Raw genomic sequence first — 109,061 nt, 5'->3', positions numbered from 1 at the left:
GCGCCGCCGGCCACTTCATGTCACAGGTCGACCGCGTGCTCGTCGGCATGGACTGCATCGTCGACGACACGCTGTACAACCGCATCGGGACCTATCCGATTGCGACGGCGGCGGCGGACAACGACGTGCCAGTGACGGTCGTCGGGGCCGCTGCGAAGTACGTTGACGGGGCCTTTGCCTTCGAAAACGAGATCCGGTCACCGTCGGAGGTACTCCGGGAGCCCGCAGACGGATTCGAGATCGCAAACCCGGCCTACGACGCCACGCCGACGCACCTGCTTGATGCGGTCGTCACTGACGACGGGATTCAGGAGTACTGAGACGGACTGCTGCACTTTCTTTCCGGATTACCGCCCAGCAGGAGAATGCTCGGGCAAACGAGTGTGAGACGGGGCTACTGGCACACCCGATCTGAAACAGTCAGTACAGCGGCTACAGTCGCCACTCAGGGCTTGTCCGTCGGGATGTTCCTGCGGAGAGTGGGTAGAAGGTTCTTGTTGCTGGCAGTGAAGAAGCCACGTATGGACGACACTGCCCTCCTCCGTCAGACAATTCGTCGGTGTACCGCCGTACTCGTTTCGACCCTTGCCGCTGTTGGAGTGAGTCTACAGAGTCCCGAAGAAGCGAGCTACTTGCTCATACTGGCCATCATCTCAATAGTGTATCTCGCCGTTGAGTTCATCACAGTGAATGCGCCTGCTGAGAATTCCCGAAGTTCCTCGTCGACAGAAGATCAAACGTAATTACGTAGCGGTCCTACCGTTGCTGGACGACAGTGTCACAGTCCGGACACCGGAGCTGCAAACTGTTCTCGGTCCCTTCGGCCGTCCAGTCGCCCGTCACTGCGCTCTCGTGACCACAGTCGGGGCAGAACAGCGATGTCTTGGACCGCGACTGTGGTGGTGGGTCTGAATCGACCGCGCTGGTCGTGTAGATTTCGGTGGAGGTCATCAGAGAAAAGAATGCGCTGTAGGCTGAAAAAGGTGTCGCCGGAATGTTTGATTGTTCACGCACAATGTGGGACTAGTATAGTTTTACTCCCCGAAAATGTGGAGATATGGCCCATATTTTGGCTATTACATGTACATTCGGTCATCCGAAATTCGCTCGGAATCGGCGGCATCCATCCGCTCAGCGAGTGCCTGATAGTGGGCTTCGATGTTCGCGGCAAAGGCCTCTAGCGGACCGGTGTCGATATCGATCGCATGGGTCTCTTTCAGCGCGGTGAGCAGTCTGATTGCGGCCGCGGCATCGGGCGCTTGCGGATGTGTCGGCGTCGTGAAAACGCCGGTCGGCAGCGAGCCATCGATACCTCTGGTGACAAGCTCCGCACTCAGTCCGTCGAGGAACCCGCTGCCCATCGGCCTGATGTCGGTATCGTCGAGATACGCGTCCTGATACGCTGGCGTCGCGATGTAAAACGGGGCGTGGTCGTCCGGACCGTGCGCGATGGGGACGCCGGTGAGCATCGTAATGTTCGAAACGTCCAGTTTTCTCCCGGCGGTCGCGATTGCCTCGGCAAGCGACTTGGCTTGGGCTGGTGGCACGAACCGTTCGCCGACTAAGACGGCGACCGACGCCGCTTCGTCGACATACAGCCGTGTGTGATGTCTCGGGGTTCCGTTCTCGAATGGGGTAATGAACGGCGGTCCCGGCGTCCGCAAATGGCCGACCTCTCGCATCGAGTGCTGGTCGGCGAGATAATCGACGGCCGTGAGGGCGGCGAGACCGTACTCAGAGACACCGACTGCCAGTGTATCGACTGGTGGCCGGTCGTCTGAAACGACCACGGAAATGTCGTCGCGAGACATATGACTTCAGACTGGATGAGGGGGCTAAGTAGTTCGGGAGGGGAATCCTTTTCTCGTGGCAGGGTCGAATCCCTGTCATGCGTTTTGGCCCTGTCTGGCCGTTGCGGACACCCACTCCGACACCGACCGAAGCCGCAACCGAGGTCACAACGGAAGTGGCAACCGACATCGGCGGGCTGTTGCCCTTCGATATCCCGATGTGGGTCGTGAATATCGGGGAATCACTTGTCGTCATCGCGCTTGCCGTCGTCGTCTCCCGAATTCTCGTCCGCCTTCTCGGCCGACGCGTCGCTCAGCAGTTCCGGCGGCCAAGTCTCACTCGGACGGTGCTGCGCGGCATCCGCGCCGGTGTGTACATTTTCGCGTTGCTGACCATTCTGGGCATTTATGGTCTGCAACTGGGTGATATCGCACTCTCAGTTACTGTGTTTTCTGCCGTGGTTGGTGTCGTGCTGGCCCCGATTCTCGGGGGCCTGATCTCCGGCGTCTTCTTGCTGGCCGACCAGCCCTACGAGATCGGTGATATGATCGAACTCGCAGACACTGGCCAACGCGGGTTCGTCGAGGACATCACGCTCAGACACACGAAGATGTTCACGCTCGACAATACGTTTCTCGTCATCCCCAACGGGGAGATTCGCCAGCGGGATGTTATCAATTACTCGGCGGAAGACTCACGGACACGACTCTCGCTCGACGTACTGGTCACGTACGAGAGTGACATCGCCGCCGCGCGGAGCCTCATCGAAGCGGCGGCCCGAGAAGTGGACAACGTCATCTCTGGCGGGCCGGACATCCGCGTCGGTGCGGCCCGGTATCCCGCCTCGCCGACGGTGTATATCAATAATTTCGCCGACCACGGCGTGTTGCTGACGCTCCGGTACTGGGTGACCGAACCGTACAAACTGCTCGCTGCACGCTCAGCGGTCCAGACGAACGTCTGGAGACGGCTCGAAGATGCTGACGTGGAAATCGCCTACCCACACTCACACCTGTACTTCGACGACACCAGTGGGGAAATGAACGTCTCACTCAACAACGGACTTGGTGGCCTAGACGGCATTGACCGGACCCACACGCCCACTGGAGACTCGCCCGTCCCACCTCATCAGGACCCTGACGAACTCGCCGACGAGTGACGGCTGGACTGGGCATCCGGTTCGACGGTGACGATTTCACAGTCGAGTTCCTCGCGGAGAAACTGTTCGACATCGGGATCGTCGACAAGACGACGGATCATCTGCCGCCAGCGACTCGCCTGTTTGCTCCCGATAACAACGATATCGGCGTCCTGTGCGGCGACCTCGTCGAGAATCGTTTCCTCGACAAGCATCCCCGACCGGACGACGTACCGCGTCCGCGGAACGTGGCCAAAGGACTGCTCGACGGCGCGTTTGAGTTCCGTCCGGTCGACCCGGTGGCTGTTCTGGTAGAGATTTACATGCAAGACAGTGAGGTCCGCGTCTTCCTCGTCGGCGATCTGAATGGCCTCCGCAAGCGTGGCCCGGGAGTTCTCCGAGAGCGGGTATCTGACTGGGACGACGAGCTGTGGCATCGGCGAGATGTACCGTGCCGAGGTTTAAATCGCTAGCGACGAATGAGCCGTCCGTCGACAGTCGGAGCGATATCCGTCTCCCGGACGTAGTCGGCCAGCGCCTCGTACTGCACGTCAGCGACGCTGACCCGGTGTGACCTCGTCAGGACTGGGAACTCAAGCGCTGTGTAGTAGAGGTAGTTGCTTGTCGCGAGCGTGTACGTCTCGGTGTCTTGGACCGGTCGCCCGTCGACCCGTAGTCGCTCGATAGCCTGCGCGTCGTCGTTCCAGACCAGTTCGACGCCGCTGAGATGGGCGTGCCACCAGTCCGGTTCACCGAACTCGACCTGTCGCCCGCTACCCTGTCGACACAGCGTCCGAAGCTCCGCGCCCGTCAGTTCGGCGACAGTCAAGGGTTCCTCGAAAGGAACGATAGAAACCATATCTGCGACCGTCAGCGCCCCGTCCAGCGGGACCGTGTCGTTCCGGAGGCCGCCGCTGTTCTGGAGACCCACGTCCGCGCCTGTCGCCCACCGGTACGCGTCCGCGACGAGGTTTCCGAGGCGACATTCGCCGCCGTAGGTCGTCGCCCGACTCCGGTCCAGCGGCTTGTCGACGTGCCCGACGACCTCGTCGAGCCCTGCCGCGGAAAGCCTGTCCTCGATGGCCGCCGCAACGCGGTCGTCGACGGGACCGTCAGCTGTCTCACGGAACTGCGCAGTCGGTTCGGCCCCGCCGAGATCCACTTCGACGACGGTCTTGCCGTTAGCCCCCGGTCTGGTGAGTAGCGTGCCGGCAACGCGGTCGATGCGGCGCTCGTGGACGTGCCCGCCGAGAATAACGTCCACGTCGCAGGTTCGAGCTAGTTTCTCGTCAGTACGTCCAAGGTGAGAGAGCACGACAACAACGTCGGCTCCGTCTTCTCGAAGCGCTGTGGTAGCCTCGGCGACGGCCTCGAAGGGGTCTGTGAACGTCAGCGTCGTCGCCTGTGGATTTGCCGACGCCGTATCGGGGCTGGTCACGCCGACGAAGCCTATCTGCTGTCCGTCGACGGTCCGACTCGCCCACGCCCGGGTCAATCGTCGGGCAAAGCGCTCACCGTCCTGCTCGACGTTCGCCGTCAGCCACGTCTGGGAGGATCTGGCAATGATGTCCCGCGTCGCGTCGAGTCCGTGGTCGAAATCGTGGTTGCCCAGTGTCTCGAACGCAGGCGTCAAGGCGGTGAAGAGGTCCAGCGACTGCTCGCCGTCGGTGACCAGCGACAGCACCCCCGGGCCGGTGTTGTCCCCGGTGCCGACGACCAGAGCATCCGGACCGTCCGCCGCGGCCACTGTCCCCGCAAACCGACCGATTCGCTCGGGCGTATCGTACGCTTTCTCCACGTCAGAGTACTGGATTAGCCGGGGACTCACACCCACAGCACAGGGGAACCAGCCACTAATGGTTTCCGCAGTGATTTAGCCGCTGGCCCGTCATGCGTCCGTATGGACGCACTCGAAGGTCCCGACGGCGAGACGCTGTACGTCGACAGGAGCGACGGCGACATCGGCACGAAAGGCGCGTTTCACGTCGTCTACCGCGACACCGACCGCGAGCGGCGCTGGGGCTACTTCTGTAGCAACTGCGAGACGTTCAACAACGCGATGGACTCGATGGGGCGCATCCGCTGTAACGACTGTTCGAACCTCCGCAAGGCCGAGGAGTGGGACGCCGCCCACGAGTAACAGTCAGGTCTGACGACTGAGATTTCCTGCTGTCCTTCCTCGGAGGAAGGTCGAATCGGCCACCGAGAGGCCCTGTTGTTTCCGCTGCCACCGACAGCACCGCTTATTCCATAGTCGTCTCTTCGGGTGAACTGTCAGCTACGTGTCTAGTGGGAACGTTTATGAGATAGCCAGTGGTATCGACTCTCAGATGGGGGCCGTTACCACATCACTTGACGAGCAGGCCCGGTCGATATTCGATGATCTCGGATACACCGTGTCGCGCACTGGCACCGAACTGCGAGCGGAACGCGACTGGCGCGTTGTCACTGTCTCAGTGTTCGACTCGCAGGACCCGATACCTGACGGCGGCGACTTGCGCTGTTTCGTCACACCGACAGGCGAAGCGACGCACCTCAGTCGCCGTCTCGACCGGCGGGACGTATCGTACGACTGGGCCGTTATCGGCGTCACCGATGACGGTGACTACGAGGTTGTCCGGCATCCCGGCGACACCCCCGCACCGGCCGACGCCAACACTTAGGGGGCTCTCCGCCCACCATCCGGCGTGCAAGTCGGTGTCATCAATCGAGCGCTCGAACAGCTAGTCACAAACGTCGTCGACGCGCTCCCGCGCCTCATAACCGGTGTCGTCTTTCTCGCGGTCGCTGCCGTCGGCATCAAAGCTATCATGTTCGTCGTGCGAGCAGTCCTGAAGCGGTCGCTGCCCGGCGAATCGCCGGTCTATCGGCAGTTTCTCGCGGTCATCGTCCTCGCGTTCCTGTGGTTTGGTGTGGCGCTGTCCTTCCTCTCTATCGTCGGCCTGACCGCCATCGCCGCCTCGCTGGGCACGGCGACGGGGTTCCTCGCGCTCGGCGTCTCCTACGCGCTCTCGGAGATGATCAAGGACGCCGTGGCCGGCGTCTACCTCCTCCGGGACCCCGACTTCAATCCCGGCGACACTGTCAAAGCCGGCGACACCACCGGTGAGGTAGCCGCTATCGAACTCCGAAAGACGCGGTTCCGGGTCGACGGCGATACTGTCGTCAGAGCCAACGCGGCCATCGAAGAACGCTGGACGAAAGTCGGATCCGAGTCCTGACCGGACCCGGGACCCGCGCTATCTGTTCACACGTGGTGTTTAAGCCTCTCGCCACCATATTCGATGTATGTTCGTCGGGCACGCGCTGTTTGCGTTCGCCCTCGGGGCCCTCGCCGCGTGGTGGCTGGGACTCTCCCGCGAGCGAGCGGTCCAGTTGGGCGTCGTTGCCGGCCTGTTCGCCGCAGCTCCTGACGTTGACATCGTCTACGCCCCGTTCGGGCTGCTCGTCGGGGCCGCCGAGAACCTGACGGCGGACGGATTCTGGGAGACGGCGAACGTCGTCCACCGCGGGCCGACGCACTCGCTCGTGCTGGGGGTCGTACTCGCAGTCACGGCCGGCCTCTGGGCAACTGACTCACGGGCCGCGCGACTTGCATCACTGTCCGTCGGCGTCGCACTGACTGTTCTTACTGGCGTTCTCAGCGGTCCTATCGCCGGACTCGTGATGCTCGTGTTCGTCCTAGCTGTGCTCGGTGTCGCCACAGTGGCACAGTCCCGTGAGATCAGCCCTCGGACGGTGACCGGGCTGGCGCTACTGGGACTGCTTACCCACCCGTTCGGTGATCTCTTCACCGGCGGCCCGCCGCCGTTCCTGTACCCCTTCGACGTGACGCTCGTCGCCGAGCGGGTGCTGCTCCACCCCGACCCGACCACGCACCTTCTGGCGGCGTTCGCTATCGAGCTGGCGACGGTCTGGCTCGCCGTCTGGACGTACGTCCACCTCCGCGGATACACGCTGACCGAACTCGTCCGACCCCGAGCCGCGCTGGGACTCGGCTACGGGGCGGCCGTCCTGTTCCTGCCAGCGCCGACGCTCGAACGGTCGGCGCACTTCGTGTTCAGCGTCCTCGCACTGGGCGTCGTCGGGGCGCCGACTCGACCCTTCAGTGATGACGTCGACTGGCTGGAAACGATCGTGACAGGCCTAGCAGCGGTAACCATCGCTGCGCTCGCGTATGCCATGGCGTATGGGGCTATCTGAACAGCCCACACCACCGGCATCGGTCGATAGGGTTTTTCCAGTCGCGACGCACGAAGCAATATGAGCCGAGACGTAGCGCAGTTGCTCCGGGACAGGCGCGTCAACGCCCTCGCTGCGTGGTGTATTGTCGCCATGCTCGCGGCTGTTTCGGTGACAAGTGCTGTCCAAGGCGACCTGTTGTGGGCCGGGTTTGCGGCCGCTGTCTCGGCGCTGGCGCTGTTTCCGCCGGCCCTGTTGCGTAACCGAGACGCCATGCTCCCATGGGAGATTCTCTTGTTGGCGGCGCTGCCCGTCGTCGGCCGCCTGTTTGCGACGCTCTCGATGACCGGCAATCTCGCGACCTACCTCTCGGTTGCCGCCATCGCGCTCATCCTCGCCGTCGAACTCCAGCTCTTTACGCCCGTCCGGATGACGCCCCGGTTCGCCGTCGTTTTCGTCGCCATCACCACGATGGCCACCGCCGGCGTCTGGGCGGTCGTTCGCTGGGTGGCCGACCGGTTTCTCGGGACGACCTTCATCCTCGACCCGACAGTGTCCGAACACGTCATCGAGGAGGCGCTGATGTGGGAGTTCGTCGCATCGACTATCGCCGGCATCGGAGCCGGCATGGTGTTCGCGTACTACGTCCGGCAGCAGGCCGGGACCAGTCGCGTCCCTGAGGAGGTCCAGTCGGGCGTATGAGAGTCCGTGACCGCCTCCGGGTCAGCACAGCGACGCAACAGCTGCTCTCCCGAGTCCTGTCGCTCGCGCTCATCGGGCTCTTGGCGGTCGGTATCGAGCGCGGGAACGTCGGCATCATCGTCAATTCGGCCGTTGCCATCCTCGTCACGCAACTCCCCGCATTGTTGGAACGGGACTACGGAATCGCACTCGACCCTGCACTGACCCTCTGGATCACGTCGGCGGCGTTCTTCCACGCGCTCGGCACCGTCGGCCTTCCCGGAGCCGAGGAGAACTTCTACGTCACCATCTGGTGGTGGGACCACTTCACCCACGCCCTCTCGTCGTCGGTTGTCGCCGCTGTCGGCTACACTACCGTCCGTGCGCTCGACGAGCACACCGACGAGATCTCGATTCCCTCGCGGTTCATGTTCGTGTTCCTCCTGCTGTTCGTGATGGCCTTCGGCGTGTTCTGGGAGGTCATCGAGTTCTCGATTACCCTTGCCGCGTCGGCAACCGGGAACGACACGATTCTGACACAGTTCGGGCTCAGCGATACGATGCTCGATCTCGTGTTCGACGCTATCGGTGCGGTTATCGTGGCTATCTGGGGGACCGCACACCTCACCGGCGTGGTCAGTCACGTCGAGACGTTGCTCGACCGGCAGTCGCAGTGACCTGTCCGTAGTTTTATGACAAGGCCGTGTGAACAAATGGCACGCAGATGGTTTTCAAAAAGATCACACTCATCGGGACCAGTCCGGAAAGCTTCGACAAAGCCGCTGACGACGCCATCGAGCGTGCGGAGGCGACACTGGACAATCTCAAATGGGTCGAAGTGGAGGAACTCGGCGTCGAAATCGCCGGCGTCGACGGCCGCGAGTATCAGGCCGAAGTCGTCGTGGCGTTCGAACTCGAAGAGTAGCTACGTCCGGAAGGACTCGCCACAGCCGCATTCGCTGACTACGTTCGGGTTCTGGACGTGGAACCCGGCCCCCTGCAGGCCGCCCTCGTAGTCCAGCACCGATCCCTCGATGTAGTCGATGCTGGCGTCGTCGACGAACACACGGAGCCCGTTGCGCTCGAACACTTCATCGTCTTCTTCGGGTGCGTGTTCGAACCGCATCCCGTATGAGAGGCCGGCACAGCCGCCCTGCTGGACGTATAAGCGAAGTCCGGATTCCTCGACATCCATTCCCTCGCTTTCGAGGAGGTCCAGTGCCTCTCCCGCTGCCTGCTCGGTGACGGCCACGTCCTCGCCCCCGAGGTTCGGGTCGCCGTCGTCCGCTGTGCTGCTCATACACTTACGTGGACGCCCGAACGTGTTAACAGTGACGCCGATAGGACAGCACGGAGAAACAGGTCCTGCGTTGACCGGCGAGAAGGCCCCGGAACCGCGTTACTCCTCGAACCGCTTGCGGACGCTCTCAGCGTGGGCTTCCAGTCCCTCTGCTTCGGCGAGCGTCGTAATCGTGTCCGCAATATCGTCAAGCGAGTCCTCGGAGAGCCGTTGGACTGTCGTCGACCGGACGAACGTGTCCACGGAGAGACCGCCGGTGACCCGCGCGCTCCCGCCGGTCGGGAGGACGTGGTTCGTCCCGGTAGCGTAATCGCCGGCCGCAACAGGGCTGTACGGGCCGAGGAACACGGACCCAGCGGAGGGGATTCGCTCCAGCAAGGCCTCGTCGTCGGCGGCCTGAATCGAGAGGTGTTCGGCGGCGTACTCCTCGGCGAAGAGGACCGCTTCGCTCATCGAACGAGCGTGCAAGATGCCGGAGGCATCGTTGTCGAGCGCGGCGCGGATGACCGCCTCGCGCTCCCGGCCGTCGGCCTGCTCGTCGACGGCGGCCGCGACTTTCTCGGCGAGTGCCTCGTCGTCAGTAACGGCGACGACCGAGGCGTTCTCGTCGTGTTCGGCCTGTGCGACGAGGTCGGCCGCGACCAAATTCGGGTCCGCGTCGCCGTCGGCGACGACCATGATTTCGGAGGGGCCGGCGAGGAAGTCGATAGCCACATCGCCGCGGACCTCGGCTTTCGCCGCCGTGACCCAGCGGTTGCCCGGGCCGACGACGATGTCCGTCGCGCTCACGGTTTCAGTTCCGTAGGCCAGCGCCGCGATGGCCTGTGCGCCGCCGACCTGATAGACGGCGTCGGCCCCGGCGACGTGGATAGCCGCCAGCGTCACGGGATTGACCTCGTCGGCCGGTGGGGTGGCGACAGCGACGTGTTCGACGCCAGCGACCTTCGCCGGGATGACGCCCATCAGCGCGCTCGAAGGGTAGGCTGCGGTCCCGCCGGGCGCGTACACGCCGGCGCTGTCAAGCGGCCGGTAGCGACGGCCCAGTTCCCGCCCCTCGAAGTCGCCGCGCCAGTCCTCGGGGACCTGTTGCTCGTGGAACGCGCGGATGTTCGCCGCGGCGTCCTCGATGGCGTCCCGAACCTCGTCGTCGATTTCCTCGTAGGCCCGCTCGGCGGCGTCGGTGATGTCGATATTGCCTACTGAGACGTCGTCGAACTCCTCGGCGAAGCGTCGGAGGGCCACATCACCCTCCTCGTGGACCTGTGTGACGATGTCGGCCACGTCGTCTCTGACAGCATCCACGCCGGCGTCGCGGTCGAAGAAGGCGGCCCGCTCGTCGGGGCCCAGATCGGCTATCGTCCGTACGTTCATACACCTGATTCGGGACGGGGCAAAAAACGGGTTTCCCTTCGTCGGTCGGAAACGAACAGAAAGTGAGGTGGGGGACCCAGTGCACCCCGTCAGTCTCTCGCCACCGTTTTCCGGTACTCGGGCTTACAGCTGGTATGGCCTCAGTCGATGACCATCGCCGCCGGAAGACGGATCTGCCCGCGGCGGCGACCGATTATTTCGCGTCCGAGCTAGACACTATCGACAGCTATCTCGAAACATTGCCGGCGACTATCGACGCGGCGGCCGGGGACGCTGCCGTCGGCCCGATACACGCGCTCCCGTGGTTCTACGTGGCTGACCTGACTGGCTGGCGAGGCAGCACGCTCGCCCGACTGCTGGCCGCAGAGCGTGACGCCGCCTGCTACGAACTCTCAGCTGGTGCTGCGGACGCGCTTCCGGCCCTGTGGTCGCTCATCGACGAGAGCGACCGTGGCCCCGTTGTGCTTCATCTGGAACTGCAGGGCGAGTCCGGGCGGATTCCGCGAACGCTACGGGAGGCACTCCGTCGGGGCTACGCGCACACCCCCGACGGCTGGGACGAACCGGTGCGTGGCGAGCCGGCGAACCTCCACGTCGTGTTCACCGATACGAACCCGTCGAAGCGACTCGAAGTGCCGCTGCCCGCCGCGACCACGCCCACCACCGGGGCAGTCCTCTCGTATGCGCCCCGCCGGAGCATGCTCCCGGAACGGCCCGACGGAACGACGATGCTCGCGGACCCGCCCGCGCTCCACGACCGGGAAGACGAACTAGAAGGGTTCCTCCTGACCGCGTTAGCTGACTCCGGAGACGACGACGCTAGAGAGCGGTACGTCGGTCACGCCGTCGAGGTCCTGTCGATAACCCACTCGCTCATCGGGAAGCGCGACCTGCTGTTCGACGTATCGCCGCGGCTAGCGCTGAAGTACGGGAATCTGCTGGATTCCCTTTCGGTGAGTGCGGCGACGGAACGACTCGGACGGGACGTACTCGGACAGGTGCCACAGAGCCCCGGCAGTGAGGACATTCGGGCGACGTTGCGGGACTTGCTGCCGGAGTGACAGTGAGAGAGCGGTTGCGGGCCAGGCGCGTCAGTTCGCGTCGCTGACGATTTTGATGACCGACCCTTCTTCGAGTTCCGTTTCGTCGCTGATACGGCGGTTCTCGCGGGCGTCGACGGCGTGGATGTAGCCGTCGCCGATATCCGAGTGGACGGCGTAGGCGAGGTCCTTGGGCGTCGCGCCGCGGCGCAGCAAGAACGCGTCGGGGAGGACGTTCTCCTGCCCGTCAGTCCAGTGCGTTTCGTTCTGGACAGGGTAGGCCGTCAGGTGGTCCAGCAGGTCGTAGACGGCGGTATCCAGCGCACCCTGAACGCCGGTACCACCGTACTCCCCCATGATGCCGCGGATGCGGTTCAGTCCTTCGCGTTGCTGGTCGCTCACGTCGCCGACGATATCGAAGTCCGGGTCGCCGGGGTCGTAGTCGATGACGCCGGCCTCCGCGGCGTTGCGCAGGGCGAGTTCGCCGTCGGCCGTCGCGGAGACGACCACGTCGGCAGCCTCCTGCAGGGCCTCGATATTCTCTTCCGGCGCGATGTCGGCCTTGTTCGCGACGACGACGAGTGGTTTCGTTCGCTGACGGATCTCCGTCGCCAGCGCCTCGCGGTGCTCGTCGGACCATGCAATGGGGTCCTCGGGGTACTCCAAGTCCCGCAGCGTCCGCGCCACGTCGAGTTCCGAGGCTCCGACGCCGGCCAGCATATCGACGAGCGACTCATCGAGCTTGAAATCCGGCGAGCGGGACTGCCGTTCGATGGACTCCCAGTTGCGCTCGACGATGCTGGCGAGCCACAGGTCCATCTCCTCCTCGATAAAGTGAACGTCCTCGACAGGGTCGTGCTCGCCGACCTCGACGGGTTCGCCCTCGGCGTCGGTCCCGCCGGAGGCGTCGACGACGTTGAGGATGACATCGGCCGTCGATAGCTCGTCGAGGAACTGGTTCCCGAGACCGCGCCCCTCGTGTGCGCCGGGAACCAGACCGGCCACGTCGATGAGTTCCACCGGGACGTAGCGCTTCCCGTCCCGGCAGTTGTCGTCGCCACAGCGCTCCTCTCGGTCGAGACAGGGGCACTCCGTTCGGACGTGGCTGACGCCGCGGTTGGCGTCGATGGTCGTGAACGGGTAGTTCCCGACGTCGACGTCGGCCATCGTCGCCGCCTTGTAGAAAGTAGACTTGCCGGCGTTCGGTTTGCCGGCCAGTGCGATAGATATCATGCCACCAGCTACCAGTGGCCGCCGAAAGGGGGTTTCGGTTCGCGGCCTTAGAGGCTGACCCACTCGCCGCGTTCGTCGCTCCGTTCGATGGCGTCGAGGACACGCTGTGCGGCGAGTCCGTCAGCGAAGGACGGCTCTTGTTCGCCACCCTCGGCGACGGCCGAGAGGAACTCGTAGTTCTCGTGGACGAACGTGTGCTCCCAGCCGATGACGTGGCCCGGGGGCCACCAGTGGTCGACGTACGGGTCGTCGGCGTCCGTGACGAGCACCTGCTGGAAGCCCCGGTCGCCTTCGGTGAGCACCTGCAGCTCGTTCAGGCGTTCGAGGTCGAACTTCACCGCGCCCTTCGACCCTTCGATTTCGATGGTGTGGGCGTTCTTGTGGCCGTTGGCGACGCGGGAGGCCTCCAGCGTTCCCATTGCGCCGTTTTCGAACTCGATCTGAGCGCTGTAGGCGTCGTCGACGGTCACCGGGCGCGTGTCCTCGCTCCCCTCCACTGGGCGCTCCTCGGTGAATGTCCGGAGGTGGCCGCTCACGTCAGTTATCTCCCCGGCGGCGTCGCCGAGTAGGAACCGCGCCAGATCAACCGTGTGCGAACCGAGGTCGCCCAGTGCCCCGCTGCCAGCCATCTCCGCGTCGTTGCGCCAAGACCACGGCGCGTCGGGGTCGACCAGCCAGTCTTGGAGGTACTGGCCGCGGAAGTGGTGAATTTCGCCGAGCTCCCCGTCGTCGATGAGTCCCTTCGCGTACTGGATCGCCGGGACGAAACGGTAATTGAACGCCGCGCCAGCGGGCACGCCAGCGTCGGCGGCGGCCTGAGCCATTTCCTCGGCCGTGTCGAGCGTGGGCGCAAGCGGTTTCTCACAGAACGTCGGCGTGCCGGCCGCAAGCGCCGCGATGGACGGCTCGGCGTGGACGTGGTTCGGGCCGAGGTTGTAGAACACGTCCACCTCGTCGACGATGTCCTGCCAGTCCGTCGCGGTCCGGTCGAAGCCGAACTGGTCGGCTGCCTCGGCCAGCGCGTCCTCGTCGCGCCCGACGAGCACGTCTTTGTTGACAGCCGGTGCTTCGGGGAAGAACATGGGCAGGCGGTCCAGTGCGTTCGCGTGGGCTTTGCCCATGAAGCGGTAGCCGAGCATGCCGATGTCAAGGGTCATGCCTTCACCTCAGTTGTACCGCGAGTGAGCGAAGCGAACGAGCGGCCTTTTTCGCCACCGAAAGACTCGCGTCGCTCCTCTTTCGAGCCTTGCTTCGCTCCGCTCAGCAAGACCGCGTTTTTGCCGCGAGTGGTGGCCGAAGGCCACCCGAGCGGGAAAAAGGTGGCCGTGAACCGATAGCCGAGCATCCCAACATCCAGTGTCATATGCGCCTGTTCACTCGGGGCCGAAATAACGCTCGGGGTGACGGCAGAGCGACGGACCCCACCGAGGGAAAAGACAAAACCGGATGCGCGCGTTGCTCCGCCATGGCCACTGAAACCACCGTCCGCATCGAGGACATCATGTCGACGCCGTTAGAGACGATTTCCGCCGACGAAACCGTCAAAGCGGCCGCGACGCAGATGCAAGCGCAGAACATCAACGGTATCTTCGTTCCGGGGGCGCAGGCGGGTATCATCACGACCACCGATATTGTCGACGCCGTCGCGGCCGGGAAGGATCTCTCGTCAGCGACTGTGGGCGACGTGATGACCTCGCCGGTCGAGCGGGTGACGACCTCGCTCGAACTGGGCGAGGCCGCCGCGATGATGACGACCTACGACATCAAACACCTCCCGGTCATCGACGAGCATCAGGACTACGTCGGCATGGTGTCCTCGACGGATATCACGCAAGCGCTCTCCTAAAACGGATATTCTCCGGCGGCTATTCAGATGAAGTCGTCCAGACCGGACGCGTCGCCGTCGTTGTCACCCGTTCCGGGCAACGCATCAGCGATAGCCGATGTGAACGAGTCGAGACCGCGCGTCTGATACCAGACCGTTCCGGGACCGGTGAAGTCCATCACGAGGCCCTCGCCGCTGAGTAGCGTCGACTTGAGGCCGCCAACACGGTGGGCGTCAAACTTGACTGACTCCTCCCAAGCGACGACGTGGTCGTTGTCGATTGTGTAGGACTCGCCGGCGTCGAGCTCGACAGTTTCCAGCCCGCCGAAGGCCTCGATGAGGACGTTCCCGGTCCCTTTCAGCGCCAACGGCGTGATGCTCGCGCCGGCCAGTAGCGACTTGACACCGCCGAACTCCGAGTCGATATCGATGTCGGGGTCGGACGCGAGGAAGGCCCCGTCGACGGCGTACAGCGTCTCACCGGTGAGTTCGTGATGATGCACGTCGCCGGGCGTCGGCGGCGCGAGGGTGACAGTGCCGGAGCCACCTTGGGCCGTGAACTCGTTTGCGAGCAGCGACTCGCCGCCGAGCATCGATTTGGCGGAGCTGAGGAGGCCGTCTCGGCTGGTCGTCGTTTCGATTTCGATGGTTGGCGAGTGGCTGACCATCGCGCCGGGTTCGGCGAGTATCGATTCGCCGCTGTCGAGGTCGGCGCGGACGTGCGTGTACGAGGGCTTGTGTGTAAGTTCGATGTCCATCGGGTGTCACTGGATACGGTAATCCAGTCGTAGTATCTCACAGACAGTACTTAACAGTCGTTGTGAACATTCACGGCCAATAGCGCCTGTCCGATCAATGCGGCATGCATCTCTCGAATGGACAGCGATTCAAATCAGGTCTGACGGATCAGTCGAGACGGATATTCAGCTGGTGGATAAATATAGCTCAGTCTATTTCATGCGTGTCGTTCCCAGCGTTGATTCGATACGTGCCCTTGTCATCAAGAAATTCGACTTCTCCTTGGTCACGCAGACGCTGGAGCTGTTGTCGAATCTTCGCTCTCACATGATCGTTATCCGGAAACTGGGAAGAAAGCCGGTGCTCAGAGAACTCATAGAGCTCATCCAGAGTGAGCACGATTTCGTCGTACTGCTCTTCATACCGCTCCAGTTCCAACCGCACTGCATCAAGCCAATTAGGCTCGTCGTGTTCCTCACTCATTGGTTGTGATTCCTATCTCCTGTTCTATGATAAAGAAACCGCTCTCACAACGACGGGTAAGCATACGTGCCCGAAAGCGCCGCGCTATCGGCCGTATCGGTCACTCTGCCCAGTAGGCGTCGCCGGGCTGGGTCTCAAAGACAGCGCGGTCAAGCACGTCGACGGCCTTCTCCAGCCCCTCGCGGGCGCTGGTGAGCGAGTCCTCGTGTTCGATAGAGAGCGCGCCGTCGTAGCCGACCATCCGCAGCGTCGACACCACGTCCTTCCAGTGGGACTCCCCGTGGCCGTAGCCGATGGAGCGAAACAGCCACGACCGGTCCGCTTCGTCCGTATACGGCGCAGTGTCCAGCACGCCCTTCTCCCGAGCGTTCGACTCGTACACCTTCGTGTCCTTGGCGTGGAAGTGATGGATGGCGTCGTGTTCGCCGAGCAGGCGGATAGCCTCGGTCACGTCGATGCCCTGCCAGTACAGATGCGACGGGTCGAAGTTCGCGCCGATGCGGTCGTTCGTCCGCTGGCGCAGTTCGAGCAGACCGCGGGGTTCGTACACCAACATATTGGGATGCATTTCGATGGCGACATCCACATCGTGTGCGCCCGCGTGGGCCGCGAGGTCCGACCAGTACTCGTCGGCGACGCGCCACTGGTACTCGTGGGCGTCGGCGTGTTCGGTCGGCCACGGCGCGGTAATCCAGTTCGGAACTTCGTCGTCAGGACCGCCGGCGGGTAGGCCGGAAAAGCCCGTGACGGTGTTCACGTCGAGCTGGTCGGCCAGCCGAATCGCTTCCCGGAGTTCCCGGTCGGCCTCGGCGGCTCGCTCGTCGTCGGGATGGAGCGGATTATTATGGGTCGCTAGCGCGCTCACTCGGAGGTCGTGCTCGTCGAGAAGCGCCTCCAGCTCGGCCTGCTTCTCCTTGTTGTCGAGATACACCTGACGGTCGAGGTGGTCGTCGCCGGGGAAGCCGCCACACCCCAGCTCGACCGCATCGACGCCCAGATCGTCGAGGTACGCCAGTGCCTCATCGAGCGACTGTCCGCCGAGGGGAACGGTTAGTACACCGATGTCCATGGCCGGCGATACAACCGGTGCCGAAAAAAGCGTACTGCCGGGACCACAGGCCAGCTAGCCAGCTAACAAGCAGTACAGGCCGAAGACAAGGCTATGACAAACAGTGGCGTAAAGGATTAACCCCGGGAGCGCGGTGGTACTGTCATGATTGTGGCCGTACTCGGGACCGGGCAACGGGGGCGGGATATCGCACAGCGCTGTGTCCGCGCGGGCCACGCGGTGCGCCTTCGCGGGACGGACGCGACCGACGTGATGGACCGGGTTGACGATATCAGACGCGCGCTCAACGGGGACGTGTCGGCCGGTATCGACGGGACTACTGGACTCGAAAGCGCCGTCAGCGGCAGCGATATCGTCATCGACGCAACCGATGGTGGGACAGACGCCCATCGAGAGGTCGTCGCCGAAACGGAGACGATGGTCGAGGCGGAGACGCTGATTGCCGTCAGCGACACATCGCTGTCGGTGACTGCGGTGGCGACCGGACTGCGAAACCCCGGCCGGGCTGTCGGCCTCAACCTCGTTGACCCGCCGGATGGGGCTATCGCCGAGGTTGTCATCGCCGAGCAGACGACGGCGGCGACCCGCGATCGAGTCGCCGGCTTCGTCGAAAGTCTGGACGCGTCGCCGGTCATCGTCCGCGACACGCCGGGGTTTGCCGCGCTACGCCTCGAACTCGCGACCATCGCCGAAGCTGTTCGGATGGTGGAAGACGGCGTCGCCGGAGTTCGCGACATCGACCAGACGTTCGAGCGTGGTGATTCGAACCGCGACGGGCCGCTCGTCCGCGCCGACAGGCACGGGCTCGAAACGGTGCTGACGGCGCTCGAAAATCTCGCCGACCGGCTCGACGAGCGGTTCGAACCGCCAGCATTGCTCCGTCAGAAGGTCGACGACGGACAGCGAGGCGCTGTCGCTGGCGAGGGGTTCTACGTCTGGGAAAACGGCACCCCCACGACCGGTGCCGAACCGGACCCAGAAGTACCGACGCGAGACAGCGAATCTGACCGACGATGAGTGAAACTGATCGACCTCCGGTCGAGTTGGGCGACGAAGACGACGAGTTCGCGACGCTGTTCGACGAACTCGAAGAACTGGAGCAGCTCGTCGACTCCGAGGACGAGCGACAGCAGGTCCGGGACGCGATGCGTGCGGCCGCGGACTCCCAAGACCACGAGGCCGCGACCTTCGGCCGGGTCGTCTGGGGCTTCGGTCGGTCCGACCTCGCGGAGGCACTGCTTGGCTCACTGCTGTTCGGGATTCCGATGGCTGTCGAGGGCGGGACGGTCGACGCCGGCTTGCACATCGCCCAGCACCCGCTGTACCTTGCCGCGACAGTGGTCATCGCCATCGGGCTAGTCATCTCGATTCTATACGTTGCCGACTTTCAGGACGTTCGTGTGGCGAACCCGATTTTCGGACTCATCCCGCGGCGACTCGTCGGCGTCACCGGGACGGCACTCGTCGTCTCCGTCGCGCTGCTTACCGGCTGGGGGCTAGTCGAGTGGTCGTCTGACCCCGTAGTCGTCTACGAGTCTGCCTGCATCTGTGCCGTGGCGTTCGTCCCGATGGCAATCGGCGCTGCGCTCGGTGACATCCTGCCCGGGAACTAGGGCCATGGCAGTCCCTCGCGGTGGCGGTCGCGTTTGGCAATCGTTAAAAGCCGCGGTCGGATACGGAGTGGTATGAGCGAGAGCCAACAGAAACAGGCGCGCAAGTGCGTCTCGTGTGGCATCAACATCGCCGGCACGAACGCCGCTGCGTTCAAGTGCCCGGACTGTGGTCAGCAGATCTACCGCTGTGCCACCTGCCGCAAGCAGAGCAACCTCTACAAGTGCCCGGACTGCGGCTTCATGGGGCCATAACAATGGGGAAAGTAGCAGCCAAGATCAAGGTCATGCCGGAGAGCCCCGAAGTCGACCTCGACGACCTGCAGGAGCGTCTCGAGGGCGTGCTTCCGGAAGGAACGAAGATCAACGGGTTCGAGCGCGAGGACGTCGCCTTCGGCCTCGTCGCGCTGACGCCGACGGTCATCGTCCCTGACGACACTGGCGGCACGGAAGCCGTCGAAGAGGCCTTTGCGAACGTCGACGACGTCGAGTCGGTCTCCGTCGAGAGCACCGGTCGCCTGTAATCGACTCGCCGCTGTAGTTTTCCACTCGGGTCTGTAGCGACTGCAAGAGCGTGACCAGCGACGGTCGCGGAACGCACGTTTTATTAGGGCGACCGGATTAGCGAAGAGCAAGAATGCCTAGTTCAAACGGACCTCTCGAAGGAACACGAGGCAAGCTCAAGAACAAGCCCCGCGACCGCGGCACGTCGCCGCCCCAGCGCGCCGTCGAAGAGTTCGACAACGGCGAGAAAGTCCACCTCAAGATCGACCCGTCCGTGCCCAACGGCCGCTTCCACCCGCGGTTCGACGGCCAGACCGGAACCGTCGAAGGGACGCAGGGTGACGCGTACAAGGTCGACATTGTCGACGGTGGCAAGGAAAAGACCATCATCGTCACCGCTGCGCACCTGCGCCGGCAAGAATGACGATCTTCAAAGAAAAAGTCAGTGAGGAGTTCCTGACGGTCGCGGAGACCAAGGAGATACTCGAAGACCTCGAGATGGAGCGGGCAGCCGAGGAGGACCGCGAGATGCGCTACGAGCTCAAGCGAGCCATCGAGCACGTCAACCGGTTTGCCCTCCTCGACCCCGAGGAGTCGCTGCAACTGGTCGAAGAGCTCGAAGAACTCGAGAAGGTCGACACGCCGACGGCCTACAAGATCGCGAACCTCCGGCCGCTGGACCGCGACGAGCTCCGCGCCGTGTTCGCTCAGGAGCGGTACACGCTCGACGGCGACGAACTCGACGATATCATCAACATCGTCAAGCAGTACGCGTAACGACGCCGTCAGTTCGGCTGCCGCCGCTCTTCTCTGATTTCGACGACGACCAGCCACGCGGACAGTGGTCGCTTTCCACTGCCGTCGAACACAAAGACAGCGACGGCGCCCCGTGAAGCGGTTCGGGGTATCCACCGGCATTAAGTGTGCTGTGCTCGTACTGCCGGACATGACTGAATCGGAGAGCGGCGGCGACTCTATGATGGCGGCTGTCCTCGATGTCCTCCCACACGGGCGGCCCGGAGACGACCGGCCACAACACCAGAAGGAGCCGCTCGCGTACGCGCTCGATATCGACGAGTTCTACATCTACGAGCTGCAGCTCGACGACAAGGACGTTGACATCGCCTTCGGTGACCGCGTTGACCTGACGGAGTTCGGCCGCGTGACCGAAGTCGAGTTCGAGGATATCCCGAGCGGTGCCCGCTCGGAGCTCGACTACGCCGTCGAGGAGATTGTCGAAGCGAACGAACAGCGGTTCGTCGACTTCTACAACGACGCCCAACCGATCACGCTTCGGCTCCACCAGTTGAACCTCCTGCCGGGCATCGGGAAGAAGCTCCGGAACACGATTCTCGACGAGCGAAAGCGAAAGCCCTTCCAGAGCTTCGAAGACCTCGAAGAGCGCGTCAGCGGCCTCCACAGCCCCAAAGAGACGCTCGTCGAACGGATACTCGAAGAGCTACAGGACGACGACCTCAAATACCGGCTGTTCGTCCGGCGCGAGGAACAGTCCTCCTGAGACGGTCGGCTGCAATCAGCTGAACTTACAGCCACCAGTATAAGGCGACCCTTTTCTACCGCGACCCGCTACGGCTCGCTAATGACTACGACAGAGACAGGGACTCGGGACCCCGACGCGCTCGTCCGGCGGGCCGGCAAACGGGCCGACACCCGGCAGGACCAGCACTTCCTCGTCGACGACCGGGTACTGGACCGCATTCCGGAGTACGCAATAGATGCGGACGTTGACCTCTCGCACGTGCTGGAGATCGGTGCGGGCCCGGGCGCGCTGACGGACCGCCTGCTCGCGACGGCCGAGCGTGTGACCGCAATCGAACGCGACCCGGATTTCGCGGCCCATCTCCGCGAGGAGTTCGCTGACGAAATCGCAGCGGACCGCCTCACCGTTGTCGAGGGCGACGCGCTCGAAGTCGACTTACCCGAGTTCACCGCTAGCATCTCGAACTTACCGTACGGCGCGTCGTCGGAGATCGCCTTCCGGCTACTGCCGGAGCAGCGCCCACTCTTGTTGATGTTCCAGCAGGAGTTCGCCGAACGGATGGCCGCCGACCCGGCGACAGACGACTACGGCCGGCTGTCGGTCACGGCGGGCCACTACGCCGACGTAGAAGTGGTCGAGACAGTGCCGCCAGAAGCGTTCGACCCGCAACCGCGCGTCACGAGCGCGCTCGTCCGGACGACGCCGCGACAACCCGACTACACCGTTCCCAGCGACGACTTCTTCATGGACTTCCTGAAGGCGGTGTTCACCCAGCGCCGGAAGACGATGCGCAACGCCGTCCGCAACACGGCCCACATCTCCGGGCTGGGCGACCCTGACGCGGTGGTCGAGGCCGCCGACGAAGACCTCATGAGCGCCCGTGCCGGGAAGCTGACGCCGGCCGACTTCGCCACGCTGGCGACGCTCGCCTACGAGGTCGGCCAACCGGAGGCCTGAGATGGGTGAGGAGTCCGGTGAGCGAGAGGACACAGAGAACCGTCCATCGCTGGCCGATCAGCGCGGCGTCGAATCGGTGTACCAGCCCGCCGAGGACTCGGACCTGCTGGCCAGAACAGCCCGCGAGCGAGTGGACGCGGATGATACCGTTCTCGATGTGGGGACAGGCTCCGGCTACGTCGCCGCGACACTTGCAGACGCCGGTGCGCGGGCGGTCGGTGTCGACGTGAGTCCGCTGGCCTGCCGAGAGGCGGCCGACAACGGCGTCCCGGTCGTTCGCGGCGACCTCGTCGAGCCGTTCCGGGCAGACGCCTTCGACCTCGTGGCGTTCAATCCACCTTACTTGCCGACGCCACCCGAACAGGAGTGGGACGACTGGATGGAACACGCGCTGTCGGGCGGCGACGACGGCCGCCGACTCGTCGACCCGTTTCTCGAAACCGTCGAGCGCGTGCTGACCCCGAGCGGCGAGGCGCTCATGCTCGTCAGCAGTCTCACGGACCCGGAAGCAGTGCGAGCGTACGCGACCGAACACGGCCTAGCGAGCGAGCAGCTTGCGAGTGAGAAACACCCATACGAGGCGCTCGTCGTCTTGCGGTTCTACCGCGCTTGATTACCGACAAGCATTAAATCGAATAGGAAATATTAAAGCCCGTCATTTCCTACCCAACGGCAATGACACAGGTAATCGCCACGACCCCTGGGCTCTTTCCGCTTCCGGACTGGGCCAAAGACGAATTGGCAGATCTGAAAGGCCATCAGAAGACCGATCTCATCTCGGGCGACGAGTCCGGCGAGGTCGTCGCGGCCTACGACGAGGCACGCGAGGACGTCATCTCCATCCAGCAAGACGCCGGACTCGACCGCGTGGTCGAGGGCCAACTCCGCTGGGATGACATGCTCGCACACCCGCTTGCAGTCCACGACAGCGTGGAGACGAAAGGCATCGTCCGCTACTACGACAACAACAACTTCTACCGAGAGCCGGTCGTGCAAGGTGACCTCAGTGCTGACGGCGGCGACGTCGCCGCAGACCTCGGTGCCGCGGCCGACCTCGTCGACTCGGGGCTCCAGGCCGTCCTGCCTGGTCCCTACTCGCTCGCCGACCTCGCGACCGACGAGCACTACGGCGACGACGCCGAGTTCCTCGACGCCATCGCCGACTTCCTCGTCGAGGAAGTGAACGCCTTCCCCGAGGTCGAGACGCTGTTCCTGCTGGAACCGTCGCTGGTCGAGAACGCCCCCGCTGACGGCGAGGACGAACGCGCCGCCGCGGCAATCGATGCCGTCGCCTCGGCCGCCGACGCCGAGGTCGTCGCCCACACCTACTGGGGCGCAATCGAGGAGAAGGCCTACGCGCACCTGATGGACGCCGCCGTGGACGCCATCGGCTTCGACCTCGTTTCGAGCCACGACCAGACCGTCTACAACGTTCAGGAGTACGGCACGAAAGACGACGTGGCGCTTGGTGTCGTCGACGGCCAGAACACGCTCGTCGAGTCCCCAGAGACGATTCGGGACCGTATCGACTGGTTCGAACAGCAGACCAACACCGCCTACGACACCGTCTACGCGACGGCGAACACGGAAACGTTCTATCTCCCGGTGAACAAGTTCGAAGACAAACTCGAAGCGCTCGCGAACGCCGCTGATCTGGAGGCGGCGGAGGCATAACGATGACAGGACCACGAGATCAGTTCAAACCGGCGGACCACCCGAACGACCACTTCCTGCTGACGACCGTCGTCGGCTCCTACCCCAAGCCGAAGTGGCACGACCGGGCGCGGGAGCTGTTCGAGGACGAGGACGCCGACTTCGGCGAAGACGAGTGGGAAGAATCGAAAGACGACGCCTCGCGGCTCATCACCCACGAGCACGAGCGAGCGGGTCTCGACGTTATCTGTGACGGCGAGATGCGCCGCAACGAGATGGTGGAGTACTTCGCCCACCGCATCGACGGCTACGAGTTCAACGGCCGCGTGAAGGTGTGGGGCCACAACTACTTCGACAAGCCAAGCGTCGCCGACGAGGTCGAGTACGGCGAGCAGTGGCTCGTCGAGGAGTTCGAGTTCACCGACGAGGTCGCCGAGCGGCCGGTCAAAGTCCCGATTACGGGCCCGTACACGCTGGCGAACTGGTCGTTCAACGAAGTGTACGACAGCGAGGAGCAACTGGCCTACGAACTGGCCGACCTCGTCAACGAGGAAATCGAGGCGCTGGTCGAGGCCGGCGCTCGCTACATCCAAATCGACGAGCCGGCCCTCGCCACGACGCCGGACGACCACGCCATCGTCGGCGAGTGTCTGGAGCGCATCGTCGACGAGATCCCCGAAGACGTGCGCCTCGGCCTGCACGTCTGTTACGGCGACTACTCACGAATCTACCCCGAGATTCTCGACTACCCCGTCCACGAGTACGACCTCGAACTCGCTAACGGCGACTACGACCAGCTCGACGTGTTCAAAGAGCACGAGTTCACGAAGGACTTCGCGATGGGCGTGCTGGATGCACACACGGCAGAGGTCGAATCCGTCGAAGAGATCAAGCAGAACATCAAGAAAGGGCTGGAAGTCGTCCCGCCAGAACGACTCACCGTTTCCCCGGACTGTGGCGTGAAGCTCCTGCCCCGCGAGGTCGCCCGCGGCAAGATGGAGAATATGGTGCAGGCCGCTCGCGAAATCGAAGAAGAACTGGACGCTGGCGAGATTGATGTTGTTGCGAGTGGTGCGGAAGCGCACGCTGACGACTAGCGCGGTTTGAGCGACCAGCGGGAGCGAGAACCGCGGGATGTGAGCGGTGAACGGCGTGAGCCGCGAACCGCGAGGGCCGCGAACGCAGTGAACGGCCCTCGAAATAGCGTGCGGTAAAACCGCGAGCAGCGAGATCCCGAACGTGTGGGGGCTCTCGAATAGTCGAGTGGCGAACAGAGTGAGCCGCAAGACACCTATACTTCGATACCCGCTGCCGATTAGCGAGCGGCCGGTAGAACAAACGGGTTCGGTTACTCGTATTTTCGACATCGACCGACGCCAATTTCGGCAGCTATCGAATATTCTCGGGCGCATCTGTCCCTGAACCGGCAAGTGTAACAGAGACATATGATGTCACTACTGGGTCCGGGGTCGAACAAGAACTGTGAAACACACAGCCAGCGAAATCTCGAACCGGTCGTCACGGGGCTGTTTGAGCACCAATGCCTCGGACAGACAAATATTCGGTTTCTTATAAATCTATGAATTCTCCGTCTCAACTAGAAGGAATGCACGTCAGATTTGTTCGACAGATATCGAAACTAACATCGACCTAAGAGGAAAATAGCTGTTGGAATCTTAATAGTATAAGGGGATTCCCCAGTCAGGTAAATACTCCATATTATCCGTATAGAGCGACTCATACTGTTGGTTCTTGGTATAGATTGTGTGTTGTATGGTAGCGCATGAGTCTGGGAAAGAGTTTTCAGGGTCTCCGGAGAAGCTAGCGATGAGAAAGCTATGACAGGGGACACACATCTTCGGGCGGAACTGTATCTTCGTGGAGATACCTACGGCACGTTCGACGCACAACAGCAGGTACTCAATCGCGTAAAGCGACTGGAGGCCAACGGCGTGTTCAGCGAGTCGATGGTCGCTGGCGAGTGGCAGCGGATCAGGACAATGGCGGAAGACAAGCGGGACGAAGCCATCCAGACCTACGAAGAGTTCAAAGACTGGGCGGGCCAGAACGGACACTCGCTCGAACCGGCCTTCGAGCGGCGAAATCGGAGTTACGTCGGGATGGATCGCGTCGACGACGTTGTCGTCTTCCCGGTCGTCTCGCTGGCGATCTACGACGGTGACGAACTGGAGGGCGTGTTCCCGTGCTCGGACGACGCCCGGACCTACACCGTCGGTGACGCGCTGGAGGCCTTCGAGCGCGGCGACGAAAACTGGCTTGCACAGTTCGACTCCCTGTCGGTCGACCGGACCGACCCGCTGCTGGAACCGGGCGTCGACGCGACGATTTAACCGCGTAGCGCGTCGACCGGTTCCTCGCTCGCTGCTTTCCAAGCCGGATACAGCCCGCTGACGATACTCGTCAGCACCCCAAAGGAGAACGCTGCACCGACGTACCAAGCGTTTGGCAGCCTGAAGACGGCCATCGCGTCGCCGACGGCATAGTGGTTTATTGCCAGTCCGGCACCGACACTCAGAATGACGCCAGCGATGCCTCCGAGGAACCCGAGCAGCGTCGCTTCCATCAACATCACTTTGAGGACATCCCGCTTCTGGTAGCCGACTGCTCTGAGGACGCCGATCTCTTCCCGGCGTTCGACAGTGGACATCAGCATGACGTTGAGGATCGAGATGCCGGCCACGAGCAACGAGATCGATGCGATGCCGGCAAGAACGGTGTTGATGATCTGGAACTGTTCTTCGATGGTGTCGACGAGCGAGCCTAGTTCCTGAACGAAGACCCGCTGCTCGCGGTCGTTGAGCGAGTCGCGTATCCCCATGGCTGTTTCGTTGGCCTGCGTCCCAGTGGACTCGATAACGTACACTTCCGAGTACCCCCGCTGGCTGAACGACGTAGCCGGCATGATGATTCGGTTATCGGGGTTCGTCGAGGAGAACGGGTCGCCTTCTTCGAGCACGGCCCGGATACGGACGCTGGTCCCGTTGACAGTGATCTGACTTCCCGGATGCAGGTCGTGCTCCTCCGCGACTGCTGACCCGACGAGCGCACCGGATCGGAACGGCGATACCCGTCCCTCTTTGGCCTCGTACAGTGCTGCCGGATCCTCGACGCCGTATATCGTTTCCCGTACCGCGTCCTCGCGGTTGTACGACACCGGCTCCACGCGCGTCTTTACCGGTGAGACAGTCGCTGTTGGGCTCGTCTCTCTGCGAATCGAACGGATATCGCGTTCGTTGAGCTCGGTGATATTTTCGCCGGAGTTCGGGTATACCGTAAGCTGATTTCCGACGTTGCCGAGGTTCTGGGTAAATGAGTACTGGAGTGCGACGCCGAACATCCCCAGCGAAGCGATGGCAACGACACCGATGACGATACCCAGCGACGCCAGCAGTGACCGCATCTTCGTCCGTGTGAGGTTGCGCCGCGCCATCAGCGCGGCCGGGAAGAACCTACCCGCCATTCTTGCGTTCCCTCCCGATGGTGCCGTCGACCAGATGGACGGTCCGGTCGACGTATTCGTTGACCAAGTCGTCGTGGGTGACCGCGACGATTGCCACGTCGTCTTCGTCGGCGATACGGCGGAACTCGTCGAGTATCTGTCGCCCGGTTTCGCTGTCGAGGTTGCCCGTCGGCTCATCGGCGAGCACGACCTTCGGGCTGTTGATGAGCGAGCGTGCGATGGCGACGCGTTGCTTCTGGCCGCCCGATAGCTCGTCGGGCTTGTGGTCGAGTCGGTCTCCGAGCCCGAGCCGCTCTAAGAGCGTTCTGGCCCGTTTTTTGACCTTCGGGTCACTGTCCAACAGCAGGGGGACCTCGACGTTCTCGACGGCAGTCAGCGTCGGCAGGAGATAGAAGTGCTGGAACACGAACCCGATCGTCCGCTTGCGGAGCGCGGTCCGCTTGCTGTCGCCGAGTCCAGTCACGTCCTGCCCCTCCAGCAGAACGGTTCCTTCGGTCGGCGTATCCAGCAGCCCGAGGATGTTCAGCAGGGTCGTCTTGCCACTGCCGCTTGGCCCCATAATCGAAACGAACTCGCCGGCTTCGAGGGCGAAGTCGATACCAGCCAGTGCATAGAGGGTCTGGCCCCCGGTGCGGTACCGCTTGACCAGCCCCTGTGCGTCGATAACCGTCATACCTCGATATCGTCGTCACTGCTTCGGTAGCGGCGCACGAGGACACCGACGACGACCAGTAGCGCCAGCCCGCCAGCGACGAACACCGGCAGCATACTGTTCTGGTCACTACTCCCGCTGTCGCCGTTCTGGTCGGGCTGTGGTGCCACACCGCCCATCTGGTCGGTATTTACTTCGAACGTCTGTCGCTTCCGCGTGTCGTCGACGAGGTAGGTCACTTCCAGTGGCACCGACGTGACGTTCCCCTCCGTCCGGGCGTACACGTCGAAGGAGACGAAGTCACTGGACGGAACCGTGCCGACGAAGTAGTCGCGATTCGGCGTCGCCGGAGTGACGTTCTCGGTGTTGACGACACTGACGAGGACGCTGTCAGCATCCGTTGAGCCGACGTTGCTCGCACTCCCGGAAATCTGGAGGCGTCCCCCCTGCCGAATCACGTCGAGACCGGTGAGATCTATCGTTCCCGGGACGGACCGGAGCGTTGTTTCGGCGGTCGTCTGCTCCGTTTCGGTCCCGAGTTCGTAGTTGGCCGTAACAGTGACATCCGCACGAGGCTCATCCATCGTGGCGTTCAGTCGCACCTGACGGGTCGTACTGGCTGAGATGTTCTCGAGCAGTACACGCTGGAACGACGCGTTCTCCGACGTTGCACTGACCATGACGTCCGATATCGGAGCGTTAGCCCCGTTAGAGACAGCAACGCGTAGCGCCCGGTCGGTGCCGCTACCGACCGCCGTCGTGTCGAGTTCCACACTGTTCCGGAGTGGATCAGACTCGATGACCGTCGTCCGGGTCGTGGTGCGCGTGGTGTCGCCAGCGACCGTGTAGTGGACCGTTGCGGTCAGCGAGTGTTCGCCAGCGGACTCAGGCCGGAATCGGAACGGGGCGGTCATGGAACCATTCTGAGAGATACTTGACGCCACTGTTCGGCTCTGTGTCATTTCGACGTCGTCGCCTTTGACAACGACTTCGACGTTCGTTATCTGGGAGTCGAGCCCGTTTGCGACGGTGACGTTCCCGGTCGATTCGACGCCGGCGACAGAGTCGCTGGCCGTGAGATCTACCTGTGGGTGACGCTCTTCGACGTTGAGCTTCACCGGATATCTGAGTTCGACGTTGTCGCCAGTCCCGCGGTCGCGGCCGTATACGATGACGCGGAGGTCCTTGCTTCCGGACGAATCGAAGGAGGCAGTCAGGGGCACTTCCAGTGTGCTGCCCGGCGAAATCGAGCCCAGATTCGAGACGCGCTCGTACTCTGTGATACCTCTCCCACCGGATTTCCGGATCGCGATGTCGTTGATTTCGAGCGGAGCGTCGCTGTTCTCGAGGTTTCGAACCGTCGTCTCGAACGTGACGGTTTCACCCGGTGCGGGTGACGACGGCGACACCTCGACGTTCGATATCGACGCGTTGACGCTCGCGCCGGCCACTGACAGCGGAAGGGAGCCGACGACGACTAAGCAGGCGAGGACAGCCACACCGTGGCGCATCACGCAGTCACCTCTACCTGCAGTCGTCGTATGCTGGCCCAACCACTCATCGGGAGGACAGTATCGGGGACCATTGCCATGTGCGCCGGTCTGTCCCGGGCAATGTTAAATATGCTGCATATATCTCAGTGGGAAACTGCTATCACAGCGCCCCTCCCAGCGGTTGGCATGCGCGTCATCTGTGCCGGCCACATCAACTGGGACGTGACGCTCCACGTCGACCACCTCCCGGAGCCCGACGGCGAAGGCCGTATCACCGACCGGTCGCAGTCCAGCGGCGGAAGCGCGTCGAACGTGGCCGTCGCACTCGCCGGGCTTGATGCGGACCCACTCGTCCTCGGCAGTGTCGGCCAAGACGATCACGGAAATATGGCCCGGCGCGAACTGAAAGCAACCGGCGTCGAGACGCTACTGGTCGAGTCGGACGAGTCGACGGCGGTGAAGTATCTCATCGTAGACGAGAACGGCGATGTGGCGGTGCTTGGAAACGACGGGGCTAACGAGGCGTTCTGCGCGTCGGACCTCCCGGCTGAGACTCTGGCCGAGGCGGACCACCTCCACCTGACTGGCCAAGATCCTGCAACAGCTGCGACGCTCGCACGCGACGCCGCGACCGCGGACATCCCAGTGAGCTTCGACCCCGGCCGGCGGCTCCCGTACCGCGATTACTCGGCAGTCCTCTCACATGCGGACATCCTGTTTTGCAACGACCGGGAGGCCGACCATGCCAGAGACAGCGGGCTCTTCGAGACAGTGCCGACAGTTGTGGTCAAACACGGGGACTGCGGCGCAACAGCGTATACCGACGACCGGACAGTCACGAACGCCGGGTATCCCATAGAATCTGTGGACACTGCAGGCGCGGGAGACGCGTTCGCCGCGGGATACCTTCTCGCCAGTGCACAGGAGACCGATACAGAGCGGGCGCTCGCGGTCGCTAATGCCTGTGGCGCGCTCGCAACGCGGTCACCCGGCGCACAGACGACACTCGACTGGGACTCTGTGTGGGAACTAGTCGACGGCGGCCAGTCTCCCGAAACGGCCTAATCCGCCTGTATCTCTTCGACGAGTCGCTCGAACTGCTGGCGGTACTGGGCTTCAGCACGAGCCACAGCGAGGCCGGACTCGTCGGCGAAGACGGCCTCGAAGCCGGCCATCCGCCACAGGAGCGTGGAGAGCTGATAGAGTGGTCGTCGCTGCTCGTAGCCTTCGCCGAACTCCATCGGACGCATCTCCTGATACCCCTCGTGGAACGCCGTTCGGAGCGAGTCACGCAGTTCCGGGTCCTGAAACGACGAGTCGATGAAAAGGAACTCGGTCTGTGCGAGGTTGTACTCCGGCCGTGCCGCGAGCACGTCCTGCCAGTCGAGGACGGCCGTAATCGGTGCGTCCGCCGTCCGCTCGAACATCAGGTTCGCCGGCCTGAAGTCGTCATGTACCAGACGCGGGACGCCGTCTTCCGGCACCATATCCAGAGCCGGTTCGATGCAGTCCCACGCTCGGTCTGTCATGTCCTCGAAGGGCGTCCCATCGAGGTGAGAGAGGTGAGATCTGGTGAGGCGCTCGAAGTACTCCCGCCAGCTACCCATCCAGTCACTCACGATGATCCGGTCGTCGTGGAGCGTGAGTCGGCCGAACGCCTCGAATCCGATCTCGGAGTGCATGTCGCCGAGGATCCGTCCGGACTGGGCTAGCACTCGCCGTCGGTCCTCGGTCGAAAGCCCGGCAAATTCCTCAGCCAGATTCTCGCCGTGGATGCGTTCGGTCACGAAATACGGTGGTACGTCGGCATCAGGGTCGTCCTCGTAGACGAGGATGCGTGGAACAGGAACGTCGGTCCGGGCGGCGACAAAGTCGTGGAGACAGGGCTCGACCGCGAACGGGACATCGCCCTGTGGCTTGAACTTCACGACCACCTCGTACGTCTCGCCGTTGTGGCGTAGCGTTACCATGTAGACATCGCTCTGGTGGCCCCCACCCGGTGCCTCGAACTGGAACCCCTCGTAATCCGGGCCTGACTCTTTTAGCACGGCTTCGATGTCCTGTTCCGGAGTCTGCACTGAGCTATCATATAGTGGGCGAGCAAATAAATCTGTCAATCCCGCCACGGACAGCACGGACACCCGGTTCGGACCCTGCCAGTCGCCGCCGCGCTACCAAGAGTGAAACGGTGAGACCGGTTTCGTTCCGTCGGTTACTTCGAATCGTGCGCCGCCGGCCCTGCTCTCGGTCACCGAAATGTCCCAGCCGTGAGCGTCGGTGATCTGGGCAACGATAGACAGGCCGAGGCCGTTGTCACTGTCTGAGAGGCCGTCAACCGAGAGAACATCGTTCAGTTTCTCGGATGGGATTCCCGGTCCGTCGTCGGCGACGTAGAAGCCGGTCACGCGGCCCTCGGTTCGCTCGTCCCCATCTATCTCGGCTGCCTCGTCGTCGAGAAGCGGACCCACCCAGACGGTCACGTCATCGCCCGCGTGGTCCGCCGCGTTCCGGAAGAGGTTCTCGAACACCTGTTTGAGGCGGTTCTGGTCACCGAACACCGGGGCAGACCCCTCGACCGTTAGCGTCGCGTCAGCCGTTCTGGCCATCTCCCATGTCCGTTCGACAATGGTCTCAAGCGAAATGGCGGTTCGATCTTCGACCGCGTACCCCTCTCTGGCGAGTGTCAGCAGATCATCGATGAGCGCTTCCATGCGAGCCACGCCTTCCTCCGCATCTTCAAGATGAGACAGGTCGCCGGTCTCACGCGCGAGTTCGAGCCGCCCCTCGACAACGTGGAGCGGGTTTCTGAGGTCGTGTGAGACGACACCGATGAACTGTTCCATCCGGCCGTGGTGAATCAGCAGACGTAGCTTGATTTCACGGTTTCAGAGACTGCTTGATGTTGTGAACGACACACATCAAGACGAGTTCACGAAATTCGCCGTACCAAGTTCGCGCACGCACGGTGTCGCCGAGCGTGCGCTTAATCGTGGAGAAAACGGTCTCACACATCGCTCGTTGGCGGTATTGAGGTCCATCGATCCGCGCGTTATGCGCGTGATCGATGGGCTGGAACTCACGATGTTTGATCAACGGTCTTACGCCCTCTTCGCGGAGTTTTTCGCGTAAATCCATCCAGTCATAGCCTTTGTCCGCAGCGAGGCTGGCGAGGTCGCCCGCGTTGCGTCGGGCGACCTGCCAGCCGAGCTGTGTGTCGTGGCGTTTCTCAGTCGTACAGTGAACGTCTAGAATCGCTTGGCTTTCTGTGTCGACGAGAGCTGTCGCTTTGAGCGTCTGAACCCGGTAATTCGTCCGCCGACAGTAGTGTTTGCTAGCGTTTTCGCGGTCGAAAAACGTCGCATCGATAGCGGCGTGATCGCTTGGCTCGTGCAGCTGCGCCGACAGGCGCAGCAGCACTCGCCAGAGTTCGGTTTTGATTCTGTCAAACCACTTGACTAGCGTGGAGTGATCGGGGAGATCGGCCGCGTCAAGGCCGATCTTCCCAAGTATTTGTGGCATCTCGCTCAGCAAATCAAGTGCTTCTCGGTAGGACTTTCCTAGGTAAACCCGCAGACAGTGCAGCGACACCACCGCATACTCGGCGAAGCCGCCACCCCCTTCGGGGGCGGCGACTTCGCCTCGCTCACCAACAGCATTTTTAGCTAACTGAACGACATTGCTCGTGAAGCGGGAAATTTTCGACATGAACCATCGGCGGTTTCCCGCTTCATTCCACTAGTTCTAACGGTCGAAGTCGACGCTTTCCAGCGATTCACCAGAGCCAGACATCCCGATCACCTGCCCTATAGACGCCTGATTTCTTACTGAAACACTCACTACACACCATTGCATCTGAATCAATATCCATACACCTTCCAACGGGAGAATCTTCAGGAACACTCACTTCCGGTGAGTTATCGACGCCACACGAAGGGCATACAGAAGAATGGTCTATGAAGTCGTCTAACGTATGATTTTGATTAGTTGCGCTCATAGGTCATCACCTCCTTCCTCGTCCTCAGAATTCGCTTCAGCGTGGTCTTGAACGACAAAATCATACATCGTTATTGAGGATAAGATATCATCCTCTGATGCAGAAGCATAGTACTCCTCTAAATCATCTCGCTCTAAGGCTCTACGTGCGAAATCCTCGTAGAGATCTTTCTGTTCATCGTACTCTGCGCTTTCATCTAAATAATCTATCAGATTCATACATAAATAGTGGTTAGAACACCCTAATAATATTCGCACTACGAAGTAGTGTAAATAGTATTAGGACAGGAGATTCTACATTCTTGTATGAGTAAAACTCGGAAGAGGTTATTGATTGTACAGTTATCAGTATCAAAATATTACAGAAAGAATCACTGTGGATTCAGCGTAGCAGAACTATATGAATTCATGGAGAATCAGAACGGGAAGAATCCAGTCCAGAAAAGAACGGTTAGAAGGTGTCTGAATGATCTCGTTGATGTTGGCTTCGCTAAGAAGAAAGAAATGGTTAACAGTACTCTATACGTTCCAGATATCGCCTTATTTCCTCAGCCAGAAGACTCGGTTCAGCGGTCTGATCCGGAAGAGCTGATTGTGTTTGATTTTAGCGGAGAATGAATATTGGTCTGTTGTCGTTGGTGGTGCAGTTATTTTTGGCTTCCATAGGGAAGGTGTCGTAGACCAGATGACAGTGACAGGCCTCCACACCAGCTGTGACAACCTAAGATCTCCTTCGTCTCGAACCCCTAACTAACGTCAAATTGTGATTGCTGTACCACCAGTCAGAACCAGATCTATTGAGGAGAGCTAATCTGCTCTACGAATTCTGGAGAATAGTACGCTACTATAGTCCTCAAAAGGAATTTCGAATCTGAAACGCTCTAATCAATTCTGCTCTACCATATTCTCTAACGGAGCCATTTTCATATTCTGTACATACGTCTCAAACTTCTCGTGGAGGTCCCACTGAATACTCCCGATGCCACTCTTTCTGAGACTACTATTGGTTGCATCGAGGATAGCGTTCCACTGCTCAAGAGCCACCTCAGCAGGTAGTTCTGTGTCTTCGATGTACTCGTCATCCTTCAGCACAAGATCGCTCGCAGACGTGTTTTTGAGTTTGTTTAGCTTCGTCTGCTTGTTCCTCGTATCGGCATTTTCGATTTCGTCTATCTTGTCCTTCTTGTACTGTAACACCACTTCACGGGCGTTGAAATCGACCATCGTGACCCAGTGAATATCGAGGTCATCAACGTAGGACTCAACTGTAGCATCCGTCTTGATGCCGTAGATATTACTCACTATCTCAGCTACTTGGTTAGATGTATAGTGAGTTGGATCAATACCGTCCTTCTCAATCTCGTTCTCCAAAGCAATCTGAATAGCTTCTACTCGATCTTCTTTTCCATCACCTTGTGAGAATCCAGCTCCATCGCTACTATGCTCGACACTCCTCAGATCATCCAGAGTGAGATCATCATGGACCTGTAGGCCATCGTCTTCGTCACTGTAGGCAGATACGAAGTCATATGCCGTCATCACACCCTCGAACCTACTGTTATCTCCTTCAACGACCGCCTGCGCTACTGGGTGTGACGGGTACGTGCCGTCATCGATGTACTGGTAGATCTCTCGCTTACACTTAATCCGGTCAAGCCTATCCGTGTAGGCAGACTCAGCAAGGTTGACCACTGCATCAGCGATGTGTTCTCCGATTCCTCGTTGAACCTTGAGTTGGTTATTCACGAAGTCCTGAGGCAGATGTACGTTCACATGAGCCTGCATTTCGTCGTTCTCTGTGTCTACCACCAGATCGCTCTTTTTTATTTTTTGAAGAGCCCTCACGGTTTTTACTGAGGCTATGGAGGATAGCTGAGAATCAACAAAATTCTCAGTTTCAGTCAGAGAGTCCGTGTACTCCTCGTTAGCAAAGAATAGAGCCTCAAATGCGTTCAGACCCTTAGTCATAGAGTCTCCATCGTCACTCTTGAGCCACTGATATGCGTATTTCGGCATCTTCAGTTGTTTTCTATCCGATTCGCCATTCTGATATATCGTTTGTTCTACCATTTCCGGTTAGATGTATGTATATTTCTCCCTAAAGGTCTATTCACACCAGAGCGTGGATAGGAAAACACCCTTGTTAGTAAACAGTATGTAAAGTGTTAGTAGTAATATATTATATATTATATTGTATTGCTGTGCTGCTGGTGCTGTGGTCGTGGCTGAACACTATTCTGCCGTTAGAAGCGTTCTCTCAACTGAATGGTTCTCTGATGTACCCTTCCTCTCGCAGAATAACTCGCAAAGGCGATTCAAAAAATAAAAAATAGAACTGAGTGAGTTTTCACTGAGTCTTAGCACAGAGTGGACACTGATCTCTCTTAGCTGGGTCGTAGAAGATCTCGTGGATAGAACAGATCTTCACGGTCTTGTCCTCTGATTCTGGTTTCTGTTGTTGTGCGCTCATGATATCTCACTATATTGTTGGTCTATCTACATAATAAACGCCCTATCCTAAATTACTTGCGGTAATATTGGTTTAGAATGAGAGTTAGATTCCGTAGAGGACTGCTTCTTCTTCGTCAAGGACTTCGATTCCGTACTGGTTCTCGATCTCGTCCTCGGATTGGGCTATATTCGCTATGAGTGGACGGAGAATCTTGCTCTCTTCCACGTCTTCGACGGTGACTACTCTGGCCATCTCTCCGAATTCCTCCTCTCGTTGTTCAGGGAATCCGATTGCGTCAAGATCTACACGGATGTATTCGATCTCGTCATCAGCAAGGTCTTGAATGATCTCCCGGTAGTGAGACTGGATCTCTTCGTCGTCCATGAGTGTCTACAAACCTGTTTCAGAACCTAACCAGTATTTTGGTAAGGTCTTCTCCGTAAGATCTCGTATTAAGGAGCGTAGGTACGCTCTGCTTCTTCTATGTCGTCTTCTCGGAAGTGGAGGTAGTTTTCTTTGGTAACGGTCACATCTGCGTGACCCATGAGTTCGGACAGATAGGCTATGGGCATCCCGTTTTTCGTCCTATGGACGCCGTAGGATTTCCGCAGTAAATGGGCATTGACTCGTTTCATCTCATTACCTGCACGATTCTCATACATCACGTCTTGAATTCCTGCTCGTTCAGCTATCTCTGCTATGAATTTAGTGATGTATTCTTTGTTGAGGCTGTATTTTTCGTTCGATACGAGCAAGTGACCGTGATCTTCTTTGTCTTCACTCAACCCGACAAAGCCTTCTCGATAACCTTCGTCAATATATTGACGGAGTAGAACACTGAATTTTCGGTCATAGTAGACTGTGCGTGTTCCGGTGTCCTTGTATTTTCCAGACTTAGCGTTCCTGATCGTTATACTTCGGTTGTCTCGATCTATATCTGAAATACGAACATCAGCAGCTTCACTCACTCTACAGCCCGTTTGCCATAGAAGGCGTACCATCACCTTGTCACGGACATTATCTGTTGCCTTGACCAACTTTTCGTATTCTTCGATGGAGAGGTACTGCCCTTTGTTGTTTTCTGTGTGGTATTGGTCTTGCCTCGTCTGTTCGAGGTCTTCTACGGAAACGTCTTCAACTGGGTTCGACTCAACAAAATTTCTCGTGACCAGCTCATTGAATACTCCAGATAGAGCGTAGGCTTTCCCTCTAACAGAACGGGGGGCGTAATCATCAGTGAGTAAGTGGCTCACCCAGTCATCTACTTCTACGCTTCCTACATCTCTCAGATCGTCTTCAATTGAAAATTCTGTGAACTGTTTGATGACCACTTTCCGGTTCCGATACGTATTCTCTGTGAAACGGGCGTCAATTTTGGTAAAGACTCTATCTAACTGGTCCTTCGACTCTTCGTTGAGGCCAAGATCTGCTATGAATTCATTTTTCATCAGTGTCCTCCGTCGAAGAGTCTTGGTTGCCATCGAGATCTCGAATCATATTGGCATATTCCCAGATAGCTTCTCCTATCATACTCTCTAATTCGTCCATGTCTGATTTTGTAATAGAATTCTGTCTGTGGGCGTCAAGACTGTCTTGCAATCGAGAGTTCTTCTTTTCTAAAGATTCGACAGCCTCCATAATCTGGTACAGTTCTTCGTATTGATCTATCTCGGAGTTGGATTCAGTGCTGATTTCCTGTTCGACGGATTTGCGGACAAGATCGCTAACACTGTCGTATTCAGGGGTTTCGCCAACGTAATCTTGCCAGCGTTGTTTCTTCTCGTCCGAAACGACTACACGAACACGTGGCATACTCCATCTTAATGATTCGACACGCAAATATCTATGGTCATAGTATGGGGATGATTTGATGGATTGGACGGAGAAGTACCGCCCGACGACGCTATCAGAGGTGCGGGGCAACGACAAGGCCCGCGACGCACTCAAAGAATGGGCGGACACGTGGGACGACCACCGCGAGGCGGTCATCATCCACGGGTCCCCGGGCATCGGGAAGACCTCGGCCGCCCACGCGCTGGCAAACGACATGGGGTGGCCGACCATCGAACTCAACGCCAGCGACTCCCGGACGAAGGACGTTATCAATCGGGTGGCCGGCGAAGCCGCCAAGTCCGGCACGCTGACCGCCGGCGGTGGCGGCCGCCGACTCGTCATCATGGACGAGGCGGACAACATCCACGGCAACGCCGACCGCGGCGGTGCGCGGGCTATCACCGCCCTCGTGAAGGAGGCCAGCCAGCCGATGGTGCTCATCGCCAACGAGTACTACGAGATGTCGAACGGCCTGCGGAACAACTGTCAGGACATCGAGTTCCGAGACGTCTCGCCCCGCTCTATCGTTCCCGTCCTCCGTGACCTCTGTCGGCAAGAGGGCGTCGAGTACGAGTCCGACGCGCTGCAGGAACTCGCCGAGCAAAACAGCGGCGACCTGCGGGGTGCGGTCAAGGATCTCCAAGCCATCGCCGAGACAACGGAGCGACTCACTACTGACGACGTAATTACTGGCGAGCGCGACACGACAGAGGGCATCTTCGAGTACCTCGACGTGGTGCTGAAGGAAGCCGGCGCACAGGAGGCCTTGGAGGCCAGCTACGACGTGGACGAGACACTCGACGACCTCATCAACTGGATCGAGGACAATATGCCAAAGGACTACGAGGGCACTGAACTGGTGCGGGCCTACGAGTTCCTCTCGAACGCCGACCAGTGGCTCGGCCGGGTGCGTGAGACGCAGAACTACTCCTTCTGGCGGTACGCTGGCGATAACATGACCGCCGGTGTCGCCGCGGCGCGGGACGGGACGAAAGGCGGCTGGACCCGCTACGGCCCGCCGAGCTACTGGTCGAAACTCGGGCGGTCAAAGGGGACCCGTAACACCCGGGACTACGTCGCCCAGCAAATCGCGACTATCGATGGCGTCTCGATGCGGACCGCTCGCCGGGAGATCATGCCGTTCCTCGCGACGATGACCCACCACTGCCGGAACCGAGAGCTAACGGTGGCGATGGCGGCGACCTACGATATGGAGGCCGAACACGTGTCTTTCGTCACCGGGTCGGGGAAGGACACGAACAAGGTGCAGGACATCGTCGCTGACGCGGAGGCGCTCAAGGAGGAAGCCGCCGTCGAACACTCCGGCGGGGCGTTCGAGGGTGCAAGTGTCGAAGGCGGTGACGGAGAAAGCGATGCAGGTGGCGCTGGTGAAACCGATGCCGACCCTTCCGAAGAAGGCAGCGAACAGCAGGTATCGCTTGCGGCCGACGATAGTGTTGACTCTGACGCCGTCAGTGACGAGACCACGACCGACGACGAGACGGAGGCAGCGAGCGAGGCGGCCGAGGAGGACGACCAGCAGTCCGGCCTCTCTGATTTCATGTAGTCACCGACCGGTCGTCCCGAGGCCGGGAATCGCGACTCGGTCTTCGACGTAGTCCATCACAAGTGACGCCGAGATGACCAGCGCTAGGTACAGCAGGCCGGCGAGGACGAACAGTTCCGTGTACCGGTAGGTCTCGCTTGCGATGGCATCAGTCCGCTCGAACAGTTCGCGGACGGTGATGAAACTCGCCAGCGAGGAGTACTTGATGAGGTACACCAGTTCGTTCGACCAGCCCGGAATCGCGTAGCGAAGGCCCTGCGGCAGGACGACGTGGCGTATCCCATCGACCTTGGAGAGCCCGATTGAACGAGCGGCGGTGAGTTGCCCCTCCGGGACGGAGTTCAGCGCCGACCGGATGTATTCTGACTGGTAGGCCGCGCTGTTTAAGGTAAACGCGATGACAGCCACCCAGAACGCCTGTGCGGGGATGAATCCGCTCCCAACGGTGGGCAGCTCACGGATGACCGTCGTCAGCGGCGTCGCGAAGTAGAGGACGAACAGCTGGGCGAGCAGTGGTGTCCCGCGGAACAGCTCAGTGTAGCCCAGTGCGACCGAGCGGGTGGCGCTCCCGCCGTACACTCGGGCGACGCTGAGCGGGACGGCGATGACGAACCCGAAGGCGATACCCAGCACCGTCAGCAGTATCGTCGCCCACACGCCGGTCGCCAGTTGTGGCAGGTAGGGGATCGACGCCGCCAGAAACTCGAAGAAGCCGGCGACCCAGCCGACAGGGAACCCGACCGGACCGAGACTCGCCGCGAGATCACCGAGCGTCCCCGCGACCGCCTCGAACGGTGCCGTCGGGAAGAACGACGTGTTGCGTTCGATAAGCGCGCCGTCAAGCAGGAAGTCGTTCGTCCAGCGTACGACGAGCCACGTCCAGAAGACCGCAACAGTAAGCAGCGTCAGCGGCTGGTCGGTCAGCCCGGCGGCACGGGCGCGAATCGTCCGTCCACCGGTCGTGGACTCCGGCGTCCCCATCGGTCACTCCCCCTCGTGGGTCGTCTCTAGACGGCTGAGGAACTCACCGGTCCGGGCCGCTTGTGGGTTCTCGAACAATTGCTTCGGCGGGCCGTGTTCGACGATTTCACCGTCGTCGAGGAAGATGATGTCCGACGCCGCAGACCGCGCGAACCCCATCTCGTGGCTGACCACGAGCATCGTGATGCCCTCGGCGGCGAGGTCACGCATCACATCGACGACTTCGCCGACGAGTTCCGGGTCGAGCGCGCTGGTCGGCTCGTCGAACAGCAAGAGCTTCGGGTCCATCGCCAGCGCGCGGGCGATACCGACCCGCTGTTTCTGGCCGCCTGATAGTTCGGCGGGGTAAGAGTCAGCCTGATCCAGCAGGCCGACCTGTTCGAGGTGTTCGTAGCCCCTCTCTTGGGCCGCTTGCTTGTCCATCCCGCGGACCTTCCGCAGGCCGAGCGTGACGTTGCCAAGCGCTGTGAGGTGGGCGAAGAGATTGAAATCCTGAAAGACCATCCCGACCTGTTTTCGGAGTTCGTTCACGTCGGTGTCGGCGTCGGTGACGCAGTCGCCGTCGAGGTAGATGTCCCCGCCGTTGATCTCGGTGAGGCGGTTCACACAGCGGAGCATCGTTGACTTCCCGCTGCCGCTGGGGCCGATGACCACGTCGACGTCACCGGCGTCCATCTCGAAACTGACGCCGGAGAGCACCTGTTCTTCGCCGTAGGACTTGTACACGTCGTCGAGTTCCAGCAGCGGAGTGCTCACGCGCGCTCACCTCCGGGGATGCTGAAGTGGTCGTCGACGTAGTCGAGCGAGCGGTTCGTCACGAACGTGAGAACGAAGTAGATGAGGCTCACAGTCAGGAAAATCTCAAGTGCGGCGGTGCTCTGACCGCCCTGATAGAGGTTCTGGCCGACGGTCAGTAGTTCGCCGATACCGATGACGATAGCGATGCTCGTGTCCTTCAGGACGATGGTGAACTCGTTTTGGAAGCCGGGGACGCTCCGGCGGAGCGCCTGCGGGACGACCACGCTGCGGATCGCCTGTAGTCGGCCCATGCCGACGGCGCGAGCGGCTTCCAGTTGTCCCTCATCGACGCTCTGGAGCGCGCCACGGAAGATCTGTGACTGATACGCAGCGCTCCGGAGGCCGAGCGCGATGGTTGCGGTCACGAAGGCGCTGCTTGACACCGAGAGCCCGAAGAACAGCAAGATGATGATGACGAGCAGCGGCGTTCCGCGGAGTACGACGCCGGCTGTCTCGACGGCGCGCTTGAGCGGGCCGCGACCGTATACTTCGACGGCTCCCGCCGGGAACCCGAGCAGAAAGCCAAGCAAGATGCTCGCCGCTGTCAGGGCGACCGTGACACCCGTGCCGACGAGTAGCAGGTCGAGGTTCCCGATGACGAACGCCCAGTCACTCTGCAACGGGAGTGGTGGCATCGGTTACTGCTGGCCGAACCACTTGTTCGTCAGGTCCTGATAGGTGCTTCCGTCCCTGACAGTGGACAGTCCGTCGTTGAGAGCCTGCGTGAACTCGTCGTCACCATCGCGGACGCCGAACCCGAAGTTCTCGCCAGTCTCGTACGTGAAGGCGATAGTGACCGGGCGCTGGGCGGCGAAGGTCTGAGCGACCGGCTCGTCGATGACGACCGCGTCGATGTTGCCGTTCTGGAGGTCCTCGACCGCCAGCACGTAGTTGCCGTAGGAGTTGTAGTTCGACTCGTCGAGGTTCCCCGGCGAAATGAGTTCGTCCTGTACCGTCGTTTCGCCAGTTGTGCCCTTCTGTGCACCGATTGGGCGTCCGGAGAGGTCCGAAAGCGACGACGGCGAGAAGTCGCCGTCTTCGCGGACGACAATCGCCTGATTCGAACTGTAGTACGGATCGGTGAAGTCGATGGTCTCGTCGCGCTCGTCGTTGATCGTCATCCCCGCGGCGACCACGTCGATGTTGTCGTTTGTTAGCGCCGGAATCAGGGACTTGAACTCGTACTCCTCCCAGCCGGTCAGGGTGTAGTCGGTCTCTGCAACGACCGCTTCCAGCAGGTCGATGTCGAACCCGACGAGTTCGCCGTCCTGCTTCATCTCGAACGGAGGGAACCCGGGTGCGGTGCCGGCAGTGATTTCGGTACTGCCGTCGCCACCCCCGCCGCCGAAACAGCCGGCAAGCGAGACAGTCACTGCGGTTCCACCGACCGTGGAGAGATACTGGCGTCGTGAAAGGCCGTCGTCTGACATAATCCCCACCACACGACAGACCGGAATATATCTTACGTGTTAACCACGGGGGTGGTACTCGTGTTCAATCGTCAGCGCGTGCTGTGTGCTGGGTCTCGGCCGATTGTACCGATGGTGACTCCGCCGCCTCGGTGTAGGCCCACGCCGTCGCCGCGACCATCGCGCCGAAGATGAGCTGTGCGGCCCCGTGGTGGAGCACCTGCGCCGTAGCACCGAAGTTGAAGATGGTGTTTGCGCCGAGGAGAACCTGCACTGGGAGCACGACCGTTGCGATGCCTGTTGCGAGCTTGATCCGCCGGCTGTACTCACCGCGCCACGCGGCGATTGTCGATCCGAGAATGCCGAACCCGGTAATCATTGCGACTAAGCGGTGGAACCACTCGACGAAACTCGCCCAGTTTGCGGGGAATAGTCCCATCCAGCCGTCACAGAACGGCCAGCGTGCCTCACAGGTCAGGCCGGCACCGATGGCACCGGTGTACACGCCGAGCAGGATGAGTGCGAACGTCAGCACCGTCGTTGTCGCCACCAGTCGGCGGAAACGGGTGGTCATACATAGAACTTCGGTTGCACGTACTTATGCTCTCTTTTCGCGCCTCGCAGACGGATACGATTATCTTTACTGATACTCTTGGAGTCATCTTTATCTACAGGTGTGGTGGAATGGAACATAGCTACCTTATGTTCGAGCAGATCCGCACCTACATCTACGGCCGGGGGTCTCGTTCCTCAGACGCTACGGCCCGACGGGCGGACGGCGGATTCGTCGCGAGTGACCGGCAGGCCCGCTTTCTGGTCGACGCTATGGACCCGGAGTCGCCACGTCTCGGCGATTGCTTCGACGACCCGAATAAGGCCGCCATCGGGACCCAGCACGTCGAGCGGCAGTTCGAACTCGGCTCCGACGAGCTCCGAATGCTGATCGACGAATACGAAGCCGCCGGGATCAGCCAGAGCGAGTTCATCGCGACCCAAGGCCTCGTCACCGAATCGCTCGTCGAAGGTGCGTTCGATCAGCTTCGGGACGAACTCGGGGCGGACGCACAGGCCGCTATTGACTCTGTCGAGGCGGAGCTCCGGGAGGGGCTGGAGACGACACAGTCTGTCTCTCAGACGGGTATCGATGCGTTCACCGAATCTGCGGCTGACAGCGGCTCTGACGGACGACTCGACTACCACGACGTACTGCAGCACATCGGGACGCCGCTCTTTGTTCTGGATACGAACGGCGATATCCGCAGTTGGAACAGTTCGATTGAAAGACTCACCGGCGTCTCCGAGGCCGACGCAAAGGAGATGGAGATGGCGAGCATGGCGTTCTATCCGGACGGTCGGCGCGGAAAGACGCTCGCCGACAAAGTTCTCGATGCACCGGAGACAACACACACCAAGTACGACGTGCCGAAGGTCGAAGACGAGGACTTCACGCTGTACCGCGATACAAGCGTGATGGCTGACCAGTACGGGGACGAGCGTAGCATCTCGTTCAGCGCCGCCCCGATTTACGATGACGACGGCGAACTCATCGCGGTCGTCGAAATGGTTCAGGACCGAACTGACGAGGCCAATCGCCATGAGGCCGTGACGAGTCTGGTCGATGAGGTTAAATCGACTATGGCTGCACTCAAGAGCGGCCGCCTCGACGCCCGGGCGTCGTTCGACCGGACCGACGGCGGCGAGTACGTCGACGACCAACTGTACGAAGTCGTCGGCTCGCTCAACGATATGGCCGAACAGGTCGAACAGCTTGCGGACCAAGTGGACGAGCAGGCTCAGCAACTCGCAGTCACTATCGAGCAAGCGAATTCCTCCGCAGAGGCCGTCGAAAGCCGAGTTGCCGAACAGACCGACTCCCTCACCCAAGCGGCCGACAACATCCAAGATATCGGGGCCGGGATGGAGGAAGTCGCCGCGACATCGAGCGAAGTGGCGTCGGCAGCACAGCGTGCGAAAGCGGCCGCGGAAGACGGGTCGGACGCCGGTGAAGCAGTCATGGACGTTACCGACGGGCTTGCCGAGACGAGCGAAGATCTCGTGGACACCGTTACCGCCCTCGACGACCAGATGGACGAGGTGAGCGAGATCGTCGAGATAATCGCCGACGTGGCTGAGCAGACGAATATGCTCGCGCTGAACGCCAACATCGAGGCCGCCCGGGCCGGCGAGAGCGGGAGCGGGTTCGCTGTCGTGGCCGACGAAGTGAAGACGCTCGCAAACGAGACGAGCGAGTACGCCTCCGAGATATCGACGAGTATCACGACGATTCAGGACCAAGCGGACGAAACCGCGAGCATGGTCGAGACTACCCACGAGCAAGTCGAGCACGCGGAGTCCGAGATCACGGAAGCACTGGATTCGCTAGACGAGATCTCCGATGCCGTCGAGGAGGCGACCAGAGGCATTCAGGAGGTCGCCGACGCCAACGACGATCAGGCGAGCGCTATCGAGAACGTGACTTCGATGGTCGAAGACGCGCAGAATCACGCGCAGGAGGCCGAAGCGGCAACGAAGGAGATCGTCAAAGCCACTGATCGGCAGGAGGACGCGGTCACAGAACTGACTGACCGAGTCGGTGAACTCACCGACACGAACTGAGGCCCGCAGTCGGTTCATCGCGATGTGTGCCCGGCGACGGCTGTTTTCCAATTGGCGGGACACGACCTGAGCAAAATCAGCTGCAATCAGCTGGTATTCGACAACCGTCGTTGTACCGCTCGTCCGTTGACGGTAAACTTGTCTTTTTTACAGTTGGGTTCGACGTCTGGGTATGGGACTTGACGAGGATGCACTGGAGTATCACCGGAGCAAGCCGCCGGGGAAGATAGAGATTGCGACGACGAAGCCGACGAACACACAGCGTGACCTCTCGCTGGCGTACTCGCCCGGCGTGGCCGCGCCGTGCGAGGAGATCGATAAAGACCCCGAGAAAGCCTTCGAGTACACCGCGAAAGGGAACCTCGTGGGCGTCGTCTCTGACGGGTCCGCCGTGCTCGGCCTCGGTGACATCGGCCCGGAGGCCGGGAAGCCGGTCATGGAAGGAAAGGGGGTGCTGTTCAAGCGCTTCGCCGACATCGATGTGTTCGACGTGGAACTCGACACGGACAACGCCGAGGCGATGATACAGACGGTGGAGGCGATGGAGCCGACTTTCGGGGGCATCAACCTCGAAGATATCGCCGCTCCCGAGTGTTTCGAGGTCGAGCGCCGACTCAGCGAGAAACTCGACATTCCGGTGTTCCACGATGACCAACACGGGACCGCGATCATCTCCGGCGCGGCGATGGTCAACGCGGCCGACATCGCTGACAAGGAACTGGACGAACTGGAGGTCGTCTTCTCGGGTGCCGGGGCCTCCGCTATCGCGTCGGCGAAGTTCTACGTCTCGCTGGGCGTTTCGAAGGACAACATCACGATGTGTGACTCCTCGGGCATCATCACTGAGGAGCGAGCGACCCACGAGGAACTCAACCGGTTCAAACAGGAGTTCGCCCGGGACATTCCGGAGGGCGACCTCGCCGACGCGATGGACGGGGCCGACGTGTTCGTCGGCCTCTCCGTCGGCGGTATCGTCGATCAGGAGATGGTGCGGTCGATGGCGAGTGACCCCATCATCTTCGCGATGGCGAACCCGGACCCAGAGATCGCCTACGAGGACGCCAAATCCGCCCGCGACGACACGGTGATTATGGCGACCGGTCGTTCGGATTACCCGAATCAGGTCAACAACGTCCTCGGGTTCCCGTTCATTTTCCGTGGCGCGCTCGACGTGCGGGCGACCGAAATCAACGAGGAGATGAAGGTCGCGGCGGCCCGCGCGCTGGCCGACTTGGCAAGGCAGGACGTGCCCGACGAGGTCGTCAAGGCCTACGGTGACCAGCCGCTGCAGTTCGGCCCCGACTACATCATCCCGAAACCACTGGACCCGCGGGTCCTGTTCGAGGTGACTCCCGCAGTCGCCGAGGCGGCTATCGAGAGCGGTGCGGCACGGACGGAAATCGACACGGAGGCCTACGTCGAGGAGCTCGAAGCGCGGCTGGGCAAGTCCCGCGAGATGATGCGCGTCGTCCTCAATAAGGCTAAGAGCGACCCACAGCGGGTCGTGCTCGCGGAGGGCCACGACGAGAAGATGATCCGCGCGGCCTACCAGCTGGTCGAGCAAGGCATCGCCGAGCCGATTCTCATCGGCGACGCCGACCGCATCGAGTCCACGCGCCGGAAGTTCGGTCTGGAGTTCGACCCCGTCGTCGTCGACCCCGAGACCGCTGATGTGGCCGACTACGCCGACCGGCTGTACGAACTCCGTCAGCGGAAAGGCATCACGCGCCGCGAAGCTGATGAACTGATCCGGGACGGGAACTACCTCGGCAGCGTGATGGTCGAGATGGGCGACGCCGACGCGATGCTGACCGGGCTGACCCATCACTACCCGTCGGCCCTGCGTCCGCCGCTACAGGTCATCGGCACGGCCGACGACGCCGATTACGCGGCCGGCGTGTACATGCTGACGTTCAAGAACCGCGTCATCTTCTGTGCGGACACCACGGTCAATCAGGACCCCGACACGGACGTACTGGAGGAAGTCACCCGCCACACCGGGGAACTGGCCCGCCGCTTCAACGTCGAACCGCGAGCGGCGATGCTGTCGTACTCGAACTTCGGCAGCGTCGACACCAGCGGCACACAGAAGATCCGCCGGGCGGTCTCCCGCCTGCAGGACGATGACCGCGTTGACTTCCCGGTCGACGGCGAGATGCAGGCCGACACCGCCGTCGTCGAGGACATCCTCACCGACACCTACGAGTTCTCCGAACTCGACGACCCCGCAAACGTCCTCGTGTTCCCCAACCTCGAAGCCGGGAACATCGGCTACAAGCTTCTCCAGCGACTGGGCGGCGCTGAAGCCATCGGGCCGATGCTCGTCGGCATGGACAAGCCGGTCCACGTCCTCCAGCGCGGCGACGAGGTCAAAGACATCGTGAACCTCGCCGGCGTCGCTGTCGTCGACGCACAGCAGGAGTAGCGCCGCTCGGCCTGAACGTACCGACAACTGCTTTTTTCGAACTGAGACGGAGTCACCCGTCAGAAAACATGGCGTTCAGGCCCGTCGCCGGAACGCGATGTCACGTATCGCCTCGCCGTCGACCGCGGGTCGGTGGGTGGAGGAAGAGTGCATCGACGACCGCCACAGCGCCGACAAGTGATCCGCCAGCGATTGCCGCCTGAAGCGAGAGGTCCAGAACGAACGCGGCGGCGAGCGTGAGGACGAACACCGCGGGGATGACGGCGAGGACGAGGTCGTGCCGCGTCGGTGACTGACGCGGCAACAGTTGCTCGACGTACTGTCCGCTGAAACCGTCCGGTCCGTTAGTTCTGGTACTCAACGTTACTCACCTCCTACTGCATACTGTATCATTTCTAATACATAAAATTTGCTCTGTGTGACGTTCCTCAAACGTACGTGGTAATAGGTACGACTATCTCCATAACTTATGAGGTTTATCTTGTGCGGACAGCGACTGAAGGAGAGGTCCGTAGCACTCAGTTGCGATAATCTCTGCCTGTTGTCTGGTTTTCTCTCAGAGTCGCGGTCGTATGTGATATTTCAAGCACGACGGCAGTGTGCTGAATGAGGAGTGCTGCAGCTACGTACTACTGTCGACGGCTATGTGAAAAAGTGCGATACCGTATCGGTCCGTCTCGTTAGTCCGACGCCCCGCCACGCTCCGCGCGTGACGGCGGCGGGACGCGTTCGTTTACGGTCGGCGCGTCAGGGAGAACACACCGGTCCGGCTCGCCATTGACGTGTGCGTACTGGTCCGGTGCGTTCGCCAGCGGATGGGCGGGGTTGCGGTCCCCGGAGATCCGCGCGGCACGGACCTCGCCGAACCCGTTGATGCGTGCCTGAATCCCGCGCCAGTGCAGTCCCGTCGCCGGCGGGACCGACACGGAGTGTGGCGGGTCGTAGGCGGAGCCATGAGAGGCCAGCACCTCCGCGTTTACGTTCTCAGCGAGCTGGTCGTGGTCGATGAGTAGCCCGACGCGGGCGTTGGGTGGGGCCCGTCTCGCAAGCACGTCGAGTCCGAGATGGAGCGCCCGATACTCCGCGACGTTGTTGTCGGGACACGTGTCCGGGACCGACAATCTGACGACGCGTTCACCGTCGAGAGTCTCGACGACGACACCCAGCCCGCCTGTCGGGCTGGTCGACTCGCTATCTGGTGATGTCGTACCACTGTGGGGCCTGAACGACCCGTCTGTGGCGATGTAGAAGTCTCGATGGTGACTCCGCGGCGGATGCGCGATGTGCGGCGTCGGTGATTCATCGAACAGGTCTCGAAGTGACGGCCGGCCGTAAGCGGCCATAGTTTCCGTTGGGTAAGCAGGATAATAAATATATTCCCTCGACGGGGGTGTCGTCCCAGTACAGCGATTTGGGTTGCTTCTGCCGCGTCGTTTCGACTGTGTCATTTCAGTACCACCGCTCTGCAGCGGAGCTGTTAGCTGGTGAGAAAGAATTATATCCGCCGAGAACCATGTTACCAACACACATGACACCGACGAAGATTCGCGAACGACTCGAAGAATCGGGGGACCGGGTCGACAAAGAGCTGTTCGTCAGTGCGTTGGAGTACGTTCGGGACGACGGTCGTACCCGACGCTAACCGTATTTTTATCGTGGCTAGCGATAGCGAGCGGCGAGACTAGCGCTGCAAGCGATACCTGTCGGGCCACTTCGTTGACCCACTCAGTCGTCGGTGAGTTGCCAGCCGTCGCCGACCGATTCGACGACGCCGCGCCGTTCCATCTCAGTGGTGACCTCGCCCAGTCGGTTCGGCTGAGCGATCTCCAAGTTCGTGCGACTGACACCATGGTACGCCCGCAGTAGCTGACGGATATCGTCTTCGGTGTGGGTCACCTGATCGCTCTTTTCCATGACGCCAGCGACGAGTTCGACCATGTCTTCGACGAAGTTCCATGGGTAGACGACCCAAGTCCACTCGTCGAGGCGCTCGCCGACGAACTCCGGCTGGTGGTCGCTGGTCTGGAGTAACTGGAGTGTCGCCGTCCGGACGCTGCTCGGGTTTCGGTCGCGGACGCACTCCGCGGCTGTCTGGATGGACTGGCCGGTGTCGGCGATGTCGTCGACGACCAGTACGTCCTTCCCCTCGACCGCGCCGTCGGCCAGTGGGTATTTGATCTGTGCCTCCTCGCCTTTCGCCGCGGTCCCGACGTAGTGTTCGACCTTCAGGCTCGCCAGGTCGTCCAGCCCGAGGAAGTCACAGAGACAGCGCCCGCCGAACCACCCACCGCGAGCCAGCGCGACGACCACGTCGGGCTCGAAGTCGGCGGCCTTCACGTCGTCGGCCACGTCTCGACAGAGGCCGTAGATGTATTCCCAGTCAGTGATGGTACACGAAAACTCGTCCGGTAGCTCGCCCATACGAGATGGCGTGTGTGGCCGGACTTAACCGTTGTATATTCCGCTGCATTTGCCCAGACAGTGCGAATCGCTATGCGTCAGGGTCGCCTTTCCGGAACTCCCGGAGGAGGACCGTCGCGTAGCTCCCCTTCGGCAGCGAGAAGGAGAACGTCAGGTCGGAACCATCGCGCTCGACGCCGAGGGCCATCCGAAGCAGGATAGCGCGCCGCGTCCCGTCGCTGTCGAACGCGCCGGGGAGGTCGAAATCGCCCTGTTCGAGACCAACGTCGTCGAGGACTTCGCGGGCGATGTCGCCCGGCTCGCCGCCGCCGAGGTCGGTGTCGGTCCCGACAAGCGGCGCGGTGACGAAGGCTCGCCCGCGCTCGCAGTGGCGTTCGACAGTCGAGAGCCGCTTTTCGGTGACCTGCTGGGTCCGGTCGGCGTCCGGAATCGGGAAGTCCTCCGGTGCGTCGCTGTCCCGGAAACAGACCACGTCGCCCTCGACGGGTCGGTCGAAGGGCAACCCCCGCTCCAGCCGTTCCGAGAGGATGCGGTTGAACACGTAGGACTGGGCGGCGTTGACGAACAGCGACTGGAGGTTCGACGGCAACGCCTCCAGCGCCTCGCGGAAGTCCGTCGGCTCGTCGGCCCCGTTCTCGACCAGTCGGTGACAGATGGAGCGCTCGTAACCCAGCGCACCCGGGAGTTTGTCCAGCGCGCCGGCCCAGTCGTGGGTCTCGTCGACGTACGCCCGCGCCTCTTGGGTCGACTCCGGTTCGCGTTCGTGCGGGTTCCCGACGTAGGCGAGGACCGCGTCCTTCCAGTCGCCGCGGGCGATTGCCAGCCCGACTTCGTGGGTGACCGGTCGCCGCGAGCCGAACCGCTGCTGGCCGAAGTAGTTGGGCACCCCGACCGTCGTATCGCCATCCGGCAGTGTCAGCCCGTCGCTCGGCGACGTGGAGCGGTCGCCGCCAGCCGGCGGGTCGTCCCCAGTGGCGAACGCACGCAGATCTGCCACGACGCTTTCGGCGTTGTCGGTGTTCTCGGTGTCACGAACGACAATCTCGAAGGCGTTGCCCGCCAGATCGCCGAAGAGGATGGGGCGACCGGCGCGGCCGACCACCTCGATGTCTGTACCGCCGATCTCCGGCAGGTCCTCGGCCGCGATACCCTTCACCGAGAACAACTGCGTCGTGACCGCGCGCTTGTCTTTCGTGCCCGCCCACGACACCCGCTCGCGGGAGATGCCCAGTCGGTCGGAGAGTTTGCTGGCGAAGTCGTTGGTCTCCCAGTTCCGAAGCTCTGCCCGGAAGACGAGATGCGGATACGCGCCGGTGTCGGCGTCGACTGGTTCGGTATCGAACGCCTCCAGTTCTCGAACGCGGAAGTCCGCGGGCGAGGCGCGGAGGTGGCCGCCCACCCCGTCGGCGTCGCTGACGTAGTACTCCATCCCGACCGCCCGCTCGATTGGGTGGGCCGCTTGCATTGACTGGATGTTTGCGGGTCGGCGCTTAGGGTTGGCGTTTGCGGACTCGCCATCGTTCTACGTCGCACCTAGTGTTATCATGGCACACGTCTTATTCGTGAGTAGGTCGTGGCTATGCAGGCGACCGGAGAGCACCACGATGCCAAAGCTAGCATGTGAGAGCTGTGGCCGAGAGATAACGTTCGATAGGGACGGTCAGGAGTCCCGCGCACCGATGCGGTACTGTCCGCGCTGTGGCGACGAGTTCCCCCCGCGCGAGGAGTGGTAGTCACCACGGCGAATTCACTCGTAAGCCCCGAACTCCCGGCCGAAGGCGATGAAGTAGGTAACGCCGACCAGACCGATGACAGTTGCAACGCCGAAGGCCAGTTCTGGACCGGCCTGTACTACCACGTCGCCAACGGGCACCGCCCATTCACTGCCGTAGAGCCAGCCGCCGAGCGCAGCGCTGGGGATGACCAGCGTGTTCCGAAGCAGGTAGTACGTCCCGGTGACGCGGCCGCCGGTGTCCTGCTCCGCCGGACCGACGATGAGCGCCTTGTGGGCGGGCAGGCCGGCAAATCGCAGCCCCGAGAACGCAAACAGCAACACCAGCACCCACTGGTCTGCCGGTGCGAAAATGAGTAGGAGCGGGAACACCGCGTAGACGAGAAAGCCCAGCGCGACGGCGGGCTTGAGCCCGGCCCATTCGGTGAGCTTTGCGACGGGGGCCATCGAGAGGATGGCAATCACCATCTCGACGCCGAGCAAGACACCGAAGAAGGCGTCGGGCCGTAGCTGGACGCCAAAGCCGGTGAATCCCACGGAGAGGAACTCAGTGACGACAATGACGAAGAAGACGTACACCATGCCGTTGGCGAAGCGGACGAGCGTATCAGCGACCAGCAGCGGTCGGAGCGTCGCCGGCATCGTCCGCAAGTCGGCGAGTATCTGATCGATGCCTTCGAAGGACTTCCCGAGCGTGTCCTCGCTCGCGTCGTAGAGGAAGTGCTGTGCGACGGTCGCAGCGATACCACAGGCCAACGCGACCAGTAGCACGCGCTGAAAGCCGTCGACGAACGTCGCGGTCGTCGCGAGCAGCGCGGCGGCGGCCAGCGGCCCGAGCAGGAAGCCGATGCGACGGAACATCTCCGTGCTGGCAAACCCCATCGCCAGCCGCCCCGGCGGGACGCTCTGTTTGACGATGGCGAAGGTCGCGCCCAGCCCGAAGGACTTCCACGCCTGTGCGAGAAAGAGGCCGACGAACACGAGCGTCCAAGCCGGCAACGTCGTCGTACCGAGCGTGATGTCGCCGATGACCGAGGCGAGATACCAGATGCCGAACCCGACCGTCGCCAGCGTCGCGAAGGCGGTCAACGCGAGCCGCGAGCCAATGCGGTCTGATACCGCCCCACCGGGGTATGGGTACACCGCGCTGATGAAGTTCCCGACGCTACCGTACAGACCGATGACGCCGGCACTGGCACCCAGAACGCGCATGTACTGGGGGATGTACCGGCTCGTCATCTGGAACGCGAGGCTAAACGCCAGCATCGACAGCGACAGCACGAGCACGTCCCGCTCCAGCGCGAAGAACTGCCGGAAGGAGTCGAGCAGGTCCACGTCCTCGTCGGCCCCTGTCTCAGTTGCCATTGTCGAGGGTGTCATAGAACGAGTAGCACACCAAAGAGCAGGGTGAACGCTGAGGTGGATGAGTCCAGCGACCCTGCAAGATGATCCTTCGGTAGAGTCGTTCTTCAATGTCGTGGAGACGGAAACGTTAGCGTTGTTTGAGCACCTCTCCTTCGAGTTTCTCGAAGGGTTCGACGTGTTCGCCCCGGCAAAGACGGGGCGAACACGAGACCACGAACCACCAGAGCTGATGCGTGGCTTTCTCCACTGCTACTACAAGGACATTTACGGCATTCGTCCGGTTGAGCGGGAGCTTCGGAACACGGTTGTTTGGCTGAGCTGTGGCTTCGATCGACCGCCGTCGAGAGACGCGGTCGATCGCTTTCTCACCGACCTCGAACACGTCGTCAACGAGGTCTTTGACCGACTCGTCGAGCAGGCCGCCCGACGCGGCCTGCTCGACTTGACCTACTGTATCGATTCAACCGACGTGAGGGCGATGCCCACCGATCCAGACGCGTCGAAGTGCTACGATCCAACCGACGACGAGTACTACTACGGCTACGGTTGCACGATCGTCTCGACCGGGCAAAAGATCCCGATTGCAGCCGAGTTCACCGAGAGCAAACAAGCACCGGAAGAGACGGCGATGCGCGTCACACGTGACGCGCTCGCCGTTGAGCAACCAATCTGGATGGTTGGTGACAGCGCCTACGACACGCTCGACTGGCACGACCACCTGCTGACCGCAGGGGTCGTGCCAGTCGCTCCGTACAACGCGCGAAACACTGATGACCCGAAAGACATCGAGTACAGGATCGAAGACCGCATCGAGGAACACAGTGAGGGCGTCCAGCTGAAGCAATCAATCCTAGACGAGACGTACAACCGCCGTACTGGCGTCGAACGAACCAACGAATCAGTGAAGGACTGCGGCCTCGGGCGAACGCACGCCCGAGGCCGCGTCCACGCACGATCGCAGGTGTTTCTTGCTCTGTGCCTTCGCCTCGTCGTCGCTATCACCAACTACGAACGCGGAGACAATCCGGGAAGCACGATCATCACGGTGTGACAAGAGTTCTATGACACCCTCATTGTCGGATACAGTTCCCCCGGGGTATTAATGCTGGAAAAAGGGGCAATCGGTCGGTTCGCCGGGAGTACAGCCCTGCTCAGTACGGGAGGACGAACAGGACGACCGCTAGGAACGGCGTGAGCGCGAGCAGCATCGCGATGGCGTAGCCGAACATCTCTCGGGCCTTGATGCGGGTGATGGCGAGCAGCGGCAGCGCCCAGAAGGGGTTCAGGAGGTTCGTGTGGGCGTCGCCGACGGCGTAGGCCATCGTCGCCTGCCCGGCCGGGACGCCGAGGTTCTGGGCGGCTTCGAGAATCGGCGGGCCGAGGATGATCCACTCGCCACCGCCGGAGGGCGCGAAGATGTTGACTGTCGCACCGGTGAGCCAAGCGATGACCGGGAACGTCTGGGGCGTCGAGACCGAGATGAGCGCGTTGGCCATCAACTGCGCGAGTCCGGAAGTGGCCATCATCCCCTGAATACCCGCGAAGAAGGGAAACAGCAACACGATGCCCGACGCGGCGGTCGCCGCCTCACCGAACTTCTCCCGGTAGGTCTGGGGGTCCATGTAGATGAAGATGCCAATCGTCAGGAAGCCGAAATTGACGATGTTCAGTCCGAGCGCGTCGATGCCGGACTGGACGAACTGTGAGACGACCAGCGCGATACCGGTCAGACCGATAATCCCGCCGAGGACGCGACTGTGATTGATTCGCTCGGCCGGGACCTGCCGGGTGGTCGCAGTCGCTTCCACGCCGCCGTCGCTCGCGGACTCGAACAGGTCGTCTTCGGGGATGTAGTGCGTGATGCCCCGTGCCTGATCACCGGTCGGCGTGATGACATAGAGGACAACGAGCGCGTAGGCTATCGAGAGGCCAGTCAGAATGAGGCCATAGGGGTGGAAGATGGTCTCGGAGGCTGAGACGACGACGTCGATGACGCCCTGCTGGATGAACTCGTTGCCCTCCGTCGCAAGCAGGAGTGGTGCGGACCCGGACAGTCCCCAGTGCCACGTAAGACCGAGGCCGAGATAGCCGGCCACGCAGAGGACCGGATAGTGGACATCGATGTCGTTCTCGTGGGCGGTCTTGCCCATTTCTCGGGCGAAAATCGCGCCCAGAATGAGGCTCAGTCCCCAGTGGACCCACCCCAGCAGCATCGTCAACAGTCCGACGAGGACGACCGCCTGTTTCCCGGTGTTGGGAAGCTCAGTCAGCCGGCGGATACCGGCGTTGACGCGCGGATGGTACGCTACGACGAAGCCCGTCATCAGGATGAGGACCATCTGCATCGAGAACGTCAGGAAGGCCCAGAAGCCGTCGTACCAGAATCCAACCATCTCGATGGGCCCGGACCCGGTGAGACCGACGCCGGCCAAGAACACCACGTAACTCAGGATGAGCGCAAACAGGAACGGGCTTGGCATCCACCGTTCCACCCATGCCGAGAGTCGATAGCCGATACGTTCGAGCACTGTTTCACTTGTGTTACCAGCCGACATACTGTTGCCACCTCCTCGCGAATGTATCATAAAAGTTTGCTACTATTCTGTCAGTTCCCCACCAGTCACCGTTGCGCAGGCACAGTCCGTGGTGTGGTTCCGATGACTGGACCCGTCCTGACAATGATTTTATTCCGTGGCCGAAGCAAGCCAGAGTATGTCATACAAAGTCGTTGTCTCTGACAGCAAAGTGATGGACGGGGAGACACGGGCGGCGGTGCTGGACGCGGTTGATGCGACTGTTGAAACGACAGAGGCGAAAGATCCGGCAACCGTCGCACGCGCAGTGAAAGACGCTGACGCGGTAATCGTCGACGCCGGAACACAGGTCACGGCCGAAGTTATCGAGGCAGCCGACTCGCTCAAAGTGGTGGGCCGAGCCGGCATCGGCGTGGACAACATCGACGTGCGGGCGGCGGTTGAGGCCGGCGTGGCGGTCGTCAACGTCCCGGACTACTCTGTCGAGGAGGTGTCGACCCACACGTTCGCACTCATGCTTGCTTGCCTGCGGAAGATACCCACGTTCGACCGGTCGGTCAAGAGCGGCGAGTGGGAGTGGGCAGTCGGGCAGCCGATGCATCGCCTCGCCGGTAGCACCGTCGGCCTCGTCGCCTTCGGCAAGCTCGCCAGTCGGTTCGCCGCGAAGCTCCGTGGCTTCGATGTCGATGTCATCGCCTACGACCCGTACGCGCCCGAGTATCGGATGGGTGACCTCGGCGTCGAGTCGGTCACGCTCGAAACGCTGCTGTCCGATTCCGATATCGTCTCGCTGCACGCTCCGCTGACCGACGAGACGCGGGGGATGATAGACGCTGACGCGCTCGACCGGATGCGTGACGACGCCCTGCTCGTCAATACGGGCAGGGGCGGGCTCGTCGATGAGACGGCGCTGTACGACGCGCTCGTCAGCGGTGACCTCGGCGGGGCCGGGTTAGACGTGCGCGAGTCGGAGCCGCCGGGAGAGTCGCCGCTCCACGGCCTCGACAGCGTCGTCTGTAGCCCCCACGTCGCGTGGTACTCCGAGGAATCCCGGGTCGAACTGACACAGACCGTGGCCGAGGATGTTATCCGGGTACTGCGGGGCGAGGAGCCCGAAAATCCCGTCGATCCCGAGACCGGTTGGTTCTGACAGTCTCGACGGCCGAGAGGTGTCAGGCGTCAGCTGCATCGAGGAGTTCGACCGCGAGTTCGGCGGCCTCAACTGCCGACTCGCCAAAGACGTAGGTTATCGGTTCGATACCGAACGCGCCGTTATGGTAGATGACGCGGGGGACCTCGCCGCGGTCGCGGAAGGCCGCTTCGAGCCGGTCGTCCCGGTCCTCATAGCCGGGGTCGAACTCTAGCGGCTCGATCCCCTGCTCGTGGGCAGCATCGAGAACTGCCTCGTCAGTCGTCAGATTGAGCGCCGCTCGGCGCGAGGCGTCGACCGCCGCCGCGGCCAGTATCGTCCGCGCGACGTGCTCCGATGCGCCGAACTCGGGATTCGACGGGACGTTGACCCGTCCACGCAAATCGTGAATCCGGCCGGGGACGGCCGCCACGTCCAGCGCGTCCTCGGCATCGGGCAGCGCCATCCCGACGTTCATCCCCACGTTCGGGATGGCGTCGACGACGATATCGCTGTCCGACAGGAGCCGCGTCGCTCGCCGCACCGACGACAACACGGCCCGTTCCGCTTGCACCGCGGTATCCGTCCCCCGAACGCAGAGGTCACAGCCCATCCCCTGCAGCGCCGGCATCTCCTCCTCGTGGACCGCACAGATGGGGCCCCGGTCCTCGAACTCCCGCACCAGAGCGAGCAGTTCGCCCAGCACTGCGAACTCATCCATCTCGCCCGCGGCCAGTCCGTCGGCGATCCGCTCGATTGTCTGTTGCATCCGAGCGTCCTCCCGGAACCGTTCCTCGATGGTGACCGAGCCGCTGCCGTACTTGCTTACTGCGGCCTGCGTCACTCCGAGCTGGGCGGCGATCTCCTGCTGGGTCCACCCCTTCTCGTCGAGTTCCGTGGCAAGCATCGCCCGGGCGGTCGGGAGGAACCGCTCGACCACGATTTCGCTCGGCAACTGCAGTGTCATTGCTATGAGTGACGGTCGTGGTTCGTTTAGCAGTTTGGACTACGAAAGCGCCGGTCGACCGCGTCGTTGTGGGTGCAGGCAGCCAGACAGCCCCGAGACGCTCCGATCCCGAAATTCGCTGTATGTCACTCTCCTCGGGAGCTATAACTTGGTTGTATTAGCAGAATATAATACGACGGAGATTGTTGTCTTGGCCACAAATGGCGTTTAGCGACCACCTGCTCGACATCGGCGAGGATATCTGGGACGCACAGAAGACCCACCCGTTCGTCCGCGAACTGGCCGACGGGACGCTCGACGAAGCGGCGTTCAAACACTGGGTGAAACAGGACTACCGATACCTACAGGACTATGCGCGACTGTTCGCGCTCGCCGGCGCGACGGCAAACGACGAGTCGACGATGACGCACCTGCTCGGGGTCGCCCATCAGGTGCTCGACACCGAGATGGACCTGCACCGAGAGTTCGCGTCGGACTACGGCATCTCGAAGCGTGAGTTGGAAGCGACCGAGAAAGCCCCGACCTGTCTGGCGTACACGAACTTCCTCGTCCGGACGGCCTACGAGGGTCACGAGGCGGTGATCGCCGCTGCGCTGTATCCCTGCATGCAGGGATACCTTGACGTGGCCGAGCACATGGCCGATCTGGCCGACGACGAGCACCAGTACACGCCCTTTATCGAGATGTACACAAGCGACGACTTCCGCGAGGCGACGGGCTGGTGTCGGGCGTACGTCGACCGCTGTGGCGAGCGGTATTCCGGGCAGCACGATGCCATGGAAAAAGCGTTTCTGACGAGCGCGAAGCTCGAACACCGGTTCTGGGAGATGGCCTACACGCAGGAGGGGTGGGAGCTATGACGGCCGAGACATACTCGGCGTACGCCGACCGCGTCACTGATCCCCGATTCACCGACTGGCTCCGCGACCAGAGTCAGCCGGACTGGGACGCCGCCGTCGAACACCGGTTTGTTACGGAACTTGGGGGCGGTACGCTCGATGAGGACGCGTTCGCGGCGTATCTGAGACAGGACTACGCGTTCGTCGACGAGCTCGTCGGCACGTTCGGTCACGCGGTCGGGCAGGCCCCGGACATGGCCGCCAAGCGTCGCTTCGTCGAGTTTCTCGATACCGTGACTGACGAGGAGGACGACTACTTCGAGCGGTCGTTTGACGCGCTGGGCGTTGACGAATCGCGCTGGCAGAACCCGGACATGACAGAGACGACTGCGGCGTTCGTCGACCTGCTGGGTCGCGCCGCCCGGGAGGGGGGCTACGCCGAAACGCTCGCCGTCCTCGTCCCGGCGGAGTGGATATACGAGTCGTGGGCGACAGCGGCCGCGGACACGCACGGCGACCCAGACGGCGACGGCCTGCCCAGCGCCGGCATGGGACTGCCCTTCTACTTCGCCGAGTGGGTGGACCTCCACGCCGTCGACTCGTTCGTCGCGTTCGTCGAGTGGCTCCGTGGCGAACTCGATGCCGTCGGGCCGACGCTTTCGCCCCGCCGGGAGGCCCGCGTCGCGTCGCTGTTCGACCGCACGGTCACGCTCGAACGGCAGTTCTTCGAGACGGCCTACGAAGAGACGCCGGCGACAGCCGAGAGCGAGGTGAGCCCATAGATGGTTTCCTCGGCAGTCGTTCTCGGCCTGACCGCGGCGACCGTGGTCGTGTTTACGGGCGTCGGTCTCTTCGCCGCTCGCGGCCGCATCGATTCGGTGGAGACGTACATCTCGGCCCGCGAATCGGCCGGTAGCGGGACGCTCGCCGCGACAGTCATCGCGTCCATGATGGGCGTCTGGATTCTGCTGAGCCCCGCCGAGGCGGGGGCCGCTTTCGGCGGATTACCGGCCGTGCTCGGCTACGCCATCGGGAGCGCGATTCCGCTCCTCCTCTTTATTCCGGTGGGCGCTCGCATCCGTGAGGTGATGCCCGCGGGCCATTCGCTGACGGAGTTCGCCTACGCTCGGTTCGGGTCCGGGATGTACCTGCTCGTCCTGCTCGTCTCGGTGTTCTATATGTTCATCTTCCTCGCCGCGGAGATGACCGGCATCGCCGGTGCGCTCGCGCTCGTCGCCGACGTGCCCCTCTGGCAGACTTCGCTGCTCATCGGCGGGTTCGTCCTCGTCTACACGACTTACGGCGGTCTGCTGGCGAGTATCGTCACCGACACTATCCAGACACTGGTCATCCTGCCGCTCTTGGCCGTTGGCTTCGGCGGCGCGCTCCTCTCGCTTGGGGTCGCGAGCGAACTCCACGCGACAGTGGTCTCGGCTGACCCGACGCTTCTGGACCCCGGATTCGGTCCCGGTCTGGAGTTCGGGCTGTACGTCGCCTTCGCCCTCCTCGGTGCAAATATGCTGAATCAGGGTGTCTGGCAGCGGGTGTACGCCGCCGACGGTGAGGGTGCCTTGCGGCGCGGACTGGGCATCGCCGCCGTCGTCGTCGTCCCGATGCTGCTGCTCGCCGGCCTGTTCGGCATCGCCGCCACGGGACTGGGCCTCACCGAATCCGGCTCTGCGAGCATCGCCTTCTTCCTCGTGGTGGCCGAGGCGTTCCCGACGTGGGTGACCCTCGCTGTCGTCGTCCTCGCCGTCTTGCTGGTGATGAGTTCCGCCGACACGATGTTCAACGCCATCGCCAGCGTCGTCACGGCTGACCTCGCTCGACTGCTCGACGACCCCGACCAGCGGACTCTGTGGCTGGGCGGCCGCGGGCTGACCATCGCTGTCGCACTCGGTGCAATCTTCATCGGCGCACAGGGGTACAGCGTGCTCCAGTTATTTCTGACAGCTGACCTGCTGGCCGCCGGCGTCTTCGTTCCGTTCCTCGCCGGCCTCTACACCGAGCGGCTCACCGGGCCGGGCGCGCTAGTCTCGGGTGTGGCGGGCCTGCTTGTCGGGTTCGCTTACTTCCCGTCACTCCGTGGCCTCGTCGCCACGATACCGGGCGTCGGGAGCGTCCTGCCGGCCCCGTCGTTCCTGATTGCCTTTGCCGGCGCGACGCTCGTCTCGGCTGCCCTCACCGTCGCGGCGACGCTGCTGGGCGGGGCTGACGCTGACCTCGACAGCCTCGGGCGGGAGGTCCGCGCACTCGACGACCCAGTGGCTGACGGGGGGTCCGAAGAGTGACTCCAGCAGCCGTCCTCCCCCTCGCCGCACTCGGGTCGACGGCGTTCGCGGCGCTGGCTTGGGGGTCGATTCTGCTCGTGCTCGCCGTCTTTCTCGCCGTCGGTTGGCTGGTCCTGACCGAATAGCCCGGCGACCGCGAGGGCCTGAAGAGACGGCACTTCGTGGTAACAAGACACATACTTATCATGATGCGTGAAGGACATCGAATATGCAGACCTTCGTGCTCGCGACAAACTCCGAGACAGTCAGCGAAACGCTGTGTTCGTACCTCGAAGGCGTCCTTGACCCGGACGACAGCGTCTACGCAGTCAATTCACAGCGCGGCGGCGATAGTACGTCGTCGGAAGCGGTCGCCGACGGGAAGGCCGCACTCGAAGTCGTCTCGGACCGGCTGGGCGACCGGGTGTCGGTGGAGACCTACCAGATAATCCGGGGCAACAGTCCAGCCAATGATATCTTCGACATCGCGGCGGAGGTCGACGCCGACGAACTCGTCATCGGCGTCCGCAAGCGGAGCCAGACCGACCGGCTCATCTTCGGCAGTGTCGCGCAGGACATCATGCGGCAGTCGGACTATCCGATGCGGGTCGTGCCGCGTGAGTAGGGACTACCCGGCGACAACTGGAGAAAGCGAAGACCGGAACGGCCGGGTTACTCGGCCGACTCGTAGTCGTCGAAGGCGTCGATGTCGACGCCCTCGTCGGTGATTTCCGCGAGCACGACGCCGTTGCCGGACCCGGTGTCACGCTCGGCCGCAGCGTTGACCGCGCGGATGGCCAGATCACGGGCCTCGTCGAGGCTCATTTCGGGGTCGTACTGCCCTTCGATGGTCCCCGTCGCGACCATCGTCCCGGAGCCGGTGACGGTGTAGTCGTCTTCGAGCACGCCGCCAGCGGGGTCGACGCTGTAGACGTGGCTACCTTCCTCATCGACGCCGCCCACGATTGGGTTGATGGCGAAGTACGGGCCGCCACGGGCGAAATTGCCCGAGAGCGTCGCCAGTGCGTGAATCGAGAGCGGTTCGTCGCGGCGGACCTCATAGAGGTCAGCCTCCGCGCGCAGCGAGCGGATGAACGACTGGGCCCCGCCGACGCTGCCGACCAGCGTCATCGCGGCCGTCGGGTGAATCTGCTCGACCTTCTGGACCTGCTTGTTCGAGACGAAGCGGCCACCGAGGGAGGCGCGTCGATCCGTCGCGATGATGACGCCGTTCTCCGTCGAAAGGCCGACCGTCGTCGTCCCGGTCTTGACGACGTTCTCCTCGTCGCGGCCGCCGTCCTCGTTCGGCAGATTGCCGACTTCGGGTTCGTAGGCGTCGGTCAGTCGGTTCTCGGGGTCGTGCATTACTCCGCACCTCCGAGTTCGAACTCATCGAGCCGCTCGGCGATATCGTCCTCGGCGAGCTTTTCGAACTGCTCGGTCTCGACGTCGATGGTGGCGATGTCGACGCCGGTCGCGTCGAGGCCGTCCTCGTTGACCGAGGCCAGCGCCCGGAGCGCGAGCTCGATGCCGCCTTCGAGGTCCATCTCCTCGGCGTACTCGTCTTCGAGGAACGACTGGATGTCCTCGCGAGAGCCACCGATGGCGACGGCCTGCCACTCGTAGGGCGTCCCGGACGGATCTGTCTCGAACAGGCGCGGCTCGCCGTTTTCGATACCAGCAACCAGCAGCGCCACACCGAACGGGCGTGCGCCGCCGGTCTGGGTGTACTGCTGGATGTAGTCCGTGATCTCCTTGGTCAGCGACTCGACGGAGGCCGGCTCGTCGTAGCGCAGGCGGTTGACCTGCGCTTGCCGGCGCGCTACGTCGATGAGCTGGCGGGCGTCGGCCACGTGGCCCGCGCTGGCGACACCGACATGGGAATCGATCTCGTGAATCTTCTCGATGCTGTCGCGCTCGATGAGCGGCGAGCGGGCGTGGCGGTCGGCGGCGATGACCACACCGTCCGCGGTGCGGACCCCGACGCTTGCGGTCCCGCGCTTGACAGCTTCTCGTGCGTACTCGACCTGATAGAGGCGTCCGTCCGGGGAGAAGATGGTAATCCCGCGGTCGTAGGCCTGTTGTTCGTTTCCTTGCATGATGTGTGGTGTTGTTGTTCACCTGAGGTTAGGGTTGCTCTTATATAACCGTATCGCGGACCGCTGCCCTCAGAACAGCGGCAGGTCGCCGGTGACGCGGTCCACCAGCTCGTCCTCGGCGGGGCCGACGGCGAGCGCCGTGACGGTCCCCGGATCGAGCTGTGTGTGGCCGGCGTCCCGGACGACCGCATGCGGCAGGCCTTCGCGCTCGGCCACGTCCGCGAGTTCGAACAGCTCGGACTCGCTCGTGGCCTTCAGGACGACTTTCTTCTGCCCCGCGCCCTTCCAGGCTTTGCGGGGTTTCGGGCCGGCGTCCTCGTAGGCCGACAGCGAGGCGTGGGCAACTTGGGCGGCGAGCTTGCCCTCGCCCATACCGAGGTCGGCCCGCGCGACGATAGCCTGCTTCATACGATTACATGGCCACCCGTACTTAAACGCCCGTCGGACTCCCTCCACGGTTGCACATACCACAGAGTACATACGCCGTGGCCGAGCACACCCCGGAGATGCCCTCCTCTATCCGAGCGTTCCTCCTGCGACCGGGCGCGTTCTTCGAACAGCGACGAGACCGGCTGAACGGATTCCGCGGCGGCGGCCTTGCTCTCGGTATCGCCGTCGCCGTCACAGTCGTTCTCGGAGTCGCGCTCCGACTGTTCGCCGCCCAGTTTACCGGAACCGTGGAGAGAGACAACCCCGCACGGCCGCCAGAGCAGATGTGCGAAGACGGCGGTGTCGGCGGAATAACCGTTTCCGGCTGTGACGAGCCGGCGACACAAACTGTTGAACTCGGGTCGATTATCTGGGACTATGCGACTGAGGCCCTTCCGGGGCTGTTTTTCGGCTTCGTTATTGTCTGGATCGGACTGATGATCGGTTTGTATGTCGGCGCAAAGCTAGCCGGCGGCTCCGGCAAGTTCGGCGAGACAGCAGAGATCACCGCTTGGGGGCTACTCCCGTCCGTGGTCGGCGTCGTCGCCGGTGGTGCTGCACTCGTCTTCTTTGCTGCAAACACCGACCTCTCCGCGTCCTCGCCGGCGGTCCTACTCGAACAGGTCCGAGGTCTACAGAACGGGCTTTCTGGACTCGTGTTCCTTGCAATACAGATCGGCACTGCCGTCTGGCAGGCAGCTGTCTGGGCTAGCGGCCTCCGAGTCGTCCACGAGATTAGCAGATACGCGGCAGTCGCCATCGCCGTCATCGCTGCGACGCTGCCCGTGGTCCTCTCCTGAGAATCGGGGAGTTTAGGCTTCCGGCCGCACACGCCACTCTCATGATACTCTCAGATGCGGATATTCTCCGGCGGCTGGAACAGGGTGACCTCGTCGTCGAACCGCTCGACGACCCGGACATCCAGATTCAGCCGGCCAGCGTCGATCTCCGTCTCGGACGGGAGTTCCTAGAGTTCCAGCACGCCAACATCCCTTGTATCCACCCGAACTCCGAGGACGAAGTCGCCGACTACGTCGACGAGACTGTGGTCGCCGAGGACGACGAGTTCATCCTCCATCCCGGCGATTTCGTGCTGGGGACGACCCACGAGCGCGTCGCCATCCCTGATGACCTCATCGCCCACGTCGAAGGCCGGTCGTCGCTGGGCCGGCTCGCAATTGTCGTCCACGCGACGGCTGGCCTGTGTGACCCCGGGTACGAGGGTCAGATTACGCTCGAACTGTCGAACCTCGGCACCGCTCCAGTGGCACTCACACCCGGGATGCGAATCTCGCAGCTCACCTTCACCGAACTCAAGACGCCCGCTGACCGCCCGTACGGGGCCGAGCGCGGCTCGAAGTATCAGGGCCAGTCCGGGCCGCAGGCGAGCAAGATACAGGGAGATCGTGAGTTCGGAGGCGATCAGTGATGCCCGCCATGCGTGGCATCACGATATCGGTGAGGCACTCAGTTGAGTTCGGGGGCGACCAATAGATGCGGTTCATCGAGGAGATCGTCGTCGACGACTTCCTGCCGACGTTTCGCTCGCTGCTGGCCGACGCCCTCAGGGAGCGCGGGCTGACACAGTCCGAAGTCGCGGACTTGCTCGGCATCAGCCAGAGCGCGGTCTCGAAGTACGTCCACGGCGACGTGGCGCGCCACGACGACCTGCTGGCCCACCGCGGACTTGAGGAGCTGGTCGAGCGACTGGCTGACGGGCTGGCAGACGGCGATATGAGTCCGGTGCAGGCGCTGGTCGAAACGGAGGTGTTCGTCCGCGAACTCGAACAGGGCGGCGTCCTCGCGCAGTTACACGAGGACGCGGTCCCGGAGCTTGGCGACTACGACGACGAGTTCGCCATCCACGACCCCGACTCGCAGCTGCGGTCCGCCGAGCGGACGCTCGCGTCGGTGCGGCGCGGACTCAGCGTGCTGGAAAACACCAGCGGATTCGCGACGCTTATTCCGGCGGTCGGATCGAACCTCGTCCAGTGTCTCCCAGACGCCGAGAGCATCGAAGACGTGGCGGCCGTCCCGGGACGGATTCTCGACGTGAAAGGCCGAGCGACCATTCCGGCGGACCCGGAGTTCGGCGTCAGCGAGCACGTCGCGACGCTGTTGCTGGCGGTACGGACCGCCGGGAGCGACGCCCGCGCGGTGTTGAACGTCCGGTACGACGAGTCCGTCGTGACCGCGCTGCGGGATGCGGGACTGACCGTGGTCGAGTTCGACGCCGAGGAGAGCGTCGAGCCGGCCGTCGCGGCCGCGCTGGCTGACGACCCGGCGGCCGACGTGCTCTATCACACCGGCGCGATGGGTATCGAGCCGGTCGTGTACCTGCTCGGGGACGACGCTGTGTCGGTCGCCGAAACGGCACGCGAAATCCTGTGACCGACGCGCAGTCGTTCTACGGCCGGTGGGCGCGGCTGTACGACTGGGTAGCGAGTGCGCCGGGCGTCTCGTCGTGGCGCGAACGAACCGCTGACGCGCTCGCGCTCGCCCCCGGCGACACCGTCGTCGAAATGGGCTGTGGCACTGGCGCGAACGTCCCGGCGCTCCGTGAGCGCGTCGGCCCGACGGGGCGAGTGGTCGGCGTCGACGTGACTCGCGAGATGCTGGACCGGGCCGCCGAACACCCGGACCGGACCGGCGAGACAGTCCACTACGTTCGGGCCGACGCCGCGCGACCGCCGATCAGGGACGCCGACGCCGTGCTCGCGACGTTCGTGGCCGGCATCTTCGAGGACCCCGCGGCGGCCGTCGACGCGTGGTGCGACAGCGTCCGCCCGGGAGGGCGGGTCGCGCTGCTGAACTTCCAGCGGAGTCCGAGCGCGCTCGCCGCGCCGCTGAACGTCGCGTTCGAGGGGGTCGTCAGGCTCTCGGCACCGGGTGCGCGGCTCTCGCGTCGGTCACACGCCAGCGCGTTCGAGCGGCGGGTGGCCGCGGCCCGGGAGCGACTCACCGAGCGGACGGTCGCGCGGCGCTACGAGACGATGGGCGGCGGGTTCGTCGGCCTGCTCAGCGGGACCGTCGCGTAGCGCACGCGGGTTCCGGCGGGCACTGGGAGGGCCGAAACGCGTCCAGCGGATTCGGCGGGCGGGTCAGAGCGGCCCGGTCACGCCACCTCGGATCCCGTCGCACGGCCCATGAGCCAGACGGAGACGGCACCGAAGACGACATCGAGCGCACAGAGAACCGCGAGCGCCGGCACGAGGGTATCGGAGACGCCGCCGAACGCCGTCACCTCGACGACTGTCAGCACGTCCCGGCCGAGGACCAGCGCTCGAATCGCGTCGACGCCGTAGGTGACCGGATTGACCGTGGCGACCACCTGTACCGCCGCTGGCAGCGACGACACGGGGAGGAACGCCGAGGAGAGAAACAGAAGCGGGAACAGGAGGAGGTTCCCGACGGCGTCGAGCGTCTCCTCGTCCCGGGTCACCACCGCGACGGCGTTCGAGAGCGCCATGTACCAGAGCGCGAAGAGGACACAGACAAGGGCGATGCCGAACAGCCCCACGAGTCCGGTCGCGACGGTGGCACCCATCGCCAGTCCGAGGCCGAAGATGACGAACACGTAACAGACGAGGCGGAACAGTTCGGCGGCGGCCTTGCCGGCGAAGACGGCGGTCCAGCGCATCGGCGAGACGGTCACCTTCTCGAACATCCCCGTCTGGAGGTCCTCGACCAGTCCGAGGCCAGAGGAGAGCGAGGACGACATCGACACCTGGACGACGGCCGCGGGGAGGACGAAGGGGAGGTACCCGACGCCCTCGAATCCGGCCCGTTCGATAGCGAGGGTGCCGACGTCGCCGAAGACGGCCGTAAACATCAGCAGGGAGAACACCGCCATGAAGAGTTCGAGAAAGACGACGGTCGGATTCCGAATCGCCTTCCGGGTCCACCGCTTGAAATTGACCCAGATGTCTCCGACGAGGGAGTTTCCGGCCGACCGCGACTGACCGGTGTCGACGCCCGTGGAACTCATCGTGTCCCTCCGGACGATCCCGGCCCCGTCTCGTCATCGAGCCCGGCGTCGAAGCCGTCGGTTCGCCCGTCTGCGATGGCGAAGAAAACGTCGTCGAGCGTCGGTTCGTCCACGTCGAACCCGGTCACGGCGACGCCCGCTTCGCGGAGCGCAAGCAGGTAGTCCGTGCCGCGCTCGGCGGCGTCCGTCGTCGTCACCCGAACCGTGTCGTCGACGGTTTCGACCGTCGCGTCCGGACCGAAGCGAGTTCCCTCGCGGGCCACGTCGGCCGCCGTTTCGGCGGTCTCACGGCCGCCGTCCACGTCGACTTCGAGGATCTGACCGCCGACGCGGCGCTTCAGTTCGGCGGGCGACCCCGTCGCGGCGATGCGGCCGTCCCGGAGGACGGCGACGCGGTCACAGAGCGCGTCGGCTTCTTCGAGATACTGGGTCGTGAGGAATATCGTGGTCCCCCTCTCGTTGAGTCGGCGGAAGTGATCCCACAGGCGGTTTCGCGCCTTCGGGTCCATCCCCGTCGTCGGTTCGTCGAGGAAGACGAGGTCCGGGTCGTGGACGAGGGCCGTCACGGCGTCGAGTCGCTTCTTCATCCCGCCGGAAAACCGTTCGGCGGGCGTGTCGGCGACGTCACCGAGGTCCGCGAGTTCGAGCAGTTCCGCGATTCGCTCCGCTCGCCGACCGCGCGGGACGCCGTAGGCCTCGCAGGCGAACGCGACGTTCTCCCGCGCGGTCAGTTCCGCGTCGACACTCACGTCCTGTGCCATGTATCCGATGGTCTCCCTGACCGCCGTCTGCGCCGCGGTCGCGTCGTGACCGTTGACGACGACTTCGCCCTCGGTCGGTTCCAGCAGCGTCGCCAACACCTTGACGGCGGTCGTCTTGCCAGCACCGTTCGGCCCGAGGAACCCGAAGAACTCGCCGCGAGGAACGGTGAGCGACACGTCCCGGACGGCAGTCGTTCCGTCCGCGTAGGTGACACGCAGGCCGTCAACGCGTATCGCCGCCGTCGATGCGGTGGCCGGCCGGTCGGGATCGTTCGCGACACGTCGCTGGTTCGGTTTCGTCATCGCCGTCAGAGTCGTCGTTCGCCGGTACCGAGAGCGTTCTGTGACGTATGAGAGGTGGGTTTATGTGACGGTTCCGGCACACTTCGGGCATGAAACATCTCCGGGTCACCGCTCGCATACCGCCCGACTACGCGCCGGAGTTCTTCGACCTGCTGGCGAACGACCCCGAAATCGAGGAGTCGCGCATCGTCGACTGGAACCGCACCCCCGAAGGGTGTGATACCGTGCTGTTCGCCATCGATGGCGACGCGACTCGGTTCGTCGACCGCGCGCCCTCGACGCCCGGCGTCGAATCGGTGACGCTCTCGGGGGCCAAGCGGCGACGGACGTACGCACTCGTCGAGAATCGGCCGCTGTCGATGCCGATGTTCGACGCAATACACGACGCCGGCACTCGGCTCGGCATCGTCGTCCTCAAGCCGCTCATCTATCGCGACGGCACGGTCTCCTGTCGCGTGGTCGGCGAAGCGGGGCCGCTGCAGGACGCCCTCGACGACGCGCCAGCGCCCATCGACGTACGGCTGGACAGCATCAGCGCCGTCAGCGACGGACTGGCGCGGCCGGCGTCCAGACTCAGCGAGCGTCAGCGCGAGGCCGTGAGGACGGCCCTCGCCCTGGGTTATTACGACCGGCCTCGCGGTGCGACCCACGAGGACGTGGCCGCCGAGCTGGGGTGTGCTCCCGCGACGGTCAGCGACCACCTCCAGCGCGCCGAGGCGAAACTCGTCCGCGCCGTCATGGACGACTTCGGTCCGACGGTCTAGCGCCGATAGCGCTCCGCGTGGCGGGGGCAGAACTCGGTGCCCCGTAACTGCGCGGCGACGACGCCGGGCTGGCGGTGCGGGTTGTGGAGTCGGCAGGTCTCCTCGTCGCAGAACGCCTCGCCCGTGTCGAGGTAGTGGTACGCCTGCAGGACGTATCCTTTGATGGCGTCGGTCGTCCGCGGGTCGTCCTCGACGAGGAACTCGCCCTCGACTTCGTTTTCGAGCACTTCTCGGGGCGGTGCGCCGCCGCCGAGCAGGGCGTGTTTCTGCTGTTCCTTGTAGTACTGCTCGGGCTTTGCGGGGGCCTCGTACAGCCCCGGTACCGAGACGACCGCGGGCTGGCCGAGGACGTTCACGCGCTTGTGCCAGCGGCCGTCGTGGTCGCCCCAGGTCCCGACGACGCGGTCCAGCAGCGGAACGTGAAGGTGGGCGAGTGACCGCTCGGACTCAGGGATTCGGTCGTGGAGCGCGCGCTGGACGGCCTGCCCGTCGTAGATGACACCGCCGGCCCGCTCGGGCGACTCCAGCGCTCGCTCTTCGTAGCGGACGATTCCCAGCATCGTGTTCCCGGTCTCGCGGTCGTACGGTGAGAGCACCCGCGCCCGTGCGAACGACGACGCCAGTTCCGAGTCGCCGTGCAGTGAGAGGAACCGGTCCCGGACGGCAACCTCGGCGTCGACCCGCGCATCGAGCCAGTCGGCGATGGCGTCGGCATCGGCGACTGTCGTCGGGGCGCGGTACAGCGTGACGGACTCCATTGTATTGGCCAGTGGTATCGGTAGGTAATACCAGTTATGTCTCGGGGACTCTTCCGTATCGAGAGATGGGCCGTCGAGTGGAGAACCAGAGTGGACTGCTTACCGTGGTGCTCCCGGTTGGAAACGTAAACCTCAGTTCAGTGCTATACGGGACGCCGCCACCGGACAGACTGAGCCGTTCCAGTGGGAGTCACAGTTCCGGTTCGTGTGGGAGTGGAGTCGATTCGGCCGCGAGCGCGTCGATGCAGTCCGTGACGGACCACGTCGTCTCCCCGTCTGTACACGGATACACTCCGACCAGCTCATCGTTCGCGTACACCGCGACGGCCAGCATCGGTAGCCGCAGCACCTCCGTGCTCCCGCCGACCAGTAGCGACGACGTTCGCGTCTCGAACGGCGGTCGGAGACTCAGCCCACGTTCGGTCGCCCACTGCTCGTATCGGTCGATAGTCGCCAACACCTCACCGTGCTCGCCCTCCTGCGACACCGGAATTTCCTCGGGCCACGTCTGGACATCGAAATCATCGATAGCTCCCATCGTAGCGAGTTCCGTGAACTGGTCGATAGCTGTCGTTCGAGGGCCACAGACCGGCCGCCGGCTCCAGAGCTGGACCGCTATCTCACCGCCGGCTGACTCGTCAGACCTGTGGTTGTCGCTCCGCTGCATCTCTTCTGACATTGGTTGTCAATCACTAACATCTTCGAGCTACTATTGCTTAATTGTTGGTTTCAACGCGATATTTCGGCCTGAATGGGCAACTATATGGAGGAAAATAAGTAGGTTAAAACCAGAGGGGCGTGGGAGGATTTCAGTCGTCAGCGGGGGATGCGGCGTCGCGGCTTGTGACGTCGACCGGGTCCGCATCGACCTCCAGTTCGTCTAGCGCGACCTGTGCGGCGCGCTTGCCGGAGACGAGCATGGCACCGAACGTCGGACCCATGCGCGGGAGGCCGTAGGTTGTTGCGGTCGCCATGCCGGTGACGACGAGGCCGTCGTGGGCGAGACCGGTGTGTTCGACGACAGCGTCCTCGCTTTCCCCGACCCACATGGAGTCGTGGCCCGGCGAGTCGTGGCCCGGCGCGCCGTAGGTGTCGTCGTCGGTCTGGTCCATGCCGCTGGCTTCGTCTTCGAGGCCCGGCGCGTTGAGGACGCCGCGCTCGTCGAGCTTCTTGACCGCCATCGCGTCGTGGCCCGTCGCGTCGATGACGAGGTCGGCCTCGACGGCGATGGGGTCGACACAGGTGATTTCGCGGGGCAGCGCGTGGACCGGCGTCCAGTTCATCACGATGCCGCCGACGCGATGGTCCTCGCGGATGACGATGTCGGTGAACTCCGTCATGTTCTGCATCTTCGCCCCGGCGTCGCAGGCTGCCTTGATCAGGCCGGAACAGGCCTCCGGCCCGTTAGCGACGTAGAGGCCCTCGCTGTCCTTGGACTGCTTGTGGTCGACGTCGAGTTCGTCCAGCACCTGCTGGGCCGGGTCCCGCACCGTGACCTTGTTCATCAGGAAGCCGCCGAGCCAGAAGCCGCCGCCGAGGTAGTTGTTCTTCTCGACGACCATCACCTGCACGCCGCGCTCGGCGAGTTCCTTCGCGGCCATCAGCCCCGACGGGCCGCCGCCGACGATGATGACATCGGAGTCCGAGAAGTCCATGAACTCCTCGGTCCACTCCTGCCCGATGGCGCGTGTGACTTCCGCCTCGCCGACGTCGCTGAACTGTTCGAATGAATCTGATTCGCTCATACCACCTAGTGATATTTCTTGGTGGTACAAAGTCGTTCTGATGCAGCACGTCGCTCGGATACGCCGACTTACTTATAAACCCACCCCCACACGGCGGTTTCAGGACTATCAGTTGAACATGGGTAACGTATGTTAATGTCTACCGAGACAAGCCGGACGTACACGGTCGACACGGAACCGAGCGCCAGAGACATCGATGACATCGACCTCCATGAGTACGACGCGCGGCCGATACTGAAGTTCCTCGTCGCCTTCATCGTCGGCGGTGTGTTCTTCCTTCTCCCCGTTCCGTATCAGGGGGAGGTCACGGTGCCGTTCGACATCGTCGTCAGCGCGATCACCGGAACGTTCCCAACCGCCGTCGGCGTCTACTCGTTCGCCATTATCGTCGCAGGCGGGGTGGTGACGACGCTGGCGATGGTCGGTGACGAGGACATCGCGGGCTATGACCTGTCGTACTTCGAGACCTCGGGCGTGTTCTGGGCGCTCCGGGTCGCCGGCCTGCTGCTCGCGCCGGTGATGTTCTTCAAGCTCGGTCCCGAGTGGCTGCATACGCCGAGCACCGGTGGCCTGATGTGGGGGACCCTCGTGTACAGCGTCGGAGTCATCATCCCCATCGGGGCCATCTTCATCACTATCTTCGTCGAACTCGGCGGGCTGGAGTTCGTCGGGACGCTCGCCCGCCCTGTCATGCGCCCGCTGTTCAAAGTGCCCGGTCGGGCGGCGCTCGACAGCCTCGCCTCTTGGGTCGGCTCCTACAGCGTCGGCCTCTACGTGACGCGAAACGTCTTCGAGCAGGGCGGTTACCACAAGCGCGACGTGTTCACCATCGCGACGTGCTTCTCGACTGTCTCCATCGGGTTCGTCGGCGTCGTCGCCGCGACACTCGAGATGCTCCCGCAGTTCCCGCTCATCTTCGGCGCGTACTTCCTCTGTGTCGTCATCACCGGGGCCATCCTCGTCCGACTGCCGCCCATCTCGACGACGCCCGCGGAGTACATCGCAGAGCCGGACCCCGAAGTCGCCTTTTCGGGGTCGCCAACGGACTACGTCCGGCTCGCAATCAGCGAAGCCGTCGGGAAGGCGAAGGAGGGCGAGACGTTCGCACAGGCTGCCAAGCGTGGGTTCGTCGACGGTCTGAAGCTCACCAGCCTCATCCTCGGAACGATCCTCGCCGTCGGCCTCGCCGCCACGCTGCTGTCGGCGCACACGCCGGTGTTCGACATCCTCGGTCGCCCGCTGACGCCGGTCATCGCCGCGCTGGGCATCCCCAACGCCGAGGTGATCGCGCCGGCGACCATCGTCGGCATTACCGAGATGTACGTCCCGGTCCTGCTGGTGACCGAGACGGCGACGAAAGCGAAGTTCTTCGTCGGCGTACTCGCCGTCTCTCAGCTCATCTTCTTCTCCAGTGTCGGCCCGATGACGATGGATATGTTCAGCGACGTGCCCATCCGCTTCCGTGACCTCGTCGCGCTGTTCGTCATGCGAACGGTCATCCTCGTGCCGCTCATCGCCGGCATCACGCACGCGCTGGCCGCCCTCGGCCTGTTATAAGTACTCCACCAGCGCCTCGGCTAGCTTTTTCTCCGCCCGCCGCAGGTGGTCCTCCGCGGTTCGGCGCTCCACGCCCACGCGCGCCGCGACGGCTTCGGTCGTCGTCTCGCGGGGCAGTTCGTAGTAACCGCCCTCGTATGCCGCCAGGAACACCTCGCGCTGGCGCGGCGAGAGGTCCGGCAACACCGCGTCAACCGTCAACAGCGGCGCGTCCGGTGTCACCGACTGCACCTCGCGCTTGGACTCGACCGTCACGTCGAACTCGGCAGCCAGCGCCCGGTACACCGCTGACAGCGAGTCGGCGCTGAGTGCGAGCGCCCGGACCAGCTTCCCGCCCTCCGCGTACTTCAGCGGCGGCACGAGGAGACAGCCTGCGCTCGCCAGATACCGCTCCACGTTGTTATCGAGATGGGACTTCAGGCAGTCCTCGGTGACCAGCACCTGCTCGTTGCCTTTCGCGAGGCGCTCGCCGATACCGACCGTCTCCCGCACCTCCGCAAGCACGTCGTCCACGTCGCGGCCGCTGACGTGCAGCAGGTCGCTGTGGTCGTTGCACCACAGTTCGATGATGGTCCCCGTCCCGTCCGTCGCCACCTCGTAGGCCCCATCGCCGTAGACGCGGAACACGGCCTCGTACATAGCTACCGCCACTCATGGCTATTTAAAAACAGTTCCGAACGGTGCGGGGTCGCTATCACGCTCGCAGTCTTTTGTTGTGGTATGGCACATCAATCAGCACCCGACGGCGACACGGACGGCATCGGTCCGCCCTCCGAACAGTGGCAGGAATATCAGGGTGCGCCCACCGGCACCGACATCGAGTGTGAAGGGTGGCGACAGGAGGCCGCGCTGCGGATGCTGAACAACAATCTCGACCCCGAAGTGGCCGAGAAGCCGGAAGAACTGGTCGTCTACGGCGGGACCGGGCGCGCGGCCCGGTCATGGGACGCCTACGACACCATCGTCGACGAACTCCGTGAACTCGGCGACACCGAAACGCTGCTCGTCCAGAGCGGCAAGCCGGTGGGTCGCTTCGAAACCCACGAGAAGGCCCCGCGTGTCCTCATCGCCAACTCGAACCTCGTCGGCAAGTGGGACACTTGGGAACACTTCCACGAACTCGAAGCGAAGGGGCAGATCATGTACGGCCAGATGACCGCCGGTTCGTGGGCCTATATCGGTACGCAGGGCATCATTCAGGGAACCTACGAGACGCTGGCCGCCCTCGCGAGCGAGCACTACCCGGACAACGACGGTCTGCGCGGCAAAATCGTCGTCACCGGTGGCCTCGGCGGCATGGGCGGCGCACAGCCGCTTGCGGTGACGATGAACCACGGCGTCTGCATCGCGGCCGAGGTCGACGAAGACCGTATCGACCGGCGTATCGAAACCGGGTATTGCCAAGAGAAGACCGACGATCTGGACGAGGCCATCGAGCGGGCGCAGAGGGCCGCCCAAAACGACGAGCCGTACAGCGTCGGCGTCCACATGAACGCTGCCGAGATGCTTGCGGCGATGCTCGAACGGGACTTCGTCCCCGACGTAGTCACCGACCAGACAAGCGCGCACGACGAACTCGAAGGGTACTACCCTGCTGGCTACACCGTCGACGAAGCCGACCGACTCCGCGAACGCGACCCCGAAACGTACGTCGCGGAGAGTCTTGAGACGATGGAGCGCCATGTCGAGGGCATTCTGGAACTGCAGGATAGGGGTGCTATCGCCTTCGAGTACGGCAACAACATCCGTGGACAGGTCGAGGACCACCGCGACCTCGACACCGCGTTCGACTTCCCGGGGTTCGTTCCCGCGTACATCCGCCCGCTGTTCTGTGAGGGCAAGGGGCCGTTCCGCTGGGCCGCGCTCTCGGGCGACCCTGCAGACATCCATCGGACTGACGACGCAATCAAAGAGCTGTTCCCCGAGAAGGACGACCTGCACCGCTGGATCGACCTCGCTCAGGAGCAGGTGTCGTTCCAAGGGCTCCCCTCGCGCGTGTGCTGGCTGGGCTATGCGACCGAGGACGGGCTGACCGAACGCGCCCGCCTCGCGCTCCGTATCAACGAACTCGTCGCTGACGGGGCGATTTCGGCACCCGTTGTCGTCACGCGAGACCACCTAGATGCCGGGAGCGTCGCCTCGCCACACCGCGAAACTGAGGCGATGAAAGACGGGACCGACGCCGTCGCCGACTGGCCGATCCTGAACGCCTTGCTGAACTGCGCCGCCGGCGCGGACATCGTCAGCGTCCACGACGGCGGCGGCGTCGGCATCGGTAACTCGCTGCACACGAACAACCACGTTGTCCTCGATGGCTCCGATCTCGCCGCCGAGAAGGCCCGCCGCGTGTTCACGACTGACCCCGGGATGGGCGTCATTCGCCACGTCGACGCCGGCTACGAGGTCGCACAGGACGCCGCCGACGAGAACGACGTTGCGGTCCCAATGCGCGACCGCAACCGTGGCCGATGACTGACCTGACAGCCCCGTCGCCGTGGACCGGCCCGTCCGGCGACCCGAACGACGAGCAGTTCGGTGAAATCGTCGAGCCGGCCACGCTCGCGACCGCTGACGAGTACGACGCTGTGCTGGTGGGCGAGCCATACGACGGCGCAGTCATCGGGCGGCCGGGCGCGCGTGCCGGCCCAGCGGCTCTCCGGCGCGAACTCGGCGGTACGAAGACACAGCACATCGAACGCGGACCGGTCCACTCAGTCGCCGACCTCGGTGACATTGCGGTTCCGGCTGGCGGCGTCGAACGGGTCCAGAGTGCCGTCCGTTCGGTGACGGCCCAGATCCATGCAACGAGCGCGGTGCCGGTGTTTCTCGGTGGCGATAACTCACTGACGTTCCCGAACGCCGCGCCGCTGTTGGCTCACGAAACCGTCGGCGCGATCAGCTTCGATGCCCATCTCGATTGCCGCGCCGTTCGGGACGAACCGACCAGTGGGACACCGTACCGGCAACTCCACGATGCGGGCCTCGACACGCTGGCCGTTGTCGGTGCACGACACTTCGAAACCTCGACAGCGTACCACGACTACCTCGCCGAGCAGGGTGGGACAGTCCTGCCGCCTGAGTCGGTGGCCGGTGATCCCGCTGGCGCGGTGGATGACGCGCTCGCCGCGCTCGGTGACGTAGACGCTGTCTACGTGAGTCTGGACCTCGACGTACTCGACGCCGCGGCTGCACCGGGCGTGAGCGCGCCGACACCGGGCGGCCTCTCGACGCGAGAACTGTTCCGGATGCTGGGCCGCATCGCATCCGACGACCGTATCGCCGGGTTCGAGGTGGTCGAGTGCGCACCGCCGCTGGATGCTGGGGACCGGACCGCCCGCGCCGGGGCCCGTGCCGTCGCGCACTTCCTCAGCGGTCTGGGAGGTGGCCGATGACAAGCCTCGATGCCGTGGTCTACGGTGCAGGCGAACTCGTCACGGGGCCGGCGGCGGACGGTCACGGTCTGGAGACCTACGAGGATGGCGCAGTCGCCATCGTGGACGGCACTGTCGCCGCCGTCGGTCCGACACCGGAGGTAACCGCCGAATACCCGCCGGAGAGCGCCAGCCACGCTGTCGACGCCGACGGGCAGGCCGTCGTTCCGGGCTTCGTCGACCCCCACACCCACGCGCTGTTCGCCGGCGACCGCTCGGACGAGTTCGCTGCCAAACTGCGCGGGAAGTCCTATCAGGACATCCTCGCCGACGGCGGCGGCATCCTCCGAACGGTCCGAGCGGTCAGGGACGCAGATGCGGAAACGCTGCTGTCGAACCTGCTGGCCCATCTCGACACCATGCTCGCTCACGGGACGACGACGGTCGAGGTGAAGTCCGGCTACGGGCTCGACACGGAGACGGAGCTACGGATGCTCCGGGTTATCGACAGCGCCGACACCGTCCATCCCGTCGACGTGGTCCCGACGTTCATGGGCGCACACGCTGTTCCCGAGGGCTGGGACGCCGACGACTACACCGCGGCAGTCATTGACGAACAGCTACCGGCCGTCGAATCGCAGGACATCGCCGAGTTCTGCGACGTGTTCTGCGAGGAGGGGGTCTTCTCAGTCTCGCAGTCCCGGCGTATCCTCGAAGCAGGCGCAGCCGCCGGGCTGACGCCGAAGGTTCACGCCGAGGAACTGGCCCACATCGGCGGGACCCAGTTGGCGGCTGACGTGGGCGCGGCCAGTGCCGACCACCTCTTGCACGCCACAGACGACGACATCGATGCGCTTGTCGAGTCGGGCGTGACACCGGTCCTCCTGCCCGGGACGGCGTTCGGCCTCGGAGCGGAATACGCCGACGCCGAGGCATTCCTCGACGCGGGCGCGTCGGTCGCCGTCGCGACGGATTTCAATCCGAACTGCCACAGCCACAGCATGGGCTTTGCGCTGTCGCTTGCCTGCGTCGAGATGGGACTGACGCCGGCCGAAGCCCTGATTGCGGGAACGAAACACGCCGCGCTCGCACTGGACAGGACCGATGGTCTGGGGACGCTCCGGGAGGGTGCGCCCGGTGACGTTGTCGTCCTTGCCGCGCCGAGTCACGTCCACATTCCCTACCAGTACGGGACCAACGTCGTCGACACCGTCCTGAAAGACGGCTCGGTCGTCAGCACCCCAACACATGAGTCATACGACCGGGATATGCAACCATGACCGCCGACGTTGTCCTCGACGGCGAGTCGCTCACACCCGCCGAGGTGGTCGCCGTCGCCCGGAACGGTGCGACCGTCACGGTTGCCGAGACCGCCCGTGAGCGAATTCGTGAGTCCCGCGAGCGCGTCGAGAGCGTGCTTGACAGCGACGAGGCGGTGTACGGCGTCACCACCGGCTTCGGCGACCTCGTCGACGAGCGCATCCCACACGAGGACCTCGATTCCCTCCAGCGGAACCTCCTTCGGAGCCACGCCGCCGCCGTCGGCCGGGAGTTGACGACAGAGGAAGTCCGGGCGATGATGGTCACGCGGGCGAACACGCTGGCGAAGGGGTATTCGGGCATCCGTGAGTCGGTCGTCGATTTGCTGGTGGCGATGCTCGACGCAGGTGTTCACCCGGTTGTCCCATCGCGGGGCAGCCTCGGCGCGAGCGGCGACCTCGCGCCACTCGCCCATATGTCGCTAGTGCTCATCGGCGAGGGGGAAGCCGAGGTCGAGGGGGACCGACTGCCCGGCGACGAGGCGCTCGACGCGGCCGGCCTCGAACCGGTGACGCTCCGGGCCAAGGAGGGGTTGGCGCTCATCAACGGGACGCAGCTGAGCGTCGGCGTTGCCGCCCTCCTCCTCACCGACGCCGAACGACTGGTCGCCGCCGCCGACATCGCTGGCGCGCTCACGACGGAGGTGACCCTCTCCTCGACGGTGCCATCCCACGAAGCCATCACCGCCGTCCGGCCCCACACCGGACAGGCCGCGAGTGCGCGAAACATCCGGCGGCTGACGGCCGACTCCGACGTGATTGCGTCCCACCGGAACTGCGACCGCGTGCAGGACGCCTATGCGATGCGCTGTCTGCCGCAGGTCCACGGCGCGGTCCGTGACGCCGTCGCCCACCTCCGGGAGGCTGTCGAGGTCGAGCTTAACAGCGCGACGGACAATCCGCTGGTGTTTCCCCGCGAGGGCGAGCGCAGTGAGTCCTCGGGCCGAGCGAGCGGGAGCGAGCGACGTGAGGCGAGCCGCGAGGCAGGGGTTGTGAGCGTCGACGACCGGGCCACCGGCTCCGACAGCGCGGCCGTGCTCTCCGGTGGGAACTTCCACGGGGCGGTGCTCGCCATGCGCCTCGACTATCTGACGAACGCGCTCACCGAACTCGCGGCCATCTCGGAGCGCCGGACCGACAGAATGCTCAATCCGAATCTACAGGAGCCACACCTCCCGCCGTTTCTCACCGAGCGAAGTGGGGTCCGCTCGGGCTACATGATTGCACAGTACACCGCTGCGGCGCTGTTAAACGAATGCCGGTCCTTCGGCCGGCCCTCGATGGATAACACCCCCGTCAGCGGCAATCAGGAGGACCACGTCAGCATGAGCGCGCAGTCGGCCTATCTGGCCCGAAACGCAGCGCGAAACGCCGCTTCGATTCTCGGCGTCGAGCTGTGCTGTGGAGCACAGGCCGCCGACTTCGTCGATGACGACCTCGAACTGGGCGTCGGGTCGGCAGAGGCCTACGATGCCGTCCGTTCGGTGGTGCCGGCGCTTACCGAGGACCGCCCGATACACGCGGACATCGAGGCCGCGAGCGCACTCGTCGAGTCACCGGCGTTTCTGGAGCGGGTCGCCGGAGCGCTCGACGCTGAACTAGAGTGATTTAGTGGAAAGCGCGCAGCGCGGCGGACTACGGTCCAAGTCCGAGGTCAGCAGTCCCCTCCGCTCCCTGATAGCGGTCCCGGTCGTCCCAGTCGGCGATGCTCGAATGCGTCTCCCAGACGGCAGTTTCGAGGTGCGCCTGGGTTATGTCCGAGCCGTCTCGCAAGGCGTGCCGCGCGGCGTCCTCGGCGAGGAGTTCGAGGTCACTGGCGGCGTAGCCGGCCGTCGGCTCGACGATGGCGTCCCAGTCGATGTCACCGGCGACGGGACGCTCCTGCAGGTGGATATCCAGAATCTGCTTGCGGGCCTCGGCGTCCGGCGGCGGGACCTCGACACGTTCGTCGAAGCGGCCCGAGCGCCGGAGCGCCGCGTCGATGTCCTCGACGAAGTTCGTCGCCGCGACCACGACGACGTCCTCGGCCGCCGCGCCTTCGAGTTCTGTGAGCAGCTGATTGACCAGCTGCTGCTCGCTCGTGTTCATCGAGCCGCGCCGCGACCCCGCGATGCCGTCGATTTCGTCGATAAACAGCACGCAGGGGGCGTTCGCGCGGGCCACCTCGAACACCTCGGCGACGTTGCGGGCCGGCTCGCCCATCCATTTGCTGGTCACGTCTGCGGGGCTTATTTCGACGAAGCTATGGTCGAGTTCTCCCGCGAGCGCGCCGGCGAGGTGGGTCTTCCCGCAGCCGGGCGGACCGTACAGCAACAGCCCGGAGAGCACGTCGATGCCGTACTCGGCGTAGGTGTCGGTGTTCTCAAGCGGGTCGATGACCGTGTCTTCCAGTCGGGCCTTCAGTTCACCCATTCCGCCCACATCGCCGAAGTCGCGTCCGGGGTCGGTCTCGACGAGCGAACTGGCCTGCAGGTCGACGCCGTCGGGCTGGACGACGCCGTTCTCGGCGACCATCTCGGGGTCGACCCAGTCCGGGATACTGGTGTCGGTCTCTGTGGCAGCCTGCATGAGGTGGTCCGTCCCGATGGGAGCGTCGGCCCGCAACGCCTTCCGGGCGGCGTCCTCGGCGAGGAGTTCGATGTCGCTGGCCGCGAAGCCGGCCGTCTCCTCGACGATGGGGGCCAAATCGATGTCGTCCGCCGTCGGCCGACCGGCGAGGTGTATCTCCAGAATCTGCGTTCGTGCCGCGGGGTCCGGCGGCGGGACCTCGACCCGCTCGTCGAACCGGCCCGAGCGGCGAATCGCGTCGTCCACGTCCTCGACGAGGTTCGTCGCGCCGAGCACCACCACGTCCTCGTCGGCAATCCCTTCGAGTTCGGTGAGGAGCTGATTCACCAGTTGCTGCTCGCTGCTGTTCATGTTGCTGTCGCCGTCGCGTGCGCCGGCGATGCCGTCAATCTCGTCGATGAAGAGGATACAGGGGGCGTTCGCGCGGGCGATCTGGAACAGTTCCTCGACCTTCTGTGCGGGTTCACCCATGTACTTGCTCGTCACGTCGGCGGGCGTGACCTCGATGAAGGCGTGGTCGACTTCGCCAGCGAGCGCGCCGGCGACGTGTGTCTTCCCACAGCCGGGCGGCCCGTGCAAGAGGACACCGTTGACCACGCCGATACCGTACTCCTCGAAGGCGGTCGGGTCCTGTAGCGGCCGGACAACCTTGTGGTTCAGCGTCTGCAACAGCTCCGACATTCCGCCCACGTCGGCGAAGCTCCGGGTCGGGTCGGGGTCGACCAGCCCGTCGGCCTGCATGTCGACGCCGTCGGGCTGGACCACTGTCCCGTCGTCCGAGGGTCGCTCGCGGTTTATCGAGGGCGCTCCGTCGTCGCTGTCGCCGGAACTGCCACGGCTGGAATTAGAGTTCCGGCTCGTTCCAGCCGAGCCGGGTTCGTCGGGCTGGTCGATCCGTTCGCGGATGTTCCGTTCGAGCCGGTCAGGGTTGACCTCGTAGCCGTACTCGGCCAGCCGCCGAGGCTCGGCGCTGAGGAACTCTGCGAGCCAGCCGTGGCGCTGCAAGTCGTCGGTCGGGGCATCAGGGTCCCGGAAGGTGACGAGCTTGACGTCCGTGCTGTCTGGCGAGTGGTACTCAGCGAGCCAGAAGGGAAGATACAGGCGCTCGACGGCGGTCACACCGTCGAACCCGTCGGGGTCGAAATCCCCGGGGAGCCCGTAAGACTCTCTGAGCTTTCGGAGGAACACGTTCGCCGCGCCCGCGGCGGAGTCGTGGCGCTGCTCGCGGTACTCCGCGACACGCTGGGGCAGCAGCGACCGGGCGTCGTCGTCGGTGACCTGAAACTGCAACAGGACGGAGCGGCCAAGCGCCGGGTCGCTGCGGCCGAAGTCGTAGTCGCCCGTCGCTCGGCGGACCACCGCGTCGGTGTCATCGACGTACTGGGACACCGCCCGGTCGTTGTCCGCCCAGAGGCCGTCGAGAAACGCTGTCTCGGACTTCGTCGTCGTGCCGAACAGTTTGCCCTCGCCGGTCTCGTACTCGTAGTCGACCTTGAACACCGGATAGAACACCCGATGGAGTCGTTCCAGTTTCTCGGTGTCGCCGAAGGCGGTCATCGTCCGCTGGTCGAGGGTTTCTCTGACGGTCTCCTCGTCAGGTACCCGACGGTCGGCGTAGATGTACGGCGGCAGGCTCATTCGAGGTCGCCCTCCCGAATCGTCCGCTCGGCGGCAGTCAGAGCATCGTCGGCGTCGAACGTTTCGATGGCCGCTTGCTGGGCATCGGAGTCGCCACGGAGGCCTCGTGCGTGCTCGGTGATGTTCGGTATCGCCCGGATGATGTTGTCGATGATAGGCACCGTGGCCACTTCGGCCGAGCGGCTCTGTGGGTTGAGGTCGATGACCAGTTCCGTCTTGCCCATCTCGCCCAGCGCCTCGGCGCGGTCACCGTCCTCCAGTGGGACGAGAACCACGTCCGCCGCGCCGATGCCGTCGGCGTCGACCTTCGCGCGCTCGTGGTCGAGGCCGGGGATGCGCCCGTCGGCGGTCAGCCCCTTCACGTCGGTCGCGCCGTGCTCGCGGAGGTAGTCGGCGATGGCCTCGATGCGCTCCTCGGTCCGGTTGAACAGGTTTACTTCGAGGTCGGCGCCGGTCACCTCGGCCAGTTCGACGAGTTCACCGGGGACGAGGGCGGCGGCGTTGCCGTTGACCGAGACGACGGCGTGGTCGGCGGAGAGGAGGTGTGCCGCGGCGGCACGCTCTGCGGCGTCGGCGCTGTCGATGGTGCGCTCGCCCAGCAGGTAGTCGAAGGCTTCACCGCGCCCTTGGGCGATGAGGCCCTGTCGGGAGGTGATACCGCGGTCGACGCCCGCCTCGATCCGGTGGCGGGTCAGCAGCGACTCGTAGCGGGGGTGGCTCTCAGGGAGGTCGACGTCGTCGCTCATACGTTCCAGTGATAGCCCCCTGTACTAAAGTCGTCCGTCAGAATCGTGTCCTGCCGTCGGTTGCCCCCGGCTAGCTCCGGAAAAGGTTATCTGCGGGTCAGCACAACTCCGTGCCATGGATACCCGACAGGCGTTGCTTGTCGACGCGTTCGCCACGGAGCCGACGGCGGGCACACCGGCCGGCGTCGTGCCCGAGGCCGACGGACTGACCGACGACCAGATGCAGGCCGTCGCCAGCGAACTGGGGGCCACCGAGACGGCGTTCGTGTTCCCAGCGGCGGACGCCGACCGCCGGCTTCGCTGTTTCTCGCCGACCGAGGAACTGACACAGGCGGAGACGGCAACGGTCGCTGCACACGCTGCGCTCTACGAACGTGGCGAGATCGACGATGCCGAATGGACGGTCGCAACCGCCGGGGGCGAGGTCGCCGTCGAGACCAAACAGAACGGCATGGTCTGGGTCGAACAGGGGCGGGCAGACATCACAGAAGTCGACATTCCCTACAGCGATGTCGCGGCCGCGCTCGGACTCGACGCGGCCACGCTCAAAGACGTGGGTGCGGACCTCCCGCTGGCGACAGCTGACACGGGTGAGTCGTGGCTCATGATTCCGGTCAACTACTTCGAGCATCTGAGTCGTCTCAGCGTTGATGTGGCTGCTGTCGCCTCGCTCTGTGACCGCGTGGACGCCGTCGGCGTGTACCCGTTTACCTTCGACACTGTCGGTGGCGACGCGACCCGGCGGTCGACGTTCCACGGGCGAGCCTTCCGGGCGGGGAGCCGGACCGAAGAGCCGGTAAGCGCCACGGCGTCGGGGGCCTGTGCGGCGTTTGTTCGTCGCTACGGAGCGCTCGATGACACCATCGAGCAGATCATCGCCGAGGGCGGGCACTTCCGTGACAGACCCGGGACGGTGTCAGTCGATACCGATGGGGCCGAGGTGTGGGTCGGCGGGCGCGGCGTGACCGCGCTTGACGGGACGGTGACCGTCCCCGCCGTCGACGACGACGACATCATCGAGGCGTGACCGCGGGACCGCACCGGCGGCATGACTGTCTAATTCACTCGATATCGAGTGAAGAGCGGCTTTCCTACCGGCCGTAACCGGAACTTCCTTAATTGTCGTTGGAGATGATACGAGTGAGTCCATGCCAACACTGTGGCTCGACGAAATCGGTGCCGACGACCTAGCGCGGGTCGGCGGCAAGGCGGCGTCTCTCGGAGAACTGACCGGAGCGGGCCTGCCCGTTCCGTCGGCGTTCGTCGTTACCGCCGACACGTATCGGTCGTTCATCGAAGCAACTGGAATCGACGAGCCGCTGTTCGAGGCCGTCGATGTCGACAGCGATGACTCGCAGGCGCTGGCCGAGGCGGCCGAACGCGCTCAGGAGTTGATTCTGGAAACGGACACCCCGCCGTCGGTCCGTGAGGACCTGCTGGCCGCCTACGACGAGATGGGCGACGAGGACGTGGCGGTCCGGTCCTCGGCGACCGCGGAGGACCTCCCGGACGCCTCCTTCGCCGGCCAGCAGGACACGTACCTGAACGTCTCGCGGACGGACCTTTTGCAACGAGTCAAGGAATGCTGGGCGTCGCTGTTTACCCAGCGTGCTATCTACTACCGCAACGAGAACGACTTCGCGCACGACGCCGTGGACATCGCCGTCGTCGTCCAGCAGATGGTCGACGCGGAGAAATCGGGCGTCATGTTCACCAGCCACCCCTCGACGGGCGGCCCGACGGCCATCATCGAGGCCGCGTGGGGACTGGGCGAAGCGGTCGTCTCCGGTGCGGTCTCGCCCGACAACTACATCGTCGACCGCGAGACGGGCACCATCGACGAGGTGACCGTCGCCGACAAGAAGGTGATGTGTGTTCGGGGCGAGGACGGGGAGACCATCGAACGCTCCGTCCCCGAGGAGAAGCGCAACGAGCGTGTCCTCGATGACGAGGAGATTCACCGGCTCATCGAGATCGGCGAGCGAGTCGAAGACCACTACGACACGCCACAGGACGTGGAGTGGGCGGTCTACGAGGGCGAGGTGTACCTGCTGCAGTCCCGTCCGATTACCACCATCGACGACCCCGAAGGGAGCGCCGGCTCGGCAAACGAGGCCGAGAGCCAGCCACCGGGGGCCAAATCGGGCGTCGCGGACGGCGGAGCGATGGAGAGCCAGTCGGAGTCGGTCCGGCTCTCCGGAATCGGCTCCGCGCCGGGCCGGGTCACCGGCGTCGTCCGCATCGTCGACAAGCTCGACAACCTCGACAAGGTCGAGGACGGCGACATCATCGTCGCCGAGATGACCACGCCGGACATGGTACCGGCGATGAAACGCGCCAACGGCATCATCACCGACGAGGGCGGGATGACCAGCCACGCCGCCATCGTCTCACGAGAGCTCGGCGTGCCGGCCGTCGTCGGTGCCGAGGACGCGACACAGAAGCTCCGAGACGGCGAAACGGTCACACTCGACGGAGACAAGGGCACCGTCGAGAAAGGGGCCAAGGTTCCCGAGACGGCCGACGAGGAAGGCGACGCCGGGGCGGTCGAGGCACATTCGCCTGTCAAACCGATGACCGGAACGGAGGTCAAGGTCAACGTCTCCATCCCGGAGGCTGCTGAGCGGGCCGCCGCGACAGGGGCCGACGGCGTCGGCCTGCTGCGCATCGAGCACATGATTCTCTCGACGGACAAGACCCCCTCGCGCTACGTCGAGGACCACGGCGAGCGCGCCTACGTCGACGAGATAGTCGAGGGCGTCCGCTCGGTGGCCGAGGCGTTCTACCCGCGCCCGGTACGGGTCCGGACCCTCGATGCCCCCTCCGACGAGTTCCGACAGCTCCAGGGTGGCGAGGACGAGCCGAGCGAGCACAACCCGATGCTGGGCTATCGAGGCATCCGTCGCTCGCTCGACCGGCCCGGCGAGTTCAAGCTCGAACTCCGCGCGTTCGAGCGCCTGTACGACTTAGGCTATGATAACGTCGAATTGATGCTTCCACTTGTCACCGACGCCGAGGACATCCTGCGGGCGAAGGCGCTGATGCAAGAGGTCGGCATCGACCCCGAAAAGCGCGACTGGGGCGTCATGGTCGAGACACCGGCGAGCGCGCTGTCCATCGAGGGCATCTGTGAGGCCGGTATCGACTTCGTCTCCTTCGGGACGAACGACCTCACACAGTACACGCTGGCCGTCGACCGGAACAACGGCAACGTCGCCGACCGCTTCGACGAACTCCACCCGGCCGTCCTCGAACTCATGAGTCAGGTCATCGGGACCTGCCGCGAGCACGACGTCGCCACGAGCATCTGCGGGCAGGCCGCCTCGAAGCCACAGATGGTGGACTTCCTCGTCGACGAGGGGGTCACATCCATCTCGCCGAACATCGACGCCGTGCGTGACGTCCAACACGAGGTCAAACGCGTCGAACAGCGGCTGCTGCTGGAATCGGTCCGCTGAGCCGCGGTCTGACGTAGCCAGCAGGTTTTTTTGCGCCGTTCGCCTCGTTGCGGTATGGCACCCGAATCGACACCGGAAGCCAAGAGTATCAGCTCCGGTGTGTCCTACATCCCCTTCGGCATCCCCGGACTGGACGGACAGGTCCGCGGGATTCCGACCGGGAGCACGGTCCTGTTGGCCGGGGCGTCAGACGCGGGCGGCGACGCCTTTACCTACACCAGCCTCGCGACGCTGATGCTCGCGAAACACCGCCCCGAGATGGTCCCGAACGGCATCGCCCGGCGCAGCGAGGCGATCCCTGACTCGGTGACCTACATCACGCTCTCGCATGACCGCGAACACGTCTACAGCGAACTCGACGCCGTCCTCGACGGGTACCAGTTCGAGACGCTCACAGAGCACATGACCGTCGCCGACTTCTCTCAGCGGTTCATGGAGCTGTTGCCGGTCCCCGAGCCACTGTTCGACGCTCGGCGGAGCGCCGACGACATCGAACAGCCCGACGCGGAGCCACCCAAGTCAGAGCCCTCCGAGGAGACCTTCGAGAAACTGCTTTCCGACATCAGCGAGCGCGTGGCCGACGCCGCGGGGACGCTCATCGTCATCGATTCACTGACCGACCTCGAACGGGCGACGGAGTTCGGCCTGCCCCAGAACCACGAGGTCGCGTTCCTGCTGGGACTTCGGGAGGCGGTCGTCAACTGGGGGACCGTGGCCTTCGTCAAGCTCGACCGGCCCGCGGGCGACGTGCGGTCAGACGAACTCATCCACGGCCTCCTGCACGGCAGCGTCTACTTCTACTCCAACGACAAGGGGTTCGAGACCTACCGGACGATGCGTGTCGGCTCCTTCGGCGGCGCGCTCGACACCGAGCGCCAGACCGTCTTCGAGTCACTGATCGGTCCCACGGGCTTTCGCGCGAAGGCGACGAAGAAGATCGGGCCGTCGAACTGGTAAGTCGGTCTCACGCGTTCGCCAGCGTCCATTTCCGGCAGCCGGACTGGCCCGACTCGTCCCCACCGACAAAATAAACGCCGGACAACGACACACACGAGCACAACGGCTAAACCGCTCCCCCTCTATACTCGCGATAGATGCTCCAGCGGGCAGCGCCACAGGACTTCGAGCGGGTCCTCTCGTCGATGTGTACCGTCCCACACCCATCGGCACGCGAAGCAGCGGAACGCTTCCTCGCGACGAATCCCGGGGACCCCGGGACATACGAAACTGTCGCCGATCTGGAACACGAGGCCGTCGACTATCTCGGCGAGATTACCGGGCTCTCGGACCCTGCGGGCTATGTCGCCTCGGGTGGAACAGAAGCCAACCTCCAAGCGATACGTATCGCCCGTAACCGCGCTGACACGGACGACCCGAACGTGGTCGCGCCCGTCCACGCACACTTCTCGTTTACAAAGGCCGCCGACGTGCTCGGCGTGGAACTGCGGACCGCGCCGGCGAAAAACTACCGCGCCAACATGGCGGCGATGGCGGAACTCGTCGACGAGGACACGGTGTGTGTCGTCGGCGTCGCCGGCTCGACCGAGTACGGCTACGTCGACCCGATTCCGGCTATCGCCGACCTCGCCGAGTCGGTCGATGCCCTCTGCCACGTCGACGCCGCGTGGGGCGGCTTCTACCTCCCGTTTACCGACCACGACTGGCATTTCGGCCATGCAGCCGTGGACACGATGACGATTGACCCGCACAAGGTCGGGCAGGCGGCGGTTCCCGCCGGCGGGCTGCTCGCTCGTGACCGCTCGCTGCTTGACGAACTCGCCGTCGAAACGCCGTATCTGGAGTCGACGGACCAGCTAACGCTGACGGGCACGCGGTCGGGTGCCGGTGTGGCCTCCGCCGTTGCGGCGATGGAGTCGCTGTGGCCGGCAGGCTATGAACAACAGTACGAAACGTCGATGGCAAACGCCGACTGGCTGGCCGACCAGCTGTCGGCGCGGGGCCACGACGTGGTCGGCCCCGAACTCCCGCTCGTCGCGGCCGACCTCTCGATGCCGATGACCGACGAGCTCCGGGACCGCGGCTGGCGGGTCTCGAAGACCGGGGCCGGCGAGATGCGCGTCGTGTGTATGCCTCACGTCACTAGGTCAATGCTGCGGTCGTTCGTCGCGGACCTCGACTGGTACTAGGTCAGCCGTGGCGGTGAGGAGTGTAATATATCGCCGCGAGCAGTGCGAGCGGCGTTCACCGACTGCGAGGCTTCGGCCGAGCAGTCGGCCTTTTTCACCACCGAAAGACTCGCACTACTCGTCTTTCGAGCCTTGCTTCGCTTCGCTCTGCAAGACCGCGTTTTTGCGCGGGGGTTGAGCGCTCGCCATCGGCGAGCGCGATGCCCCCGTGGAAAAAGGTGGTGCCGCAGGTCATGCGGTCGATGCTGCGCTCGTTCGTTGCGGACCTCGATTGGTACTGACGCCCTGTCTTCGGTCTCGAACAGACTGGTATTGAGCACTCCCGAGAAGACATACGAAGGTTTAGAAGTGCCTGTTTGCTACAGAGAGGCGTGGACTTGGTAGTACCGACCGCATCGTTCATTGCCTTCATCGGTGACTGTACGACCGCCGGCACCCCACTCTCGCCGCTGGAAGAGGCCGTCTGTACGGCCACCGGCCCGACCGGACTGGGAATCATCGCGGTGTACTCGTTTCTGATCGCGTTCATTCTCCCGCTCCCGAGCGAAGTCGTGCTGGTTCCAGCCGAAACGCTCCGACTCGGGCTCTCCACGAACGGGAATCTGGTGGCGATTATCATCGTCAGTGGCCTCGGGAAGGCTTTCGGTAGTCTCGTCGCCTTTCACATCGGACAGGAAGCCAAGGAGTACGGCCCGCTCATTCGCCGAATCAAGCGCTCGCGGTTCGACATCATCGAGTGGTCTGAAAAAAAGACGGTCCAGCTTGCACAGAAGTACGGCTACGTTGGCTTGGCGCTCGCGCTCTGCGTCCCGTTCTTCCCCGACACGCTCTCTATCTACGCGTTCACCGTCCTCGAACGCGATTACTACCGGTTCGGAGCGGCGACGTTCTTCGGCAGTGCCGGGCGACTCGTCGTGACGCTCGGTCTCGCTGGCGGCACGCTTGCGCTGCTGTGACCCGGAGCGCGGCCACCACGCCGAAACCAACCCCCTTTTGACCCGTCGGTGGCACACGAACAGGTATGAGCAACGACGAGTTTCCGACGGACCAGCCGGCGGTCGTGACCTGTGGGCTGCCATACGCGAACGGCGACCTGCACGTCGGTCACCTCCGGACGTACGTTGACGGCGACGCGCTCTCGCGCGCGTTGCGACGCATCGGCCAGCAGACGGCGTTCGTCTCGGGGTCGGATATGCATGGGACCCCGGTGGCGGTCAACGCCGCTGAAGAAGGTGTCGCACCGCGGGAGTTCGCGCTTGACTTCCACGAGACCTACGCCGAGACGTTCCCGCAGTTCAACATCGAGTTCGACAACTACGGGCACACCGACGACGAGACCAACGTCGAACTCACTCAGGAGTTCGTCCGCTCGTGGACCGAAAACGACCACGTCCACGAGAAGGAGATCGAAGTCGCTTGGGACACCGAGGAGGACCAGCCGCTCCCGGACCGCTACGTCGAGGGGACCTGTCCCTACTGCGGGGAGCAGGCCCGCGGCGACGAGTGTGACGAGGGCTGTCAGCGCCACCTCGAACCCGGCGAAATCGAGGACCCGGTGTCAACGCTGACGGGGAACCCCGCCGAGTACCGAACCCGCGAACACAAGTTCCTCCGACTCGCTGACTTCCAAGAGTATCTTCAGGGCTTCCTCGACCGCCTCGAAGGCACCGACAACGCCCAGAACCAGCCCCGCGAGTGGGTCGAGGGCGAACTGCAGGACCTCTGTATCACGCGGGATATGGACTGGGGGGTCGATTATCCGGACGACGCCGACGGCGGCGAGGACCTCGTGCTGTACGTCTGGGTCGACGCGCCCATCGAGTACGTCGCCTCGACCAAGCAGTACTCCGAGCGGGTCGGCGACGACGAGTACGACTGGGAGCAAGTCTGGAAAGTCGACGGTGAGGAGCGCCACGGCACCGAGTGGTCCGACGAGTGGTCCGATGACAGCGGCGAGATTATCCACGTCATCGGCCGCGACATCATCCAGCACCACGCCGTGTTCTGGCCGTCGATGCTTCGCGGCGCAGGGTACAACGAGCCCCGGTCGATTCTGGCGACTGGCTTCGTCGGCATCGACGGCAAGGCGCTCTCAACCTCGCGCAACCGCGCCGTCTGGGCCGACGAGTACCTCGATGCCGGCTTCCACCCCGACCTGTTCCGGTACTACATCGCCACCGGTGCACAGATCGACACCGACGTGGACTTCTCTTGGGACCGCTTTCAGGAGCGGGTCAACGGCGAACTCGTCGGCAACGTCGGCAACTTCATCTACCGCTCGCTGCTGTTCGCCGAGCGCAACTACGACGGGACGCCCGACGCCGCGGTCAGCGACGACGTGACGGAGCGAATCGAATCGGCCATCGAGGACTTCGAGACCGCCGTTCGCGAGTACGACGTTCGTGAACTGGCTGAAATCGCTATCGAGCTCTCGAACTACGGCAACGAATACATCCAGCGCAACGAGCCGTGGAACCTCGTCGACGATGACCCCGAGGAAGCCGAGCAGGTCATCCGCGACTGCGTTCAGCTGACAAAGGCCGTCGCCGTGCTCATGCAGCCTGTCCTCCCGGGCAAGGCCGAGCGTCTGTGGGGCCAACTGGGCGAACAGGGCTCCGTCGCGGACGTGACCCTCGACAGCGCGCTCGACGCGCCGCCGGCGGAGTTCGGCGAGCCCGCTGAGCTGTTCGAGCAGGTCGAGGACGACCACATCGAGGCGCTCAATGAGGAACTCGAAGAGCGTGTCGAGGAAGCGAGCGACGATGGAGACGATGAGAGCGACGGCGACGACGGGAGCGACAGCGAGGACGCAGACGCCGCCGACCTTCAGCCACTCGTCGAGGACCGCATCAGCTTCGAGGACTTCGAGGGCGTCGACATGCGCGTCGGCGAAATCCGCAGCGCAGAGCCGGTCGAGGGCGCGGACAAGCTCCTGCGTCTGGAGGTCGATATCGGCCACGAGGTACGGCAGGTCGTCGCCGGCCTCCGACAGCTCCACGACGCCGAGGACCTCCCCGGCACGCGTGTCATCCTGCTGGCGAACATGGAGAAAGCCGAGCTGTTCGGCATCGAATCCAACGGGATGGTGCTGGCTGCCGGCGACGAGGCGGACCTGCTGACGACCCACGAGGACGCACCACTGGGGACGCGGATCAAGTAATCCAAGTCGCCAGCGCTTTTGTAGTCACGGCACGTATCGCGGACCATGGATGACGACGGGGCCGCACAAGACGACGCGGCCGCTACGGGTGACACCTTCACCGAGGAGTACGAACTGGCAACCGAAGCCGACGTAATCCCGGTCGAGGATGACCCCGACGGGGACGCGGTCGACGACGAGGAGGGTGCGGTTGCCGGCTCCTTTGCTCCGGATCTGGAGGTGACGCCCGACGCTCCGAAGCCCGAGAACGTGGTCTTCGTCGCACTGGGGGTCTGCATCGCGATTCTCGCGCTTGGACGGATGTTCCTCGGGGCGAATATGTACGCGCCGTCCATACTTGGCGGCGTGGTCCTGTCCGTTGCACTCGGAACCGCAGTGCTGTATGGGTTCTTCGTCCGGACGAGCGACACCTGAGGCTGTACCGGTGTCTATGTCGTGTCGCTTCCGACCCCGACACTTAATCCTGCTCCGACACTAAGTCAGGGCATGGTGAACCCGCTGGCGGCGGTTGCCCTACTGCAGGCCGAACCACTGTTAGGTATGTCGCTCTCCATCCTGCTGTTTCTGGCCGGTGCAGGCCTCATCGTGGGCGAAGCGCTGGCCCCCGGAACTCACTTTTTCGTTCTCGGCGTGGCCCTGCTGACGGCAGGGCTGGTCGGGCTGTTCATCCCAGCGAGTCTGGGTATCCTCGCACCGTTTATCCTTACCGTCGTCGTCCTCGCAACGACAGCGGTCACGCTCTGGGGGTATCGGAAGCTCGATTTCGCCGCACCCGGCCGCGGCCAGACGCTCAGTTCTGACTCGCTTACGGGACAGTTCGGGACCGTGACCGAGCGTGTGACCCGGAGCGACGGCGAGGTCAAACTGGAAGACGGCGGTTTCAATCCGTACTATCAGGCTCGCAGTTCCGGCGACCCCATCGCGGAGGGGACGGAAGTCATCGTCATCGACCCCGGCGGCGGGAACGTTCTGGAAGTCGAAGCGGTGGAGTCAGGAGCCGACGAAATCGACCGCGCGCTCGAACAGGACCGGAACCGGAGCAACGAGAGCGACGCGGACGCCGAACCGGAGCGAGAGTCCGAGCGGGCGTAGGTGTGCAATTCGGTAGTTTGTGACAGGGACACCGAAGCCTTTTCCTTGAGCGCTCCGGAGGTTTGACTGTCATGTTCCCCGCGACAGCACCGCTACAACCTGGAGGACTCATCGGCTTCGTTACCGTAATCTTCCTCCTGATCGCTATCGCGCTGGTGTATTCCAGCGTCGTGATCATCCGCCCGTACCAGAAAGGTGCCTACACGGTCCTCGGTACCTATCGCGGCGTCCTCGACCAGGGGATTCATTTCATCTATCCCTTCGTCTCCGACGTGACGCGGTTCGATATGCGTACCCAGACGCTCGACGTGCCACGGCAGGAAGCGATCACTCGCGACAACTCGCCGGTGACCGCCGACGCCGTCGTCTACATCAAGGTGATGGACCCGAAGAAAGCCTTCCTCGAAGTCGACAACTACGAGCGTGCCGTCTCCAACCTCGCCCAGACGACCCTCCGTGCCGTGCTGGGTGACATGGAACTGGACGACACGCTGAACAAACGCGGCGAGATTAACGCCCGCATCCGAAAGGAACTCGACGAACCCACCGACGAGTGGGGTGTCCGCGTCGAGAGCGTGGAGGTCCGCGAGGTCAACCCCTCCAAGGACGTCCAGCAGGCCATGGAACAACAGACCTCCGCCGAGCGGAAACGCCGTGCCATGATTCTGGAAGCCCAAGGTGAACGGCGCTCCGCCATCGAGACGGCGGAAGGTGACAAGCAGTCCAACATCATCCGCGCTCAGGGTGAGAAACAGAGCCAGATTCTGGAAGCGCAGGGTGACGCCATCTCGACCGTCCTGCGTGCGAAATCCGCCGAGTCGATGGGCGAACGCGCCGTCATCGACAAGGGAATGGAGACGCTCGCCGAGATCGGGCAGGGCGAGTCGACGAAGTTCATCCTCCCGCAGGAACTCACCTCGCTGGTGGGCCGCTACGGCAAGCACCTCCAAGGCTCCGACGTGAAGGAGAACGGCCACTCGTTGGAAGCGCTCGACTTCGATGACGAGACCCGCGAGATGCTCGGCCTCGACGACATCGAGGAAATCCTCGGTCAGATCGACGAGGAAGCCGAAGTCGATGTCGAGGCGATGGAAGAAGAGGCACAGAAGATCAAGCAGGGGCAGGACTCCGGTCTCGACAGCGCCGACGAGATGATTCAGGAGATGGACGCCGAAATCGACGACGGCTCGGGCACGACGGACGTGGCCGGCGGCCCCGACGACACGACGCGAACGTCGGAAGTCGATAAGGACAACTGACTGATACCCAGGCGAAGACGTTTTATTACCGACCCACCTTTTCGGTAGCAATGACGCGTGAGGGCGACGTGGACGAAGACAAGCGAGCGACGCTCCGCCGCTTTGCCGCCCTCGGTGCAGCGAGCCCGTTTGCCCGCTTTGGCGACAGTGGGAGCGAGAGCGACGCGCCCGATGCCATCGCCGGGTACGTCTCGGCACATCCCGGAACGCACTTCTCGAAGCTTCGCGACGACCTCAAACTCGGGACTGGCGAGGCCCAGCACCACCTCCACCGGTTGGAGAACGAGGGTGTCGTCGCCTCACAGAAGGACGGCGACTACCGGCGCTACTTCCCGGCCGGCCAGTTCTCCGAGTTCGAGCGGGTGGCGCTTGGCTACCTCCGCCGGTCGACTGCCCGCGGGATGCTGGTAACGCTGCTTCGCCGCCCGGACGTGACGGCGTCGGAACTGGCCAGCGAACTGGACGTTTCACGGCCGACAGTGAGCAACTACGCCGCTGATCTGGAGGCAGCCGGACTGCTGTCCCGAGAAGACGGGTACGCGGTCACTGAGCCAGAAACCGTACTGACACTCCTGATCCGATACGCCGACTCCTTCGGTGACGATGTCGCTGAATTGGCGGGTGAGGCCGATTCGCTGCTGCGATACGACCCCTGAGCCGCGTTCTTCTGTCGATCACGTCTCCCGGCCAACACCGGTGATCTCGAATCTGGCCCCGCCCAACTCGCTGTCGGTCGCGCTGACTTCCCGCCCGTGGACGGCGGCGATATCCGCGACGATTGCGAGGCCGAACCCCATCCCGTCAGGCGCTGATTCGAGTTGGGCCACCCCCTCCGATGCACTCGTCGCGGGCTCGATGTCGAACGCGTCCCGCTCTCGTTCGAGAAAGGCCGCCGTCGTCTCCGCGTACTGCAAGTCGTCATCAACGTTGAGGGCCCGAATCGGGGAACCGGCCTCGCCCAGTGTTGCGTCGAGCTATGTGCCAAATTGGTACCAATATATACATTCTCTATCGACAATACGGCCGTGAATATAAGGGGTAGCGTGTCTGAAGCGAAGCGTGAGCGATGACACCGAAATTGTCTCTATGCGAGGCTACAGTACCGCTCGTTCGGTAGGCCGGGTCTGGTCCTCGCCCATGGGTGTGGGGTCAGGCTTCGACCATCCACGTCGTCGAGGAAGAGTACCCCCACTTCTCGACGGCCACGTCATGGTCGCCGTCGGCGATGGCCGTCATGTTCGTCCCGACTTCCTTTGCCGAAAGCCCGAGTTCGTCGCCGATGAGTCGGGACTTGAAATACGTCTGGTCGTCGGCATTGGAACGGAGATACTCCAGAATCTGCCGCTGCTTGTCCGAGAGCGGACTGTCGGGGGTTTGTGCGGTGGCGCTCATTAGTACAGGTACTAGCAGTACCGAGACACCCTTATGGGATTTGGTACAGACGGTTAACGGCCTGCCGTCCCGCGGTTTTCCTCGATCAAGGCGGGGATACTGCCGCGAGTTGGGCCACGTAACAGGGAGTTGGTACAGGCGGGAAACACCGTGGGTGCTCTCCTCGCCCCGCAGTTGTGACTGGTCGTTCGCTCCGGCAGTTCTTTAGTAATGGCCCGTTTTGTGGCCGAACGGAGGTCTATCACATTGGAAATCTCGGATCAACTGCTGTGTCTGTTCAGTGCCGATATCCGCGACGAGGGGGACCGGTACGTCGTCGAGGTCCCGCGTCGAGAGGTCGAGACGGGCGCAGTCGCCTCGGGCAGTACCTACCGTGTTGCGCTCATCTCCACAGACGAGGAGACAGAGAGGGACGAAGAGACGGTGTCAGACACGCCACCGGACCAGCCACAGCCACCGGTCGAACCGGGTGAGACGCGCTACGTCGAGATCGAAGACATCGGCAAGCAGGGCGACGGCATCGCCCGTGTCGAGCGCGGCTACGTCATCATCGTTCCGGGGGCCGAGATCGACGAGCGAGTCAAGATAGAGGTCACCGAAGTCAAGTCGAACTTCGCAGTCGGCGAAATCATCAACGACATCTGAAGCTACTCGTAGGGACTGCCATCGGGGCGCTTCGCTCCTTCGGAGTCGTGGACGACGATCTGTCCGGCTGACGGGTCGACGGGCCGATAGTTGTCGCGGACGCCGATGGCTTCCGTCAGTTCTCGAATAGCACGTTCCTTGAGCGCTGCGGCCAACTCCTCGGCCTCGGCTCTGGAGATGTCCTGACCGAGTCCCTCGCACTCGTGGGCCCGGACCATGCCTTCCTCGTCGACGGCTTCGCCCATCGGCTGGCTGGTCCCGCCGAGGGCGACGCTGAACGGGTAGGTCTGACAGATGAGCGGGCGGTCGCCGTGGACCGTACAGGCACCCATTCCGTCGTCGGCTTCGGCGTAGAAGGTGCAGTCGCCGCAGTCGTCGGTCTGGAGCGCCCACTCGAACGTCTCGCCCTCGGGACCGTCCGAGCCGTCGGCCAGTCCGTACGGCATCGGTCGAGCCACGTCGCGGAAGTCGTACTCCTCGGCCGCCTGTAGCTGCCGGATCTCGTCAGGGAACACTGTCGCTGTGTGGGGTTCGGGATCGGACTGGTCGCTAGCCTCCTCGCTCGCTCCGCCCTCGCCGCACGCCGATTCGGCCTTACAGCAGGCCCCACAGCGAGTACATTCGAACCCGATGGTCTCGATAGCGTCGGCTAACTCCGACTCGTCAAGCGCACGGGCCCGTTCGAGTTCGGTTTCGAGGGACTCCACGGCCGTGGTAGCGGGCCAACGGTGAAAAAGGGCGCGTCACCGCACCGGGTTCGGCAAGGCGCGTTCGCCGTCCCACGAGATAGCGCCCTCGACAGCCAGTTTTTCGAGGTGGGCAAGCACTGTTGCGCGGGCCAAGTCGCGCACGCCGGTAAGGTCCTTCTCGTAAGCGCCGTCAAGGACTTCCTCAAGCGTGTCGGCCCCGTCGTTGACAGCCGCCCGAACACGCCGCTCGCGTTCCAGTCGGTGGTCGATGAGCCGAGCACAGGTCTCTCGGGGGTTCTCGATACGCGGCCCGTGGCTCGGCAGCAGCATGTCGGGATTTCTGGCGTGAAGGCGACGCAGTGACGTGAGGTAGGCGCGAACGTCGCCCTCGGGCGCGCCGACGACGACGCTACCCTCGGCGACAGCGAGGTCACCGGAGACGACGGTGCCGTCGGTTGTGAAGGCGACGTGCTCCGGCGCGTGTCCCGGCGTATCGAGGACGGTGACCCGGCCGACATCGGTCGGAATCGTCGTCCCGTCGCTGAACAGTCTGTCAGGAGAAACGCCGGTCGCGGCCTCGAACGCGCTCGCTCGGCCACGACGTGCCCAGACCGTCGCATTCGTCTCTCTGGCGTAGTGTGCGACGGCACCGGCGTGGTCCGGGTGGTGGTGCGTGACCGCGATGTGGGCGAGGGTGCGGTCGTTGAGAAGCGAATCGAGCGCATCGTCGGTATCTGCAGGGTCCACGAGAAGAGCCGCCTCGTCGCCGCAAACGTATGCAGCCGTGCTGCCGGTCGGTGCCCGTGTCGGGACGGACACGTCGGCCCGCTGCCAGTCCATGCCGGCGGGTCAGACCGTGAGGAAATAAACCTGTTTGCGTGCGTCGGTGAAACTGTACCGGGAGTCGACCAGTTCGGAGTCCTCTAGTCTGTTCAGTGCATACCTGACAGTCCGGTCCGGGAGCAGCGAGTTCTCGGCCAATTCGCCCTGTGACAACGGGGCGTCGTCTTCCAGCACCTTCGCGACGAGCTTCGCGCTCGGCGGGAGTTCACGCAGCGTGTCGCGGAACTCCTCGTCGGTGAAAGGTGCTGGTGCAGCGTTTTCAGTTAATGCGCTCATAGTGGCTGATATTCAAGACTTACTGGTAAAACTTGGCTATATGCATGACCAAACAATACAGATTCTATGAAGTGTTTAATGTACCCTTATACAGGACTGCCATCGTGCGGTTCTCGGCTCTATCCAGAAAACACGCCCAGAACTGTCAGGGTAGAGAGTACGGCCGCATCTGGCCTGACCGGAAAACAGCCCGACGGATGAAAGGGGATTCCAGTATCGTTTTATCCCCCGCGGGGTGAGCAATACACCGTGAAAGGGCAGGAGTGGTATCAGGCCGACACCGTGGCCGAAGAGTACGAGGCCAAGCGGTTCTCCCGCGGCGGTCGGCTGATCGATCGACGCGAGAAACAGGCCGTCCTCGACGCAATCGGCCCTGTGGCTGACAAGGACGTGTTAGAGGTAGCTTGCGGGACTGGACGGTTCACTGTGATGCTGGCCGAACGCGGCGCAGACATCACTGGGCTGGACATCTCGGGACCGATGCTCCAGCAGGGCCGTGAGAAAGCACAGGCGACTGGTGTCGACGATCACGTCGAATTCATGCGGGGCGACGCCGCCCGGCTGCCGTTCCCGGACGACCATTTCGACACCGTGTTTGCGATGCGCTTTTTCCATCTGGCGGACACGCCAGCGGCATTTCTCGCGGAGATGCGCCGCGTCTCGAAGGAACAGGTCTTCTTCGACACGTTCAACCGGTTTTCGACCCGGTCGATTTACAACTGGGCGCTCCCGATGGGATCGCGGCTCTACTCCCGCTGGGAAATTGACCGGCTGCTAGACGGGGCCGGGCTGGAACTGACCGACGCGAATCACGATTGGTTGCTTCCGTACGGGTTCTACCGGAAGATTCCGAACGAGCTGGCCGCCTCGTTCCGCTCGCTCGATACGGCACTCGGAGGCACGCCGCTCGGCGAAAAGCTGGCCTCAGTGTCGTACTGGAACACCCACGTATAGCGTGTTGCCGCTTGAACGACCCGTTTTCTCTGCGTAAACAAGTTGTCGCCGTCTCCCGCGACTTTTAAGCGCCTTCGCCGCCGTACCCAGAGGTATGGATATCTCGGTAGTGGTCCCGACGTTGAACGGCCGGGAGGAGTTGACCGGCTGTCTGGACGCACTCACCGAGCAGGTTCCCGAGGCCGAAGTAATCGTCGTCAACGGCCCGTCAGCCGACGGGACGACGGGCATGGTCCGCGACCGGGATGACGTGTCTATTCTCGTTGAAATCGCTGACCGCTCGGTCACGGTCGCCCGCAACGCAGGAATCGACAGGGCAACGGGAGACGTTATCGCGCTCATCCATCAATCGCTCTCAGTCGAGTCCGGCTGGGCTGACGCCGTGAAAAGCGAACTTGCGGGGGCAACCAAAGCTATCACTGGGCCGACACACCAGCAACTGTGGGCCGGGATGACGACCGAAACAGAGGAAACACGGACGATAGCCGGCCGCGACGTGACGTATTTCAACCCCGGCAACGTCGCGTTCGATGCCGAGGTGCTGGAAGCACTCGACGGGTTCGACGAGTACCTGAACGTCGGCAGCGCCCGGGACTTCGCACACCGGATGGCCGCCAGCGAGTACGGCGTCGACTGGAGTACAAAAATGTGCGTCAGCCGCGAGTTCGAGGCCGACGGCGGCATCGCGGAGACTGACTGGAACTGGAAGTACCGCTCGCTCGCCTATCGGCTGGTGAAGAACTACAACGTTCGGCCGACTGTGTTGCGGCGACTTCTCAGTCATGCGGTCGGTGACGCGAAGGACGCGCTGGTCGATGTCGTACGCGGGGAGACGACGCCGTCCCAGTGGCTCGGCAACGGGCAGGACGTGTTCGGCGGCGTCGGGTCCGGAATCGTCGACGGGTTTCGGGCACGCATGATCGACCGGACGACCCGCCGGAATCCGAACGGTCGGTCCGCGCGCGCTGACCGCGCGGTGACCGTGTACGACTGGCGGTGACCCTAGCCGCATCCGTCCGGCCGGAACGGTAGCTGCCGGCGGTCAGGGGGCCAGCGCCTCGATGACACGGTTTGGATTGTTCGAAAACACCTTTCGCATCGCGTCTTCTGGGACGTCCAGCGTCAGAATCTCCATCACGGCCACGTTCGGGTGGACACTGGGGACGCCGCTCCCGAAGAGAACACGGTCGGGATGTTCTAGAATCGCCCGCTCCATCGGCCGCCGGTAGCGGACTGCGCTGGTGTCGAGATACAGATTGTCGTGGGTTCCCAGCAGGTCGATGGCCTGCTCCATCAACTCCTGCTGGAGTGGGTGCGCGCCGAAGTGCGAGAGGATGACCGGGAAGTCGTACGCTAACAGCGACTCAGCGACGGCTTCAGGTGGGAACCCTTCACCGCCATGGACGATGACGGGCAGCGACACCGCCTCCAGTTCTGCGAGCACGTCCTCGTCCGGCAAGCCGTCGGCCGGTGGATGGAGCTTGAAGCCGTAGAACCGGTCGTCGTAGGCGTACTGTTCGATGTCCGCAGGCGAAGTGTGGTCATCCGTGCGGCTGCTCGCAAGGTTTCGAAGGGTCGACCCGGGACCGCTTCCCGGGTCCCGAGCGCCGTTGACTCTGGCGAAGGCGATCATCGGCCGCTCGACAGTCATCCGGGCGACGGCGTTGTTCGCTTTCAGATACGAGCCATCTCGCTCGTCAGGAAAGACGACGGAGCGGACGACGCCGGCCTGATGCATCTCCCGTTCCAGTTGCTCCGGGTCACCCATTCCGTCTCTGGGTCGGCGGTGCTCGTCAGGCTCCAGCCGTGCGTGTACGTCGACAACGCGGAACCCGTGCTCCAGCTCCAGCATCTACTGTACGGTGTGTATACACCCATATTAAAAGATGTGTAGGTCCGGCCGTGATTACGGGGACAGCACGGCGCTGTCACCCGACGAGCGGCCTTCGGTGTTAGAAAGTTTTATATAGAACCGCTTGCCTTGTCTTAAGTGAGGTTCAACACATATGTCATCTGGCCAGCGACGCATGGGCGGCCAGCCTCTTTTCATCCTTGATGAGGACGCCCAGCGCACACACGGGAAGGACGCACAGTCATCGAACATCTCCGCCGGAAAGGCCGTAAGCGAGTCCGTACGGACCACGCTCGGTCCCCGCGGCATGGACAAGATGCTCGTCTCCGACGACGGTGATGTGGTTATCACCAACGACGGGGCGACCATCCTCTCCGAGATGGACATCGAACACCCCGCGGCCCAGATGATCGTCGAAGTCGCCCAGACCCAAGAGGACGAAGTGGGCGACGGCACGACGACGGCGTCCGTGCTGGCCGGGGAACTGCTGACCAAGGGCGAGGACCTGCTCGACGACGACGTCCACCCGACAACAATCGTCGAAGGGTACTCCGCCGCCGCCGAGCTCGCACAGGACGCGATCAACGAGATCGTCCTCGACGCTGACCTCGACGACGAGACGCTCGTCGAAGTCGCCGAATCCTCGATGACCGGCAAGGGCACCGGTGACGTCGAGGCCGAGAAACTCGCTGAAGTCGTCGTCGACGCTGTCCGTCACGCCAAGAGCGACAACGGCGTTCGCCGGGACAACATCGAAGTCCACACCCAGACGGGTGCGGCTTCCTCCGCGACCAAGCTCGTCGAGGGCGTCATCGTCGACGAGACGGCCGTCCACGACAACATGCCGACCTCGGTTGAGGACGCATCCATCGCAGTCATCGACACCGAGCTCGACGTCCGCGAGAGCAACATCGACGCCGAGTACAACGTCTCCAGCGTCGACCAGCTCAACGCCGCCCTCGACGCCGAGGAGCAGGAACTCAGCGGCTACGCCGAGGAAGTCGTCGAGAGTGGCGCTGACGTTGCCTTCGTTACCGAGGATGTCGCCGACCGCGTCGCCTCCCAGCTCGCCAAGGAAGGCGTCTTCGTCGCCGACAGCATCGGTTCCTCGACCGCCAAGGACATCGTCGAGGCCACCGGCGCAAAGCGCGTCGGCTCCCTCGAAGCCCTTGACGAAGACGCACTCGGCCACGCCGACAGCGTCAACGTCGAGAAGCAGGGCGACGACGACGTGACGTTCATCACCGGCGGCGCGACCGCCGAGTCCGTCACGGTCATCGCTCGCGGCTCCACCGAACACGTCGTCGACGAACTCGAACGCGCGCTCAACGACGCACTCGACACCGTCATCGCCGCGCTCGACGCCGGCGGTGTGGTCCCCGGCGCAGGCGCGACCGAAATCGCCATCGCCGACCACATCCGCTCGGAAGCGGCGTCCATCGAGGGCCGCAAGCAGCTCGCCGTCGAAGCGTTCGCCGACGCCGTCGACGTGCTGCCCCGCACGCTCGCGGAGAACACGGGCCTCGACGCCATCGACGCACTCGTCGATCTCCGCGCCGAACACGAGAGCGAGGGCATCGCCGGCATCATCAGCGAAGGCCAGACCGGCGTCGTAGATGACCCCGTCGACTACGGCATTCTCGACCCCGCCGCTGTCAAGCGCGAAGCGGTCGACTCCGCCACCGAGGCGGCAACGATGATCGTCCGCATCGACGACGTCATCTCGTCGTCGTAAGCCGTTCACAACCTGTTTTCTTTTGACTGCGCCGGAGAGCGGCGCGACCGATACCAGAAGACCGCCTACTCGCTACTGGGTTCGACAGACAGCGTCAGCGTCGCATCGTGCCCGTCAGCGAGCGCGTCGACGAGGTCGCGGTCGACATCACCGGCCGCCGCGTCGGCGTTTACCATCACGGTCCGGTCGTCGACGTAGTCGCTCGTCCGTAGGACGTGGCTCCGGTCGTTCTCGAAGGACAGGTCGGGGTGGCCGGTCCCAGTCACGGTAACAGTCTGGTCGCCGGCCTCAATAGTCGCCGTGATCGTCGCGCCGGCGTCCCGGCAGGCCGCCACGAACTCGTCGTCGAAGTCGGCGGGGACGCGGTCGGCTTCGATAGCGAGGATGCAGTCGCCTGCAGGGGTCAGAAAGTCGTCGCTCGTTACTTCCAGCGTGCTGGCGTGTTCGCCGGAGACGTTCTCGTGGCCCTGTGCATGGACCACTTCCTCGAGTGTCATACCTCCCGGTCACCGCCGGGCGTACTTCAGCGGGACGACTCCGGCCGGACGACGGTAACCGTCACCGCACCGCACTGGCACTCGTGGGCCTCACGGCGGCCAGCGTCGGTCTCGAACACCAGCGCCGGCTCGCCGAGCGGGCGCTCGCAGTGCTGGGCCTCACAGGTGAGTGTCGCCGCTTCGTGCAGTTCGGTGAGCATATCTGGATAGTAGGTGGCTACCTATGTCAAAGCGAGCCATCCCCGGAGTGAAAGTGAAAGTGAAGCCGTGGGGCAAAGGATATGCCCCCGCGGAACGGGCCACAAGGTATGTCGCTGGAGTGGCGCGGCGCGGCGGTTGCGCCGGACGACGAGATGCCGTCCCCGGGGGCGTGGGAACCGGTGTCAGTGCCCGGCCGGCCCGAACAGTTCGCTGGGGCCGGGGCCGTAGCCTACGAAACAACGTTCTCGGACCCGCGGGACGAGAGCGACGCACACGCCTTGCTTGTACTGAACGGGACCTACGCACACACACGCGTGTGGTGCAACGGCGATTTGCTCGCCAACCACGACGCCTACTTCGAGCCGCTCCGGGTTCGCCTCCCCGAGCGCGAGGAGTACCGAGTCGTCGTGGAGTGTCGCGCGCCGGAGGGCCGCTTCGGCGGCCTGCACGCGACTGACCAGCTTCCGCCGGAGCGCTGTGTCCCGGGCATCTGGTGGGACGCGACGCTCGAAACGCGGCCGGACCCCTGCGTGAGCGAGCTCTCGGTCCGACCGCAAGTGTCGGACGAGGGCGTGATTGACGCGACTGTCGAGGTGTCGGCAACTGTCCTGACGGCGGAGCCACTCGACGACCGGATGACTCTCTCGCTCCGGCCGGAAGGCAACGTACGCAGCGGGGGGATGATGGACCGGGCCCGCGTCTCGACTGATGAGGAGACGGCGACGGTGACCTACACGATGGACGTGCGAGATCCGTCGCTGTGGTGGCCCCACGACCGCGGCGAGCAGTCCCGGTACGTCCTCAGGGCAAAACTTGGCGACGACGAGCACTCGGTGATGACGGGACTTCGAACCGTTTCCTACGACGACGGCCTGCGAATCAACGGCGAGAACGTGCCGGTTCGTGGCGTGACGCTGCTGGACCCGACCGCGGAAGATGTCGCACGGGCCGTCGACGCCAATGCAAATCTGGTCCGGGTTCGGGCGCAAGGGACGCCGCCCGAGGTAGCTCGCGCCTGTGACGACCACGGCGTCCTACTCTGGCAGGACCTCCCGCTGTCCGGCCCCGGGTCGTTCGACAGCGAACGAGGGGCCGACCTCGCAACGCGCCTCGACGGGGTCTACGCACAGTATCCCAGTTTCGCGGCGGTCGGCGTGCACGACGAGCCGGTGTCGTCGTACGCCGACGGACTGGGGTCTGGCGTGCTCGACCGACTGCGCTTTCGGTGGCGTGCCTGGCGAGTCGGTTACGACAGCGCGGACGACGAATCGGTAGCATCGGCTGTCGACTCGGTCCCGACGTTCCCGGTCGTCGGGCCGCCCGGAATCGACCCCGACGCGGCCACGCTGTACCCGGGATGGAAGTACGGCAACACAGCCGACCTCTCGTGGCTCTGTTCACAGTTCGGCGTCGGCGATGTCGTGGCGGGCTTCGGGGCCGGTGCGCTGGGAACGCCGGACCCGGGCGACAGTCCCGGATTCGATAGCGCCTGCCACGACCGCCACGTCGATGGCGGCCTCGACAAATCACAGGCGTATCAGACCGGCGTCGTTCGCGAGGTCGCCGAGATGCTCCGTCGACGCAACGCGTCCATTGTCGTCGTCGACAGCCTCCGTGACGTCGGTGGCGCAGGCACAGGGTTGCTTGCCGCTGACGGGACCGAGAAGACGGCCTTTAGCGTTCTCGCCGACAGCTATGAGCCCACGCAGGTCGTCCTCTCGGAGCCGACCCCCGGTGAGCAGGATATCGTTGTCCTCCACGACCGTCCGGAGAAAGCGGAACTCACCGTCGAATGGGACCGCAACGGCGACCGCGAACAGGCCGAACACACCGTCGGGCCGTTCGCCCGCGTCACCGTCGATACGCTCACCCTCTCGGCCGGTGACGACGTGACGCTTGCCGCCACCGACGGCCAGACTGTTGTCAAGAACGAGTACCGTATTAGCGAGTAATATACAGGCGTGATATAGCAGGGAGCCTCGGTGTGATATTGGCCGTCTCACCGCCGAAATAGGGCGTGTGAGACGTTGGCGCGGTATTCAGTGCACCGGAATGTTTAAACAATATCCACCTCTATTCATAGACACCAGAACGCTTCCGCGTTCAGGCAGTATCGCTTTCAGCCCAACATGAGAGGGAACCCTTGTTATTGGTGTCAGCCCCTCAGTAGTGGGCCGACTGTCTGTGCTGAAGCGGTGATGGCATAGAGGATTCAACAATGGCAGACTCGATAGACGAATCAAAGAACGTTACAGTAACCGAAGAGGATCTCGAAAACAAATCGAAAGGCGAGCTTATCAAACTCGCCGGCCAGCTCCGTGACCGACGGAACGAGCTGAACCAGATGGCGTCCGAGCGGGCCTCCGCCCGCGATGACCTGAACGCGAAGACTCGCGAGAAGGTCGACGAAGCGCAGGAACACCGCGAGAAGCGCGACGAGCTCAACGAGCAGGTTCAGGAACACAAGGACCAGCGCAACGAGCTCAATGCGGAAGCAAACGAGTTGTTCGACAAGGTCGACAACCTGAAAAACGACCTCGAACTCGACGAGGGCACGTCGGTCGACCAGCTCAAAGAGGAGATCGAAGACCTCGAATTCAAGCAACAGACTGAGGTACTCTCCTCGGAAGACGAGAAAGAGCTCATCGAGAAGATCGAGACCAAGCGCGAGAAGCTCCAAGAGAAACAGGAGAAACTCGATCAGGGCGGCGACCTCGAAGAACTCAAAGAGGAAGCAGAAGAGGTCCGCTCGGAAGCCTCGAAGCACCACCAGAAGGTGACCGAACTGGCCGACGAGGCCCAGAAGCACCACAACGAGATGATCGAGGCCTACCGCGAGGCCGACGAGATCCGTGACGAGGCCGACGAGAAACACGAGGAGTTCGTCGAAGCGCAGGAAGCGGCCGACCAGCACCACGAGGACTTCGTCCGCGTCCAGAAGCGCCTCCGCGAACTCGACAAGAAGGAAGAGGAGCAGGAACGCTCCCAGCGCGAGGAGAAGCAGGAAGCCGCGCGCGAGGAAGCCGAGGAGATTTATCAGAAGTTCAAGGAAGGCGAGACCCTCGACACCGAGGACCTGATGAAGCTCCAGAAGGCCGGCAAGCTGTAAGTCTGCGGGATTTTCTCTCTGTTTTCACTGACTGTAGATGCATCACTCACTCGGCCTGCTCCAGCTCGGTGCGCTCTCGCTCGTCCCGACAGCCCTCGGTGGCGTCCTGTTCGGCCTCGCACTGGCCGCACCGCCGGGCCCAATGAACGCCGTTATCGCCGAGGAGAGCGCCTTACGAGGCTGGCGGGCCGGCTTCTTCGCCGGCCTCGGCGCGATGACCGCCGACGCCTGTTTCCTCGTCCTCGCCGTGCTCGGCGCTGCCACGGTCATCACCGAGACACCGGGGGTTCGACGCGTGATGGTCGGTGCCGGTGGGCTCCTGATGCTCTGGTTCGCCTACGGAGCAGTGCAAGAAGCAAATACAGTAGTGACCGACGAGTCCTCGTCGGTCACGTCTGGAGACAGTCGCGGCTTTCGTAAGGCGCTCGTCTTGGCGCTGACAAACCCTTATCAGGTCGCCTTCTGGCTCACCGTCGGCGTCAGCCTCCTCGAACCGGGCGTGGTCGACGTGGCGTCGTACGTGCCCGCGGTCGGAGCCGATGCACTGACGGTCCAGACAGGGCATCCAGTGCTGTTAGCCGGGTTTTTCGGCGGTATCGGCCTCTGGATTACGGGGTTTCCGGCAGCGATTGTCGCCGCGAGAACGCGCATCGAACGGCTCGCACCGCTAATCGCGTGGGTCAGCGCCGCTGTTCTCGCCGGGACCGGCGTTCTGTTCTTACTGCGGGCGCTATGAGTCGCCCATTCCGGTCGCCACATCGTCGAGGTCGTCTTCGACGGCCATTTCGGCGACCTCCATCGTCAGCCACTCTTGGAACCAACGCGTCCGCTTGAGCCGCTGGTGGACGATGGACTCGGCCGTGTCGCTCTCGACGCGCTCGCGGGCGTCCTCGCCGCGCTCGATGACACGGTCGACCATTTCGGCCGCGTCCATGTGCGTCCGGGACTCATACCCCATGCGCAACAGCATCAGCGCAGTCCCGTTTGCACCGACCTTATCCAGAATATCTGCCTCGATGAGGCACTGGACCTCCAAGGGCAACTCGTTCAGCGGCCCTTGGAACGAGTGGGCCTCAACGGCGGAACAGACCTGTTCGATGAACGATTCGGGGTAGTCACCGTGTGCCCTCAGATACTCGCGTGCGATCCGAGCGCCGGCTTCGGCGTGGAGATCCTGCTCGGCCTCCAGTTTCGCGATATCGTGAAACAATGCTGCCACGCGAGTCACGTCCACGTTCGCCCCTTCTTTACGGGCGATTTTTGTCGCGATATCGACGACGTTGAGGATGTGGTTGAAGCGATACTCCGCAGAGTGCCACGGGTACCAGCGCATGCGGCCGCCTTCTTCTTCGTTTTCGACGCTCGCCGCGAGGTAGTCGTGGACGAACTCCTTCATATCCTCGAACGCGTCGGCTGAGACAGGTGACTCCCTAATCTCGACGCCCACAGCACCACCTCCGGAGACGGATTTCGATAGTCATCTTACACATATAGACGTACGTTCGACTCTTTAGCGTTACGACAGGGAGAACGGCTGCCACACCCGGCATTTCTGGATGCAAACAGCGTCGCGAAACCGGCCTGTGGAGCAGCGCCCCAGACAGCGGACAGCCGCCATCACCGTCCCCGACTCCGTGTCAGGTGGAGCCTCTCTCGGATGACAGCCGACGACTGGTTCTCAGCGGCTGGGAACATTAGTCCGGCTTTTTACAGCTAATAGATAAATCAGCACATATGCCTCTCCAGCCACTTCACACGCCCGTCGGCGATGCATCGATTGTTACCCACGCGATAAACGAACACGCGGTGACTGACGTACTCGTCGGCGTCGGTATCGCCCTGTGTCTGTTCGGACTGTACTACAAGCTGATACTGCTCCCGGCGAACAAGCAGGAATCGTCACAGCGAACGGGGGACCAGTCGCCGCCGTAATTACAGGTAGGCGGCGTCCCAGCGCATCGGCTTGCGAACGTTTCCGCAGTTGTCACATTCGATCCGGCCCATCGAGTCCATCGCGTTCGCCAGCGTTTCGCAGTTACTGCAGTAGTAGCCATAGCGGTCGCTCCCTTCCTCTGTGACGTGGACCACGTGGAACGGCGCCATCGACCCGGACTCGTGGTTGTTGTGGTCAACATAGACCGTCCGGCTGTCGTCAGTTATGGGCTCGCGTCCCAGCTCGTCGGCGTCGGTATAGAGGTTCTCGACGTAAGTCCGTCCGGCGATGTCGACTTCACCCGTGCCGGCGCGTTCGAAGCCGCGGTCCTCGTAGAAGCTGTTGCCCTCGACGTTGTCGGCGAGCACGCGTCCCTGAAGCGTCTCGGCGCCGCGGTCATGGAGTTCCCCGTGGGTCTCATCGAACAATGCTGACCCGATTCCCTCGCCTCGGTACGCCGGGTCGACGTGCAACCAGAGAATCGTCCCGATACTATCGCCCGACAGAACGCTCTCTGAGAGGCCGACCACCTGCCCCTTCTGCTCGCCAACGAGAAGCAACCGATTACTCTCATCGTCAAGTATGTCCCCGATGCGCTCCTCGTCGTACCACTCCTCGATGGCGCTCGTGATCGCCTTCGGCCCCAGCGAGTACGACGCCGCTAATGAACGACGCGCCACGTCACGGATAGCTGGCCGGTCCGACGGCACTGCCTCCCTGATTTGCATATGCCACTAGTTGGCATGGAACATCATAAATCTACAGTTCGATGTCAGTATTTGGGACACTCGTTCGGCTATTCATGCGGGGGGACTGCAATTTGTGGCCACGACCGCCCCGTGTCTGTCCACTGTCCACTCGCTCTCGTATCGGGGCATACAGAAACCGGCCGCTGTTTGCTTTTTCCTCACAGCATAGTCCGCCAGCCGCTATTCGTCCTCACTTTGTTCGGATAGAATAGTCCCGGGCGGATTCGAACCGCAGTCGCTCCGCGTTGCTTCACTCCCTGCTTCGAATCCGCTGACCATATTTGTCGCTCACGGTATTACTCGCGACAAAAGTAGTCCCGGGCGGATTCGAACCGCCGTCAAGGGCTCCAAAGGCCCTTATGATTGGCCACTACACCACGGGACTTCGCTTCGCTCGTCCCGTGTACCTCGCAGAACCGTCCGGTTCTGCTCACCACCACGGGACTGCACTCACTCTGAGTTATCCGTATTCAGGATAATCGACGGAACGCACTTGAACGCTTCGAGAGCGGTCGGTCAGTCGCTGGTGACTTCCGCCTCGACTTCGAGCAGACCACAGACGTCGCCCTCGGGGTCGAAACAGTCCGGACACTGTGGTTTGCGGTCGATAATCGTGTCGAGGCGCTCGGCAACCGTTTCGTCGATAACGCCCTCTAGTTGCTTTGCCTCGGCCCTGAACTCCTCGACCTCTAGCACTTCGATGAGGAACCGCTCGATGATGCAGTAGTTCTGGAGCGCCTCACGGGCCTGTGCGATGCCGTCGTCAGTGAGGTCGACGCCTTTGTACTTCTCGTGGTTCAGCAGCCCTCGGTTTTCGAGTTTACCGATCATCTCATTGGCGCTCGCCGGGCTGACATCGAGCATGTCCGCCACGTCGCCGGTGGATGCCGGGCCGTCTTCTTGCTGTTGCGTGAGATAGATCGCTTTCAGATACTGGGCCTGCGTGTTCATTGATAATCCTCCATCAGGTCAGTCACGTCTTCGACGCCCT

General features: G+C 63.2%; 123 protein-coding genes and 1 tRNA gene (2 of these 124 cut by a window edge). 65 read left to right on the top strand and 59 right to left on the bottom strand.

The window, feature by feature from the left end; all coding sequences use genetic code 11:
• On the top strand, positions 1 to 320 hold the final stretch of the coding sequence (locus Har1129_RS01365) for a translation initiation factor eIF-2B (protein WP_151099019.1). 532 nt of this gene lie to the left of the window's left edge; the window shows 320 of its 852 coding nt (coding positions 533-852); the start codon falls outside the window, past its left edge; it ends in the stop codon at positions 318 to 320.
• A gap of 201 nt (positions 321 to 521) precedes the next feature.
• The gene (locus Har1129_RS01360; protein ID WP_151099018.1) at positions 522 to 743 is read left to right on the top strand and encodes a hypothetical protein; all 222 of its coding nucleotides are present in this window, start codon (positions 522 to 524) and stop codon (positions 741 to 743) included.
• A gap of 13 nt (positions 744 to 756) precedes the next feature.
• Here the strand turns inward: Har1129_RS01360 and Har1129_RS01355 are convergent, their stop codons facing one another.
• Positions 757 to 951, bottom strand: coding sequence for a hypothetical protein (locus tag Har1129_RS01355; RefSeq protein ID WP_151099017.1), 195 nt, complete (start codon positions 949 to 951; stop codon positions 757 to 759).
• A gap of 125 nt (positions 952 to 1,076) precedes the next feature.
• Positions 1,077 to 1,811 (bottom strand): proteasome assembly chaperone family protein, encoded by a 735-nt coding sequence (locus Har1129_RS01350; protein WP_151099016.1) that lies wholly within the window; start codon positions 1,809 to 1,811, stop codon positions 1,077 to 1,079.
• Positions 1,812 to 1,888: 77 nt separating this feature from the next.
• Here Har1129_RS01350 and Har1129_RS01345 point away from each other — a divergent pair, with 77 nt between their 5' ends.
• On the top strand, positions 1,889 to 2,950 hold the full coding sequence (locus Har1129_RS01345) for a mechanosensitive ion channel family protein (protein WP_151099015.1): 1,062 nt from the start codon (positions 1,889 to 1,891) through the stop codon (positions 2,948 to 2,950).
• Here the strand turns inward: Har1129_RS01345 and Har1129_RS01340 are convergent.
• Both Har1129_RS01340 and Har1129_RS01335 read right to left on the bottom strand, forming a co-directional pair.
• A complete protein-coding gene (locus Har1129_RS01340) occupies positions 2,920 to 3,366 on the bottom strand; it encodes a universal stress protein (RefSeq protein ID WP_151099014.1) in 447 nt (148 codons plus the stop codon). The genes Har1129_RS01345 and Har1129_RS01340 overlap by 31 nt on opposite strands.
• Positions 3,367 to 3,398: 32 nt before the next feature.
• Positions 3,399 to 4,757 carry a bifunctional UDP-sugar hydrolase/5'-nucleotidase gene (locus Har1129_RS01335; protein ID WP_151099013.1) on the bottom strand — a complete coding sequence of 453 codons (1,359 nt, stop codon included), beginning with the start codon at positions 4,755 to 4,757 and terminating at the stop codon, positions 3,399 to 3,401.
• A 72-nt stretch (positions 4,758 to 4,829) separates the two neighbouring features.
• Between Har1129_RS01335 and Har1129_RS01330 the strand changes: the two genes are divergently transcribed.
• The 7 genes from Har1129_RS01330 to Har1129_RS01300 all read left to right on the top strand — a co-directional run bounded on the left by Har1129_RS01330 (position 4,830) and on the right by Har1129_RS01300 (position 8,717).
• Complete coding sequence (locus Har1129_RS01330) at positions 4,830 to 5,069, top strand: DUF5816 domain-containing protein (RefSeq protein WP_151099012.1); 240 nt, start codon at positions 4,830 to 4,832, stop codon at positions 5,067 to 5,069.
• A gap of 190 nt (positions 5,070 to 5,259) precedes the next feature.
• Positions 5,260 to 5,592, top strand: a complete 333-nt coding sequence (locus tag Har1129_RS01325) for a hypothetical protein (RefSeq protein WP_151099011.1) — start codon at positions 5,260 to 5,262, stop codon at positions 5,590 to 5,592.
• A 24-nt stretch (positions 5,593 to 5,616) separates the two neighbouring features.
• On the top strand, positions 5,617 to 6,150 hold the full coding sequence (locus tag Har1129_RS01320; protein WP_151099010.1) for a mechanosensitive ion channel domain-containing protein: 534 nt from the start codon (positions 5,617 to 5,619) through the stop codon (positions 6,148 to 6,150).
• A gap of 67 nt (positions 6,151 to 6,217) precedes the next feature.
• Positions 6,218 to 7,132 carry a metal-dependent hydrolase gene (locus Har1129_RS01315; RefSeq protein WP_151099009.1) on the top strand — a complete coding sequence of 305 codons (915 nt, stop codon included), beginning with the start codon at positions 6,218 to 6,220 and terminating at the stop codon, positions 7,130 to 7,132.
• A 60-nt stretch (positions 7,133 to 7,192) separates the two neighbouring features.
• Positions 7,193 to 7,813 carry a hypothetical protein gene (locus Har1129_RS01310; protein ID WP_151099008.1) on the top strand — a complete coding sequence of 207 codons (621 nt, stop codon included), beginning with the start codon at positions 7,193 to 7,195 and terminating at the stop codon, positions 7,811 to 7,813.
• Positions 7,810 to 8,469, top strand: a complete 660-nt coding sequence (locus tag Har1129_RS01305; RefSeq protein WP_151099007.1) for a hypothetical protein — start codon at positions 7,810 to 7,812, stop codon at positions 8,467 to 8,469. The genes Har1129_RS01310 and Har1129_RS01305 overlap by 4 nt, the downstream gene beginning before the upstream one ends.
• Positions 8,470 to 8,516: 47 nt before the next feature.
• Entirely contained in the window at positions 8,517 to 8,717 is a 201-nt protein-coding gene (locus tag Har1129_RS01300) for a dodecin (protein ID WP_151099006.1), read from the top strand.
• On the opposite strand, the gene Har1129_RS01295 is transcribed toward Har1129_RS01300, so the two are convergent.
• Both Har1129_RS01295 and hisD read right to left on the bottom strand, forming a co-directional pair.
• On the bottom strand, positions 8,718 to 9,092 hold the full coding sequence (locus Har1129_RS01295) for an iron-sulfur cluster assembly accessory protein (RefSeq protein WP_004516609.1): 375 nt from the start codon (positions 9,090 to 9,092) through the stop codon (positions 8,718 to 8,720). It lies immediately after the preceding gene.
• 99 nt (positions 9,093 to 9,191) lie between these two features.
• Complete coding sequence (gene hisD / locus Har1129_RS01290) at positions 9,192 to 10,463, bottom strand: histidinol dehydrogenase (RefSeq protein ID WP_151099005.1); 1,272 nt, start codon at positions 10,461 to 10,463, stop codon at positions 9,192 to 9,194.
• Between the two features lie 134 nt (positions 10,464 to 10,597).
• Here hisD and Har1129_RS01285 point away from each other — a divergent pair, with 134 nt between their 5' ends.
• On the top strand, positions 10,598 to 11,524 hold the full coding sequence (locus tag Har1129_RS01285) for a hypothetical protein (RefSeq protein ID WP_151099004.1): 927 nt from the start codon (positions 10,598 to 10,600) through the stop codon (positions 11,522 to 11,524).
• Positions 11,525 to 11,554: 30 nt separating this feature from the next.
• Here Har1129_RS01285 and Har1129_RS01280 read toward each other — a convergent pair whose 3' ends face one another.
• From Har1129_RS01280 to Har1129_RS01270, 3 genes are read right to left on the bottom strand one after another with little or no spacing between them, the layout of a single operon-like run.
• The gene (locus Har1129_RS01280; RefSeq protein ID WP_151099003.1) at positions 11,555 to 12,736 is read right to left on the bottom strand and encodes a redox-regulated ATPase YchF; all 1,182 of its coding nucleotides are present in this window, start codon (positions 12,734 to 12,736) and stop codon (positions 11,555 to 11,557) included.
• A 47-nt stretch (positions 12,737 to 12,783) separates the two neighbouring features.
• Positions 12,784 to 13,893, bottom strand: a complete 1,110-nt coding sequence (locus Har1129_RS01275; RefSeq protein WP_151099002.1) for a Gfo/Idh/MocA family protein — start codon at positions 13,891 to 13,893, stop codon at positions 12,784 to 12,786.
• Positions 13,890 to 14,099, bottom strand: coding sequence for a hypothetical protein (locus Har1129_RS01270; protein WP_151099001.1), 210 nt, complete (start codon positions 14,097 to 14,099; stop codon positions 13,890 to 13,892). Before Har1129_RS01270 ends, Har1129_RS01275 begins: the two co-directional genes overlap by 4 nt.
• A gap of 102 nt (positions 14,100 to 14,201) precedes the next feature.
• Here Har1129_RS01270 and Har1129_RS01265 point away from each other — a divergent pair, with 102 nt between their 5' ends.
• On the top strand, positions 14,202 to 14,582 hold the full coding sequence (locus Har1129_RS01265; protein ID WP_053968484.1) for a cyclic nucleotide-binding/CBS domain-containing protein: 381 nt from the start codon (positions 14,202 to 14,204) through the stop codon (positions 14,580 to 14,582).
• Positions 14,583 to 14,605: 23 nt separating this feature from the next.
• Here the strand turns inward: Har1129_RS01265 and Har1129_RS01260 are convergent, their stop codons facing one another.
• From Har1129_RS01260 to Har1129_RS01250, 3 genes are all read right to left on the bottom strand, one after another.
• Positions 14,606 to 15,319, bottom strand: a complete 714-nt coding sequence (locus Har1129_RS01260; RefSeq protein WP_151099000.1) for a TIGR00266 family protein — start codon at positions 15,317 to 15,319, stop codon at positions 14,606 to 14,608.
• A 187-nt stretch (positions 15,320 to 15,506) separates the two neighbouring features.
• Positions 15,507 to 15,782 (bottom strand): hypothetical protein, encoded by a 276-nt coding sequence (locus Har1129_RS01255; RefSeq protein ID WP_151098999.1) that lies wholly within the window; start codon positions 15,780 to 15,782, stop codon positions 15,507 to 15,509.
• A gap of 100 nt (positions 15,783 to 15,882) precedes the next feature.
• Positions 15,883 to 16,851 (bottom strand): sugar phosphate isomerase/epimerase, encoded by a 969-nt coding sequence (locus Har1129_RS01250; RefSeq protein WP_151098998.1) that lies wholly within the window; start codon positions 16,849 to 16,851, stop codon positions 15,883 to 15,885.
• A 144-nt stretch (positions 16,852 to 16,995) separates the two neighbouring features.
• Between Har1129_RS01250 and Har1129_RS01245 the strand changes: the two genes are divergently transcribed.
• The 12 genes from Har1129_RS01245 to Har1129_RS01190 all read left to right on the top strand — a co-directional run bounded on the left by Har1129_RS01245 (position 16,996) and on the right by Har1129_RS01190 (position 25,427).
• The gene (locus tag Har1129_RS01245; protein ID WP_151098997.1) at positions 16,996 to 17,868 is read left to right on the top strand and encodes a 3-hydroxyacyl-CoA dehydrogenase family protein; all 873 of its coding nucleotides are present in this window, start codon (positions 16,996 to 16,998) and stop codon (positions 17,866 to 17,868) included.
• Positions 17,865 to 18,464, top strand: coding sequence for a DUF2391 domain-containing protein (locus Har1129_RS01240; protein ID WP_151098996.1), 600 nt, complete (start codon positions 17,865 to 17,867; stop codon positions 18,462 to 18,464). The genes Har1129_RS01245 and Har1129_RS01240 overlap by 4 nt, the downstream gene beginning before the upstream one ends.
• 72 nt (positions 18,465 to 18,536) lie before the next feature.
• Positions 18,537 to 18,716 carry an HVO_2753 family zinc finger protein gene (locus Har1129_RS01235; protein WP_004516620.1) on the top strand — a complete coding sequence of 60 codons (180 nt, stop codon included), beginning with the start codon at positions 18,537 to 18,539 and terminating at the stop codon, positions 18,714 to 18,716.
• A 2-nt stretch (positions 18,717 to 18,718) separates the two neighbouring features.
• Positions 18,719 to 18,985 carry an elongation factor 1-beta gene (locus tag Har1129_RS01230; protein ID WP_004593354.1) on the top strand — a complete coding sequence of 89 codons (267 nt, stop codon included), beginning with the start codon at positions 18,719 to 18,721 and terminating at the stop codon, positions 18,983 to 18,985.
• 113 nt (positions 18,986 to 19,098) lie between these two features.
• Positions 19,099 to 19,389 (top strand): 50S ribosomal protein L21e, encoded by a 291-nt coding sequence (locus tag Har1129_RS01225; RefSeq protein ID WP_151098995.1) that lies wholly within the window; start codon positions 19,099 to 19,101, stop codon positions 19,387 to 19,389.
• Complete coding sequence (locus Har1129_RS01220; RefSeq protein WP_151098994.1) at positions 19,386 to 19,742, top strand: RNA polymerase Rpb4 family protein; 357 nt, start codon at positions 19,386 to 19,388, stop codon at positions 19,740 to 19,742. The genes Har1129_RS01225 and Har1129_RS01220 overlap by 4 nt, the downstream gene beginning before the upstream one ends.
• Positions 19,743 to 19,911: 169 nt before the next feature.
• Positions 19,912 to 20,484, top strand: coding sequence for a DUF655 domain-containing protein (locus Har1129_RS01215; protein ID WP_049919706.1), 573 nt, complete (start codon positions 19,912 to 19,914; stop codon positions 20,482 to 20,484).
• 81 nt (positions 20,485 to 20,565) lie between these two features.
• Positions 20,566 to 21,423 (top strand): 16S ribosomal RNA methyltransferase A, encoded by an 858-nt coding sequence (locus tag Har1129_RS01210; protein WP_151098993.1) that lies wholly within the window; start codon positions 20,566 to 20,568, stop codon positions 21,421 to 21,423.
• Position 21,424: 1 nt separating this feature from the next.
• Positions 21,425 to 22,036 carry a HemK2/MTQ2 family protein methyltransferase gene (locus Har1129_RS01205; protein WP_151098992.1) on the top strand — a complete coding sequence of 204 codons (612 nt, stop codon included), beginning with the start codon at positions 21,425 to 21,427 and terminating at the stop codon, positions 22,034 to 22,036.
• Between the two features lie 62 nt (positions 22,037 to 22,098).
• Positions 22,099 to 23,097, top strand: a complete 999-nt coding sequence (locus Har1129_RS01200; protein WP_151098991.1) for a 5-methyltetrahydropteroyltriglutamate--homocysteine methyltransferase — start codon at positions 22,099 to 22,101, stop codon at positions 23,095 to 23,097.
• Between the two features lie 2 nt (positions 23,098 to 23,099).
• Positions 23,100 to 24,173, top strand: a complete 1,074-nt coding sequence (locus tag Har1129_RS01195; RefSeq protein ID WP_151098990.1) for a methionine synthase — start codon at positions 23,100 to 23,102, stop codon at positions 24,171 to 24,173.
• A gap of 741 nt (positions 24,174 to 24,914) precedes the next feature.
• Positions 24,915 to 25,427, top strand: coding sequence for an HTH domain-containing protein (locus Har1129_RS01190; RefSeq protein ID WP_151098989.1), 513 nt, complete (start codon positions 24,915 to 24,917; stop codon positions 25,425 to 25,427).
• On the opposite strand, the gene Har1129_RS01185 is transcribed toward Har1129_RS01190, so the two are convergent.
• The 3 genes from Har1129_RS01185 to Har1129_RS01175 are packed head-to-tail and all read right to left on the bottom strand — an operon-like array spanning position 25,424 to position 28,720.
• The gene (locus Har1129_RS01185; RefSeq protein WP_151098988.1) at positions 25,424 to 26,557 is read right to left on the bottom strand and encodes an ABC transporter permease; all 1,134 of its coding nucleotides are present in this window, start codon (positions 26,555 to 26,557) and stop codon (positions 25,424 to 25,426) included. The two genes, Har1129_RS01190 and Har1129_RS01185, sit on opposite strands and share 4 nt — an antisense overlap.
• Entirely contained in the window at positions 26,547 to 27,230 is a 684-nt protein-coding gene (locus tag Har1129_RS01180; protein ID WP_151098987.1) for an ABC transporter ATP-binding protein, read from the bottom strand. Before Har1129_RS01180 ends, Har1129_RS01185 begins: the two co-directional genes overlap by 11 nt.
• Positions 27,227 to 28,720 carry a hypothetical protein gene (locus Har1129_RS01175; protein WP_151098986.1) on the bottom strand — a complete coding sequence of 498 codons (1,494 nt, stop codon included), beginning with the start codon at positions 28,718 to 28,720 and terminating at the stop codon, positions 27,227 to 27,229. Before Har1129_RS01175 ends, Har1129_RS01180 begins: the two co-directional genes overlap by 4 nt.
• A 168-nt stretch (positions 28,721 to 28,888) precedes the next feature.
• On the opposite strand from Har1129_RS01175, the gene Har1129_RS01170 reads away from it, so the two are divergent.
• Entirely contained in the window at positions 28,889 to 29,767 is an 879-nt protein-coding gene (locus Har1129_RS01170) for a carbohydrate kinase family protein (RefSeq protein WP_151098985.1), read from the top strand.
• On the opposite strand, the gene Har1129_RS01165 is transcribed toward Har1129_RS01170, so the two are convergent.
• The 4 genes from Har1129_RS01165 to Har1129_RS01150 all read right to left on the bottom strand — a co-directional run bounded on the left by Har1129_RS01165 (position 29,764) and on the right by Har1129_RS01150 (position 32,914).
• Positions 29,764 to 30,780 (bottom strand): phosphotransferase family protein, encoded by a 1,017-nt coding sequence (locus Har1129_RS01165; protein WP_151098984.1) that lies wholly within the window; start codon positions 30,778 to 30,780, stop codon positions 29,764 to 29,766. The two genes, Har1129_RS01170 and Har1129_RS01165, sit on opposite strands and share 4 nt — an antisense overlap.
• Positions 30,781 to 30,873: 93 nt before the next feature.
• Positions 30,874 to 31,545: a HAMP domain-containing sensor histidine kinase gene (locus Har1129_RS01160; protein ID WP_225307712.1), complete on the bottom strand. Its 672-nt coding sequence runs from the start codon at positions 31,543 to 31,545 to the stop codon at positions 30,874 to 30,876.
• A gap of 34 nt (positions 31,546 to 31,579) precedes the next feature.
• Positions 31,580 to 32,407, bottom strand: a complete 828-nt coding sequence (locus Har1129_RS01155) for an IS5 family transposase (protein ID WP_151098983.1) — start codon at positions 32,405 to 32,407, stop codon at positions 31,580 to 31,582.
• Positions 32,408 to 32,692: 285 nt separating this feature from the next.
• The gene (locus Har1129_RS01150; protein WP_151098982.1) at positions 32,693 to 32,914 is read right to left on the bottom strand and encodes a hypothetical protein; all 222 of its coding nucleotides are present in this window, start codon (positions 32,912 to 32,914) and stop codon (positions 32,693 to 32,695) included.
• An 87-nt stretch (positions 32,915 to 33,001) separates the two neighbouring features.
• Between Har1129_RS01150 and Har1129_RS01145 the strand changes: the two genes are divergently transcribed.
• Complete coding sequence (locus Har1129_RS01145) at positions 33,002 to 33,313, top strand: hypothetical protein (protein ID WP_151098981.1); 312 nt, start codon at positions 33,002 to 33,004, stop codon at positions 33,311 to 33,313.
• A gap of 267 nt (positions 33,314 to 33,580) precedes the next feature.
• On the opposite strand, the gene Har1129_RS01140 is transcribed toward Har1129_RS01145, so the two are convergent.
• The 4 genes from Har1129_RS01140 to Har1129_RS01125 form a co-directional block, all read right to left on the bottom strand.
• Positions 33,581 to 34,663 (bottom strand): hypothetical protein, encoded by a 1,083-nt coding sequence (locus tag Har1129_RS01140; RefSeq protein WP_151098980.1) that lies wholly within the window; start codon positions 34,661 to 34,663, stop codon positions 33,581 to 33,583.
• A 586-nt stretch (positions 34,664 to 35,249) separates the two neighbouring features.
• Positions 35,250 to 35,531 carry a hypothetical protein gene (locus Har1129_RS01135; protein ID WP_151098979.1) on the bottom strand — a complete coding sequence of 94 codons (282 nt, stop codon included), beginning with the start codon at positions 35,529 to 35,531 and terminating at the stop codon, positions 35,250 to 35,252.
• Between the two features lie 68 nt (positions 35,532 to 35,599).
• On the bottom strand, positions 35,600 to 36,595 hold the full coding sequence (locus tag Har1129_RS01130) for a tyrosine-type recombinase/integrase (protein WP_191906105.1): 996 nt from the start codon (positions 36,593 to 36,595) through the stop codon (positions 35,600 to 35,602).
• Positions 36,585 to 36,959, bottom strand: coding sequence for a hypothetical protein (locus tag Har1129_RS01125; protein WP_151098977.1), 375 nt, complete (start codon positions 36,957 to 36,959; stop codon positions 36,585 to 36,587). Before Har1129_RS01125 ends, Har1129_RS01130 begins: the two co-directional genes overlap by 11 nt.
• 58 nt (positions 36,960 to 37,017) lie before the next feature.
• Between Har1129_RS01125 and Har1129_RS01120 the strand changes: the two genes are divergently transcribed.
• On the top strand, positions 37,018 to 38,547 hold the full coding sequence (locus Har1129_RS01120; RefSeq protein ID WP_151098976.1) for a replication factor C large subunit: 1,530 nt from the start codon (positions 37,018 to 37,020) through the stop codon (positions 38,545 to 38,547).
• On the opposite strand, the gene Har1129_RS01115 is transcribed toward Har1129_RS01120, so the two are convergent.
• The 5 genes from Har1129_RS01115 to Har1129_RS01095 form a co-directional block, all read right to left on the bottom strand.
• Positions 38,548 to 39,528 (bottom strand): amino acid ABC transporter permease, encoded by a 981-nt coding sequence (locus Har1129_RS01115; RefSeq protein WP_151098975.1) that lies wholly within the window; start codon positions 39,526 to 39,528, stop codon positions 38,548 to 38,550.
• Positions 39,529 to 39,531: 3 nt separating this feature from the next.
• Complete coding sequence (locus Har1129_RS01110) at positions 39,532 to 40,284, bottom strand: amino acid ABC transporter ATP-binding protein (protein WP_151098974.1); 753 nt, start codon at positions 40,282 to 40,284, stop codon at positions 39,532 to 39,534.
• Positions 40,281 to 40,961 (bottom strand): amino acid ABC transporter permease, encoded by a 681-nt coding sequence (locus Har1129_RS01105; protein ID WP_151098973.1) that lies wholly within the window; start codon positions 40,959 to 40,961, stop codon positions 40,281 to 40,283. The genes Har1129_RS01110 and Har1129_RS01105 overlap by 4 nt, the downstream gene beginning before the upstream one ends.
• Before the next feature lie 3 nt (positions 40,962 to 40,964).
• Positions 40,965 to 41,756, bottom strand: coding sequence for a basic amino acid ABC transporter substrate-binding protein (locus Har1129_RS01100; protein ID WP_151098972.1), 792 nt, complete (start codon positions 41,754 to 41,756; stop codon positions 40,965 to 40,967).
• A gap of 64 nt (positions 41,757 to 41,820) precedes the next feature.
• The gene (locus Har1129_RS01095) at positions 41,821 to 42,309 is read right to left on the bottom strand and encodes a COX15/CtaA family protein (RefSeq protein ID WP_151098971.1); all 489 of its coding nucleotides are present in this window, start codon (positions 42,307 to 42,309) and stop codon (positions 41,821 to 41,823) included.
• Positions 42,310 to 42,437: 128 nt separating this feature from the next.
• Here Har1129_RS01095 and Har1129_RS01090 point away from each other — a divergent pair, with 128 nt between their 5' ends.
• Positions 42,438 to 44,351, top strand: a complete 1,914-nt coding sequence (locus Har1129_RS01090) for a methyl-accepting chemotaxis protein (protein WP_151102061.1) — start codon at positions 42,438 to 42,440, stop codon at positions 44,349 to 44,351.
• A gap of 172 nt (positions 44,352 to 44,523) precedes the next feature.
• A complete protein-coding gene (locus Har1129_RS01085; protein ID WP_151098970.1) occupies positions 44,524 to 46,776 on the top strand; it encodes an NADP-dependent malic enzyme in 2,253 nt (750 codons plus the stop codon).
• Between the two features lie 100 nt (positions 46,777 to 46,876).
• Here Har1129_RS01085 and Har1129_RS01080 read toward each other — a convergent pair whose 3' ends face one another.
• From Har1129_RS01080 to truD, 4 genes are all read right to left on the bottom strand, one after another.
• Complete coding sequence (locus tag Har1129_RS01080) at positions 46,877 to 47,137, bottom strand: hypothetical protein (RefSeq protein WP_151098969.1); 261 nt, start codon at positions 47,135 to 47,137, stop codon at positions 46,877 to 46,879.
• Between the two features lie 319 nt (positions 47,138 to 47,456).
• A complete protein-coding gene (locus tag Har1129_RS01075; protein ID WP_151098968.1) occupies positions 47,457 to 48,119 on the bottom strand; it encodes a ribonuclease H in 663 nt (220 codons plus the stop codon).
• Positions 48,120 to 48,501: 382 nt separating this feature from the next.
• Complete coding sequence (locus tag Har1129_RS01070) at positions 48,502 to 49,197, bottom strand: phosphoribosyltransferase (RefSeq protein WP_151098967.1); 696 nt, start codon at positions 49,195 to 49,197, stop codon at positions 48,502 to 48,504.
• 70 nt (positions 49,198 to 49,267) lie between these two features.
• Entirely contained in the window at positions 49,268 to 50,662 is a 1,395-nt protein-coding gene (truD, locus tag Har1129_RS01065) for a tRNA pseudouridine(13) synthase TruD (protein WP_151098966.1), read from the bottom strand.
• A gap of 139 nt (positions 50,663 to 50,801) precedes the next feature.
• On the opposite strand from truD, the gene Har1129_RS21115 reads away from it, so the two are divergent.
• Entirely contained in the window at positions 50,802 to 50,930 is a 129-nt protein-coding gene (locus Har1129_RS21115) for a hypothetical protein (protein ID WP_255518322.1), read from the top strand.
• Positions 50,931 to 50,944: 14 nt separating this feature from the next.
• Here the strand turns inward: Har1129_RS21115 and Har1129_RS01060 are convergent, their stop codons facing one another.
• Complete coding sequence (locus Har1129_RS01060) at positions 50,945 to 52,294, bottom strand: MFS transporter (protein ID WP_151098965.1); 1,350 nt, start codon at positions 52,292 to 52,294, stop codon at positions 50,945 to 50,947.
• A gap of 58 nt (positions 52,295 to 52,352) precedes the next feature.
• Between Har1129_RS01060 and Har1129_RS01055 the strand changes: the two genes are divergently transcribed.
• Positions 52,353 to 53,345 carry a transposase gene (locus tag Har1129_RS01055; protein ID WP_151098964.1) on the top strand — a complete coding sequence of 331 codons (993 nt, stop codon included), beginning with the start codon at positions 52,353 to 52,355 and terminating at the stop codon, positions 53,343 to 53,345.
• Positions 53,346 to 53,445: 100 nt separating this feature from the next.
• Here Har1129_RS01055 and Har1129_RS01050 read toward each other — a convergent pair whose 3' ends face one another.
• The gene (locus Har1129_RS01050; protein ID WP_151098963.1) at positions 53,446 to 54,849 is read right to left on the bottom strand and encodes a short-chain fatty acid transporter; all 1,404 of its coding nucleotides are present in this window, start codon (positions 54,847 to 54,849) and stop codon (positions 53,446 to 53,448) included.
• A 157-nt stretch (positions 54,850 to 55,006) separates the two neighbouring features.
• Here Har1129_RS01050 and Har1129_RS01045 point away from each other — a divergent pair, with 157 nt between their 5' ends.
• On the top strand, positions 55,007 to 55,978 hold the full coding sequence (locus tag Har1129_RS01045) for a C-terminal binding protein (RefSeq protein ID WP_151098962.1): 972 nt from the start codon (positions 55,007 to 55,009) through the stop codon (positions 55,976 to 55,978).
• A 22-nt stretch (positions 55,979 to 56,000) separates the two neighbouring features.
• Here the strand turns inward: Har1129_RS01045 and Har1129_RS01040 are convergent, their stop codons facing one another.
• Entirely contained in the window at positions 56,001 to 56,924 is a 924-nt protein-coding gene (locus Har1129_RS01040) for a thiamine-phosphate synthase family protein (RefSeq protein WP_151098961.1), read from the bottom strand.
• 200 nt (positions 56,925 to 57,124) lie between these two features.
• Between Har1129_RS01040 and tenA the strand changes: the two genes are divergently transcribed.
• The 5 genes from tenA to Har1129_RS01020 all read left to right on the top strand — a co-directional run bounded on the left by tenA (position 57,125) and on the right by Har1129_RS01020 (position 60,658).
• Positions 57,125 to 57,784 carry a thiaminase II gene (gene tenA / locus Har1129_RS01035; RefSeq protein ID WP_151098960.1) on the top strand — a complete coding sequence of 220 codons (660 nt, stop codon included), beginning with the start codon at positions 57,125 to 57,127 and terminating at the stop codon, positions 57,782 to 57,784.
• Positions 57,781 to 58,545 (top strand): TenA family protein, encoded by a 765-nt coding sequence (locus Har1129_RS01030; RefSeq protein ID WP_151098959.1) that lies wholly within the window; start codon positions 57,781 to 57,783, stop codon positions 58,543 to 58,545. The genes tenA and Har1129_RS01030 overlap by 4 nt, the downstream gene beginning before the upstream one ends.
• On the top strand, positions 58,546 to 60,054 hold the full coding sequence (locus Har1129_RS01025; RefSeq protein WP_151098958.1) for a sodium:proline symporter: 1,509 nt from the start codon (positions 58,546 to 58,548) through the stop codon (positions 60,052 to 60,054). It abuts the gene before it with no gap.
• Positions 60,051 to 60,179, top strand: a complete 129-nt coding sequence (locus Har1129_RS21110; RefSeq protein ID WP_255518321.1) for a hypothetical protein — start codon at positions 60,051 to 60,053, stop codon at positions 60,177 to 60,179. The genes Har1129_RS01025 and Har1129_RS21110 overlap by 4 nt, the downstream gene beginning before the upstream one ends.
• 83 nt (positions 60,180 to 60,262) lie before the next feature.
• Entirely contained in the window at positions 60,263 to 60,658 is a 396-nt protein-coding gene (locus tag Har1129_RS01020) for a universal stress protein (protein ID WP_151098957.1), read from the top strand.
• 47 nt (positions 60,659 to 60,705) lie between these two features.
• Here the strand turns inward: Har1129_RS01020 and psmB are convergent, their stop codons facing one another.
• The 3 genes from psmB to pth2 all read right to left on the bottom strand — a co-directional run bounded on the left by psmB (position 60,706) and on the right by pth2 (position 62,540).
• Entirely contained in the window at positions 60,706 to 61,398 is a 693-nt protein-coding gene (psmB, locus tag Har1129_RS01015) for an archaeal proteasome endopeptidase complex subunit beta (protein WP_151098956.1), read from the bottom strand.
• The gene (gene psmA / locus Har1129_RS01010; protein WP_151098955.1) at positions 61,398 to 62,132 is read right to left on the bottom strand and encodes an archaeal proteasome endopeptidase complex subunit alpha; all 735 of its coding nucleotides are present in this window, start codon (positions 62,130 to 62,132) and stop codon (positions 61,398 to 61,400) included. Before psmA ends, psmB begins: the two co-directional genes overlap by 1 nt.
• Before the next feature lie 69 nt (positions 62,133 to 62,201).
• Positions 62,202 to 62,540: a peptidyl-tRNA hydrolase Pth2 gene (gene pth2 / locus Har1129_RS01005; RefSeq protein WP_053967517.1), complete on the bottom strand. Its 339-nt coding sequence runs from the start codon at positions 62,538 to 62,540 to the stop codon at positions 62,202 to 62,204.
• A gap of 98 nt (positions 62,541 to 62,638) precedes the next feature.
• Here pth2 and Har1129_RS01000 point away from each other — a divergent pair, with 98 nt between their 5' ends.
• The 4 genes from Har1129_RS01000 (at position 62,639) to Har1129_RS00985 (ending at position 65,599) form a co-directional block, all read left to right on the top strand.
• A complete protein-coding gene (locus Har1129_RS01000) occupies positions 62,639 to 63,361 on the top strand; it encodes a YIP1 family protein (protein WP_225307711.1) in 723 nt (240 codons plus the stop codon).
• Between the two features lie 41 nt (positions 63,362 to 63,402).
• Positions 63,403 to 63,990 carry a dCTP deaminase gene (gene dcd, locus Har1129_RS00995; protein WP_151098953.1) on the top strand — a complete coding sequence of 196 codons (588 nt, stop codon included), beginning with the start codon at positions 63,403 to 63,405 and terminating at the stop codon, positions 63,988 to 63,990.
• Positions 63,991 to 64,055: 65 nt separating this feature from the next.
• Complete coding sequence (locus tag Har1129_RS00990) at positions 64,056 to 64,952, top strand: thiamine-phosphate synthase family protein (RefSeq protein ID WP_151098952.1); 897 nt, start codon at positions 64,056 to 64,058, stop codon at positions 64,950 to 64,952.
• Positions 64,949 to 65,599: a class I SAM-dependent methyltransferase gene (locus Har1129_RS00985; protein ID WP_151098951.1), complete on the top strand. Its 651-nt coding sequence runs from the start codon at positions 64,949 to 64,951 to the stop codon at positions 65,597 to 65,599. Before Har1129_RS00990 ends, Har1129_RS00985 begins: the two co-directional genes overlap by 4 nt.
• 77 nt (positions 65,600 to 65,676) lie before the next feature.
• On the opposite strand, the gene Har1129_RS00980 is transcribed toward Har1129_RS00985, so the two are convergent.
• Both Har1129_RS00980 and Har1129_RS00975 read right to left on the bottom strand, forming a co-directional pair.
• Positions 65,677 to 66,549, bottom strand: coding sequence for an ABC transporter permease (locus Har1129_RS00980; RefSeq protein WP_151098950.1), 873 nt, complete (start codon positions 66,547 to 66,549; stop codon positions 65,677 to 65,679).
• On the bottom strand, positions 66,546 to 67,613 hold the full coding sequence (locus Har1129_RS00975; RefSeq protein WP_151098949.1) for an ABC transporter ATP-binding protein: 1,068 nt from the start codon (positions 67,611 to 67,613) through the stop codon (positions 66,546 to 66,548). The genes Har1129_RS00980 and Har1129_RS00975 overlap by 4 nt, the downstream gene beginning before the upstream one ends.
• An 89-nt stretch (positions 67,614 to 67,702) precedes the next feature.
• Between Har1129_RS00975 and Har1129_RS00970 the strand changes: the two genes are divergently transcribed.
• On the top strand, positions 67,703 to 68,377 hold the full coding sequence (locus tag Har1129_RS00970) for a helix-turn-helix domain-containing protein (RefSeq protein ID WP_151098948.1): 675 nt from the start codon (positions 67,703 to 67,705) through the stop codon (positions 68,375 to 68,377).
• Here the strand turns inward: Har1129_RS00970 and Har1129_RS00965 are convergent.
• The 3 genes from Har1129_RS00965 to Har1129_RS00955 form a co-directional block, all read right to left on the bottom strand.
• Positions 68,374 to 69,135, bottom strand: a complete 762-nt coding sequence (locus tag Har1129_RS00965; protein WP_151098947.1) for a DUF7001 family protein — start codon at positions 69,133 to 69,135, stop codon at positions 68,374 to 68,376. The two genes, Har1129_RS00970 and Har1129_RS00965, sit on opposite strands and share 4 nt — an antisense overlap.
• Positions 69,136 to 69,325: 190 nt before the next feature.
• Positions 69,326 to 69,814 (bottom strand): HTH domain-containing protein, encoded by a 489-nt coding sequence (locus Har1129_RS00960; protein WP_151098946.1) that lies wholly within the window; start codon positions 69,812 to 69,814, stop codon positions 69,326 to 69,328.
• Between the two features lie 130 nt (positions 69,815 to 69,944).
• Positions 69,945 to 70,880, bottom strand: coding sequence for a sulfide-dependent adenosine diphosphate thiazole synthase (locus Har1129_RS00955; protein ID WP_151098945.1), 936 nt, complete (start codon positions 70,878 to 70,880; stop codon positions 69,945 to 69,947).
• 135 nt (positions 70,881 to 71,015) lie between these two features.
• Between Har1129_RS00955 and Har1129_RS00950 the strand changes: the two genes are divergently transcribed.
• The gene (locus tag Har1129_RS00950) at positions 71,016 to 72,437 is read left to right on the top strand and encodes a YjiH family protein (protein WP_151098944.1); all 1,422 of its coding nucleotides are present in this window, start codon (positions 71,016 to 71,018) and stop codon (positions 72,435 to 72,437) included.
• Here Har1129_RS00950 and Har1129_RS00945 read toward each other — a convergent pair.
• Positions 72,432 to 73,076, bottom strand: a complete 645-nt coding sequence (locus tag Har1129_RS00945; RefSeq protein ID WP_151098943.1) for a helix-turn-helix domain-containing protein — start codon at positions 73,074 to 73,076, stop codon at positions 72,432 to 72,434. The two genes, Har1129_RS00950 and Har1129_RS00945, sit on opposite strands and share 6 nt — an antisense overlap.
• An 81-nt stretch (positions 73,077 to 73,157) precedes the next feature.
• On the opposite strand from Har1129_RS00945, the gene hutU reads away from it, so the two are divergent.
• Genes hutU through hutH form a run of 4 tightly spaced genes read left to right on the top strand, consistent with a single transcriptional unit; the run spans position 73,158 to position 78,734 of the window.
• Positions 73,158 to 74,909, top strand: a complete 1,752-nt coding sequence (gene hutU / locus Har1129_RS00940; RefSeq protein WP_151098942.1) for a urocanate hydratase — start codon at positions 73,158 to 73,160, stop codon at positions 74,907 to 74,909.
• Positions 74,906 to 75,829 carry a formimidoylglutamase gene (hutG, locus tag Har1129_RS00935; RefSeq protein WP_151098941.1) on the top strand — a complete coding sequence of 308 codons (924 nt, stop codon included), beginning with the start codon at positions 74,906 to 74,908 and terminating at the stop codon, positions 75,827 to 75,829. The genes hutU and hutG overlap by 4 nt, the downstream gene beginning before the upstream one ends.
• Positions 75,826 to 77,088, top strand: a complete 1,263-nt coding sequence (gene hutI, locus Har1129_RS00930; protein WP_151098940.1) for an imidazolonepropionase — start codon at positions 75,826 to 75,828, stop codon at positions 77,086 to 77,088. The genes hutG and hutI overlap by 4 nt, the downstream gene beginning before the upstream one ends.
• Entirely contained in the window at positions 77,085 to 78,734 is a 1,650-nt protein-coding gene (gene hutH / locus Har1129_RS00925; protein WP_151098939.1) for a histidine ammonia-lyase, read from the top strand. The genes hutI and hutH overlap by 4 nt, the downstream gene beginning before the upstream one ends.
• Before the next feature lie 28 nt (positions 78,735 to 78,762).
• Here hutH and Har1129_RS00920 read toward each other — a convergent pair whose 3' ends face one another.
• Complete coding sequence (locus tag Har1129_RS00920) at positions 78,763 to 81,333, bottom strand: AAA family ATPase (RefSeq protein ID WP_151098938.1); 2,571 nt, start codon at positions 81,331 to 81,333, stop codon at positions 78,763 to 78,765.
• Positions 81,330 to 82,079 (bottom strand): 4-phosphopantoate--beta-alanine ligase, encoded by a 750-nt coding sequence (locus tag Har1129_RS00915; protein ID WP_151098937.1) that lies wholly within the window; start codon positions 82,077 to 82,079, stop codon positions 81,330 to 81,332. Before Har1129_RS00915 ends, Har1129_RS00920 begins: the two co-directional genes overlap by 4 nt.
• A 115-nt stretch (positions 82,080 to 82,194) precedes the next feature.
• Between Har1129_RS00915 and Har1129_RS00910 the strand changes: the two genes are divergently transcribed.
• From Har1129_RS00910 to Har1129_RS00865, 10 genes are all read left to right on the top strand, one after another.
• On the top strand, positions 82,195 to 83,106 hold the full coding sequence (locus Har1129_RS00910) for a PhzF family phenazine biosynthesis protein (protein WP_151098936.1): 912 nt from the start codon (positions 82,195 to 82,197) through the stop codon (positions 83,104 to 83,106).
• Between the two features lie 121 nt (positions 83,107 to 83,227).
• Complete coding sequence (gene ppsA / locus Har1129_RS00905) at positions 83,228 to 85,537, top strand: phosphoenolpyruvate synthase (protein ID WP_151098935.1); 2,310 nt, start codon at positions 83,228 to 83,230, stop codon at positions 85,535 to 85,537.
• A 54-nt stretch (positions 85,538 to 85,591) separates the two neighbouring features.
• A complete protein-coding gene (locus Har1129_RS00900; RefSeq protein ID WP_151098934.1) occupies positions 85,592 to 86,494 on the top strand; it encodes a chemotaxis protein CheY in 903 nt (300 codons plus the stop codon).
• A 137-nt stretch (positions 86,495 to 86,631) separates the two neighbouring features.
• Positions 86,632 to 87,684, top strand: coding sequence for a tyrosine decarboxylase MfnA (mfnA, locus tag Har1129_RS00895; protein WP_151098933.1), 1,053 nt, complete (start codon positions 86,632 to 86,634; stop codon positions 87,682 to 87,684).
• 371 nt (positions 87,685 to 88,055) lie between these two features.
• The gene (locus Har1129_RS00890; protein ID WP_151098932.1) at positions 88,056 to 88,640 is read left to right on the top strand and encodes a YqaA family protein; all 585 of its coding nucleotides are present in this window, start codon (positions 88,056 to 88,058) and stop codon (positions 88,638 to 88,640) included.
• Between the two features lie 65 nt (positions 88,641 to 88,705).
• Positions 88,706 to 90,844: a methionine--tRNA ligase gene (metG, locus tag Har1129_RS00885; RefSeq protein WP_151098931.1), complete on the top strand. Its 2,139-nt coding sequence runs from the start codon at positions 88,706 to 88,708 to the stop codon at positions 90,842 to 90,844.
• Positions 90,845 to 90,889: 45 nt separating this feature from the next.
• A complete protein-coding gene (locus Har1129_RS00880) occupies positions 90,890 to 91,258 on the top strand; it encodes a hypothetical protein (protein ID WP_151098930.1) in 369 nt (122 codons plus the stop codon).
• Positions 91,259 to 91,330: 72 nt separating this feature from the next.
• A complete protein-coding gene (locus tag Har1129_RS00875; protein WP_151098929.1) occupies positions 91,331 to 91,936 on the top strand; it encodes an NfeD family protein in 606 nt (201 codons plus the stop codon).
• A 71-nt stretch (positions 91,937 to 92,007) separates the two neighbouring features.
• Positions 92,008 to 93,195 (top strand): SPFH domain-containing protein, encoded by a 1,188-nt coding sequence (locus Har1129_RS00870; protein ID WP_151098928.1) that lies wholly within the window; start codon positions 92,008 to 92,010, stop codon positions 93,193 to 93,195.
• A 50-nt stretch (positions 93,196 to 93,245) separates the two neighbouring features.
• Complete coding sequence (locus tag Har1129_RS00865; protein WP_151098927.1) at positions 93,246 to 93,851, top strand: MarR family transcriptional regulator; 606 nt, start codon at positions 93,246 to 93,248, stop codon at positions 93,849 to 93,851.
• A gap of 18 nt (positions 93,852 to 93,869) precedes the next feature.
• Here the strand turns inward: Har1129_RS00865 and Har1129_RS20820 are convergent, their stop codons facing one another.
• Positions 93,870 to 94,157, bottom strand: coding sequence for a hypothetical protein (locus tag Har1129_RS20820; protein WP_151098926.1), 288 nt, complete (start codon positions 94,155 to 94,157; stop codon positions 93,870 to 93,872).
• 187 nt (positions 94,158 to 94,344) lie between these two features.
• On the bottom strand, positions 94,345 to 94,587 hold the full coding sequence (locus tag Har1129_RS00855; RefSeq protein ID WP_151098925.1) for a hypothetical protein: 243 nt from the start codon (positions 94,585 to 94,587) through the stop codon (positions 94,345 to 94,347).
• A 246-nt stretch (positions 94,588 to 94,833) separates the two neighbouring features.
• Here Har1129_RS00855 and Har1129_RS00850 point away from each other — a divergent pair, with 246 nt between their 5' ends.
• On the top strand, positions 94,834 to 95,232 hold the full coding sequence (locus Har1129_RS00850) for a TRAM domain-containing protein (RefSeq protein WP_151098924.1): 399 nt from the start codon (positions 94,834 to 94,836) through the stop codon (positions 95,230 to 95,232).
• A 2-nt stretch (positions 95,233 to 95,234) separates the two neighbouring features.
• Here Har1129_RS00850 and Har1129_RS00845 read toward each other — a convergent pair whose 3' ends face one another.
• Genes Har1129_RS00845 through Har1129_RS00835 form a run of 3 tightly spaced genes read right to left on the bottom strand, consistent with a single transcriptional unit; the run spans position 95,235 to position 97,040 of the window.
• A complete protein-coding gene (locus Har1129_RS00845) occupies positions 95,235 to 95,939 on the bottom strand; it encodes a YkgJ family cysteine cluster protein (RefSeq protein WP_151098923.1) in 705 nt (234 codons plus the stop codon).
• A gap of 36 nt (positions 95,940 to 95,975) precedes the next feature.
• Positions 95,976 to 96,761 carry an MBL fold metallo-hydrolase gene (locus Har1129_RS00840; RefSeq protein ID WP_151098922.1) on the bottom strand — a complete coding sequence of 262 codons (786 nt, stop codon included), beginning with the start codon at positions 96,759 to 96,761 and terminating at the stop codon, positions 95,976 to 95,978.
• A gap of 9 nt (positions 96,762 to 96,770) precedes the next feature.
• The gene (locus tag Har1129_RS00835; RefSeq protein ID WP_151098921.1) at positions 96,771 to 97,040 is read right to left on the bottom strand and encodes a helix-turn-helix domain-containing protein; all 270 of its coding nucleotides are present in this window, start codon (positions 97,038 to 97,040) and stop codon (positions 96,771 to 96,773) included.
• A gap of 249 nt (positions 97,041 to 97,289) precedes the next feature.
• On the opposite strand from Har1129_RS00835, the gene Har1129_RS00830 reads away from it, so the two are divergent.
• Positions 97,290 to 97,994: a class I SAM-dependent methyltransferase gene (locus Har1129_RS00830; protein ID WP_151098920.1), complete on the top strand. Its 705-nt coding sequence runs from the start codon at positions 97,290 to 97,292 to the stop codon at positions 97,992 to 97,994.
• Between the two features lie 94 nt (positions 97,995 to 98,088).
• Complete coding sequence (locus tag Har1129_RS00825; RefSeq protein WP_151098919.1) at positions 98,089 to 98,994, top strand: glycosyltransferase family 2 protein; 906 nt, start codon at positions 98,089 to 98,091, stop codon at positions 98,992 to 98,994.
• A 42-nt stretch (positions 98,995 to 99,036) separates the two neighbouring features.
• On the opposite strand, the gene Har1129_RS00820 is transcribed toward Har1129_RS00825, so the two are convergent.
• The gene (locus Har1129_RS00820) at positions 99,037 to 99,846 is read right to left on the bottom strand and encodes an amidohydrolase family protein (protein ID WP_151098918.1); all 810 of its coding nucleotides are present in this window, start codon (positions 99,844 to 99,846) and stop codon (positions 99,037 to 99,039) included.
• A gap of 175 nt (positions 99,847 to 100,021) precedes the next feature.
• Here Har1129_RS00820 and thsA point away from each other — a divergent pair, with 175 nt between their 5' ends.
• Positions 100,022 to 101,581 carry a thermosome subunit alpha gene (gene thsA, locus Har1129_RS00815; protein ID WP_151102060.1) on the top strand — a complete coding sequence of 520 codons (1,560 nt, stop codon included), beginning with the start codon at positions 100,022 to 100,024 and terminating at the stop codon, positions 101,579 to 101,581.
• A 65-nt stretch (positions 101,582 to 101,646) separates the two neighbouring features.
• On the opposite strand, the gene Har1129_RS00810 is transcribed toward thsA, so the two are convergent.
• Both Har1129_RS00810 and Har1129_RS20340 read right to left on the bottom strand, forming a co-directional pair.
• The gene (locus Har1129_RS00810) at positions 101,647 to 102,078 is read right to left on the bottom strand and encodes a DUF371 domain-containing protein (protein WP_151098917.1); all 432 of its coding nucleotides are present in this window, start codon (positions 102,076 to 102,078) and stop codon (positions 101,647 to 101,649) included.
• A gap of 26 nt (positions 102,079 to 102,104) precedes the next feature.
• On the bottom strand, positions 102,105 to 102,278 hold the full coding sequence (locus tag Har1129_RS20340; protein WP_191906104.1) for a hypothetical protein: 174 nt from the start codon (positions 102,276 to 102,278) through the stop codon (positions 102,105 to 102,107).
• Positions 102,279 to 102,386: 108 nt separating this feature from the next.
• Here Har1129_RS20340 and Har1129_RS00805 point away from each other — a divergent pair, with 108 nt between their 5' ends.
• From Har1129_RS00805 to Har1129_RS00795, 3 genes are all read left to right on the top strand, one after another.
• Positions 102,387 to 104,231, top strand: a complete 1,845-nt coding sequence (locus Har1129_RS00805) for a hydrolase (protein WP_151098916.1) — start codon at positions 102,387 to 102,389, stop codon at positions 104,229 to 104,231.
• A 266-nt stretch (positions 104,232 to 104,497) separates the two neighbouring features.
• Entirely contained in the window at positions 104,498 to 105,388 is an 891-nt protein-coding gene (locus tag Har1129_RS00800) for a coiled-coil protein (RefSeq protein WP_151098915.1), read from the top strand.
• 37 nt (positions 105,389 to 105,425) lie between these two features.
• Positions 105,426 to 106,124 (top strand): LysE family translocator, encoded by a 699-nt coding sequence (locus tag Har1129_RS00795; RefSeq protein WP_151098914.1) that lies wholly within the window; start codon positions 105,426 to 105,428, stop codon positions 106,122 to 106,124.
• Here the strand turns inward: Har1129_RS00795 and Har1129_RS00790 are convergent.
• A complete protein-coding gene (locus tag Har1129_RS00790) occupies positions 106,119 to 106,835 on the bottom strand; it encodes an HD domain-containing protein (RefSeq protein WP_151098913.1) in 717 nt (238 codons plus the stop codon). The two genes, Har1129_RS00795 and Har1129_RS00790, sit on opposite strands and share 6 nt — an antisense overlap.
• A 287-nt stretch (positions 106,836 to 107,122) precedes the next feature.
• Here Har1129_RS00790 and Har1129_RS00785 point away from each other — a divergent pair, with 287 nt between their 5' ends.
• Entirely contained in the window at positions 107,123 to 107,320 is a 198-nt protein-coding gene (locus Har1129_RS00785; RefSeq protein WP_151098912.1) for a hypothetical protein, read from the top strand.
• Here the strand turns inward: Har1129_RS00785 and Har1129_RS00780 are convergent, their stop codons facing one another.
• The 4 genes from Har1129_RS00780 to Har1129_RS00765 form a co-directional block, all read right to left on the bottom strand.
• A complete protein-coding gene (locus Har1129_RS00780) occupies positions 107,321 to 108,049 on the bottom strand; it encodes a GNAT family N-acetyltransferase (protein WP_151098911.1) in 729 nt (242 codons plus the stop codon).
• Between the two features lie 333 nt (positions 108,050 to 108,382).
• Positions 108,383 to 108,455: transfer RNA gene (locus Har1129_RS00775), tRNA-Gln, on the bottom strand.
• A gap of 131 nt (positions 108,456 to 108,586) precedes the next feature.
• Positions 108,587 to 109,021, bottom strand: a complete 435-nt coding sequence (locus Har1129_RS00770) for a metal-dependent transcriptional regulator (protein ID WP_151098910.1) — start codon at positions 109,019 to 109,021, stop codon at positions 108,587 to 108,589.
• A protein-coding gene (locus tag Har1129_RS00765; RefSeq protein WP_151098909.1) for a ferritin-like domain-containing protein crosses the window boundary here: on the bottom strand, positions 109,018 to 109,061 show its end. Its footprint extends 439 nt past the window's final position; the window shows 44 of its 483 coding nt (coding positions 440-483); its start codon lies off the right edge, out of view — the gene reads right to left on this strand; it ends in the stop codon at positions 109,018 to 109,020. The genes Har1129_RS00770 and Har1129_RS00765 overlap by 4 nt, the downstream gene beginning before the upstream one ends.

Origin of the sequence: Haloarcula sp. CBA1129, assembly GCF_008729015.1 — an archaeon.
Lineage (GTDB): Archaea > Halobacteriota > Halobacteria > Halobacteriales > Haloarculaceae > Haloarcula.
The sequence above is the reverse complement of the archived record's forward strand: the minus strand, read 5'-3'. Positions and strand labels throughout refer to the sequence as shown.

Coding starts and splice junctions, on each gene's coding strand:
- hisD (WP_151099005.1), bottom strand. CDS start 10,463: ATGAACGTACGGACGATAGCCGATCTGGGCCCCGACGAGCGGGCCGCC.
- Har1129_RS01285 (WP_151099004.1), top strand. CDS start 10,598: ATGGCCTCAGTCGATGACCATCGCCGCCGGAAGACGGATCTGCCCGCG.
- Har1129_RS01105 (WP_151098973.1), bottom strand. CDS start 40,961: ATGCCACCACTCCCGTTGCAGAGTGACTGGGCGTTCGTCATCGGGAAC.
- Har1129_RS01130 (WP_191906105.1), bottom strand. CDS start 36,595: ATGAAAAATGAATTCATAGCAGATCTTGGCCTCAACGAAGAGTCGAAG.
- Har1129_RS00915 (WP_151098937.1), bottom strand. CDS start 82,079: ATGAGCGACGACGTCGACCTCCCTGAGAGCCACCCCCGCTACGAGTCG.
- Har1129_RS01185 (WP_151098988.1), bottom strand. CDS start 26,557: ATGGCGGGTAGGTTCTTCCCGGCCGCGCTGATGGCGCGGCGCAACCTC.
- Har1129_RS01180 (WP_151098987.1), bottom strand. CDS start 27,230: ATGACGGTTATCGACGCACAGGGGCTGGTCAAGCGGTACCGCACCGGG.
- Har1129_RS00980 (WP_151098950.1), bottom strand. CDS start 66,549: ATGAGTTCCACGGGCGTCGACACCGGTCAGTCGCGGTCGGCCGGAAAC.
- Har1129_RS00840 (WP_151098922.1), bottom strand. CDS start 96,761: ATGGACTGGCAGCGGGCCGACGTGTCCGTCCCGACACGGGCACCGACC.
- Har1129_RS00780 (WP_151098911.1), bottom strand. CDS start 108,049: ATGCAAATCAGGGAGGCAGTGCCGTCGGACCGGCCAGCTATCCGTGAC.
- Har1129_RS00835 (WP_151098921.1), bottom strand. CDS start 97,040: ATGAGCGCATTAACTGAAAACGCTGCACCAGCACCTTTCACCGACGAG.
- Har1129_RS01150 (WP_151098982.1), bottom strand. CDS start 32,914: ATGAATCTGATAGATTATTTAGATGAAAGCGCAGAGTACGATGAACAG.
- tenA (WP_151098960.1), top strand. CDS start 57,125: ATGGCGTTTAGCGACCACCTGCTCGACATCGGCGAGGATATCTGGGAC.
- hutU (WP_151098942.1), top strand. CDS start 73,158: ATGGCACATCAATCAGCACCCGACGGCGACACGGACGGCATCGGTCCG.
- Har1129_RS01175 (WP_151098986.1), bottom strand. CDS start 28,720: ATGCGCCACGGTGTGGCTGTCCTCGCCTGCTTAGTCGTCGTCGGCTCC.
- Har1129_RS01360 (WP_151099018.1), top strand. CDS start 522: ATGGACGACACTGCCCTCCTCCGTCAGACAATTCGTCGGTGTACCGCC.
- Har1129_RS00800 (WP_151098915.1), top strand. CDS start 104,498: ATGGCAGACTCGATAGACGAATCAAAGAACGTTACAGTAACCGAAGAG.
- Har1129_RS00795 (WP_151098914.1), top strand. CDS start 105,426: ATGCATCACTCACTCGGCCTGCTCCAGCTCGGTGCGCTCTCGCTCGTC.
- Har1129_RS01315 (WP_151099009.1), top strand. CDS start 6,218: ATGTTCGTCGGGCACGCGCTGTTTGCGTTCGCCCTCGGGGCCCTCGCC.
- Har1129_RS01235 (WP_004516620.1), top strand. CDS start 18,537: ATGAGCGAGAGCCAACAGAAACAGGCGCGCAAGTGCGTCTCGTGTGGC.
- Har1129_RS01245 (WP_151098997.1), top strand. CDS start 16,996: ATGATTGTGGCCGTACTCGGGACCGGGCAACGGGGGCGGGATATCGCA.
- Har1129_RS01190 (WP_151098989.1), top strand. CDS start 24,915: ATGACAGGGGACACACATCTTCGGGCGGAACTGTATCTTCGTGGAGAT.
- Har1129_RS01095 (WP_151098971.1), bottom strand. CDS start 42,309: ATGACCACCCGTTTCCGCCGACTGGTGGCGACAACGACGGTGCTGACG.
- hutG (WP_151098941.1), top strand. CDS start 74,906: ATGACTGACCTGACAGCCCCGTCGCCGTGGACCGGCCCGTCCGGCGAC.
- Har1129_RS01135 (WP_151098979.1), bottom strand. CDS start 35,531: ATGGACGACGAAGAGATCCAGTCTCACTACCGGGAGATCATTCAAGAC.
- Har1129_RS00810 (WP_151098917.1), bottom strand. CDS start 102,078: ATGACACTCGAGGAAGTGGTCCATGCACAGGGCCACGAGAACGTCTCC.
- Har1129_RS01310 (WP_151099008.1), top strand. CDS start 7,193: ATGAGCCGAGACGTAGCGCAGTTGCTCCGGGACAGGCGCGTCAACGCC.
- Har1129_RS01260 (WP_151099000.1), bottom strand. CDS start 15,319: ATGGACATCGAACTTACACACAAGCCCTCGTACACGCACGTCCGCGCC.
- Har1129_RS01040 (WP_151098961.1), bottom strand. CDS start 56,924: ATGACACTGCAGTTGCCGAGCGAAATCGTGGTCGAGCGGTTCCTCCCG.
- Har1129_RS00820 (WP_151098918.1), bottom strand. CDS start 99,846: ATGCTGGAGCTGGAGCACGGGTTCCGCGTTGTCGACGTACACGCACGG.
- Har1129_RS01170 (WP_151098985.1), top strand. CDS start 28,889: ATGCGCGTCATCTGTGCCGGCCACATCAACTGGGACGTGACGCTCCAC.
- psmA (WP_151098955.1), bottom strand. CDS start 62,132: ATGCAAGGAAACGAACAACAGGCCTACGACCGCGGGATTACCATCTTC.
- Har1129_RS01225 (WP_151098995.1), top strand. CDS start 19,099: ATGCCTAGTTCAAACGGACCTCTCGAAGGAACACGAGGCAAGCTCAAG.
- Har1129_RS01020 (WP_151098957.1), top strand. CDS start 60,263: ATGCAGACCTTCGTGCTCGCGACAAACTCCGAGACAGTCAGCGAAACG.
- Har1129_RS01125 (WP_151098977.1), bottom strand. CDS start 36,959: ATGCCACGTGTTCGTGTAGTCGTTTCGGACGAGAAGAAACAACGCTGG.
- truD (WP_151098966.1), bottom strand. CDS start 50,662: ATGCAAGCGGCCCACCCAATCGAGCGGGCGGTCGGGATGGAGTACTAC.
- Har1129_RS01210 (WP_151098993.1), top strand. CDS start 20,566: ATGACTACGACAGAGACAGGGACTCGGGACCCCGACGCGCTCGTCCGG.
- Har1129_RS01045 (WP_151098962.1), top strand. CDS start 55,007: ATGTCATACAAAGTCGTTGTCTCTGACAGCAAAGTGATGGACGGGGAG.
- Har1129_RS01355 (WP_151099017.1), bottom strand. CDS start 951: ATGACCTCCACCGAAATCTACACGACCAGCGCGGTCGATTCAGACCCA.
- Har1129_RS00805 (WP_151098916.1), top strand. CDS start 102,387: ATGTCGCTGGAGTGGCGCGGCGCGGCGGTTGCGCCGGACGACGAGATG.
- Har1129_RS01230 (WP_004593354.1), top strand. CDS start 18,719: ATGGGGAAAGTAGCAGCCAAGATCAAGGTCATGCCGGAGAGCCCCGAA.
- Har1129_RS21115 (WP_255518322.1), top strand. CDS start 50,802: ATGCCAAAGCTAGCATGTGAGAGCTGTGGCCGAGAGATAACGTTCGAT.
- dcd (WP_151098953.1), top strand. CDS start 63,403: ATGATACTCTCAGATGCGGATATTCTCCGGCGGCTGGAACAGGGTGAC.
- Har1129_RS00920 (WP_151098938.1), bottom strand. CDS start 81,333: ATGAGCCTGCCGCCGTACATCTACGCCGACCGTCGGGTACCTGACGAG.
- Har1129_RS00855 (WP_151098925.1), bottom strand. CDS start 94,587: ATGAGCGCCACCGCACAAACCCCCGACAGTCCGCTCTCGGACAAGCAG.
- metG (WP_151098931.1), top strand. CDS start 88,706: ATGAGCAACGACGAGTTTCCGACGGACCAGCCGGCGGTCGTGACCTGT.
- Har1129_RS01055 (WP_151098964.1), top strand. CDS start 52,353: ATGAGTCCAGCGACCCTGCAAGATGATCCTTCGGTAGAGTCGTTCTTC.
- Har1129_RS01050 (WP_151098963.1), bottom strand. CDS start 54,849: ATGTCGGCTGGTAACACAAGTGAAACAGTGCTCGAACGTATCGGCTAT.
- Har1129_RS01000 (WP_225307711.1), top strand. CDS start 62,639: ATGCCCTCCTCTATCCGAGCGTTCCTCCTGCGACCGGGCGCGTTCTTC.
- pth2 (WP_053967517.1), bottom strand. CDS start 62,540: ATGAAGCAGGCTATCGTCGCGCGGGCCGACCTCGGTATGGGCGAGGGC.
- Har1129_RS00950 (WP_151098944.1), top strand. CDS start 71,016: ATGTCTACCGAGACAAGCCGGACGTACACGGTCGACACGGAACCGAGC.
- Har1129_RS00965 (WP_151098947.1), bottom strand. CDS start 69,135: ATGGAGTCCGTCACGCTGTACCGCGCCCCGACGACAGTCGCCGATGCC.
- Har1129_RS01350 (WP_151099016.1), bottom strand. CDS start 1,811: ATGTCTCGCGACGACATTTCCGTGGTCGTTTCAGACGACCGGCCACCA.
- Har1129_RS01115 (WP_151098975.1), bottom strand. CDS start 39,528: ATGGGGACGCCGGAGTCCACGACCGGTGGACGGACGATTCGCGCCCGT.
- Har1129_RS01195 (WP_151098990.1), top strand. CDS start 23,100: ATGACAGGACCACGAGATCAGTTCAAACCGGCGGACCACCCGAACGAC.
- Har1129_RS00870 (WP_151098928.1), top strand. CDS start 92,008: ATGTTCCCCGCGACAGCACCGCTACAACCTGGAGGACTCATCGGCTTC.
- Har1129_RS00880 (WP_151098930.1), top strand. CDS start 90,890: ATGGATGACGACGGGGCCGCACAAGACGACGCGGCCGCTACGGGTGAC.
- Har1129_RS00975 (WP_151098949.1), bottom strand. CDS start 67,613: ATGACGAAACCGAACCAGCGACGTGTCGCGAACGATCCCGACCGGCCG.
- Har1129_RS00960 (WP_151098946.1), bottom strand. CDS start 69,814: ATGTCAGAAGAGATGCAGCGGAGCGACAACCACAGGTCTGACGAGTCA.
- Har1129_RS01240 (WP_151098996.1), top strand. CDS start 17,865: ATGAGTGAAACTGATCGACCTCCGGTCGAGTTGGGCGACGAAGACGAC.
- Har1129_RS01085 (WP_151098970.1), top strand. CDS start 44,524: ATGGGACTTGACGAGGATGCACTGGAGTATCACCGGAGCAAGCCGCCG.
- Har1129_RS01100 (WP_151098972.1), bottom strand. CDS start 41,756: ATGTCAGACGACGGCCTTTCACGACGCCAGTATCTCTCCACGGTCGGT.
- Har1129_RS01325 (WP_151099011.1), top strand. CDS start 5,260: ATGGGGGCCGTTACCACATCACTTGACGAGCAGGCCCGGTCGATATTC.
- Har1129_RS20340 (WP_191906104.1), bottom strand. CDS start 102,278: ATGCTCACCGAACTGCACGAAGCGGCGACACTCACCTGTGAGGCCCAG.
- Har1129_RS00875 (WP_151098929.1), top strand. CDS start 91,331: ATGGTGAACCCGCTGGCGGCGGTTGCCCTACTGCAGGCCGAACCACTG.
- Har1129_RS01340 (WP_151099014.1), bottom strand. CDS start 3,366: ATGCCACAGCTCGTCGTCCCAGTCAGATACCCGCTCTCGGAGAACTCC.
- Har1129_RS00945 (WP_151098943.1), bottom strand. CDS start 73,076: ATGTACGAGGCCGTGTTCCGCGTCTACGGCGATGGGGCCTACGAGGTG.
- Har1129_RS01345 (WP_151099015.1), top strand. CDS start 1,889: ATGCGTTTTGGCCCTGTCTGGCCGTTGCGGACACCCACTCCGACACCG.
- psmB (WP_151098956.1), bottom strand. CDS start 61,398: ATGCACGACCCCGAGAACCGACTGACCGACGCCTACGAACCCGAAGTC.
- Har1129_RS01250 (WP_151098998.1), bottom strand. CDS start 16,851: ATGGACATCGGTGTACTAACCGTTCCCCTCGGCGGACAGTCGCTCGAT.
- Har1129_RS01255 (WP_151098999.1), bottom strand. CDS start 15,782: ATGAGTGAGGAACACGACGAGCCTAATTGGCTTGATGCAGTGCGGTTG.
- Har1129_RS00990 (WP_151098952.1), top strand. CDS start 64,056: ATGCGGTTCATCGAGGAGATCGTCGTCGACGACTTCCTGCCGACGTTT.
- Har1129_RS01070 (WP_151098967.1), bottom strand. CDS start 49,197: ATGGGCGAGCTACCGGACGAGTTTTCGTGTACCATCACTGACTGGGAA.
- Har1129_RS00785 (WP_151098912.1), top strand. CDS start 107,123: ATGCCTCTCCAGCCACTTCACACGCCCGTCGGCGATGCATCGATTGTT.
- hutH (WP_151098939.1), top strand. CDS start 77,085: ATGACCGCCGACGTTGTCCTCGACGGCGAGTCGCTCACACCCGCCGAG.
- Har1129_RS00910 (WP_151098936.1), top strand. CDS start 82,195: ATGGATACCCGACAGGCGTTGCTTGTCGACGCGTTCGCCACGGAGCCG.
- Har1129_RS01160 (WP_225307712.1), bottom strand. CDS start 31,545: ATGGAACAGTTCATCGGTGTCGTCTCACACGACCTCAGAAACCCGCTC.
- Har1129_RS01215 (WP_049919706.1), top strand. CDS start 19,912: ATGACTGAATCGGAGAGCGGCGGCGACTCTATGATGGCGGCTGTCCTC.
- ppsA (WP_151098935.1), top strand. CDS start 83,228: ATGCCAACACTGTGGCTCGACGAAATCGGTGCCGACGACCTAGCGCGG.
- Har1129_RS01140 (WP_151098980.1), bottom strand. CDS start 34,663: ATGACTAAGGGTCTGAACGCATTTGAGGCTCTATTCTTTGCTAACGAG.
- Har1129_RS01280 (WP_151099003.1), bottom strand. CDS start 12,736: ATGATATCTATCGCACTGGCCGGCAAACCGAACGCCGGCAAGTCTACT.
- Har1129_RS01205 (WP_151098992.1), top strand. CDS start 21,425: ATGGGTGAGGAGTCCGGTGAGCGAGAGGACACAGAGAACCGTCCATCG.
- Har1129_RS01330 (WP_151099012.1), top strand. CDS start 4,830: ATGGACGCACTCGAAGGTCCCGACGGCGAGACGCTGTACGTCGACAGG.
- Har1129_RS00970 (WP_151098948.1), top strand. CDS start 67,703: ATGAAACATCTCCGGGTCACCGCTCGCATACCGCCCGACTACGCGCCG.
- Har1129_RS01075 (WP_151098968.1), bottom strand. CDS start 48,119: ATGGCCGCTTACGGCCGGCCGTCACTTCGAGACCTGTTCGATGAATCA.
- thsA (WP_151102060.1), top strand. CDS start 100,022: ATGGGCGGCCAGCCTCTTTTCATCCTTGATGAGGACGCCCAGCGCACA.
- Har1129_RS01025 (WP_151098958.1), top strand. CDS start 58,546: ATGGTTTCCTCGGCAGTCGTTCTCGGCCTGACCGCGGCGACCGTGGTC.
- hutI (WP_151098940.1), top strand. CDS start 75,826: ATGACAAGCCTCGATGCCGTGGTCTACGGTGCAGGCGAACTCGTCACG.
- Har1129_RS00770 (WP_151098910.1), bottom strand. CDS start 109,021: ATGAACACGCAGGCCCAGTATCTGAAAGCGATCTATCTCACGCAACAG.
- Har1129_RS01120 (WP_151098976.1), top strand. CDS start 37,018: ATGGATTGGACGGAGAAGTACCGCCCGACGACGCTATCAGAGGTGCGG.
- Har1129_RS01275 (WP_151099002.1), bottom strand. CDS start 13,893: ATGACCCTTGACATCGGCATGCTCGGCTACCGCTTCATGGGCAAAGCC.
- Har1129_RS01155 (WP_151098983.1), bottom strand. CDS start 32,407: ATGTCGAAAATTTCCCGCTTCACGAGCAATGTCGTTCAGTTAGCTAAA.
- Har1129_RS00825 (WP_151098919.1), top strand. CDS start 98,089: ATGGATATCTCGGTAGTGGTCCCGACGTTGAACGGCCGGGAGGAGTTG.
- Har1129_RS01305 (WP_151099007.1), top strand. CDS start 7,810: ATGAGAGTCCGTGACCGCCTCCGGGTCAGCACAGCGACGCAACAGCTG.
- Har1129_RS01220 (WP_151098994.1), top strand. CDS start 19,386: ATGACGATCTTCAAAGAAAAAGTCAGTGAGGAGTTCCTGACGGTCGCG.
- Har1129_RS01270 (WP_151099001.1), bottom strand. CDS start 14,099: ATGACACTGGATGTTGGGATGCTCGGCTATCGGTTCACGGCCACCTTT.
- Har1129_RS01030 (WP_151098959.1), top strand. CDS start 57,781: ATGACGGCCGAGACATACTCGGCGTACGCCGACCGCGTCACTGATCCC.
- mfnA (WP_151098933.1), top strand. CDS start 86,632: ATGCTCCAGCGGGCAGCGCCACAGGACTTCGAGCGGGTCCTCTCGTCG.
- Har1129_RS01090 (WP_151102061.1), top strand. CDS start 42,438: ATGTTCGAGCAGATCCGCACCTACATCTACGGCCGGGGGTCTCGTTCC.
- Har1129_RS01200 (WP_151098991.1), top strand. CDS start 22,099: ATGACACAGGTAATCGCCACGACCCCTGGGCTCTTTCCGCTTCCGGAC.
- Har1129_RS01295 (WP_004516609.1), bottom strand. CDS start 9,092: ATGAGCAGCACAGCGGACGACGGCGACCCGAACCTCGGGGGCGAGGAC.
- Har1129_RS01060 (WP_151098965.1), bottom strand. CDS start 52,294: ATGGCAACTGAGACAGGGGCCGACGAGGACGTGGACCTGCTCGACTCC.
- Har1129_RS00900 (WP_151098934.1), top strand. CDS start 85,592: ATGGCACCCGAATCGACACCGGAAGCCAAGAGTATCAGCTCCGGTGTG.
- Har1129_RS01300 (WP_151099006.1), top strand. CDS start 8,517: ATGGTTTTCAAAAAGATCACACTCATCGGGACCAGTCCGGAAAGCTTC.
- Har1129_RS00955 (WP_151098945.1), bottom strand. CDS start 70,880: ATGAGCGAATCAGATTCATTCGAACAGTTCAGCGACGTCGGCGAGGCG.
- Har1129_RS01145 (WP_151098981.1), top strand. CDS start 33,002: ATGAGTAAAACTCGGAAGAGGTTATTGATTGTACAGTTATCAGTATCA.
- Har1129_RS00865 (WP_151098927.1), top strand. CDS start 93,246: ATGACGCGTGAGGGCGACGTGGACGAAGACAAGCGAGCGACGCTCCGC.
- Har1129_RS01265 (WP_053968484.1), top strand. CDS start 14,202: ATGGCCACTGAAACCACCGTCCGCATCGAGGACATCATGTCGACGCCG.